We start from the raw sequence: 114,544 nt of genomic DNA, 5'->3' as shown, positions 1-114,544 counted from the left end.
ATCGCTGCGCCAGTCGTCGCAGGCGATTGATGACCTGACGCTGGTGGCCAACCAGCTTCGTACCGGCGTGTCGCGCTTCAAGATCGAAGCCTGATCTGCAGCGCATCCGCATTGAGGTGTTTTTGCCGTAGCGAGAATCGCCATGCTTTACCTCCTGTTCCAACTCGATGGCGACCGCTATGCGCTGAACGTGGCGCAGATTGCTGAAGTGCTGCCGCTGGCTGCCACCAAGTCGATTCCGGGTACGCCAGCGTGGGTGGCCGGCGTGATCGAACGGCATGGCGCTCCCGTGCCGGTGATCGACGTGCCCCAGCTTGCGCTGGGCCGTCCGGCGCGGCCGCTGCGCTCCACGCGTCTGGTGCTGGTGCGCTATGAAGCCGGCATCCGCGGTGACGACGCACCACTGCTGGGCCTGGTGCTGGAGCACGCCACGCACACCCGACGTATCGACGATGCCAGCTTTGCCGCCAGCGGTGTCGCCACGCCCGATGCCCGCTGGTTGGGCCCCGTGGCCAGCCTGGACGACGGTCTCGTTCAGCGCGTGGACACCGAGGCGATGCTGGACGCGCACGTGCGTGCGCTGCTGTTTCCAGCAGCCGTTGGCTGAACATCATGGTGGCCGTCGACCCCCGCTTTGAAGCCTGGCTCTCGCATGAGACCGGCATTGACGCGCCGTCGCTCGGCACGAACACCCTGGAGCGTGCTGTGCTCGACCGCACGCGTGCAATGCTCGCCGCGCGCGGCATGCGCGACACGGTGGACGCGGCGGCGCTCGACGCGTACTGGCTGCGCCTGAACACCGCGCCCGACGAACGGCAGGCCCTGATCGAGGCGTTGGTGGTGCCCGAAACGTGGTTCTTCCGAGACCGGGAGGCTTTCGTCACGCTTGCCCGTGTGGTGGGCGAAAAACTCGCACGCGAGCCGATGCGCGTACTGCGCATCCTGAGTGCGCCGTGCTCGACCGGCGAAGAGCCGTATTCCGCGGCAATGGCCTTGCTCGATGCCGGCATCGACCCCGCACGCTTCACCATCGACGCCATCGACATCAGCGCACGCGCCATTGAACAGGCACGGCGTGCCGTTTACGGGCGCAATGCGTTCCGAGGCTATCCGCTCACCTTCCGCGACCGGCATTTCACCGGCGCCGACGGCAGCTGGCAGTTGAGTGATACCGTGCGCGGGCTGGTGCGCTTCGCGCAAGGCAACCTATCGGACGCGCCGCCCGATGACACGCGCTACGACTTCATCTTCTGCCGCAACGTGCTGATCTATTTCCACCGTGATGCACAGGACCAGGCGATCCGCCGGCTCGATTCACAACTGGCGGAAGACGGCATGATCTTCGTCGGCCCCGCTGAAACCGGCCTGATGATGCGCCATGCCATGACGTCAGCGCGGATTCCGCTGGCGTTTGCATTTCAACGCACCGCCGCAACCGAGACGGGGGCGCGGGCACCGTTGCCGTTCCGTTTGCCGCTGCCGCCCGAGCCGGTTTCCGCTGCGGTCGGTCTGCCCGGCGTGGCTTTGCCGTCGGTGCCGGTGCGGCCCGTGGCGGCGCGTGTGCCGGCCCCCTCCAGACCCAACCCGGCGCCCTTGGGCCTCGCCGCTCGCCCGTTGCTGCCCACCATTCCCGAGATTGAGGCCGTGCTCGGTGAGCCGCCCACGGTGGCACAAGCGCGGCGGCTGGCCGACGCCGGCAATCTGGACGAGGCCGAGCGCGTGGCGCTGGAGATCGCCAACCTGCGCGCACCCGAAGCCGATACGTTTTACCTGCTCGGCCTGATTGCCGATGCGCGCGGCCGCCATGCCGATGCCGGCGATTTCTATCGCAAGGCGCTGTACCTGGAACCCGCGCACTATGAAGCGCTGACGCATCTTGCCGCGCTGCTCGACGTGGCGGGCGACACCGTGGCCGCACGCCAGCTCATGCTGCGTGCGGAGCGCGCGCTGGCACGCCAGGGCAAGAGGCCATCCGCATCATCCGAATCCGAAACACCGGAGCACACACGAGGAACGCATGGCGCACGCCGTCCATGACCACGCGGGCGTTACCACGCTCGTTGATGACTGCTGGAACCGCATCGGCACGCGCGGCGATCAATCCTGCCCGCGCCTTGCCACGTATTCGCGCTGCCTGAATTGCCCCGTCTTCGAAGAGGGGGCGGCTGCGCTGCTCGATCGCGCGCTGAGCGATGCCGATCTGGAAGCCGCCGCGCAGGCGCATCGCACGGCCGTGCCGCTGCGGGCGCTGGAGCACGCCAGTGCGGAGCTGGCCGTGCTCGTTTTCCGCATCGCCGACGAATGGCTCGCGCTGCCGGCCGCCGCGCTGCGGCAGATCGATACGCCGCGCGCCATCCACACCTTGCCGCATCGGCGTAACCGGGTGGTGCTGGGGCTGGTCAACATTCGCGGGGCGCTGACAGTGGCGGTGTCGCTGGGCGAGCTGCTCGGCCTGGACCGCACGGGCAGCAAGTACGCCGGGCGCAATGGCTATGCGCGGCTGCTCGTGGCAGCGCACCACGATGAACCTGCCGTTTTTCCCGTGGACGAGGTGGAGGGCGTGCTGCGCTTTCCGGCCACTGCGCTGCTGCCGGTGCCGTCCACGCTCACGCACGCCACCACGGCCCACGCGCGCGGCGTGCTGGCGTGGCGCGATGTCACCATTGGCCTGCTTGACACCGATCGCGTGTTCGATTCGATTGCCCGGAGCCTGCGATGAGCGTGGATGAAGATCTGGGCCGCCAATCGCTGCTGGCCCTGTTCCATGAGGAGGCGCAGACGCAGACGCGTGTGCTTTCCACCGGCCTGCTGACGCTGGAGCGCGCGCCCACCGATGCCGCGGCGCTGGAAGCCTGCATGCGCGCCGCACATTCACTCAAGGGTGCCGCGCGCATCGTTGGCCTGCAGGACGGTGTGGACGTTGCGCACCGCATGGAGGAGTGGTTCGTTGCAGCACAGCGCGCCACGCTCGTGCTGACCGCCGCGCATGTCGATGTGTTGTTGCGCGGCACGGATCTGTTGCTGCGCGTCGGTCAACCCGGCACCGCCGGGCAGGTTCCGCGCGCCGAAGTGGATGCCGTGCTGGCCGCATTCTCCGCGCCCGAGGGCGCTGCGGCTGCGCTTGCGCCTGCGGCTACAACGTTTGCCGACGCTGAACCGGCCGCCGAAGACGCCACGATGAAAGCTGCGATGGCGCTGCTGAACGCCGAAGTGGCAGCCTTGTCAACTCCCCCGGCACCACCGGCGTCACCGGCGTCACCGGCACGAGCGCCCGAGCCGTCGGCACCCGCACCGAACCGTGCGCCCATCGGCACCACGCGCGATCCGCACCGCATGCTGCGTGTGCGTGCCGACAACCTCGACCGCCTGCTCAGCCTGTCGGGTGAATCGCTGGTGGAATCCCGCTGGCTCAAGCCGTTCGGTGAATCCATGCTGCGCGTCAAACGCAGCCACCGTGCCGCCGCGCTGGCGCTGGACGCGCTCTACGAGACGCTGGTCGAACGGCTCGACCGCCATGCGGACGCCGACATGCACGCCGCACTCAACGACGTGCGTCAGATGTTCGGCAACATGCAGCAGACGTTGGGCGAGCATATCGACGATCTTGATCGCTTCGACCGGCGCAGCACGCACCTTGCGCAGCAGTTGTATGACGAGGCCCTGCAATGCCGCATGCGTCCCTTCGGAGATGCCACGCATGCCTATCCGCGCGTGGTGCGCGACCTGGCCCGCTCGTTGGGCAAGCGGGTGCGCTTCAACGTCGTCGGCGAGGCCACGCAGGTTGACCGCGACATTCTCGACATGCTCGATGCCCCGCTGGGCCACCTGCTGCGCAACGCCGTTGACCACGGCGTGGAAACGCCGCAAGCCCGTGAAGCCCAGGGCAAGCCGGCAGAGGCCTCCATTACGCTGGAGGCGCGCCACAGCGCCGGCAAGCTGCTGATTACCGTGGCGGACGATGGCGCCGGCATTGACCTGGAAGCGGTGCGCGCGGCCGTGGTGCGGCGGCGGTTGTCCGACGCGGACACCGCCAGCCGCCTGTCGGACCACGAGTTGCTCGACTTCCTGCTGTTGCCGGGCTTCTCGATGCGTGAGCAGGTGACGGATGTGTCCGGCCGCGGCGTCGGGCTCGATGCCGTGCACGAGATGGTCAAGGCAGTGCGCGGCACGGTTCGCATCCACAACGAGCCGGGGCGCGGTACGCGCTTCATGCTGCAGTTGCCGCTCACGCTGTCCGTCATCCGCAGCCTGCTGGTGGACGTGGGCGGCGAGGCCTACGCGTTTCCGCTGGCCTATGTGCGGCGCACGCTGGAGCTGGCCCGCGCCGAGATCGACATGCTGGAAGGGCAGCAGCATTTCAGCTTCGAAGGCCGCCCGGTGGGTTTGGTGACGGCGCATCAGTTGCTCGGCACGCAGCCGCCCGGTGAAGCGCGTGACAGCGTGCCGGTGGTCGTCATTGGCGAGGGCGCCGAAACCTACGGCATCGCCGTCGATCGCTTTCTGGGTGAACGCATGCTGGTGGTGCAGCCGCTCGACGCGCGGCTTGGCAAGGTGCGCGACATCGCCGCCGGTGCATTGATGGAGAACGGCGACGCGGTGCTGATCGTCGATGTGGACGACCTGCTGCGTTCGGTCGACAAGCTCGTGCGCGGGGGGCAGCTCGACAAGGTGCAGCGGGCGCAGGGCGTGGCCGTGCAGCAGCGCAAGCACGTGCTGGTGGTGGACGATTCGCTGACAGTGCGCGAGCTGGAGCGCAAGCTGCTGGAAAAACGCGGCTATGCGGTCACCGTGGCGGTGGACGGCATGGACGGCTGGAACGCCTTGCGTGGCGCCGACTTCGACCTCGTCGTCACCGACATCGACATGCCGCGCATGGACGGCATCGAGCTGGTCACGCTGATCAAGCGCGATGCCGCGCTCAAGGCGCTGCCGGTGATGGTGGTGTCGTACAAGGACCGCGAAGAAGACCGCCGCCGCGGCCTGGATGCCGGCGCGGACTACTACCTTGCAAAGGGCAGTTTCCACGATGAAGCACTGCTCGACGCAGTGCGCGACCTGATTGGAGAAGCGCGGACATGAATATCGGCATCGTCAACGATATGCCGCTGGCGGTGGAAGCCATGCGCCGCACCATCGCGCGCAGGCCGGAGCACCGCGTGCTGTGGGTGGCGACCGACGGGGCGCAGGCGGTGGAATTTTGCGCCGCGCAACCGCCTGACGTGGTGCTGATGGATCTGATCATGCCGCGCTTTGACGGTGTTGAAGCCACCCGCCGCATCATGGCGTCAAGCAACCCGTGCGCGATCCTGGTGGTGACCAGCAGCGTGGGGGCCAACGCGTGGCGCGTGTATGAGGCAATGGGCGCCGGCGCGCTGGACGCGGTGGATACGCCCACGCTGGGCGGCGGCCCGGATGCCGATGCCAACCACCCGTTGCTTACCAAGATCGACCAGATCGGTCGCTTGCTGGAAAAGCCTGTTGCGCCAAGGCCGCGTGTCGGCACGCCAGGGCGTGACTGCGTGGTGCCGCTGGTGGCGATCGGCGCCTCTGCGGGCGGCCCCACTGCGCTCGCGACCGTGCTGGGCAAACTGCCGGCCGAATTTGGGGCGGGCATTGCCGTGATCCAGCACGTTGACAAGGCCTTCGCAGCCGGGATGGCCGAATGGCTGAACGGCCAGACGGTACTGACGGTGCGCGTGGCCGCGGAAGGTGATCGGCCGCGCGCAGGCGAGGTGCTGCTCGCCGCCACCAACGACCACATGCATGTGCTGCCCGGCGGCACCTTCGGCTACACGCCGGAGCCGGCCGGCACGCCGTATCGGCCGTCGGTGGACGTGTTCTTCCACAGCGTGGTCGAGCACTGGCGGGGCAGCGCCATCGGCGTGCTGCTTACGGGCATGGGCCGCGACGGCGCCATCGGCCTCAAGGCCATGCGCGCCAAGGGTTATCACACCATCGCGCAGGACGCGGCGACCAGCGCGGTGTACGGCATGCCCAAGGCGGCGGCCGCGCTGGATGCGGCGCGCGTCATCCTGCCGCTTGGCCGCATCGCCGACGAACTCATCACGCTCGTGCGCGCATGAAGCACGCACGGGCCATCAAACACACATAACCAGACACGGGGAGCATCACATGACCAACCACCCAACTGAGATGCCGGATGATCCGGACGGTCCGGACGAAACCAAGCCCATCCCTGCAGCGGACGCCGCGCTGGAAGCCGCGCGCGCGCTGCTGCGTACCCCGGCGGCCGCCGATGTTCCGGTGATGGTGTTGCTGGTAGATGACCAGGCCATCGTCGCAGAGGCCATTCGTCAGGCCCTGGCCGGCGAAGACCGCATCGATTTCCACTACTGTGCGCGCTCGGACGAGGCGATGGTTGCCGCCATCCAGACCCGCCCCACCGTCATCCTGCAAGACTTGGTGATGCCGGGCACCGACGGCCTGACGCTGGTGCGCGACTACCGTGCCAATCCGGTGCTGCGCGATGTGTCCATCATCGTGCTGTCCACCAAGGAAGAGCCGGTCATCAAGAGCGCGGCGTTTGCCGCCGGTGCCAACGACTACCTCGTCAAGCTGCCCGACCGCATCGAACTGCTGGCACGTATCCGCTATCACTCGCGCTCGTTCGTCAACCTGCTGCAGCGCGACGAGGCCTACCGCGCGTTGCGCCAGTCGCAGCAGCAGTTGCTCGAAGCCAATCTCGAGCTGCGCCGCCTGACGAATTCCGATGGCCTGACGGGGCTGGCCAACCGCCGCTACCTCGACGAATACCTGAGCGCGGAATGGCGGCGCGGCGCACGCGAAGGCACGACGCTCTCGTTTCTGATGATCGATGTCGACAACTTCAAGCTCTATAACGACACGTATGGCCACGTGGCAGGAGACGAGGCGCTCAAACGCATCGGCAGCACGGTGGAAGCATGCCTGGGCCGACCCGGAGATCTGGCGGCGCGTTTCGGCGGCGAGGAATTTGCCGTTGTGCTGCCCGGCAACAGCGCCGAGGGCTTGAAGCAACTGGCCGAAAAAATCCGCAGCGCGATCGAGGCCTTGCAGGTGCCGCACATGCATTCGTCCACGGGCGGGTACGTGACGGTCAGTATCGGCGGCGCGGTGGTGACGCCGATGCACGACGTTCCGACCACCACGCTGATCGAAGCCGCAGACCTGGCGCTGTATCAGGCCAAGCACGAAGGCAAGAACCGCGCGGTGATTGGCGAAGGCGCAGGTGCGGCGCGCGGTCTCTAGGGGCGGTGGATGACCGCCAAGGTGACGGCCGGCGATTGACCGAAGCGGCAGCCCTGGGGCCGCCTAGGTTTCTGCAAGCTGCCCGTTGACCACAAAAGATTCAAACGCAGCGGGCGGCACCGGCGGGCAGAAGAGGTGGCCCTGGCCGTAATCGCAGCCTGCGGCCACCAGGATCGCTTTCTGCTCCTCGGTTTCAATGCCTTCCGCGATGACCTTGATGCGCAACGCGTGCGCCATGCTGACGATGGCGCTGCACAGCGCGATGTCCTTCGGATCATGCGCCAGGCTGCGCACGAACGACTGGTCGATCTTGATGAAGTCGATGTCGAAGCGCTTGAGGTACGACAGCGACGAATACCCCGTGCCGAAATCGTCGAGTGCGATGTCGACACCCGCGCGCCTGAACTCGTGCAAGTGCTCGACCACCTCGGCGCTGTCGGCCATCAACGAGCCTTCGGTAATTTCGACGACCAGACTGTGCGGCGCAAGCCCCCGGCGCTCCACCACCTTGGGCCAGGACTCGTTGCTCGACTGGTGCGCGCGGAACTCCAGCGGCGATTTGTTGACCGACACCTGCAGCGTGTTGTCGAGCGTGGCGTGCCATTGCGTGAGCTGATCCAGCGCCTGGTTCAGCACCCACTTGCCGATGTCGACGATGAGCCCGCTGTCTTCGGCCACCGGTATGAAATCCGCCGGATCGATCTCGCCCCGCACGGGGTGCGTCCAGCGGATCAGCGCCTCTGCCTTGCGCACCTTGCCCGTCAGCAGATCGACGATCGGCTGATAGTGCACCGCAAGCTGGCCTTGCGTGAGTGCCACGCGCAAGTCGCTGGTCACGCGCAGGCGTTCCTGCTCGGCGCGCTGCAATGCCGGGGTAAAGACGGCCCATTGATTGCGCCCCGCGCTCTTCGCCGCAAACATGGCCTGGTCTGCGCGCACGAGCAACGATTCCGCGCTGTCGGCATCGCGCGGGTACATCGCCACGCCAATGCTGGCCGATACTTCCACGCTTTCCTCACCAAGCTGCAGCGGCGCCGCAATGCGTGCGAGCAGGGCGCGGATGATGGGCGTGGCCGCGCCGGCATCGGGCAGGTCCGGCAGGATGATGGTGAACTCGTCGCCCGCCAGCCGCGCGACCGTATCGGTGCCGCGCACGATGGCCGAGATGCGCCGGGCGATCTCCTTGAGCAGGACGTCGCCCTGGTCATGACCGAGCGTGTCGTTCACTTCCTTGAAGCGGTCCAGATCGATGAACAGCAGCGCGAGCTGTGTAGATGCCTGACGCGCTCGCGCGATCTCGTGGCGCAGGCGGTTGTAGAACATGTGCCGGTTAGGCAGCTCGGTGAGCGGGTCGAAGTTGGCCTGCCGCCAGATGACCTCTTCGGCCCGCTTCTTCTCCGTCATGTCGTGGATCAGCACAACCCGGCGCGGCTCGCCCATCGCGCTGTCGGCAAACGTGTCGATGGTGAGCAGCGCGGGGAATTCGCTGCCGTCCTTGCGGCGGATCAGGTACTCGCCGCTCCACGTGCCCTTGGTTGAGACACCCTCGCGCATGGCGTCGATCACGGCGCGCTCGTTGCATTCGGAGCGGATCGCGTCGCTGGACTGGCCCTTGAACTCCTGCGCTGAATAGCCGGTGGTGACGGTAAAGGCGGGGTTCACGTCGATCACGTGCCCGTCGAGGGACGTCACCATCATCGCCTCGCTGCTCGACGCATAGACCATGGAGGCCAGGCGCAGATCTTCGATATGCCGCTTGCGCTCTGCACCCCGGCGACGCAGCGTGAAATACAGCAGCGCGAGGAGCAAGGTGGAGGCGGCCGCCTCCACCAGCGCGGTGCGCCGATAGCTTTCGTAAGGCGCCAGCACCGAGGCCACCGACTCGCCCACCAGAAAGTAGAGCCCGATCTCCGGCACATGGTGATAGCCGATGATGCGCTCCACGCCGTCGGTGCCCGACACCACGCGGTAGCTGCCCGTTTCCAGCGCGCCCGGCTGGTTGAACTGGCGGCGGCGCGGCGGCTTTTCGATACCCGCGGTCGGGTTGGGCACGCGGGCCAGGACCTGCCCGGACTCGCGGATGATCGTGGCCGCCCCGTCCTTGCCCACGGCCAGCGTATTGGCAAAGCTGGCGAACTGTTCCGGGCTGACCGATACCACCACGACACCGGCAAACTGGCCAGCCCTGAGGATGGGCCGTGTGAACTGGATCGACCACTTTTTCGAGACCTTGCCTTGCACCGGGTCGCTGATGAAGAGCGCATCGCGGCCGCCCGAATCCTTGTGGACGCGAAAGTGCTCGCGCTGGCTCAGGTCGACGCGTTCTGTTGTGGGGCCGATGCTGGAGTAGAGCAGCATTCCGTTCTCGTCGATCACGGAAACCTGGAAGGTCAGGTCGCGCACGGTCTCCTGCCGCTCGCGGATGACATGCTCGAACACTTCGCGGCCGGCCAGCCAACTCGCGCGCAGATCGAGCAAGAACTCCGACACGCGCCGCACGCTGCCAAGCGAGTATTCACCAAACGCCCGTGCCTCAACCCGCGTGCGGGCCTGCGCATCGCGTATCAGCCTGTCGTGCTCTTGGGTGAGTTGATGGAACGTGAACGACCAGATGAACAGCAGGCCCACGACTGCACCGATGTTGAGCGGCGACAACAGTTTGCTCCGCCATCGTTGCCGTGGCGGGGTATCTGTCGTGCCACCAGAAGCGGCCTTCGATTGCTCTGCGGGCATCCCCACTCCAGCGTTTGCGTGTCCGGTTGCCTAGAGCACGCGTGCCGCGTGCCTGGGTGTCGGCAATTCACGTGCCTCTCACTGTATATCGGAGCGGGCCGCATGTGTCTTAACCCGACCGACGACGCAGGCCAACTGGAGCGCAATCGTTTGCTGGGAGTGGGCGGTGCCCGGAGTTACCCTTGCTTAGTGTTTGGGCGGCGAAACGCGTGCCCGGCGCGTGCGCCGCGCGCGCGGTAGTTGCGCCGCGGCGGAGGGCTAGCGTTCGTAAAACGCGGCGTCCTGGTCTGCCATGTCGCGCAGCAGGGTGGGCGGCGCAAAGCGGCGGCCGTGCTGCGCAGCGAGGCGGTCGCACAGTTCGACAAATGCGCCGACCCCCACCCGATGGATGTGCGAAACGGGCCCGCCCCGGAAGGCCGGGAACCCCCAGCCCAGCAGCGCGCCAACATCGGCATCGCGTGGATCGGTCACCACGCGTTCATCCAGGCAGCGTGCGGTTTCCACGGCCTGCACGGTGATGAGCCGATCGACGAGCGTCTGCACGTCGGGTTGCGCGGCCGCTGCGGGGTACTCGTTCGCCGGGCCCGACCATAGCGCCTTCCTGCCGCCTTCCGGATAGTCGTAGAAGCCCTGGCCCGCCTTGCGGCCGATGCGGCCCAGCGCCACCATGCGCTCGGCCACGGCTTCGCCCGGGCGCTCGATGTAGGCGGCGCCCAGGTCCGCGCGGGTCTGCTGGTTGACCTTGTGGATCAGTTCACTGGAAACCTCGTCGATCAACGCAAGCGGCCCCACCGGCATGCCGGCCAGCAGCCCGGCGTTTTCGATCAGCGCAGGCGCCACGCCTTCGGCAAGCATCGCCAGGCCTTCCAGCACGTAGGTCGAAAACACGCGGCTCGTATAGAAGCCGCGGCTGTCATTGACGACGATGGGCGTCATGCCGATCGCCTTGACGTAATCGAGCGCTTGCGCCAGCGTAGCGCGCGTGGTCTGCCGGGCGACGATCACCTCCACCAGCGGCATCTTGTCGACCGGCGAGAAGAAATGCAGCCCGATGAAGTTGCCCGGACGCTGGCTGGCTTCGGCCAGACCCGTAATCGGCAGCGTAGACGTGTTGGACGCGAAGATGGCATCCGGCGACAGCACGGCTTCTGCCTGGCGCGTCACGTCGGCCTTGATCTCGCGCTGCTCGAACACGGCTTCAACGACGAGCCCCGCGCCATCCAGGTCGGCGTAGGACGTGGTGGGATGGATGCGCGCGAGCAGCGCTTCGGCCTGTTCGGCATGCAGGCGGCCACGCTGTACCTGTTTCTCGACGAGCTTGCGGGAATAGTCCTTGCCGCGTTCGGCGGCTTCCTGCGTGGTGTCGAGCAGCACGACGGGCAGCCCCGCCTTGGCGGTGACGTAAGCGATGCCGGCGCCCATCATGCCCGCACCCAGCACGCCCACCTTGGCGTAGCGGCGCACCGGCACATCGGCGGGGCGCGCGGCCAGCTTGTTGGCCGCGTTCAGGCTGAAGAAGAGGGTACGGATCATCGCGCGTGCCTCCGGCGACAGCACCGCCTGCACGAAGTAGCGTGCTTCGGTCTTGAGGCCCGTATCGAGATCGGTGATGAGCCCTTCATACACGCACGACAGGATGCTGGCCGCCGCCGGATAGTTGCCGTAGGTCTTCTGCCGCAGCATGGCGTTGGCCGCCGTGAATAGCTGCTGCACGGCGGGGCTGGAGATGGCGCCCCCGGGCACCTTGTAGCCCTTGATGTCCCACGGTTGCTGCGTGCGGGTCTGGCCTTCGCCCAGCAGCCAGGTGCGCGCGGCACCGACGTCTTCCCCGGCGTTGACGACGGCATCGACAATGCCGAGCTTGAGCGCCTCGGCCGCCTTGATGCGCTTGCCTTCCAACAGCATCGGCAGCGCCTTCTGCACACCAATCAAGCGCGGCAGACGCTGCGTGCCGCCGCCACCCGGCAACAGGCCGAGCGTGACTTCGGGCAGGCCGAAGCGCGCGCGGGCGTTGTCGGCCGCTACGCGATAGTGGCAGGCGAGCGCAATCTCCAGCCCGCCACCCAGCGTTGAACCGGGGAGCGCCGCGGCGACGGGTTTGCCGCACGTTTCCAGCTTGCGCAGCATGCGGTGCAGTTCGCCGGTGCGTTCGAACAACGTGGCTGCGTCGTCGCTGGCCTGCAGCCATTCGAGGTCGCCGCCGGCAATGAAATCCGCCTTGGCGGAGGTGACGAGGATGCCCTTGACGCTTGCATCCGCGCATACGCGGTCGATGGCGGCAAAGAAGGCGGCGCAGGTTTCGCCGTTGAGCACGTTCTGTGCACGGCCCGGCTGGTTCCACGCGAGCGTGGCGATACCGTCGGTATCGATGGTGATGTCGATCATGTCAGCACGCTCCTCAAAGGCGTTCGATGATGGTGGCGGTGCCCATGCCGGCACCGACGCACAGCGTGGCCAGGCCGGTGCTCGCCCCACGGCGTTCCAGCTCGTCGAGCAGCGTGCCGAGAATCATGGCGCCCGTCGCACCGAGCGGATGGCCCATCGCAATGGCCCCGCCGTTGACGTTGATGCGGTCATGCGGCACGGCCAGCACCTCCATGAAGCGCAGCACGACCGAGGCGAAGGCTTCGTTCAGTTCGTACAGGTCGATGTCGGCCGCCGACATGCCCGCGCGCTTGAGTGCCTTCTCGGCCGCGTACGAAGGGCCGGTCAACATGATCGACGGCTCCGAGCCGATGCTTGCAAAGCTGCGGATGCGCGCACGCGGCTTGAGGCCCGCGCGCTTGCCGGCCTCGCGGCTGCCGATCAGCACGGCCGCGGCGCCATCGACGATGCCCGAGCTGTTGCCCGCGTGATGCACATGTTCGATGCGCTCAAGCTCCGGATAGCGCTGGCGGATCACGGCGTCAAAGCCGTATTGCTCGCCCAATTCCGCAAACGACGGTTTGAGCTGCGCGAGCGTGTCTACGGTGGTCTGCGGGCGGATCATCTCGTCGCGGTCGAGGATGGTCAGGCCATTCTGGTCGCGCACCGGCACGATGGAACCCGTGAACCAGCCGGCCGTGCTGGCCGAATGCGCACGGCGGTGGCTCTCTGCGGCATAGGCATCGACATCGTGGCGGCTGTAGCCCCACTTGGTGGCGATGGTGTCGGCCGACACGCCTTGCGGCACGAAGTACAGCGGGATGGCGGCCGCCGGGTCGACCGGCCACGCGCCGCCGCTGGCGCCCATCGGCACGCGCGACATGCTTTCCACGCCGCCGCCGATGGCGAAATCGCTCTGCCCAGCCATCACCTGCGCAGCGGCCATGTTGCAGGCCTCCAGGCCCGACGCGCAGAAGCGGTTGATCTGCACGCCGGCCGTGGTCTCGGCATAGCCGGCGGACAGCACTGCCACGCGGCCGATGCACGCGCCTTGTTCGCCCACCGGTTCCACACAGCCGAGCACGACGTCGTCCACCAATGCCGTGTCGAGCTGATTGCGATCGCGGATGGCGCGCAGCGCGGTGGCGGCCAGGCGCAGCGGCGTCACGCCATGCAGGCTGCCGTCCTTTTTGCCTTTGCCGCGCGGCGTGCGCACGGCGTCGTAGATATAAGCTTCCATAACGTTGAGTCCTGAAGGTCGTGCTCGTTAAAGGGTGCGGGCGATCAGCTCTTTCATGATCTCGTTGGTGCCGCCGTAGATCTGCTGCACGCGCGAATCGGCCCACGCGCGGGCGATGGGGTATTCCCACATGTAGCCGTAGCCGCCGTGCAATTGCACGCAGCGGTCCATCACCTTGAATTGCAGGTCGGTGGTCCAGTACTTGGCCATCGATGCGGTGGCGGCATCGAGCTTGCCGGCCAGCTTGAGCGCGATGCACTGGTCGACGAACACGCGGCCAATCTGCACTTCGGTTTTCAGTTCCGCCAGCGCGTGCCGCGCGGTCTGGAAATCGAGGATGGACTTGCCAAAGGCCTGGCGCTCGCGCACGTAGCGCAGCGTCCATTCAAGCGCGCCTTCGGCCGAGGCGATGGCCGTGATGGCAATTTGCAGGCGCTCCCACGGCAACTCCTGCATCAGGTAGGCAAAACCGCGATGTTCCTCGCCGAGCAGGTTGCCGGCGGGCAAGCGCACGTTGTCGAAGAACAGCTCTGCGGTGTCCTGCGCCTTCATGCCGACCTTCTTCAGGCGCTTGCCTTTGCTGAAGCCCTCCATGCTGGTGTCGACGACAAAGAGGCTCGTGCCCTTGGCGCCGCCTTCCGGCGTGGTGCGCGCCACGACGATCACTACATCTGCGTGCCAGCCGTTGGTGATGAAGATCTTCGAGCCGTTGAGGACGTAGTGACTGCCGTCGCGGCTGCGCGTGGCGGTGGTGCGCACGCCTTGCAGGTCGGAGCCGGCACCAGGCTCCGTCATCGCAATTGCGCCGATCATCTCGGCGCTCGCCAGCTTGGGCAGGTAATGCCGCTTCAACGCCTCGCTGCCGTAGTGCAACAGATATGGCGCGACGATTTCCGAGTGCAGGCCAAAGCCCAGGCCCGTGGCGCCCGCGCGGGCGATCTCTTCGATCAGCACGGTGCTGTAGCGGATATCGGCACCCGCACCGCCGTAGGCTTCCGGCATGCTGGCGCAGTGGTAGCCAGCGGCGGCCGCCTTCTCCCAGATGACGCGGTCGACGTAGCCCTGGTCTTCCCAGCGCTCGTGGTGGGGCAGGACTTCGGCGTCGATGAAGCGGCGGACGGATTCACGGAAGGTGTCGTGTTCAGCATCGAACAGCGTGCGGGCAATCATGGCGGCTCCAGAATGGGCGGCAGATGGGTTGCCGTATTTCAACAAGGCCGCGACAATTCCGGTTGATCCGGATCGCCACCTTCTTGATATGAAGCGCCAGCCGAAAGCTGCCTCCAAACGCCCCGGTCTGCGCGCGCGGGCACGTATCGCCATTCTGCTGCCGCCGCGCCTGTTTGCCGGTTACGTGTTTCTCACGCAGGAGATGCTGCTGGTGGCCGGCACCATGCAGGCGCGCAGCGTCGATGTGATGGGCAGCCGGCTCTTCGACATCGATGTGCTGTCAGCCGACGGGGCGGCCGTCCGAAGCTTTGGCGATATGCCTGTGCCCGCCACCGCCGCGCTGACCGATGCGGCCTACGACGTCGTGATCGTGCCCGCACAGTTCGCCCCGGAGGCGACATTGGATGCGGAAGAGGCGCACATCGCCGACTGGCTGCGCACGCGCTACGAGGCCGGCGCCCTGGTGGTCGGCATGAACGCGGCGCCGCTGTTTGCAAAGGCGGGGCTGCTCGATGGTTGTCGAGCGACCGGGCTGGCGAGCGAGCGCGCCTGGTTTGCACGGCATTTTCCCAACGTGCACTACACGCCCGATCGGCCATTGGCCGTGGATGGCCGCATCATCACCGTCAGCGGCATCAACCCCGCCGTGGACGCCTGCGCGTACGTCATCGATCACTGCCGTGGGGCGGGCGCATCGCAGCGGATGCTTCGCACGGCGCTCACGCAGTCCCTGCCGTCATACGAGCACATGGCCGTGTGGACGGCGCAGTTCAAGCGCCACGGCGATACGGCCATGCTGGCCATCCAGGAAATTGTGGAGCGGGAACTGGCAGCGCCTCCCACATTGGCCGAGTTGGCCGCCCAGGCAGCGATGAGCGAGCGGAGCCTGACGCGCCGTTTTGCCGCCGCCACCGGCAGCAATCTGCGGCGTTACGTGGCGACCCTGCGTCTGGAGCTGGCGGCGTTTCTGCTGCGAACGGGCCGGCAGCCGCTCGACCACATTGCCGATGAATGCGGCTACGGCAGCGTCAGCGCGCTGAGTCGCGCGTTCTCTGCCGGCCACGGTTGCAGCCCCTTGCAATACCGTGCGCAGCACCGCACCCGCTGAAGCGTCACGGACGCAGCAGATCGAACCCCGCCAGCAACACCACCCCCGAGAGCGCGGTCAGCGGCAACGAATGTTGGCCAAAGTACAGCAACGCGGCGGCCAGCCAACTGGCCGCGAAGAAAGCGCTCATGCGGTTCATGATTTCACCTGTTCCTTAGTTGGTGGGAGAGACGCGATCGGCACATTTATGCGTGTTGGTAGCGGTACTCCTGCGTCTTGCCGCCGTAGCCGTAAGCTGTGGCGCGAACGTCCTGCACATAGATATAGCTCTCTTCGTGCAGATTGCCGAGCAGCTCAGCAAAAGCCGTGAACGCCTCGGCGATGTACTGCGCCTTTTCCGCCTTGGTATTCGTTTCGTCCGTCACCTTGATGTCGAAATAGACGCTGTTCTTGCCTTGCGCGGCCAGGGTCTGTCCGCCGACGACCCAGTCTTGCGGGTCCACATAGTCAATCGCGATGGCCGTCACCTTCGGGTCTTTGCCCAGGATGCGAGCCGTGAGTTCGAGGAGCGTGGTGGAAATCTTCTGCGTCATCTCTGCAGAACGTTGGGCACTGACTTTGACGTTGAGGATGGGCATGGCGGTTTCCCCTATTAGTTAGCAATGCAACTACATGGTCAAAAAAAATGCACGCTCATGTCAGGGTGGAGCGCACACCTCGGATCTTCGTCACCGTATCGATGAACTCGGTACTGCCCAGCACGCGCTTCAACCTTGCGGTGACGGCGCCGCTCGCCTCGTTCAACGCCGCGCCGATCTTGACGGCTTCCGGCGTCGGGAAGACGGCGGTCTCGCGGCCGTCGGCTTCCGTCTTGCGGCGTTCGATCAGGCCCTTGCTTTCCAGGCCATCCAGCGCGCGCGTTGCCGTGGGGCGCGTGACGGACATCGCTTCCGACAACTCGCTTTGCAGCATGCCCGGGCGGTCGACGATCGCACGGAGCATGAAGCCTTGCGGCGGCGTGAGATCAAACGGCGCGAAGGCGTCTGCCCAGACCCGGTCGAGCTTGCGGGCCAGGGCGGTGGTGTTGAAGTAGAGGCAGTGGTCGAACATGGTGAGTCGATGGTAGGTGAGGATGGTTAGATATGCAACTTGTTTTTTGTGTTGGTGGCCCATCCCTCTTTCGTTCGTGCTCAATGCAACAAGCAAGACACGAGGGCGCGTTGCGATTGGGGGAATTGACGTGCCGCCGTGAGTGCAGGCGTTGGCCATGCCGTGCCCGCGCCATGGGTGGCGCGCGGCTGGTGTGATGGGGTTATTGCTGCAGGACCTTGTATTCGATCTTCTTGAGCACGCCGTCCGCATCGTCGAAGTAGAACGAGGCGATCTTCTTCGAACCGATCGGAATCCCGACAAACACAACGCCGATCGCCGCGTTTCGCGCGTAACGATCGTTCCAGATGTCGAGACCGCCGGGCCTGGTCGAGACGCCGTTTCACCATCGCGGCATCTGGCCGTCAGCCCAAGCGATGTATGACTTTGCGGCGGGCACACCGGCGGGCCGTGTCGGCAGCGCAGAGGAATGGCAACCATCGTGGCCTCCCTCGCTTCGGATGATGCGAGCTTTGTGTCGGGCTACGCTTTGGTGGCTGATGGCGGTTAATCGGTCGCTTGATGACGACGGTCTATGCGGCGGGGCGCTCCGCCTCGCCACACATCTGCCGTCGATAGCGCTCGGGCGAAAACCCGACCTGCTTGCGGAACATCGCAATGAACGCCGAAGCCGTTCCATAACCCAGCGCGAGCGCAATCTCTTGCACCGGGCGGTCTTCCTTGAGCCACACTAGCGCCCGCAGCAACCGCACGCGGTTGCGCCACTGCAGGAAACTCATGCCGAGTTCGGTCTGGAAGCGGCGTGCAAGGGTGCGTTCGGTGCCGTGCACGCGCTCGGCCCATTGCTGCAGCGTGGTGGTGTCTGCGGGGTCCAGGCGGATGGCTTGCAGGATGGGCTCCAGCTGCCGGTCGGTGCTGTCGGGCAGGTAGCTATCGGCGTGGCCGGCACGCACCAACGTTTCGACCAGCAATTCGAACTGGCGCAAGTCCCACTCGTCAGCCATGGCGGTGACGCGGCGCGTGGCGAAGTCTTCGAACAGCGCACGCACCAGCGGCGTTTGCGGAATCAGGCAAGCCATGGGTGGCAGCCGCTGCGCAAGCGGCTCCGCCATGTACAGCGAGAGGAAATCCGTCGCTTGCCGGATCGATGCCGAATGCGGCTGGTTGGCCGGCACCCAGATCACGTATTCGGCAGGCGCCGTCAGCCGGCGGCCATCGACCACCACCTCCATCAACCCGAGGCTGATCCGGCTGATCTGGCCCCACGGGTGCGTGTGCGGCTCGATATCGGTTTCAGGCTCGAAATGGTCGTAGCGAAAGTAGAACGGAGCGCCCTTGGGCACACGCAGATCGGCTTCGCGGAAGGCGGTGTACACGGTGTCAGCCACGGTTGTCGCTTTCGAGGGGTGAGGTTGTCTGGTTTGAAGTATATGTTTTGAACCGGACATTACTACACTGCCGTGTTCGGGTGTTCGAGGAGGCCGTCGTGCCTGTGCTGTATCCCTTGCTGGCGGTGCTGATCTGGGCTGCCAATACGATCGTTTCGAAAGCCGCGGCCGGGGTGGTGGACCCGGCGGCCATTTCGTTCTACCGGTGGGTGCTGGCGGCCGTCGTGCTCACGCCGTTCTGTGCGGGGCCGCTATGGCGACAGCGTCATGCCGTGCTGGCGCAGTGGCGCCGCTTTGCGGTGCTCGCGCTGCTGGGCATGGTGATGTACCAATGCCTGGCGTACTACGCCGCTCACAGCACGAGCGCGACCAACATGGGCGTGATCGGTGCGCTGATCCCGATGCTGGGCCTGCTTTTGAATGTGGCGGTATTTCGTCAGCCGGTCGGGGCGCAGGCCGTGACCGGTGTGGTGGTGTCGCTCCTGGGCGTGCTGTATCTGCTCGGGCGTGGAGAACCGGCCAACCTGTTCGACGGCGGCATCAACCATGGCGACGTGCTCGTGCTTGCCGGCGCCACGGCGTACGCGCTCTACAACATCCTCTATCGCCGGTGGGCGCTGCCGTTCGGGCAGTGGCTCAACCTGTACGTGCAGGTGCTGATGGCCGTCGTCATGCTCGTGCCGGTGGCCATGACGGCGCACAGCCTGGCCGTGCCGGCCAAGGGCATCGGGCTGGTGGTGTTTGCTGGCATTGCTTCGTCGATCGTCGCGTCGTATCTGTGGATGCAGGGGCTCAAGCGTATCGGCAGCGAGCGTACGGCGGTGTTGATGAATCTGATGCCGGTCTTCACAGCCGCTATGGCAGCGGTAATGCTGGGTGAGACGGTGCACGGCTATCACTGGATAGGCGGCGGCCTCGTCCTGCTGGGCGCGAGTCTGGCGCAAGGCATCGTTCGGCTGCCGATCGGCCGGTCGGGATTGAGCGCCCGTTAGTTTTTTTCGGCCGCGCGGCTCAGGGGTTGGCGCTAAAATCGAACACATTGGCGGGCGCATGATGGCGCCCGTTCCGTGTTTCAGAACCACACTCGCCAGATCATCGCCAGACCATGAAGCGCAACGCCGGAGCCGTCACTGTCGATGATGTTGCCGCGCATGCGGGCGTGTCCATCAAGACCGTCTCGCGCGTGCTGAATCACGAGCCCAACATCAGCGAGAAGACGCGCGCGAAGGTGGTCGAGGCAATGCAGACGCTCGACTACCGGCCCAACCCGGCGGCCCGGCGACTGGCCAGCAAGCGCGCCGACATCATCGCGCTGGTCTACGACAACCCCTCCGACAACTACATCGTCAACATCCAGCATGGCGCGCTCGAAGCCTGCCAGGCGCTCGACTACAGCCTGCTGCTCACGCCGTGCAACTATCGCGACCCGAACCTCGCTGACCAGATCATCCAGAGTGCGCGCCAGCGTGCCCTGGCCGGCATCATCCTGACGCCGCCGGTGTCGGACGTGCCGTCGCTGATCACGGCGCTGGATGAAGCCGGCATCGATTACGTGCGCCTGGCACCTGCCGATCGCGAGCACAAGGGGTTGTCCGTCAACACCGAAGACCGCGCCGCCGCGCGCGACATGACGCTGCACCTGATCGGCCTCGGTCACCGCCGCATCGGCTTCGTGGTGTGCGATCCCGCCCACGGCGCGGCGTATCAGCGGGTATTCGGTTATCGCGATGCGATGGCGCAGGCCGGCATCGAAGTCGACGAACGGCTGGTCGAGCAGGGCGAGCACTCGTTCGAATCGGGCGTCGCCTGCGCCGAGCGATTGCTGTCCTGCGAGCCACGCCCGACCGCCATCTTTGCCGGCAATGACGACATGGCCGCCGGCGTGCTGCGCGTGGCGCAGGCGCGCGGCATCAAGGTGCCGGAAGAACTCTCCATTTGCGGCTACGACGACACGCCGCTCTCACGCCAGCTCTGGCCAGCGCTCACCACCGTGCGCCAGCCGATCCAGGCGATGGCGCATGCCGCGGTGGAACAGCTCATTGCAATTCATCGCCCGCACCTGCCGGGGCTGAAGCCGCATTCGGTGCACGAGAATCTGCAGTATGAGCTGGTGATTCGGGAATCGACCTGCGCGCCGGCGCGTTAACTTAGGCGGGCTGCCGGATCAACGCATACAAATCATCCTGCGGCTCATACCCCAGCAACTCGCGCCCGGTCTCCAGGCCCCAATCCATTCCGCGGTTGTTCGACACGCCGTTTACGACGATGGCCGGTGCTGGCCAGCGCGCGGGGTCGGCCGTGATGGAGCAGAGGAACAACTGGCGCAGATCCCCATTCGATAGCCACATGTTGCGGAACCAGCGCAGTGCGACGCGGCTGGCTTCATCTGGCAGCTCGGTCGGCACGGGTGTGTCGGCGGTGCCGGAATAGTTGATGTCGTTCGGGTCGTTGTCGTCGGGCAGCGCCCAGCCGATGCGCAGCGACACGATCGACAGCTTGCCGCCGTTGGCCGCGGACACGGCGCCCACTGCCTTGCAGAGCCGTTCGCCCATGGCCTTGGACGTTCCGTAGGCGAGCGAGTAGACGTCTTCCGTGCCGTTGTTCCAGCGCGTGCCCGGGGCGGGCGGCAGTTCGGCGGTGAGTTTGCCGGGGCCGATGGTGCCGGCAAGGGGTTGGTCCTTGTATGCGCCCATCGCGTGGTTGGACGAGGCAAACACGAAGCGGCGCACGCCGTGCGTGGCCGCAGCCTGCAGCACATTGAGCGTCATGCCGTAGGAGGCCAGCGCCTGCTCCCACGTTGCGTCCGGCGTGGAGTGGATCGCGGCCAGGTGGATGACGGCATCGACGTTGCCCAGCAGATCCGTCCATGCGCCGTCGGCTTGCGTGAGGTCGGCCTTGACCCATTGAAAACGTTCGGCCGCTTGCGGCGAAAACTCGACGTTCTGGGCAACCCAGTCAACGCCGATGATGGACGTGCACCACGGGGCGGAGGCCAGTGCCTCGACGACCTTGCGGCCCAGGTTGCCGGCCACGCCGGTCACAAGAACGCGAGCAGGGGTTTGGTAGTCAGCCACGATGTCGAATTCCGTTCGGGATGAGGAGAAAAAAGGGCGATCGGCGGCTGGCGCTGCAACGTCGCGCGCCGCCGTATCGTTCCGGATCAGGGAGGGTGGGCCGAATGGGCCCTGGAGTGGTGTGAACCGAGCTGCTGTCAGCCGCGATTGGAGCCCGACAGCACGTCGATCAGCACCGCGACAACCAGCACCACGCCCTTGACGATCATCTGCCATGAGGCGTCGACGTTCATCTGCTGCATGCCATTGTCGAGGCTCGCCATGACGAGTGCGCCGATCAGTGCGCCGTACACGGTGCCCGAACCGCCTCGCATCGACGTGCCGCCGATGAAGCAGGCGGAGATGGCATCCAGTTCGCCGCCCACGCCGGCGGAGGGCGACCCCGCGGCCGAACGCGCGGTGGTGATGATGCCCGCGAAGGCGCACATCAGGCCCATCAGCACAAACACCAGCAGCTTGACGCGGCCGACGTTCACGCCGGACAGGCGCGTGGCTTCCATGTTGCCGCCCACCGCATAGACGTGACGGCCGAAGACCGTTTGTGTCGCGACGTACGAAAAGATGGCCAGCAGCACGAGCAGGATCAGCACCGGCAGCGGCACGCCGCTGGCCTGGTTGAGTACGGCGACAAAGCCGAACGAGGCCGCCGCGATCGCCAGCAGCTTCAGTCCGTCAGCCCAGATCGGCGTGAGCGAGAGCGACAGGCGGGTGCGCTCACGACGGCGGAGCACGGTCAGCACAACCGAACCGGCAACGATGACGGCGGCCAGCGACCACGCCAGCCATGCCGGCACGAAGCTCTGCGCGAGGTTGCCGAGGTCATCGGGCACCGGGGCGATCGTCACGCTGTCGGTGCTCCACTGCAGCAAGCCGCGGAAGGCCAGCATGCCGCCCAGGCCAACGATGAACGAGGGCACGCGCAGCTTGGTCGTGATGAAGCCGTTGACCACGCCGATGGCCGCGCCTGCCACGAGCACCGTACCCACGGCCAGCCAGGTGTTCCACCCCAGGTTGACGGTGAGGATGGCGACCAGCCCGCCCAGCAGGCCAAGCAGCGAGCCGACGGAAAGATCGATCTCCCCCGCGATGATGACGAACACCATGCCGCAGGCCAGCATGCCCGTCACCGACATCTGCAGGAACAGGTTGGAGATGCTGTTGGGTTTGAGGAACGTGCCGTTGGTCTGGAAGTAGAAGAACACCCAGATGAGCGCCACGGCCAGCAGGAGCGCAAGCACCTTGTAGCGCACGAACAATTGCTGGATGGCGCGGCCGTCCAGGCGCGGGCCGCCACTGCCACCGTTCTGACGGGCGAGTTGGGATTGCAGGATATTGGACATGGCGATTCAGGCCGCTTGGCGGCCGGGTTCAGCGTTGATTGCAGCAGCCAGGATGCGCTCCTGGGTGAGGCCTTGGTTGACGAAGTCGCCGCGCAGCTGGCCTTCGCCCATGACCAGGACACGATCGCTCATGCCCAGGATTTCCGGCATCTCGGACGAGACCATGATGATCGCGACGCCGCTGGCGGCCAGGTCGGCAATCATCTTGTAGATGTCGTACTTGGAGCCGACGTCGACACCGCGCGTGGGTTCGTCGAGGATCAGCACCTTCGGCATTGCCAGCACCATCTTCGTGACCACGGCTTTCTGCTGGTTGCCGCCCGAGAGGCTCGCAATCGCCAGCGCCGGGCTGGCGGTCTTGATGCGCAGGCGTTTGATTTCGCGGTCGACGGTGGTGAGTTCGGCGCCCTTGTCCACACGCAAGCCGCGCGCGTATTGCGCCAGCGTGGCGAGCGTGATGTTTTCGCCCACGGCCATCAGCGGGACGATGCCGTGGCGCTTGCGATCTTCTGGCACGAGGCAGATGCCGGTCGCGATTGCATCCGCCGGAGAGGTCACCTTGACGGGCTTGCCGTCCATGATGATCTCGGCGCTGGAGCGGCCGGGGTATGCGCCGAACAGCGCGGAGACCATTTCCGTACGCCCCGCGCCCACGAGCCCGGCCACGCCGAGGATTTCGCCGCGGCGCACGGCAAAGCTCACGTTGTCTGTGCGCTTGCGGTTGGGGTTGGTGACATCCCAGCAAGTGACGTTGCGCGCTTCCATCACCACGTCGCCCACCGTGTGTTCCACCTTCGGGAACAGCGACGTCATTTCGCGGCCGACCATCATCGTGATGATGTTGTCGATGGTCATGTCGGCGGCGGGGCGTGTGCCGATGTGCTTGCCGTCGCGGATGACGGTGACGGTATCGCACACGCGCTTGACCTCATCGAGCTTGTGCGAGATGTAGACGCATGCCACGCCGCTGCGCTTGAGGTCGTCGATGATGGACAGGAGCACCTCGATTTCCTTGGCGGACAGCGACGAGGTCGGCTCGTCCAGGATCAGCAGGCGCGCATTCTTGGCGAGCGCCTTCGCAATCTCGAAAAGCTGCTGGTGGCCGCTGCCGTAGTTCATTACGGGCGCGGCCACGTTCACGTCGGTCAGACGCAGGCGGGCAAGGAGTTCTTCTGCCTTGGCGTGCATGGCGTCGTAGTCCATGCGGCCCCCCGGCTTGGTGATCTCGTTGCCGAGGAAGATGTTCTCCGTGACGGAGAGCTGCTGCACCATCATCAGTTCCTGGTGGATGATGACGATGCCGGCGCGCTCGCTGTCGCGCACGGAATGCGCGCGCAGCGGCTCACCTTCCCACAGGATCTCGCCTTCGAAGGTGCCGTAGGGATAGACCCCCGACAGCACCTTCATGAGGGTCGATTTCCCGGCGCCGTTCTCCCCGCACAAGCCGACGCACTCGCCCGGCCTCACTGCCAGGCTGACGCCGTCGAGCGCGCGCACACCGGAGAACGACTTCACGATGTTGCGCATCTCGAACAGGGTGCCGTTACTGCTCATGGCGTTCTCCTACTGACTACGACTGACCACTGCATCGGCTGCTTACTTGCCGAAGATCTGCTGATGCGTATAGAAGCCATCCTTGACGACGGTGCTGTCCAGGTTGTCCTTGGTCAGCAGCGTCGGGGTCAGCAGCACGGTGTCGACATCCTTCTTGCCGTTGTTCAGCTTGGTGTTGAACTTCGGCGCCGTGCCCTTCACGAGGTCGACGGCCATCTCGGCGGCGGTGGCGGCGATCTGCTTGATCGGCTTGTACACCGTCATGGCCTGCGTGCCTTCGGCCACGCGCTTGACAGCGGCCAAGTCAGCGTCCTGGCCCGACACCGGCACCTTGCCCGCCAGCTTCTGGCGTGCCAGCGCCTGGATCGCGCCGCCGGCCGTGCCGTCGTTGGAGGCAACGATGCCCTGGATGTTGTTGTTGTTGGCGGTCAGCGCGTTCTCAACAATGTTCTGCGCCTTGGAGGGGTCCCACTCCGGCGTCCACTGCTCGCCGACGATCTTGATGTCGCCCTTGTCGACGTACGGCTTGAGCACCTTCATCTGGCCCTCGCGCAGCAGGCGTGCGTTGTTGTCGGTCGCGGCGCCGCCCAGAAGGAAGTAATTGCCCTTCGGCGCGAGCTTGACCACGCCCTGCGCCTGCAGCTCGCCCACCTTCACGTTGTCGAAGGTCACGTAGCCGTCGATGTCGGCGTTCAGGATCAGGCGGTCATACGACACCACCTTGATGCCTTTCTTCTTGGCGCTGGCAATGGCGTTGCCGAGCACCTTCGAGTTGAACGGCACGATCACGAGCACGTCGACGTTCTGGGCGATCAGGTTTTCGATCTGGGCGATCTGCTTGGCTTCGTTGGCGTTGGCCGACTGCACGTTGACGGTCGCGCCCAGCTTCTTGGCCGATTCGACGAAGTAGTCGCGGTCGTGCGTCCAGCGCTCCACGCGCAGGTCGTCGATCGAGAAACCGATGACTGGCGCTTCCTTGCTGGCGTGGGCCGAGGTGGCGGCGAAAGTCAGGACCGCCGCAGCGGCGAGGGTGTTCAGTACGCGGGAAATCATGAAAGGTCTCCTATTGTGCGCAAGTGCATTCTTAGAACGTGACGCCGGTCTTCAGGCCGACGACGAAGGCATTCTTGTTTTGCGAAGTGCCGCCCGGATGAAGGATGTACTGCAGATTAGGACGGAAGTACACAGACTTCACCGGCGACCAGCTGTAATACAACTCGCTCACGTATTCGTAGCCGTCACCCACCACGGTATTGGCGCCGGTGCGTGCGTTGGTTTGCCGGACAAAGTCGGCATAGCGGCCGTTATTGTGCGTGGCACCCACGGCAAAGCCGACGGTGTCGGCCAAGCGATCGAACGGCCCCTTGTACTGCACGCCCACCGAGATCTGGTGGTCGGTCTGCGCGGTGTTGCGATCAGCTTGCGAGAAGTTCAGGAACACCGTGGCGCCGCGTCCGTCCGGCGCACCCGTGATCTGCTGCTGCAGGTTCAGGTAGACGCCGTACTGGCCGCTGCGTTGCTTGGCGTCCAGGCCGGTGATGCCGCGGGCGTTGCCGTTCACGTCTTCATACAGGTCTTTGCCGTTCGACGTGTTGTACCAGACGCCTGCGCGGTACGTGCCCGGGCGGCCCTCGATGGTGGGCATCCAGCCGAATTCCAGCGGAATCAGCGCGCCGGTGGTGCCGCCGGGGTTGTTCAGCTTCCAGCCGTTGCGCCGGGCCCAGCCGTCATCCACGTAATTCGGGTTGACCTGGTACACGCCGATCTGCGCATAGGTTTCGGCCGAGGTGTGCACCTTGGCGCGCGCGCCCCACTGGCTGGTCGGCCAGTTTACCCAGTAGCCGCCCACCAGGTTGCCCGGTTGCGAGCCGCAGAACGTCAGGTTTTGGAAGTCGCACGAGAACGAGAAGAAGTCTTCGCCCACCGTTACGCGGCCTGCCTTGATTTCCAGCCGGTTGTTGAGCAGCTTCTGGTTCAGCCAGAACTGCGTCAGGTGCCAGGTCTGGCCGCGGCCATAGACTTCCTGGATCAGCATGTTGTTGCCGATGTTCGCGTCGCTGCCGAGGTTGCGGCCGTTGCGGTCAGTGACGGTGGCCTGGAACGTGGCGCCCTGCCAGCCGACAAGTTTCTGCAGGTCCAGCGCCGTACCGATGACCCATTGATCGGTGTAGCGCGTGAGATGTTCGGTGCCGCCGCTGAAGTTGTGCGCCACTTCGCTGCCGTAACCGAGGTTAAAGTTCACGCCCTGTTCTGCCAGACGGGTGCGCAAGCCACCCCAGTCGCCGGTCAGATAGGGGCTGGTGGTGATGTCATACGCGTGGGCACTGGCTGCGCCCAGCGCGAGTACGGCGGCTGCAATGGCCGACGCGCCGACGCGTTGACCAAAGCGCTTGTTGCGGGAATGACGACGTGCGGCCGGACGTGCGGCTTCAAGCTCCATGGACTGTCTCCTGATATTGGACCGTCTGCCATGCATGACAGCGGTGTCAGCGTTCTCTTCTGAATAGTGTGGCGAGCCGACGGACGCAAGAATGGCCACAATTGACAGCGCTGTCAATCTCGGGGTTTGCCCTAGTTCGCGGGTTCTCACAACGCTTTGAAATCGTTGCCGGGCGGATATTGCGGTGCGGAAAGTTTTACACCGGGCCCAAGTGTCGCCATAGGCGCGGCGCTGCGTGCATGGCATCGACCTTGCTCATGCTGCGCGCCGTTCCCCCAAACCTCCGGAGGTGCCGAAATGCAACGCGAAGACGTGACCGAAATGATCGTCCTGCAGAAGATGAAGAAGCAGTTGAGCTGGGCGCAATTGGCCGAAGTGATCGGCCACAGCAAGGAGTGGAGCACCGCAGCGCTGCTCGGGCAGATGACGCTGACCGAAGCGCAGGCCAAGGCGGTTGGCGCGGCGCTGGATCTGCCCGAAGAGGCCGTCATGCTGCTGCAGGTGACGCCGTACAAAGGGTCGCTGCCCACGTCGGTGCCGACGGATCCGTTGATCTACCGCTTCTATGAACTCATCAGCGTGTACGGCACGACGTTCAAGGCGCTGATCCACGAAGAGTTTGGGGACGGCATCATGAGCGCGATCGACTTCAACATGGATCTCACGCGCGAGCCCGACCCCAAGGGCGATCGCGTGCGCATCGTCATGAGCGGCAAGTTCCTGCCCTACAAGACTTACTGAACCGTCACACGCGGTCTTCGCTGTGGTCGCTGTGGCCGCTGTCGTCGTGATCGTCGATCAGTGGCCGATGGCGGCGCGGCATCTCTGAGTCGAGCACGAGGCGGCCGTGCACGCGGCCCTTCATGCGCGTGACGTGATGCGTGCAGTCGTCCATGTGCGTACTCATGAGCGCGCGCACGGTGTCGGCGTCGCGCGCGCGGGCCGCATCCAGAATCTGCCGGTGGAACTTCACGTTGGAGGCGCCGAACTTCGCGTGGTCCTTCGGCGAGGTTTCGTTACCGAACACCACGAGCTGCCGAATCATCTCGTTGATCAACTCGCAGCAGAACCGCAGCATCGGGTTGGGATTGGCCGCGGCCAGGATGTCGTGAAAGCTCAGATCTTCCTGACGCTGGTCGAGTGGCGCAGCGGCTTTGGTCGACGCTGGGTCGCAGAGGTCGATGGTGTGCTCGAGCGCGCGGAAATCGTCTTCGGTCAGATGCGGCACCGCGCCCGCGGCCAGTTCAGGCTCAAGCAGGCAGCGCACGGTGTAGACGTCTGCAATGCCGATGTCCTTGAAGAACAGATAGTTCTGCATGAGCTGGAACGTGCGGTCCAACGGCACCTCGACGATGGTGCCGCCGCCGGCGGGCCCCGTGCTCACGCTCACCAGCCCCTGCACCTCCAATGACTTGAGCGCTTCGCGGATGGTGCCCTTGCTGACTCCGAAGGTCTCCTGCAGCTTGATCTCCTGCGGCAGCTTGTCGCCGGGCTTGAGGTTGCGCTGCGTGATCAGCCGCTTGAGTTCTTCGGCAACGAGGTCGGCGCGCTTTTGCTTGCGGATGCCGATCGACGCCGTCTTGCCTGATCCGAGTGTGGCCATGGATGTCCGTTCCTTGTTGCGCGCATTCTAACTGCGGGGCCGCGTCGTGCCGACTGGCAAGCGTGGTGCATGTGTGCCCCGCAATCGTGCGTGCGCACCGGTTTTCCACATCGTCGTGCGCGGCGGCCGTGTCGCACACCTTGGAGTAAACACCGACGCCTTTGCCGTTGACGCATCGCCGATGCGGCTTCTATGATGATTTCGCCTATTTATCATAACAAATATAAAAAAACTGGTCTGGTTCTTGCTCGGCGTGATGGTCGGCGAAAACCTCGCCGGTCAAGGCCAGGAGGAAGCTGCCGCCCGTGGTGGCTCCGAGCGCTGTTCTGTATTCACACGAACTTGAGGAGTGCGCTTTGAATCGTCGAGATTTGCTCAAACTGGCGGCGCTGTCCGCCGTGCCCGCGTCGCTGCTGCAGGCCCGTTCTGCGTGGGCTGCCGATGCCATTGAACTGGGCTGTCCGGTGCCGATGTCCGGCCCGTTTGCCGCCAACGGCAAATTCGCCGACCTGGGCATGAAGCTGGCCGTGGAGCAATACGGCAAGGTGCTGGGCCGCCCGCTGGCGTATAGCGTGCTCGACACCGAAGGCAAGCCGGCCACGGCCGTGCGCAAGGTCCAGGAACTCGCGCAGCAGAAGAACGCGCGCTACTTCGCGGGCGGCATCCTGTCGTCCGAGTCGCTCGCGATGGGCAAGGAGGCGGAGAAGTTCGGCGGGGTGTTCATCACGACCGCGGGCGCCGATGAAATTACCGGCAAGGACTGCAACCGCGCGACCTTCCGCTGGTCGGTGCCCACATACGGCGCCATCGAGCGCACCGTGCGCCCGCTCATCGAGTCGATGCCCAAGGCCAAGCGCTGGTACACCATCACGCCGCAATACGTGTTTGGCGACGGGTTGCTCTCCGCGGCCAAGAACATCTTCAAGGAAAAGGGCATCGAGCATGTGGGCAACAGCTATCACGCGCTCACCGAGAAGGAATTCAGCGGCTACCTGACCAACGCGATGGCCGCCAAGCCCGACGTGCTGCTGATCCTGAACTTCGGTTCGCAATCGTCCGACACGCTGCGCCAGGCGGTGAGCTTCGGCATGAAGAAGAACACGACGATCCTGGTGGCGTGGGCGTCTGGCCTGGAGCAGTTCGAATCGCTCGGCGCCGACCTGTGCGATGGCGTGTACTTCGGCGCGCAGTACTGGCACGACGTCGATACGCCCGCCAACCGCGATCTGGTCAAGCGCACGCAGGCGGCGTTCAAGACCAACCCGAACTACAGCCTGGCAGGCTCGTACACCTGCACCAAGATCCTGCTCGACGCGATGGCCAAGGCCGGCAGCGCCGATCCGAAGGCCGTGATTGCCGCGCTGCAGGGCATGAAGTACGACGGCCTGACGGGCCCCGAAGAAATTCGCGCGGCCGACCACCAGGTGCTCAAGAACTACTACCTGCTCAAGGGCAAGCCCAAGAGCCGCATGAAGGACAAGGACGACTTTGCCGAAGTGGTCGCCGTCGGCAAGGCCTTCCTGCCGGTCGAACAGACGCACTGCAAGCTGGCCTGAGGGTCTGATCTGCCGCACGCCCGGCTGGCTTCAGCTGTTGAAGCACGGGCGCTTGTCTTCCTGAGTGCCATTTCGGTCAACGCAATGAATGTCTACCTGCTCCAGGTCGTCAACGGCGTGGGGATCGGCATGCTCTACTTTCTGCTGGCGGTAGGGCTGTCGATCATCTTCGGGCTGTTGCGCTTCGTCAATTTCGCCCACGGCGCGTTTTATGCGCTGGGCGCGTATCTCTGCTTCCAGGCCCTGCAGATGGGCATGGATTTCTGGCTGGCGCTCGTGCTTGCGCCCATCGTCATCGGCGCGCTGGCCTGGGTGACGGAGAAAGTGCTGCTGCGCCACGTCTACGCGCAGGCGCACGAATTCCACATCCTCGTCACCGTGGGTCTGGCCTTGGTCGTGCAGGAACTCATCATCGTGGCGTGGGGGCCGCTGGGCGTGGATGTACCGGCGCCCGATGCCTTGCAGGGCGTGGTGATGTGGGGCGATTTCGTCTACCCGAAATACCGCCTGTTCGTCATCGGTTTTACCGCCGTGCTGGCGCTCGCGCTGTGGTGGCTGCTGGAGGGCACGCGCCTGGGCAGCGCGGTGCGCGCGGGCAGTGAATCGACCGAGATGGTCTCGCTGCTCGGCATCAACGTATTCCGCCTGTTCAGCTTGATGTTTGCACTGGGCGCGGCGACGGCGGCGGTGGCCGGTGTGCTGGCTGCGCCCATTCGCGGCGCGGAGCCCTTCATGGGCGTGGAGGCCCTCGGCGTCGCCTTCGTGGTTGTGGTGGTGGGCGGCATGGGTAGCTTTGCGGGGGCGCTGGTTGGCGGCCTGCTGGTCGGCATCGTGCAGAGCCTGATGAGCACGCTGTGGCCCGAGGGCGCGCGGCTGATGATCTACGTGGCGATGGCGGCCGTGCTGCTGCTGCGCCCGCACGGCCTGCTGGGGAGGGGATGATGCAAGCCGCATTCAATGGAATTTCGCGTCATCGCTTCTGGTGGCTGGCGCTGGGCGTGACGTTGCTGCTGCCGCTGGTGCTGACGTCCGGCACATTGGCCACCGAAGTGCTCGTCTACGCGATGGCGGTGATGGCCTGCAACGTGCTGCTCGGCTACACGGGGCTGCTGTCGTTCGGGCAAGGCATCTTCTTCGGGCTCGGCAGCTATGCCGTGGGCATCGGCCTCACACAACTGGCGCTGCCGATGCCGGTGGCGCTTGTCCTGGCCGTGGTGGTGGGCGCGGTCGTGGCGGCGGTGGTCGGCTGGTTTGCCATCCGCCAGCGCGGCACGTACTTCGTCATGCTGACGCTGGCCTTCTCGCAGATGTTCTATTTCCTGGCCTACACCACGCCGTCGCTCACAGGCGGAGACAACGGCCTGCTGGACATTCCGCGTCCGGCGTTTGCGGCGTCACCGTGGGCGTTCTACGCGTTTGTCGCGGCGCTGTTCCTCGTCGTGTTCTTCCTCGTGCAGCGTGTGACGGAATCGGTGTTTGGCCGCACGCTGCTGGCCATTCGCGACAACGAAGAACGTGCGCTCGCCGTCGGCTACAACGTGCGCGCCTTCAAGCTGCTCGCGTTTGTCATCTCCGGTGCGGTGACGGGGCTGGCGGGCGCCTTGCACGCCATGCTCACGGGCATCGCGCCGCTGGCCAATATCGACTACCACGTCAGCGAGATGATTCTGGTGATGACCGTGATCGGCGGCACGGGCAACGTGTTTGCCTCGGTGTTGGGCGCAGCGTTCTATGTGTTGCTGTCGGACTGGCTCTCCAGCCTGTGGCCGCGCTGGCTGATGCTGCTGGGCTTCCTCTTGATTGCGGTGAGCCTGTTCATGCAGCGCGGGCTGTTCGGGCTCGGGCAGAAGCTGTGGCAGCGCGTGCGCGCACCGCGTCAGGCACCCGCGGTGCAGGAGGAGCGCGCATGACCACCACGCCCATCCTCCAGGCCGCCGGCATCGTCAAGCAGTACGGCAAGTTCACCGCACTGGGCGGCGTTGACTTGCGTGTGATGCCCGGCACGGTCCATTCCGTCATCGGGCCCAACGGCGCGGGCAAGACCACGCTGTTCCACATGCTCACGGGCACACGCATGATCACCAGCGGCACCATCGTTTTCGATGGCCACGACGTGACGCGTGAAGCCGACTACCAGCGTGTGCAGCGTGGCATTGCGCGTTCGTTCCAGGTGACGAGCCTGTTCCCGAGCCTTTCCGTGCGTGAGAACCTGCGCCTCGCCGCACTCGGCACCACGCCGCGTCGTGCCCTGCACGGCTGGCGCCTGCCGCAGGGCGAGCTGGCCTGCGCCGACACGGTCGACCGCGTGCTCGATCGGCTTGAATTGCCGCGCCTGGCCGACACGCCGGCCGCCGTCCTTTCGCACGGCCAGCAGCGCCGGCTGGAAGTGGGCATGGCGCTGGCCGCCAACCCGCGCGCGATCTTCCTGGATGAACCCACCTCCGGCATGGGCGTGGACGACCTGCCCGCCATGAAGGCGCTCATTCGCGGCCTCGCGCAGGATCACACGGTCGTGCTGATCGAACACAACATGGACATCGTGATGGACATCTCCGACATGATCACCGTCATGCAGCAGGGCAAGGTGCTCATGGAGGGCACGCCCGATGCCGTGCGGGCGGATCCGCGCGTGCGCGCCGCGTATCTCGGCAACATGATCACGGGAGGTAAAGCATGACGACGACGGCGATTCTCGACGTTGCAGACCTCCACGGCTATTACGGCAAGAGCCACGTGCTGCAGGGCGTGGCGCTCACGGTGGGCGAGGGCGAACTGGTGACGCTGCTCGGCCGCAATGGCGCTGGAAAATCGACCACGCTCAAAGCGATTGCCGGCGTCGTCACGCCGCGCGGCGGGCAAGTGCGTTTTCGTGGCAAGGACATCGCTGGGCAGCCGCCGCACCGCATTGCCGCGCAGGGCCTGTGCCTGGTGCCGGAGCATCGCGGCATCTTCAAGCTGCTGACGGTAGAAGAGAACCTGAAGCTCGGCGCGCGGCGCGATTCTCCGTGGCAGCTGGCTGACATCTATCGCATCTTCCCGCGACTGCATGAGCGGCGGCGTAACGGTGGCGCCAACCTATCGGGCGGCGAGCAGCAGATGCTCGCCATCGGCCGCGCGCTCATGAACCACCCGCGCCTGCTGATGCTCGACGAGCCGGTCGAAGGTCTGGCCCCCGTCATCGTGGAGGAGATCGTCGCGCAGCTGAAGGTCATCAAGCAGGCGGGCGTATCCATCCTGCTGGTCGAACAGAACCTCGAAGTCTGCACGCAGCTCGCCGATCGCCACGTGATCATCGAACAGGGCCGCGTGGTCTACACCGGCACCAACGAAGCCTTCCGCGCCGACGACGCCATCAAGGACCGCTACCTCGGCGTCGGCCTGGCCGCTTAAACGTACACATCATGACGACCACGCAACTCGACACCACTTTGCGCATCAACGGCGCACGCCTGTGGGACACGCTCATGCAGCAGGCGCGCATCGGCGCCACGCCCAAGGGCGGCGTGCGCCGCCTCGCGTTGACCGATCTCGACCGGCAAGGCCGCGATTTCTTCGTTGCACAGGCCGAAGCCGCAGGCTGCGCCGTGCGTGTGGACGCCATCGGCAACCTGTTCGCGCGCCGGCCTGGACACAACAACGCGCTGCCGCCCGTCATGACCGGCAGCCACATCGACACGCAGCCGACCGGCGGCAAGTTCGACGGCAACTACGGCGTGTTCGCCGGCATCGAGGTGGTGCGCGCGCTCAACGATGCGGGCATCGAAACGGAAGCGCCTATCGAAGTGGCCGTGTGGACCAACGAAGAAGGTTCGCGCTTCGTGCCGGTGATGATGGGCTCCGGCGCGTTCATCGGCGAGTTTGCGCTGGATGCCGTGCTGGCCGCGCAGGACCGCGACGGCGTGGCCGTGGGCGAGGCGCTGCGCAGTATCGGCTATGCGGGGAGTGAGTCTGTTGGCGGCCGAGCCGTCGGTGCCTACTTCGAAGCGCATATCGAACAAGGGCCGGTGCTGGAGGCACACGGCAAGACCATCGGCGTGGTGACGGGCGCGCTCGGCCAGCGCTGGTACGACGTGGTCTTGACCGGCATGGAAGCGCACGCCGGCCCCACGCCGATGGAGCTGCGCCGCGATGCGTTGTTGCCCGCCGCAGAACTCGTCGGCATTGCCAACCGCATCGCGCTCGAGCGCCCGCCGCATGCGCGCGCCACGGTGGGCTGCCTGAGCGTGCATCCGGATTCGCGCAACGTGATTCCGGGGCAGGTATCGATGACGATCGACTTCCGCGCGGCCGACGACGCGGTGTTGTCCGACATGGATGCGGCACTGCATGAGGCGGTGGCGGAGTTGCGCACACGCAGCGGCATCGACATCGCATTGCGCCAGGTCGTGTACTTCCCGCCGCAGCCGTTTGACGCCACGCTGGTGAACGCGGTGCGCAGCGGCGCGCGGCAGTTGGGGTTGTCGGAGATGGACGTGATCAGCGGCGCGGGCCATGACGCGGTCTATCTGGCGCGTGTGGCCCCCACCGCGATGATCTTCGTGCCGTGCAAGGACGGCATCAGCCACAACGAGATCGAAGACGCCCGCCCCGAACATCTTGAAGCCGGGGCCAACGTGCTGCTGCACGCGATGCTGCAGGCCGCTGGCCGCGTTTGACACCATCACCCGACCGCTCATGCGCATCCTGATCGCCCGCTTCAATCACGAGACGAATACGTTCTCACCGGTACCGACACCGCTGGCATCGTTCCATCCGCACTACGGCGCCGACGCGTACCGCGCCGCCAAGGGCACGCGCACGGCGGCCGGCGCGTTCATTGATCTGGCGGAGGCGGCGGGCGCCGAAATCGTCGTGCCCGTCGTGGCCGGAGCGAACCCCAGCGGACGCGTCGCTGCCGAGGCGTACACAACGTTGTGCGACGCCATCGTCGCGGCGGCGCCTGGGTGCGATGCGCTGTTGCTCGACCTGCACGGCGCGATGGTCGCGGAGAACAGCGACGACGGCGAGGGCGATCTGCTTGAACGTCTGCGCGCGGTGGTGCCCGACGTCCCAATTGCCGTCGCGCTCGACTTGCACGGCAATCTCACGCAGAAGTTCATTGACTTGGCCGACATCGCAGTCAGTTTCAAGACGTATCCGCACGTTGACATGTACGAAACCGGGGAGCACGCCGGCCGTTTGCTGTTCGACAAGCTGGCCGGCCGCGCGAACCCCGTGCTCGCGTGGCGCCGCCTGCCGATGGTCACGCATACCCTGCGCAGCCGCACCGACGAAGGCGCGATGCACCGCGCCGTGGCGCTCGCAAAGCAGGCCGAGACTGACGGCATGCTGGCCGTGTCGATCCTGGCCGGATTCGGGCTGGCGGACATTGCCGCGCCGTGCCTTTCTGTCGTGGTGGTCGGCAACGGCGACAAACATGCCGCCGACGCCGCGGCGCAACGCATTGCCGATGCCATCTGGGGGGATCGCGAAGGGTTCGTCTACCGCTCCGAACCGTTGACCGAATCGATCGCGCGCGCAGCCAAGTTGGCCGATGCCCCGGGCAGCGGCCCCGTGCTGCTACTCGACCATGGCGACAACTGCATGTCCGGCGGCACGTGCGACGACATGCACGTCCTGCACGAAGCGTTGCGGCAAGGCTTGAGCGGCATCGCTGTCGGGCCGGTGTGCGACCCGGAAGCCGTCGCGGCGATGATCGAGGCGGGCGAGGGTGCCACGGTCACGCTCCCGGTCGGCGACAAGGTGCCGCTTGTGCAGCTCGGCATCTACCCCGTGCCGCGCGCGCTGACGGGCAAGGTTGTCGCCATCAGCGACGGCGAATACACCATCACGGGGCCGACCTATACGGGCCAGCGCATCCGCATGGGCCGAACGGCGCTGCTCGACATCGGCGCGGCGCAGATCGTCGTCACGGAGACGCCGCAGGAGCATTGGGACCTCGGCATCTTCACGCACATCGGCGTGGACCCGCATGCCGCGCGCTTCGTGCTGTTGAAGTCGCGCATGTATTGCCGGCCCGTGTTCGTGCCGATTGCCAAGGCCGTGGTGGAGTGCGATGGCGGCGGCGTGACGAGTTCGGACTACACCCGCTTTCCGTTTGTGAAGGTGCAGCGGCCCGTGTTTCCGCTCGATGCGGACGCGGTGCCTGCCTAAGCGCTACGCGCTGTCGCGCTCAACGAGGGTGAAACCCACATCGACCGTGCGCCGTTCTTCGTCGCCGTGTTCGATGCGGTTGATCAGCAACGTCGCTGCCAGCTTGCCGATGCCTGTGCCGTCGATGCGGATGGTGGTGAGCGCGGGCGTGGTGTCTTTGGCGAACACCTGGTCGCCGTAGCCGACCACGCGGAGTTGCGCCGGCACGGCAATGCCGCGATGTTCCGCCTCCATCAGCACGCCGAGCGCAAGGATGTCTGCGCCGCAGAAAATGGCGTCGGTGTCCGGATGCTGCTCTAGCAATGTACCCAGTGCACGCCGGCCGTCGCCCAGGCTGGCGGGGGATTCGGCGGCCATCACGGGAATGTAGGCCTCTGAGCCGAACGCCTTCACGAAGGCCTGCGCGCGGGCCTGTGCACGGCGGTCGCTCGGCGTGATGACGGCGGGGCGCTTTGCGCCGCGTTGCTTCAGATAGCGCGCCGCCGCCTGGCCGACCTTCTGGTGCGAGAAGCCCACCAGCATGTCCAGCGGGTTGCGCGTGATGTCCCAGGTTTCCACTACCGGTACGCCGGCCGCCTGCAGCTTCTGTCGCACGCTGGCGGAGTGCACCACACCGGTCAGCACGATGCCCGCAGGGCGCCGTCCGACGATCGCATCGAGCAGTGCATCTTCGCGTGATTCGTCATAGCCGCTCTGGCCGATCAGCAATTGATAGCCCGCAGCAGCCAACTCGGTGGTCAGCGCCGCGACCGTTTCCTGAAACACGCTGCCCGCAATCGTCGGGATGAGCGCGACGATCAACCGGCTGCGGTTGGATGCCAGTGAGCCGGCCACGAGGTCCGGCGTATAGCCGGTCTGCCGCACCGCTTCGCGCACGCGCTCGAGCGTGTCGCCCGACACCAGCTCCGGCGTGTTCAGCGCACGGGACACCGTCACCTTGGTCACACCCACCAGCTTGGCAAGGTCGCTCAGAGTGACGCGCCCGGTGTTCTTGCGCGCACGGCGTGGGGCTGCCGGCGCGGTTTCTACGAGGGACACGATGGTGGACTTGGTCACGTGATCGATGGGCCGATTGGGGAAACACAGGGAAAAAGGGGCTAGCAATTATCGCAAAACCAGACTACGATTGCTCTAATGTTACCGGTTACATAAACCGGTAACATCAAAACTCACGATCGACTGCGGCTGCACGAGAAGACAGCCCGGAGGAGCAAAGGATGTTGCAGGCAACCCCAGCGTACGCTGGGCCGCTGATTCAGCTGAACGCGGCAGACAACGTGCTGATTGCGCGCGAAGGGCTGTCGCTCGGCGCAAACCTGTCGATCAACGGAACGACGGTGCGCCTGCGCGCGCAGGTGCCGGCCGGCCACAAGATCGCCGCGCGGCGAATCGCCCAGGGCGAAGCCATCCGCAAGTACGACACGATCATCGGGCGCGCCGCACGCGACATCGCGGCGGGCGAACACGTCCACACGCACAACGTCGAGCTGATCGACTACGCACGCGACCCGGGCTTCGGTCTGGATGTGCGCCCGGTCGATTACATCCCAGAGGCGCAGCGCGCTACGTTCAATGGCATCGTCCGCCCCGATGGCCGCGTGGCTACGCGCAACTTCATCGGCATCCTGGCGTCGGTCAACTGCTCGTCTACCGTCATCAAGAACATTGCGGCATGGTTCACGCCGGAGCGCCTCGCGCTGTTTCCCAATGTGGATGGCGTGGTGGCATTTGCGCAGACGAGCGGCTGCGGGATGTCGTCGCCATCCGAGCATTTCGATGTGCTGCGCCGCACGCTGGCGGGCTACGCGCGGCATCCGAACCTGGCGGGTGTGCTGATTGTCGGACTGGGCTGCGAGCGCAACCAGGTGGCAGATCTGATGACCAGTCAGGGCCTGAAAACCGGCAACCTGATGCACACGTTGGTGATGCAGGACACCGGCGGCACGCGCGCCACCATCGAGGCGGGCATCGCGGCCATCGAGAAGATGCTGCCGGCGGCCAACGACATCGTTCGCCGCCCGGTATCGGCCAGTCATATCAAGATCGGCCTGGAGTGCGGTGGCTCCGATGGCTTCTCGGGCATCACCGCCAACCCCGCGCTCGGTGCGGCGATGGATTTGCTGGTGCGCCATGGCGGCACGGCCATCCTGTCGGAAACGCCGGAGATCCACGGCGTGGAAACCATGCTCACGCGCCGCGCGGTGTCGCCCGAAGTCGGCCAGAAGCTGCTCGATCGGCTGGCCTGGTGGGAGAACTACACGCGCGGCCACAACGGCCAGTTCAACGGCGTGGTTGGGCCCGGCAACCAGCAGGGCGGTCTGGCCAACATCTTCGAAAAATCACTCGGCTCGGCCATGAAGGGCGGCACCACGCCGCTGCAAGCCGTGTACGAATACGCCGAGCCCATCGACCGCGCGGGCTTTGTCTTCATGGATTCCCCCGGCTACGACCCCGTTGCCGTGACGGGCCAGATTGCCAGCGGCGCCAACCTGATCTGCTTCACCACGGGACGCGGCTCGATGTTCGGCTCGAAACCCGCTCCGACGATCAAGCTCGCCAGCAACACGCCCATGTTCCGCCGGTTTGAAGAAGACATGGACATCAATTGCGGCCGCATTCTCGACGGCGAACGTTCGGTGGAAGAGATGGGACAGGACATCTTCGAACACATCCTGCGTACCGCCTCGGGCGAGCGCACCAAGAGCGAACTGCTCGGCCTTGGAGACCATGAATTCGTGCCGTGGCACATGGGCATCGTGAGTTAGCGCCTCGACTCGAAGGCACGCATCACCTACTACAAAACAGGAGACAAACCATGCAGGACACGTCACAAGGCGGCCCGCGCTCGAAAGTGCGCTGGGTTGTCGCCGGCCTCATGTGGGCGGCGATTGCCATCAACTACATCGACCGCACCGTGCTGTCGGCCGCCGCGCCGCACATCCAGAAGGAATTCCACCTGAGCGCGGTGGAAATGGGCGTCGTCATGTCGGCGTTCTTCTGGTCGTATGCGCTGCTGCAGTTGCCGGCCGGCATTCTGGCCGACCGCTTCGGGCAAAAGAAGGTGCTCGGGTTTGCGGTGCTGTGGTGGTCTGTTGCGACGGCGTTGACGGGCCTGGCAAACGGTTTCAAGTCGCTGGTGGGCCTGCGTGTGGCGTTGGGCATCGGCGAGGCAGGTGCGTATCCGAGCAGCGCGGGCATCACGGGGCGCTGGTTCCCCAAACAGGAACGCGCCACGGTGGCGGCCATTTTCGATAGCGGCTCAAAGTTGGGTAGCGCCGTCGCCTTGCCGCTTATCGCGTGGCTGTTGGTGATGTTCGATTGGAAGATCACCTTTGCCGTGACAGGCGGGCTGGGCATCGTGTGGGCAGTGGTGTGGTGGGCGGTGTTCAAGGAAACGCCCGAAGCGCACAAAGGCGTGAACGCCGCTGAGTTGGCCCACATCCAACGCGGCCTGCCGCCAGCCCGCAAGGATGAACCCAAGGTGCCCTGGACGAAGCTGCTTACGCACCGGAACATCTGGGCGATGTGCATCGGCTTCTTCATGATCAACTACAACTCGTACTTCTTCATCACGTGGCTGCCGACGTACCTCGTCAAGGAACGCGGCATGGGCCTGATGCAGATGGGCCTCATGGCGTCGCTGCCGCTGTTCGTCTCGATGTTCGTGGAGGTGTTCGCGGGCTGGGCGTCGGACCGCGTGTATGCGTCGGGCAAGCTTTCGCTCACGGCCACGCGCAAGCTGTTCCTTATCATCGGTCTCGTGATGGCGTCGAGCATCGGGCTGGCGGCGTTCGCACAGTCGGCCGTTGTGGCAGTCATCCTGCTGTGCGTCGCGAAGTCTGGCACGACCGTGGCGGCGTCGCAGGTGTGGGCGCTTCCGGCGGATGTGGCGCCGGGCAACAACGTGTCGATGGTGGCGGGCCTGCAGAACAGCGTGTCGAATATTGGAGGCGTGGTCGGCCCGATCGTCACCGGCGCCATCGTGGGTGCCACGGGCTCGTTCATTCCGGCGCTGGTGTTCTCCGCCGCACTGATCGGCCTCGCGATCCTGAATTACCTCTTCCTGCTCGGCAAGGTGGAACCCATCAGCTTCGAGCCCACTCCTGAAACACATCATTCGCATGACCAACGCAATGCAGACGCCCGCGCTTAACCGACCGAACAGTTTCAAGGCCGCGCTGGCCGCCAAGCAACGCCAGATCGGTTTCTGGCTGGCGATGAGCGATCCGTACCTGGCGGAGGTGAGTGCCACGGCCGGCTTCGATTGGCTGCTGATCGACAGCGAGCACGCTCCGAACGACGTGCGCACGATCCTCGCGCAACTGCAGGCCGTGGCGCCGTACCGTGCCGAGCCCATCGTGCGGCCGTACAGCGGCGATCCCGCCCTCATCAAGCGCCTGCTCGACATTGGCGCACGCACGCTGCTGGTGCCGATGGTGGATACGGCGGAACAGGCGCGCGATCTCGTGCGTGCGGTGCGCTACCCGCCGTTCGGCATTCGTGGCGTGGGCAGCGCGGTAGGCCGTGCATCGCGTTGGAGCGCCCGCACCGACTACCTGCAAGTGGCTGATGACGAAGCCTGCTTGCTCGTGCAAGCCGAAACCGTGATCGCTCTGCAGAACCTCGAAGCCATTTGCGCCGTGGATGGCGTGGACGGCGTCTTCATCGGCCCGGCCGATCTGGCCGCGTCGATGGGCCATCGCGGCAATGCCGGCCATCCGGAGGTGCAGGCCGCCATCGACAACGCCATGCGCACGATCATCGCGTCGGGCAAGGCAGCCGGCACGCTCACATCCGACCCCGTGCTCGCACGCCACTACCTGGAACTCGGCTGCACCTTTGTCGCCACCGGCATCGACATCCTCCTGTTCGCCAACGGCGCCCGCAAGCTCGCGCGAGACTTCATCGCGCCGCAAACCGCCTGATCGTTCTTCTCTTTCCAACGGATCTGACATGACCCGCAAGACTTACCGGATCGCCGTGATCCCCGGCGACGGCATTGGCCGCGAAGTGATGCCCGAAGGCCTGCGCGTGCTCGAAGCGGCCGCGCGCCGCTTCGGCATCAGCCTCGAGACCCAGTACATCGACTGGGCCAGTTGTGATTACTACCAGCAGCACGGCCAGATGATGCCGGACGACTGGAAGCAGCAACTGCAAGGCATGGACGCCATCCTGTTCGGCGCGGTCGGCTGGCCGGCCACCGTGCCCGATCACGTTTCGCTGTGGGGCTCGCTGCTCAAGTTCCGCCGCGAGTTCGATCAATACATCAACTTGCGCCCCGTGCGCCTGTTTGAAGGCGTGCCGTGCCCGCTCGCCAATCGCAAGCCCGGCGACATCAACTACTACGTCGTGCGCGAGAACACCGAAGGCGAGTACACATCGCTCGGCGGCATCATGTACGAAGGCACCGACCGCGAGATCGTGATCCAGGAATCGGTCTACTCGCGCAAGGGCGCAGAGCGGCTACTGAAGTTCGCGTTCGACCTCGCACAGAGCCGCCAGCGCAAGCATGTGACGCTCGCCACCAAGAGCAACGGCATCGCCATCAGCATGCCGTGGTGGGACAAGCGCGCGGAGGAAGTCGCGCAAAACTACCCGGACGTCACGCTCGACAAGCAGCACATCGACATCCTGACCGCGCGCTTCGTGCTGCAGCCGGGCCGCTTCGACGTGGTGGCTGCCACTAATTTATTCGGCGACATCCTGTCCGATCTTGGCCCGGCCACCACCGGCACGATCGGGCTGGCGCCTTCCGCCAACCTGAACCCCGATCGCACGTTCCCGTCGCTGTTCGAGCCCGTGCACGGCTCGGCGCCGGACATCTACGGCAAGAACATCGCCAACCCGATTGCAATGATCTGGTCGGGCGCCTTGATGCTGGACTTCCTCACGCAAGGGCAGGGCGCGGGGCGTGCGGCGCACGACGCCATCGTCGCGGCCATCGAGACCGTCCTGAAAGAAGGCCCGCGCACACCGGACCTGGGCGGCACTGCCAACACCACTCAGGTGGGCGAGGCGATTGCCGCGCACCTGGGTTGAGCGACGAGAAGGAATCGATGATGGCTTTCAGCTTCGACCAACTCCGCCAGACGGGGCTCGTGCGCACCGACAACCTGATCGAGGGCCAGTGGGTGGACGGCACCGACGGCGCACGCTTTGCCGTGACGGACCCGGCCACCGGCAGCCTCATCGCCAACGTGCCCGATAGCGGCGTTGCCGACGCGCGTGCCGCCACCGACGCGGCAGCCCGCGCCTTTCCCGCGTGGCGCGACAGGCTGCCTGCCGAACGCGCTGCCATCTTGCGCCGCTGGCACGCGGCCATCGTTGCCAATGCCGACGCGCTGGGGCGGCTGATTTCTCTGGAGCAGGGCAAGCCGTTTGCCGAAGGGCGCGGCGAGGTCATGTACGGCGCCTCGTACGTCGCCTGGTTTGCCGACGAGGCCACGCGCATCTACGGCGACCTGATCCCGCAGCAGCAGCGCGGCAAGCGCATGAGCGCCGTCAAGGAGCCCGTCGGCATCGTGGCGGCCATCACGCCGTGGAATTTCCCGCTGGCGATGATTGCGCGCAAGATCGCGCCGGCGCTGGCGGCGGGCTGCACCGTGGTCGCCAAGCCGGCGGAAGACACGCCGCTCACGGCGCTCGCGCTGGCGCAGCTTGCGCAGGAGGCCGGGCTGCCGCCGGGCGTGCTGAACATGATCTCGGCCTCGCGTGAGCGCGGCATCGAGGCCGTGGCCGATTGGCTGCACGACAGCCGCGTGCGCAAGATCACCTTCACGGGCTCGACGCCGGTGGGCAAGTATCTGGCGCACGAATCGGCGGGCACGCTAAAGAAGCTGTCGCTGGAGTTGGGCGGCAACGCGCCGTTCATCGTGTTTGACGACGCGGACCTTGATGCGGCCATCACGGGTTTGCTGGCGGCCAAGTTCCGCAACGGCGGCCAGACGTGCGTGTGCCCCAACCGCGTCTACGTGCAGGCCGGCGTGTATGAGCGCTTTGGCGCCATGCTGGCCGAGCGGGTTTCCGCGCTGAAAGTCGCGCCCGCCACCGATCCGGATGCGCAGATCGGCCCGATGATCAACGCCCGCGCCGTCGACAAGATCGAACGCCACGTGCAGGACGCCGTTGCCAACGGTGCGCGCGTGCTGGCCGGGGGCAAGCGCCTGCCGGACGTTGGCGAACACTTCTATGCGCCCACCGTGCTGGCCGACGCCCATAGCAGCATGGCCCTGTGCGGCGAAGAGACGTTCGGCCCCGTTGCGCCGCTGTTCCGCTTCGTCGATGAAGCCGAAGCCGTGCAGGCCGCCAACGACACGCCGTTTGGGCTCGCCTCGTACTTCTACACGCAGGACATCCGCCGCATCGAGCGTGTATCGCGCGCGCTGGAAGCGGGCATCGTCGGCATCAATGAAGGCGCGCTCGCCAGCGAGGCGGCGCCTTTTGGCGGCGTGAAGGAATCGGGCTACGGCCGCGAGGGCTCCAAGTACGGGCTCGACGATTACCTGTCGATCAAGTATCTGTGCCAGGGCGGGCTGAACTAGCGCGCTGAATCCCAGAAGCGTTGTGCACGGAACGGGCGAACATCTACGGTCGGTGTCTCGCCCGTCATCATTTCCGCAATTAATCGCCCGGTGATCGGGCCCAACGTCAGGCCATGGTGTGCATGCCCGAACGCAAACCACAGGCTTGGATGGTGCGGAGCAGGCCCGATGATCGGCAGCATGTCGGGCGTGCAGGGGCGGGCGCCAAGCCAGGGTTCCGCATCCACACGTTCGGCCAGCGGAAAGAGCTTGCGGGCGATGGGCTCGACGGCGTTGAGCTGCACGGGCGTCTTCGGTGCATCGCGGTGTGCGAGTTCCGCGCCGGTCGTCAGCCGGATGCCGCGCGCCATCGGTGCCAGCACATAACCGCCGTCGGCATCAAGCACGGGATGGTTCAACTGCGCACCGTGCGCGGGCGCGTAGTGCATGTGATACCCGCGCTTGACGGCCAGCGGCAGGCTGTAGCCCAGGCGTGAGGTGAGGACGTCCGCCCAGGGGCCCATGGCAATGACGACGTTGTCGGCGCGCAGCTCGCCTTCCTTCGTTTGCAGCAGCCACGGCGCGTTGGGCGTCAGCGTGTTGGCGTCGGCTTCAAACAGGCGGCCGCCGAGTTGCTCGAAATGCTTTGCGTAGGCCGTGACCAGCGCGTTCGGGTCGCTCACGGAATCCGCTTCTGTATAGCGCAGGCCGCCGAGCAGCGATGTGTCCAGATGCGGCTCAACCGTGCGCAAGCGCGCCGGGTCCAGCGCCTCAAACGCGACGCCGTATTCGCGCTGCCAACGCTCGACGTTGCGGGTTTCCTTGTCCTGCGTGGCAGCGTTGCGGAAGACCTTGATCCAGCCGCTGGGCCGGATCAGATGCGTGGCACCGGCGGCTTCGGCCAGCGCGCGGTGCTCGCTCACGCTGTGCGCGATCAGCGGCGCATACGCACGTGCAATCGCCGCGTGCCGCGTCGGGTGCGAGTTGCGCCAGTACTGCCACAAGAACGGCAGCAACCGGGGTAGATCGCCCGGGTGGTAATGCACATCCGCCGACGTGTTGCCCGCATAACGCAACAACGTCGACAGGTCGCGCGGAAACGCATACGGATACACACCCTCGCGCTGGATCAGCCCGGCATTGCCGAACGACGTCTCAAAGCCCGGCGCACGGCGGTCCACCAGCGCGACGGCGCGCCCGCGTTTCTGCAGATGCACCGCCACCGATACGCCGACAATGCCGGCACCCAGCACAAGGGTGTCAAAGCGCATGGCGGCCGGCTCCTTAACCCTTGGCCAGCGCCGTGACGGCGATTTCCACATCGATGCCCCTGCGCATCAGGCCCGACTGCACGCAGGCGCGCGTGGGCGCGTGGCCGGCCGGCACCCAGGCTTCCCACGCGGCGTTCAGCTCGGCGAAGTGCTTGGCGTCGGTCAACCAGATGTTGGCGGAAATCAGTCGCGTTTTGTCGACACCCGCTTCAGCCAGCAGGGCGTCGATGCGCTCGAGAATGTTGTTGGTCTGCTCGGTGACCGACTTGAAATCGACGTCGGGTACTTGCCCTGCCAGATGCACGATGCCGTTGGCGATCACGATCTGGCTCATGCGGGCGTTGGTGTGGAGGCGTTGGATGTCGGTCATGTCGATTTGGATGTGGATTCAAAAAAGCGAAAGGAACGTCGATGGTAGCGCTCCCGCGTTTTACTTGCGCAGCGCCCGCCCTGCCAGCACCTCCGGCACCGCCTTGCCATCTGCCACGGCCACCGCGCCGTTGACGAGCACCCAGCGCACGCCCACAGGCGGCAACGCCGGTTGTTCATAGCTCGCACGGTCGGCGTACGTGGCGGGGTCGAAGACGACCAGGTCGGCAAACTTACCCGTCTGCACGGTGCCGCGATCTTTGATGCCGAAGATTTCGGCCGTGCGGGCGCTGGCCTGGCGGACGGCAAACGGCAGCGTCATCACGTGCTTGCGCGTGACGTATTCGCCAATGCGGCGCGCGAAGGTGCCGGCTTCGCGCGGGTGTCCGGCAATACCGTCGGAGCCGCCCACGACAAAGTCCTGCTGCATGAACGCTTCCAGGTCGGCATCGCTCATGTTGAACGACACGATGTTCGTGCCGCCGTGCTGGATCACGCTGATGGCCGCATCGACGGGGCTCACGCCGAGCTTCTTGCCCAGCGCCTCGAGCGACTGCCCGTTGTATTCGGGGTTGGCGGAGATCAGCACCTGCGCCGCCGGCCCGTTGCGCTGTTGCATGGCCTTTTCCATGTCGGTGGCAATGCGCGCCCGCGTGGCGGGGTCTTCCAGCCGCTTGAGCAGCGCGTCGTTGCCGCCGTCGCGTGCCCAGCCCGGCACCAGCGCCGGAATGATGTGCGTGCTCGACGCAGTGTACGGATACTGGCTTGCCGATACATTCATGCCGTTGCCCTGCGCCTGCCGTATCAGGCTGATGATCTCGGCGCTCTTGCCCCACGAATCCACACCGAGCGCCTTGATGTGCGAGATGTGGATCGGGATGCCCGACTGCTGGCCGATGTCGAGCGCCTCCTTCACGGCGTTGACGAGGCCGGTGCGAAAGTTGCCCTCGTCGCGCAGGTGCGTGTCGTAGATGCCGCCACGCGCGGCCACGGTCTTGGCCAGCGCGACCACCTCGTCGGTCTTGGCGAACACGCCTGGCGTATAGACGAGGCCCGTCGACATGCCGAAGGCGCCGTCGCGCATGCCGTCTTCCATCACGCCCTGCATGGCTTTGAGTTCTGCAGCGGTGGGTACACGGGCCACGTCGCCCATCACGCGGTGGCGCACGGCGTTGTGGCCCACCAGCATGGCCACGTTGGTGCCGATGCGATTGGCTTCCAGCGCCTTGAGCGTCGGCCCGATGCGGTCGAGATCCGGCCCGTCGCCTTCGAGCACGATGCCGTCGTTGCCGATCACCACCGTCGTCACCCCCTGCAGCAGGTAGGGCAGGTTCTGATGCCGATCTTTGGCGATGAGGTTGTGATAGGCGTGCGTATGCGGATCGATAAAGCCCGGCGCGACCACCAGCCCGCGCGCGTCGAGCACCGTCTTCGCCTGCACGCCCCCGGCGGAGGGCTGCACCAGCACGATGCGGTCATGGCGGATACCCACGTCGGCCACGAATGGCGCGCCGCCGCGGCCGTCGACCACGGTGCCGTTGCGGATCAGGATGTCGACCGGTTCAGGCGCCGGCGCGGCTCGGGCTGGACCCGCAAGCACCAGGCTCAGGGTGAGGGCGGACAGCAGGCACTGCGGCAGACGGTGTGGGCGCATATCGGCTTCCTGTGAGTTTGCAGCGAGTGTAAGGAGCCTTGTGGCACACATCACATGCAAATGGTTCGGACTCGTATGCGCGGCGGACATGCTGACCCTTGCCAGCGGACGCGCCCACATTAAGGCGCCGATACAACACTCAGAGATTTCAACATCTGAATTAAGAACGATTAATTGCTCGCAAACCCTTGTCGGCATTGGGTCTGCACAGACATTAGCAACAATGTGCGGCGGTCCCCACTCCAGAGGGGGCCACCTGCGTTGCCCCGATGACACAATCGCCGAAATTCAGTAATCCATGCCGCGCTACAGCGCGCCGCATGGCGGACCCGGACAAGGAGTTTCATGCAAGGAAGGTGGATTGCGATATCGGCGGCGCGTGCGCGGGCGCACCGGCTTTATGGCGTTCGCGGCTGGCTGGTGACACTGCTATGGCTGAACACGCTGCCGGTGCTGATGGTGGTGCTGGCGATGGCCATGGTGCTGATGTCGGGCGAGACGGGCGGCGGCGCGGCACGATCGCTGCCGGCGCTTGCAGGTCTGGTGTTTCCGTTGGGGCTGGTGGTTGTGGCGTTTTTGCGCGTACGTTGGTTTCCGTGGGTCTGGCTGGGATATTGCCTGCTGCAACTCTTCGCCACGCTGGGCATGAGCGGCGGGATCAGGGCGTGGGCCGTGCAGGCGTCGGGTGCGGCGTCGGCGGGATTGCCGCTCGCGCTGTTGCTGGCAGCGGAGGTGCTGGTGCCGATCGGGACGCTCGCGTATCTCGCCCGCTCGCGCCGCGTGCGGGTGACATATCGGCACGAGGTGCGGGCGAGCGATCCGGCCGCTGCACCGGCCGTGTTCGACCGGCTGAAACCGAACGAAACGCCCTCCGACGCCACTGACCACGCGCGCGAACGCGCCGCGCTGCGCCGCGTGACGCAGGAGCTGAGTTCCGGCGTGCTCGACACGCAAACCTGGATGCACGTGATGCGTCATCACGCCGACGCCACCGACGGCACACGCACCACCGCCTATGTGCGGGCGCGCATGGCGGTGCTGTGTCCGCCGGCGCATGTGCATCCGCCGCTCGTGCGCACACTCGCATCGGGTGTGGGTGCGCTGGTGGTCAGTCTGGTTGCAGCGGGCGCGCTGATGGCCGCGGTGATTGCGCTTGCGCTGAGCCTGCCCGGCGATGCGACCGCGCTGCTTGAAGCGTGCGTTGCTGTGGCGCTCACCTTGAGCTGGCTGGCGGGGCTGTTTGTGGGCGCGCGGTTCCTGCGCGCCATTGCCTGAGGCTTACCGCTGGGCTGTCGGTATTGGCGCGGCGATAGCGTGGTTCCAGTCGCCGCCCACTGCCTTGACGAGGAACACGCTCGTCGTCATCTGCTGGCCAAGAATCTGCACCGCCGCACGCTGGCTGTTCAACAGCGACTGCTGCGCGGTGATCACGTCCAAGGACGTTGCTAAGCCGCCCTCATAGCGCGCGCCGGCAATGTCATAGACTTTGCGGGCGCTTTCCACGGCATGGCGCGCCTGGCTTGCGGCACGCTCGAGCGATTGCAGCCCCGCAAGACCGTCCTCCACTTCCTGCAGCGCGCCCAGCACCGTCTGGCGGTAGTTCGCGATCGCGCCCTGGTAAGCCGCGTTGGCAAAGTCCACGCGCGCCCGTGTGCGGCCGGCGTCAAACACCGTCTGAGCGATCTGCGTGCCGAACGACCACAGCAGCGTCGGCGCAGAAAACAGCAGCGCCAGATCGCGGCTTTCCCAACCGGCGCCGCCGTTGAGCATCACGCTCGGGAAGAACGCGGCGCGCGCCACACCCACTTGCGCGTTGGCGGCAGCAGCGCCCCGTTCAGCGGCCGCTACATCGGGCCGGCGCTCGATCACGTCGGAAGGCAGCGCCACCGGAATCTGCGGCGCGGTGCCCTGAAGCGGAATCGGGTCGATATGGAACGCAGGCGCCGGTGTGCCGACCAGCGTGGCGAGCGCGTGTTCGTACTGCGCGCGTTGCTTGGTCAGCAGTTCGGCCTGCGTGGCGGTGCTGTCCACCAGCGCCTGTTGCTGCGCCAGATCGAGCCCCGATGCCACGCCGTCCTGATGCCGCGAGGTGACGAAATCGAGCGCCTTGCGCTGCAGCGCCAGACCTTCCTGCACCACGGCGATTTCCGCGTCAGTCTCGCGCAGGTTGTACCAGGTGGTGGCCACCTGCGCGGCGAGCAGCAGGCGGAAATTCTCGACATTGGCGCCGGCCTGCGCTTCGCTCGCTGCGGCGTTGGCGACGGTGTTGCGCACGCGGCCGAACAGGTCGGCTTCGTAACTGACGTCGGCGCGCAGGACGAAATCGCTCTGCACGGTGGACATGGTCGGGCTGGTGTACGACGAGAGCGGCCGTTCCGAAGAGGTGCGCGTCCGCGTGTCGTTGTTGGTGGCGGTGATGGTCGGCAGCAGGCTGGCACGCGCCACGCGCGTCTGTGCCTGTGCCTGTTCCAGGTTCGACAGCGCGACCTTGAGCGATTGGTTTTCCTGAAGCGCCTGCGTGATCAGCCTGTCGAGCTGCGGATCGTTGAAGCGCTGCCACCACGGGCCCTTGGGTGCGGCATCGGCCGGTTGCGCAGCGCGCCACGGAGCCTCGGTCTGCCACTGTGCCGGCACGTCCATGGCGGGGCGCTCGTAGGTCGGCGCGAGCGAGCAGCCGGCCAGCGAGACGATCAGCGAGGCCGCCAGCGCGGTGATACGCAGTCGCGGTCGGTCCATCATGATGCGCGCGGTGCCGATGCCGCCGGTGCCGAAGCCGGCGCGGGCGCGACGATGGTCACCGCTTCGCCTTGCTCGATGGAATCGGCCGGGTTGAGGATCAACGCGTCTGTCGCCTTCAGACCGGAGACGACTTCCACCGTGCGCCCGTAGTCGCGTCCGATGGTGACGGGGCGCAGGTCCACGCGGCCGTTTTCTGCGATGGCGATGCGCGGGCCTTCCTTGCGGAAGAGCAGCGTGTTCGTCGGCACGAGGAAAGTACCGCGCGCGTTGGCGCCGGCATCGTCGCCGGACGATTTGCCCTTGATGGCGACTTGCACGTACGCCCCGGGCAGCAGGCGCCCGTCCTTGTTGGGCAACTGCACCTCCACCTGCATGGTGCGCGTGGTGGCGTCGATCGCGCCCGAGGCGCGCGCGATGGTGCCGTGGAAGGTCTGGCCGGGCAGCTCGGACAGCGTGACAGCCACGTCCTGCCCGACCTTCACCTGCTGCGAATACGCCTGCGGCACATACAGATAGATGCGCAGCGGATCGGTCTGCGCCAGCGTGAACAGTTCGCGGTTGGCGCCCGCGTTGCCGGCATTGACCAGCGTGCCCACATCGACATTGCGCTTGGTCACCACGCCGGCAAACGGGGCCACCACGCGGCGGAAGCCTTGCAGCTCCTGCAGGCGGCGTACGTTGGCGTCGGCGGCGGCCAGGTCGGCCTGGGCCTGATTGGCGGCGCTGGTGCGCTCGTCCAGTTCCTGCTGCGAGACGGCGTCTTTCTGGCGCAGATTCTGCCAGCGCGCGAGCGACGTTTGCGCCAGCGCCTTGCGCGCGGCGGCCTGGTTGCGCGTGGCTTGCGCCTGGTTCAGTTCCTGGTCGACTTCTGGGGTGTCGAGCAGCGCCAGCACTTCGCCTTTATCCACGTGGGCACCGATGTCCTTGAACCAGCGCAGCACGTAGCCGCTGGTGCGGGCATAGATGGGTGATTCAACGTAGCCCTGCAGCGTGCCCGGCAGCGTCAGTTCGCGGTTGGCGTTGGCCGGTTTGGGTGCGATGGTGCTGACGTAGCGGCTGGTCTGCGCACTCACCTGGCGCTCCAGCGCGTGCGCGTTGTAGTAGCGGCCCACCAGCGTGCGCGCGGCGCCCAGCGCCAACAGCACCACCACCACAATCACGACCCAGCGTGCGCGCCGCATGGCGGGGCCGCGGTCCACCTGTTCGATCGGGTCGACCGTGACGACGTGGTGCGGCGGGCCGTCCGCGAGGTGCCCCGAATGCGGTCCAGAATGCGCCCCGGAATGGGCACTGGATGTTTGCTCAGACATGTCCTTCGCTTCCCCGCAAATCTTGACTACGCCGTGTGGCGCGCCGCTGCAATCTGTTGTGCACGCTGGCAAACACCACCGGAACAAAGAAAAGGGTCGAGACGGTCGCGAACAGCAGACCGCCGATCACCGCGCGCCCAAGCGGCGCGTTCTGTTCTGCACCCTCGCCGAGGCCCAGCGCCATCGGCACCATGCCGATGATCATTGCCAGCGCCGTCATCAGCACCGGACGCAGGCGGGTAGCGCCGGCTTCCAGCGCCGCCTGCACCGGCGCAATGCCTTCGGCCAATCGCTCGCGCGCGAACGAGATCAACAGAATCGAGTTGGCGGTCGCCACGCCCATCGTCATGATCGCCCCCGTGAGCGACGGCACCGACAGCGTCGTTCCCGTCAGGAACAGCATCCACGCAATGCCGGCCAGAGCGGCGGGCAGGGCGGTCACGATGATGAGCGGGTCGATCCACGACTGGAAGTTCACCACGATCAGCAGGTACACCAGCACGATCGCCATGACCAGCCCGACGCCCAGGCCGAGGAACGACGATTCCATCGTGTTCACCTGACCGCGCACCGTGACCTGCGCGCCGCGTGGCAGCTTCGGGCGGATGTCGTCGACGGCCTTCTGCACTTCCTTGGCGACGGCGCCGAGGTCACGGCCCTGCACGGCGGCATAGACGTCCACCACCGGCGTGATGTCGTAGTGGGACACCACTTGCGGCTGCACCGCGGGGCTCACCTGCACGAGGTTGCCCAGCAACTGCGGCCCGCCTGCCTGTGCGGCGCCACCGCGCGAGCTTGCCACCGGCGTGCGCAGCAGTGCGTCGAGTGAATCGACGCGGTACTGCGGGCTTGTGACGGCCACCTGGTACACCACACCGTTGATCGGGTTGAGCCAGAACGTGGGCGAGGTCTGGAAGCTGGAGCTGAGCGACACGAGCAGGTTCTGCGCCACGTCGCGGCCTTCCAGGCCGACCTGCTGGATGCGCGTGCGGTCCATGTTCAGGGCGAGCGTGGGCTGGTCGAAACGCTGGTGCACATGCGTATCCACCGCCCCAGGAATCTGCTTGATGCGGTTGGCGAGAATGCCTGCAAGCTGCTGGTTGGTGGCTACATCTGCGCCGGAGAACTGCACGTCGATGGCCGACGGCAGGCCGAAGTTCAGGATCTGGCTGACGATGTCAGCAGGCTGGAAGGCGAATTCCACACCCGGAAAGCGTTTGGGCAATGCTTCGCGCAGGCGGCGGATGTATTCCGCGCTCGGTTTGCGCTCGCCCTCGTGCAGGGCGATCAGGATTTCCCCATCCAGCGTGCCGATCGTGCCCGCGTTGCTGTACGACAGGTTGATCCCCGAGTTCGGCACGCCCAGGTTGTCGAGGATGGTCGACAGCTCCTGCTTGGGAATGATCTCGCGGATGGCCGTTTCCACTTCGTCGGCCAGCCGTGCGGTTTCTTCAATCCGCAGGCCCGACGGCGCGCGCATGTGCAGGCGGATCTGGCCGGCATCGACATCGGGGAAGAAGTCGCGCCCGAGAACGAGGTACAGGGCACACGACGCCACGCAAAAGCCCAGGAACGACAGTGCGAACACGCGGCGGTATTCCAGCAGCCCGCCGAGGATGGCGGCGTAGTTGCCGCGCATGTGTTCGAACTGCGTGTTGAATGCCCGGTAGATGCGGCCGAACGTGCTCGGTTTTGCGTCGGCATGCCGGGCGTCTTGCGTGTGGCCGGTCATGAGCATCATCACCAGCGTCGGCACCAACGTGCGCGAAAGCACGTATGAAGCCAGCATCGCAAAGATCACCGCTTCGGCCATCGGCACGAACAGGTAGCGCGCCACGCCCGTGAGGAAGAACATCGGGACGAAGACGATGCAGATACAGAGGGTCGACACGAAGGCCGGCACGGCGATCTCGGCTGCGCCGTCGAGGATCGCGGTGATCGGTTCCTTGCCTTCGTGCAGATGGCGCTCGATGTTCTCGATGGTGACGGTGGCGTCGTCCACGAGAATCCCGACCGCCAGCGCCAGGCCGCCCAGCGTCATCAGGTTGATGGTCTCGCCAATCAGGTGCAGCACGATGATCGACGAGAGGATCGACAGCGGAATCGACACCGCAATGATGGCCGTGCTGCGCCAGTTGCCCAGGAACAGCAGGATCATCGCGGCCGTCAGGCATGCGGCGATCAGCGCCTCGCGGATCACGCCTTCAATGGCGGCCTTCACGAACAGCGACTGGTCGAACAGCGGCGTGATCTTGAGGTCTTGCGGCAACGCGGCAGCGGCGGTCGGCAGGAGCTTGTAGATGTTGCTGACGATTTCGAGCGTCGACGCGCCGCCGTTCTTCAGGATGGAGAGCAGCACGCCGCGCTGCCCGTCCTGGCGCACCACGTTCGTCTGCGGCGAGAAGCCGTCGCGCACATTGGCCACGTCGCCCAGATAGAGCGTGGCGCCGTTGCTGGTCTTGACCGGAATCGCGTTGAGCGCGGCAATGCTGCCCGGCGTGCCGTTGAGCGTGACGCCGTATTCGGTGGCGTCGATCTTTTGCGTGCCGGCCGGCAGGATCAGGTTCTGCGCGCCCACCGCGTTGACGATGTCCACCGGCGTCAGGCCCTGGGCCAGCAGCTTCTGCGTGTCGAGATCGACCGTGATCTGCCGGCTCTTGCCGCCATACGGGAACGGCACCGCGATGCCGGGCACCGTGATCAGGCGCGGGCGCAGGAAGTTCAGTGCCGCGTCATTGAGTTCCTGCTCCGACAGCGTGTTGCTCGACAGGCCCAGTTGCAGGATCGGAATGCTCGACGCCGAATACTTGATCACCAGCGGCGGCGTGGTGCCCGGCGGCAACTGCCGCACCTGCGCCTGCGTGCTCGCCACGATCTGCGCGAGGGCGGTCTGGATGTTGGCGTTGGGCTGGAAGAAGACCTTGATGATCGACACGCCGCCCAACGATTGCGACTCGATGTGCTCAATGTCGTTGACGGTGGTCGTCAGGCTGCGCTCCGTGACCGACACGATGCGGTCGGCCATCTCTTTGGCGGGCAGGCCGTTGTAGTTCCAGATGATGCTGGCGACCGGAATGTCGATTTCCGGAAAGATGTCCGTCGGCGTACGCATGAGCGTAAACGGCGTCGCCAGCAGGATCAGCAAGGCGAGGACGATGAACGTCAGTGGCCTTCGCAGCGCAAGTTGGACAATCCACATGGAGGCGTTTCAGAACCGCGAGGCGTTGACGGGGGCGAAGACCGCTCGAACGGCGGCGACCAGCCATTCTATCGCCGAGGGGTGTCGATCAGAATGTTTCTATGATCAGACTTTATTACATTGCATAACGGCGGCAGCCGTGGCAACTGAAGGGCCCCGCTCAGCGCAGATTGCGCCCACATTGCAGCAGCAGATCGTGCAGCAATGCGGCGTGCGCGACGTCGATTCCCTGCAACATTTCCTGCTCCAGACGGCTGACGGCCTCGTCGCACAGCGCCAGCAGTGCGAGCGCTTCGTCGGTCAGGCCCAGCATGACGATGCGGCCGTGCGTTGGATCGGGCGTGCGGGTCACCCAGCCGCGCGCTTCCATCGCCTTTACCACTTCATTGGCCGATTGCGGCGACATGAACGAGCGCTCCGCCAGTTGTGCGTTCGACAGGCTGCCCCGCGCGTGCAGCACCGACAGCGCCGTGAATTGCGGCACCGTCAGCCCGTGCGGGGCGAGCGCCTCGCCCAGGCGGCGCTTGACGATGCGATCGGTGCGGCCGATCAGGTAGGGCAATCGGGCAGACGTTGCCGGGGCGCCGTCTTGCGCGGGCTGAGGTGTGTTGCGTTTGGTTCGTGTGGCCGCCATGGATGTGAGTGGGTGTGCACCTATGCGATGCGCACATTCTGCTACGTGTCGTTCGGATCAGGGTTTACGGCAATGATAATCTCCTTGTTATATCAGGCTACATGATATTAAATGGGTCTCAAGCTGAGACACGCCACACACGAGATGGCGGACGTTTCAAGCAAGCCGACAGATCAAGGAGATGGAAATGGCTGACTACCAAGGGCGCTGGAAAACCGTGGACGTGAGGGTGGACCAGGGCATTGCATGGGTGACGTTCAACCGCCCCGAGAAGCGCAACGCCATGAGCCCGACGCTCAACTCGGAAATGATCCAGGTGCTCGAAGCGTTGGAGCTGGATGCCGATGCCAAGGTGCTGGTGCTGACCGGCGCAGGCGATGCGTGGACGGCCGGCATGGATTTGAAGGAGTACTTCCGCGAAGTCGACGCTGGCCCGGAAATCCTGCAGGAGAAAATCCGCCGCGACGCCTGCCAGTGGCAATGGAAGCTCTTGCGCATGTATGCCAAGCCAACCATCGCGATGGTCAACGGCTGGTGCTTCGGCGGCGGGTTCTCGCCGCTGGTGGCATGCGATCTGGCGATTGCCGCAGACGAGGCCACCTTCGGCCTGTCGGAAATCAACTGGGGCATCCCGCCGGGCAACCTCGTCAGCAAGGCGATGGCCGATACCGTGGGCCACCGCCAGGCCCTCTACTACATCATGACCGGCGAGACCTTCACCGGTCAGCAGGCTGCCGCAATGGGCCTCGTCAACGAGAGCGTGCCGCGTGCCCACCTGCGTGCGCGCACCGTGGCACTGGCCGAGAAGCTGCTGGAGAAGAACCCCGTGGTGCTGCGCGCCGCCAAGCATGGCTTCAAACGCAGCCGCGAGCTGACGTGGGAGCAGAACGAGGACTACCTGTACGCCAAGCTCGACCAGGCCACGCTGCGTGATCCGGAGGGCGGCCGTGAGCAGGGCCTCAAACAGTTCCTGGACGACAAGTCGATCAAGCCGGGCCTGCAAGCCTACAAGCGCGCCTGATCTGGCCCGCTCACGCCAACGCCCCCGGAGACGAACCCATGCCTGAGGTGACTCAGCTTGTGACCCTGCTGATCGGCGGTCAAAGCCGGCCAGCTGCCAACGGTGCCACCTTCGAGCGCCGCAACCCCGTCAACGACGCGGTCGCATCGCGCGCGGCGGCGGCCACGTTGGAAGATGCAGACGCCGCCGTGCAGGCCGCCGCCGATGCGTTCCCCGCGTGGGCGGCGCTGCCGCCGGGCGAGCGCCGCAAGCGCCTGCTCAAGGCAGCCGACCTGATGGACCAGCACACCGACGCCTTCATCCGCGCCGGCGCGGCCGAAACCGGCGCCAGTCCCAACTGGATCGGCTTCAACGTCATGCTGGCGGCCAACATGTTGCGCGAAGCCGCCTCCATGACCACGCAGATCGACGGCAGCGTCATTCCCTCCGACGTGCCGGGCAACTTTGCGATGGCCGTGCGCCAGCCCTGCGGTGTGGTGCTCGGCATTGCACCGTGGAATGCGCCGGTGATCCTGGGCACGCGCGCGCTGGCAATGCCGCTGGCATGCGGCAACACGGTCGTGCTCAAGGCGTCGGAACTGTGTCCGGGCGTGCATCGGCTGATCGGCACCGTGCTGCAGGAGGCTGGCCTGGGCGATGGCGTGGTCAACGTGGTGACCAATGCGCCGGCCGACGCCGCCCAGGTGGTGGAGCGCCTGATCGCGCATCCGGCCGTGCGCCGCGTGAACTTCACGGGCTCCACGCACGTGGGGCGCATCATTGCGCAGCACGCGGCGCGGCACCTGAAGCCTGCGCTGCTGGAGCTGGGCGGCAAGGCGCCGGTGCTCGTGCTGGACGATGCGGATCTGGATGCCGCGGTCGATGCGATTGCGTTTGGCGCGTTCTTCAACCAGGGGCAGATCTGCATGTCGACCGAACGCGTCATCGTCGATCGCAAGATTGCCGATGCCCTCGTCGACAAGCTGGCCGCCAAGGCACGCACGCTTCGCGCAGGTGACCCGACTGACGCTACAGCGCAGTTGGGCGCGATGGTCAGCGTAGATGCGGCCCGGCGCGTGCAGGCGCTGGTGGAAGACGCCCGTGCGCACGGCGCCGCGCTGCCCGTCGGATTGCACATGGATGGCGCCATCGTGCAGCCCGCCATCGTGGACGGCGTAACGCCCGCCATGCGGTTGTACAACGAGGAATCGTTCGGCCCCGTGGTGACGGTGGCGCGTGTGGATGGCGATGAAGAGGCGATCCGCCTGGCCAACGACAGCGAATACGGCTTGTCGGCCGCCGTGTTCAGCCGCGATGTGTCGCGCGCCATGCGGGTTGCGCAGCGTATCGAATCGGGCATCTGCCACATCAACGGCCCCACCGTGCACGACGAGGGGCAGATGCCGTTTGGCGGCGTGAAGAGCAGCGGCTACGGCCGGTTTGGCGGCAAGGCGTCGATTGCGGAATTTACCGAGCTGCGCTGGATCACCTTGCAGAATACGCCGCGCCACTATCCGATTTAACCGATCTGAAGTTCGGCAGCCGCCCACCACAACCATAAAACGGGCGGCGCATTCAGGAGACAAGACGTGAATCACGTCGAAATGCAGGCTCAGGGCCCGCAGGTTCAAACCCGGCATCACACGCCGCCCCCGGCAGGTGTGCCCGATCACCCCTACAGGCAGGTTGCCGTGAGCGATGCGCCTGCGCGTTGCGAGATGGACGCGCGCGACCGCGGTGTCTGGCACGTGCGCAATACCGAAGCGCTGGCCGAGCATCCGGCGCGCATGACGGACTGCCTGGTCGCGGGCGCGCAGCGCCACCCGGATCGCGTGCTGGCTGCACGTCGCGGGCCGGACGGCGCATGGGTCAAGCTGACCTATCGCGAGATGCTGGAGCGCGCACGCGCCATCGGCCAAGCGCTGCTGGATCGGGGCGTCTCCACCGAGCGCCCGCTGGCGATTCTTTCCGGCAACGATCTTGAACACTTGCAGCTGGCACTCGGCGCCATGTGGGCGGGTGTGCCATACGCGCCTGTGTCGCCGCCGTATGCGTTGGTGTCGACCGATTTCGGCAAGCTGCGCCACGTGTTTGACGTGCTGACGCCCGGGCTTGTCTATGCCGCAGATGGCGCGGCCTTCGCCAACGCCATCGACGCGGTGGTGCCCGACGGCGTGGAGGTCATCACGCGCGACGGCGTATTGCCGGGGCGCAGCGCTACAGCCTTCGACACGTTGCTGCAGACGCCCGTGGCGACGGCAGACGCCGCACAGGCCGCCACCGGCCCCGATACGTTGGTCAAGGTGCTGTTCACCTCCGGCTCGACACGCGCTCCCAAGGCCGTGCCGACCACGCACCGCATGCTGTGCAGCAACCAGCAGATGCTGCGCCAGACCATTCCCGAATTCGCCAAGGAGCCGCCGGTGCTGGTGGACTGGCTGCCCTGGAACCACACATTCGGCGGCAGCCACAACGTGGGCATCGTGCTCTACAACGGCGGCACGCTGTACATCGATGACGGCCGGCCTGTGCCCGGCAAATTCAACGAGACCCTGCGCAACCTGCACGAGATCGCGCCCACCGCGTATTTCAACGTGCCGAAGGGGTGGGAAGAACTCGCGCTGGCGCTGGAACGGGACCCGGCCCTGCGCGAGACCTTCTTCTCCCGCGTGAAGCTCTACTTCTTTGGCGGTGCAGGACTGTCGCAAGAGGCCTGGGACCGGCTGGAGCGCGTGACCGGCCAGCACTGCGGCGAGCGCATCCGCATCATGGCCGGCCTGGGCATGACAGAAACGTCGCCGTGCTGCTTGTTTACCACCGCGCCGATCATGCGCTCGGGCTATGTCGGTACACCGGCGCCGGGGTGCGAACTCAAGCTCGTGCCCGTGGGCGACAAGCTGGAGGCGCGCTTTCGCGGGCCGCATGTCATGCGTGGCTACTGGCGCCTGGGCGAAGAGCCTGCCGCGCCGGTCTTCGACGAAGACGGCTATTACTGCAGCGGTGACGCGCTGCGTTTCTACGATCCGGAGCACCCGGAAAAAGGCCTCGTCTTCGATGGCCGCATTGCAGAGGACTTCAAGCTCAGCTCCGGCACCTTCGTAAGCGTCGGGCCACTGCGTGCCCGCGTGATCGCGGCCGGCGCACCGTACGTGCAGGACGTGGTCATTGCCGGCATGAACCGTGACGACATCGGCTTGCTGGTGTTTCCGCAAATGGAGCGATGCCGCAGCCTGTCGGGCCTGCCGACCAGCGCGAGCGTGGCCCAAGTGTTGGCGGCCCCCGCCGTGCGCGCTGCATTTGCTGCCCTGCTGCACGAACTGAACGCCACGGCCACCGGCAGCGCCACGCGCGTGGCACGGCTGCTGTTGCTCGACGCACCGCCGTCGCTGGACCGCGGCGAGATCACCGACAAGGGCACGCTCAACCAGCGCGCCGTGCTGGCCCACCGTGCCGAGCACGTCGACACGCTGTATCGCGATGGCGATCCCGCGGTGATTCGCGCGGGCTGATTCCAACGCAGCACGACACCCAACCGGCAAAGACCGGTTCATCCACCCAGGAGGAGACTCATGAAGACCGTCATGTCACGGGGCATGGCGCTGGCCGCGCTCGCCCTCGCGCTGAGCTGCGCCGGCTGCAACGACGACAGCACAGGCGACGCATCAACGTCGCAAGCATCGCAGCTGCCACAGCTTTCGCCCGCCACCGGTTTGAACCTTGCCGCTGCGTGCGAGAGCTTTGCCGGCAAACTGAGTTTTGCCAACACCAGCATTACCGCCATCTCGACCGTGGCGGCAGGCACGTTGAGCGTGGGCGGCAACGCCGTGCCCGAGCACTGCCTGGTCACCGGCACCATGAACACGCGCGTGAGCCCCGTGGATGGCAAGACCTACGCCATCGGTTTTGAGATGCGCCTGCCCAAGGCCTGGAATGGGCGCTTCTATTACCAGGCCAACGGCGGGCTGGATGGCTCCGTGGCCACCGCGTTGGGCGCATTGGGCGGTGGTCCCATCAGCAGCGCGCTGGGCTCGGGGTTTGCCGTCATCAGTTCGGATGCGGGGCATAACGGCAGCCAGGTGCCGCTGTTCGGGCGCGACCCGCAGGCGCGCCTCGACTACGGCTACAACGCCGTTGCCACGCTCACGCCGATGGCCAAGTCGATGATCGCGCAGGTGTACGGCAAGGCGCCGGACCGCAGCTACTTTGGCGGGTGCTCCAACGGCGGGCGCCATGCGATGGTGGCCGCCGCGCGTTCGGCCAATGCGTATGACGGCATCGTGGCCGGCGACCCGGGCTTCCATCTGCCCAAGGCGGCCATCAACGAGGTGTACAGCGCGCAGCAACTGGCGACGGTGGCCACGGCCAACACCAGCGCCGGCTTTCCGGACATCACCACGTCTCTGAGCGCCACGGAGCGCGCCATGGTCGCCAGCCGCGTGCTCGCCAAGTGCGATGCGTTGGATGGCACGACCGACGGCATGATCAACAACCTCAAGGCGTGCCAGACCGCCTTCAGCCTCGCCAACGATGTGCCGACCTGCACCGGCGCCCGTGATGGCACCTGCCTGACCGCCGCGCAGAAAACCGTGATGGCGAACCTGTTTGCCGGCGCGCGCAACAGTGCGGGGCAGGCGTTGTACTCGGGCTTTTCGTTTGACGCCGGCATCAGCGGCAGCAACTGGGCGGCGTGGAAGCAAGGCAACTCGATCCAGCTGGATCCTGCAGCGCTGGCGTTCGTGTTTACGACCACGCCGCAGCCGGCGTCGGCCATCACGTCACTCACCGCGTATGGCCTGGCGTTCAACATGGACACCGACGCCCCGAAAATCTTCGCCACCGACGCCACGTACACCGAATCGGCGTGGTCGTTCATGACGCCGCCGGATGAGACCAACCTCGGCACGCTCAAGGGGCGCGGCGCCAAGCTGATGGTCTATCACGGCACGAGCGACCCGGTGTTCTCGTCCGACGACACGACCGACTGGTACCAGCGCCTGTCCGCAGCCAACGGCGGCGATGCCAGCAACTTCGCGCGCTTCTATCCGGTGCCCGGCATGAATCACTGCGCGGGCGGGCCGACCGCCGACCAGTTCGACATGCTCACGCCGCTGGTGGCCTGGGTGGAGCGCGGCGTGGCGCCCGACAGCGTGGTCGCCACCGCACGCGGCCCCGCCAACGCCGTGCCGAATGCCGAAGTGCCCAGCGACTGGAATGCCGCCGGCCACGACCGCACGCGTCCGCTGTGCGCCTACCCGAAGAACGCGCGCTACACGGGCACCGGCAACATCAACGACGCCTCGAGCTTCAGTTGCCAATGACGGCCGCCCAACATCCGGAAGGAGATGCCATGCAAACCACCACCACGACGTTGAGCCGGGAGACCGTTGGCCCCGGCGTCGCCATGACGCTCGGGCTGTGCTTCATCGTTGCGCTGCTTGAAGGGCTCGACCTGCAATCCATCGGCGTGGCTGCACCGCGCATGGCGCGCGAGTTCGGTCTGTCGGTCGGGCAGATGGGCCTGGCGTTCAGCGCCGGCACCTTCGGCCTGTTGCCGGGCGCCATGCTGGGCGGCCGCCTGGCTGATCGCATCGGCCGCAAGCGCGTGCTGATCCTGGCCACAGCGCTGTTCGGCATCTTTTCTATCGCCACCGCGCACGTGTGGGATTTCAACAGCCTGCTGATGATCCGCGTGGCCACCGGCATCGGCCTGGGGGCCGCCATGCCCAACCTGATCGCGCTGTGTGCCGAAGCGGTACCCGCACGCTTGCGCAACACCGCCGTGAGCGTCATGTATTGCGGCATCCCGTTTGGAGGTGCCATCGCCGCGGTGGTCGGCATGTTGAGCGCCGGCGATTCCGGCTGGCGCCACATCTTCTACGTGGGCGGCTTTGGCCCGCTCGTCGTGGTGCCGCTGCTGCTGACATTGCAGGAATCGCGCCGTTTCGACAGCGCACAGCGTGGTGCCATTCAGCCGCCGCCCGTGTCATGGGCACTGTTTGGCGAGCGCCGGACGGCCGCCACGCTGTTCCTGTGGGTGAGCTACTTCTTCACGCTGATCGTGCTGTATTTCCTGCTCAACTGGCTGCCTTCCCTCATGGCCGCGCAGGGGCTGAGCCGGCCGCAGGTGGGCATGGTGCAGATCCTGTTCAACATCGGCGGCGGTGCGGGCGCGCTGGGCATTGGCATGCTGATGGACGCGGCGCGCCCGCGCTGGGTGGTGTCGGGCATGTATGTCGGCATCATCGCGGCGCTGTCGTTGCTGGCTGCGGCGGGCGGCATGGCATCGATGTCGGCCGGCGCCTTCATGGCTGGGCTGTTCGTGATCGGCGCGCAGTCGGTGCTGTATGCGCTGGCGGCGGCGTACTACCCGACCGTCGTGCGAGGCACCGGCGTGGGCGCTGCGGTGGCGGTGGGCCGGTTGGGCTCGATCGCCGGGCCGCTGCTGGCCGGTCAACTGCTGGCGATGGGCCAGCACGCCACCACCATCATCGGCGCCAGCATCCCGGTCACCATCATCGCGGCGCTGGCGGCGTTGCTGCTGCTCAAGCGGCCGCGCGTGCAGGACTGACATAGCGGTTGTTCTTTCTCGCGCCGTCGGCAGGATGGCGCCTTCCACATCCACATATTCCAAACTGCCGGCCCGCCAGACATGGGGGCGGGACCGGCTCGACCCTAGGAGGGGCCCCACATGCAAACCACCACCTTGCGCACGCGCTGTCTCGTGCTGGCCGCTGCCACGTGCGCGCTCGCCAGCGGCGCGGCCCACGCGCAGAGCGTCACGCTCTACGGCCTGATCGATACCGGTATCGAATACGTGAGCCACGCCAATACCAACGGCAACGGCCTCACGCGCATCCCGTCGGTCACGGGCACGCTGCCCTCGCGCTGGGGGCTGCGTGGCGCTGAAGACCTGGGCAACGGCATGAAGGCCGTGTTCACGCTGGAAAGCGGCTTCAACACCGACACCGGCACTTCGGGCCAGGGCGGCCGCCTGTTTGGCCGGCAGGCGTGGGTCGGCCTGGCCAGCGACTACGGCACCGTCACGCTGGGTCGGCAGTACAGCATGGTGTTTCTGTCCCTGGCCGATGCAGACATCCTGGGCCCCAGCCAATACGCCATCGGTTCACTGGACGCCTACATTCCCAACGCACGCGCGGACAACACCATCGCCTACAAAGGCACCTTCAGCGGCCTGACGGTGGGAGCGACGTATTCGTTCGGGCGTGACGCGGCGGGCGGTGTGCCGGCCTCCGGAACCTGTGCGGGCGAAGTGGCCGGCAATGCTTCGTCGTGCCGCGCGGTGTCGGCCATGCTGAAGTACGACGCGGCCACCTTTGGCGTAGCAGGCGCCTACGAAGAGCAACGTGGCGGCGCTGGCGCCACCGCGTCGTTCTTCAACGGCAGTGCGCCCATCGCGTTCACCGATGCGGGCGATAAAGACCGCCGCATCGTCGCCAACGGCTATGTAAAGCTCGGCAACGCCAAGCTGGGCGTCGGCTGGATCGGTCGCCACGTGCAAGCTGTCGCGGGCGACGTCCGTTCCAACCTGTACTTCGTCAACGGCAGCTATCCGCTCGAGGGTGCGCTTACGTTGGATGCCGGCCTGATCCGTCTGGTCAACGCCGACCAGAGCCGCAGCGCGACGATGGCCGTGCTGCGCGGCGTTTACGCCCTGTCGAAGCGCACGGCGCTGTACGCGCAGACGGGCTATCTGTGGAACAGCGCCAACGCGCAGTATTCCGTCAGCGGTGGCGGCGGCGGGACCACGCCGGCCAGGGGCGTGAATCAGCTCGGCGCGATGGTGGGGATGCGGACGGCGTTTTGATGATGTAGAGGGCAAGCGCTCAGTCACCCATTGACGATCTCCCCCCCATTCGGATGCAGCGTCTGGCCCGTCATGTAACTTGCATCGGCAGATGCAAGAAAGATGTAGCAAGGCGCCACTTCATCGGGCTGGCCCGCGCGGCCCAGTGGCTCCTTGCTGCCGAATTTTGCGACGTGCTCCGCATCGAACGTGGACGGGATCAACGGTGTCCAGATCGGCCCCGGTGCCACCGCGTTCACCAGGATGCTCTTGTCCGCGAGCTGCTGCGCCAGTGAACGCGTGAACGCCACGATCGCGCCCTTGGTGGCGGCGTAGTCCACCAGATGGCCGCTGCCGCGAAACGCGGTGACCGACGTGGTCGTGATGATGCGGGCGCCTTCATGCAGGTGCGGCAGCGCGGCGCGGATCAAATAGAACATCGCAAAAACGTTCGTGCGGAATGTACGTTCCAACTGTGCCGCATCGATGTCGGCCAGGCTTTGCTGCGGGTGCTGTTCCGCCGCGTTGCTTACCACGATGTCGATCTTGCCGAAGGTGGCCACCGCCTGCGTGATGACCGCACGGGCATGCGCCTCGTCGCCCAGGTCGCCGGCAATGGCCTCGCAGCGGCGGCCCGTCGCGCGGACGAGGCGGCAGGTCTGGTTGGCGTCGTCGTGTTCGTCCAGGTACGCGATCAGCACATCGGCGCCTTCCTTGGCAAAGCCGATGGCGACCGCGCGGCCGATGCCGCTGTCGCCCCCGGTGACGATGGCCACTTTGTCGGTGAGCTTGCCGCTGCCCACGTAATTGGCCATCTCGGATTGCGGGCGTGGCGTCATGTTGGCTTCGGTGCCGGGCTGGCGGTCCTGGTGTTGGGGCGGTTGCTGTTGGGGCTGGTCGGGCATGGCGGGCTCGCTATGACGGTGTGGATACACCGGCTTGCAGCATGCGGCATGCCATTGGGCGCGCGTGTGACTTGAGTGGCGACTCTCGAGCGCATACCGGGCGGCACGCGGCTTGCTCTGGTGGTCGAAAAGACTTCATATCCACCACGGGAGGCGCAATGGATACGCTGCTGTTCCTCTTTGGCGAAGGCAAGGATCTCAACCTGCTGCAAACCGCGATGCGTGCGGTGGTGGTGTTCGCCATCGGGCTGGCGCTGGTGCGCCTGTCGGGCCGACGCTCGTTCGGGCAGCGTGCACCGTTCGACTTTGTGGTCGCCGTGTTGCTCGGGGCGACGCTGAGCCGCGCGATTGTCGGCGCGTCGCCGTTTGTAGCAACGATATCGGCGTCGCTCGCGCTGGTGGCCGTGCACCGTCTGCTGGGGTGGGCGTGCGTGCGGCTGCCCCAGCTCGAGCGGTTCATCGCGGGCCGCCAACGCGAGGTCTATCGCGAAGGCCGGTTCAACCAGGGCGAGATGGATGCGGCACTCATCACCGTGGGCGATGTGCAGGAGAGCGTGCGCCAGACCTTGGGTGCGCGCACGCTGGACGATGTAGAGGCCGCCATTCTGGAGCGCAACGGACAGGTCAGCTTGATCCGCAAGCGCCGCTGAGTTCTCAAACCTGCACACCACACCGGAGCGAACCATGCGAGACAAGCAACAGAAGGAAAACCGGGACGCCGAACAGCGTCAGGCCGATTGGGAACAGGCCGAGTCGCACCGCAAGCCAGGCGACCGGCCGGCCAATGCGGAAGCGGGCCGCACCGGCAGCACGGCACCCAAGCCGCAAAGCCGGCACGACACGCTGCGCCGCATACGCCAGGGCGAGGTGCCGCCAGGCATCACACGCGACAAGCTGCACGACCCCGGCGAGCAGACGCCCGAGGCGCCGCCCACCGAAAACCGCAGCTAAGCCCAGCGTGCCCGCGGCAAACGACACCCCGTGGTACCGCCGGCTGGGGCCCGGCTTCATCACCGGTGCGGCGGATGACGACCCGAGCGGCATCGCCACGTATGCACAGGCTGGCGCGCAGGTGGGCACTAGCATGCTGTGGACACTGCTGCTCACGCTGCCCCTGATGATTTCGATCCAGCTCGTCAGCGCGCGTCTGGGACGGGTGTCCGGCCAGGGCGTGGTGGCCAACATCCGGCGGCACCACTCGCCGTGGCTGGCGTATGCGTTCGTGGCGCTGGTGACGGTGGCCAACGTCATCAACGTCGGAGCGGACATTGCGGCCATGGGCGACAGCGTGCGGCTGCTCGTGGGCGGAGCCACGGCGTGGTATGCATGCTTCTTTGCGGTGCTGACGCTCGTGCTGCAAATCTGGATGCCGTATCGGCGGTATGCGCGCTATCTGCAATGGATTGCGTTGTCGCTGCTCGCGTACGTTGCCACGGCGTTTGTCGTGCAGGTCGACTGGGCGCGTGCACTGCACGACACCGTGGTGCCGCGGATGCGGTGGTCCAAGGACTACGCAATGACGCTTATCGCGGTGTTCGGCACCACCATCAGCCCGTATCTGTTTGTCTGGCAAGCCGCGGGCGAGGTCGAAGAAACACGGCTGGCCGAAGACGAAGCGCCCCTCAAGAAAGCGCCGTGGCAGGCGAAGGACCAGCTCGCACGCATTCGCATCGACACCACGGTCGGGATGGCGGTGTCGGCGCTCATCGCCTTCTGCATCATGCTGACGGCCGCCTATGCGCTGCACACGCACGGCATCACGCAAATCGAAACCTGTGCGCAGGCCGCCGAAGCGCTCAAGCCGGTGGCCGGCCGCTTTGCGCAGATGTTGTTTGCGGTGGGGGTGATCGGCACGGGGCTGCTGGCGGTGCCGGTGCTCGCAGGCTCCGCCGCCTATGCCGCAGCGGAGGCCTTCAAGTGGCATAGCAGCCTGGAAGCCAAGGTGCATCACGCGCCCAAGTTCTACCTCTTCCTGGCGCTCGTGATGGTGGCGGCCATGGTGATGGTGTTCCTGCCCATTGAGCCCTTCAAGTTGCTGTATTGGGCCGCCGTGCTCAATGGTGTAGCGGCCACACCCGTCATGGTGATGCTGCAGTTGATGTCGCGCCGCAAGGCGGTGATGGGGCCGTTTTGCAGTTCGCGGCTGCTGCATGGCACGGCCTGGGTGGCGACGCTGTGCATGTGCGCCAGCACGCTGCTGTTCTTCGTGCTGGCGGTGCGGGGGGCGTAACGCGCTGGCAGGCCGGAAATCGCGCGATAATGCGAGACTTTCCTGCTGTTTCCCGCGCTTTCCCGCCTTTCTGTTGCCCCTGCCATGACCGGACTGACCACCGCCCTCCTGCACGCCGACCGCGAAGCCGGCGTCGAGCACTACGCCATCCACAAGCCGCTGCACACGTCCACCACGTACGGCTATACCGATACGCGCGAGCTGATCGACGTGTTCCAGGGCAAGCCCGGCTACACCTACGCGCGCCAGGGCAACCCGACCACGGCCGCACTCGAAGCCAAGATCACGATGATGGAAGCCGGTGTGGCCACCGCGTGCTTCGCCACCGGCATGGCAGCCATCATGGCGGTGTTCTCGACCATGCTGCGCGCGGGGGACCACGTGGTCTCCAGCGCCTTCCTGTTCGGCAATACCAACAGCGTGTTCGAAACGCTGCGCAACCTGGGGGTGGAGGTGACGTTCGTCGATGCCACGTCGGCCCAGGCGGTGGCCGACGCGGTGCAGCCGAATACGCGCCTCGTCTTTGTGGAAACCATTGCCAACCCCCGCACGCAAGTGGCGGATCTGAAGGGCATTGGCGACGTATGCAAGGCACGCGGCCTGATCTACGTGGTCGACAGCACGATGACCTCGCCGTGGCTGTTCCGCGCGCGCGATGCGCAGGCCAGCCTGGTTGTGCATTCGCTGTCCAAGTACATCGGCGGGCACGGTAACGCGCTGGGCGGCGCGGTGGTGGATACGGGCCTGTTCGACTGGGCGGCCTACCCGAACATCTATCCGGCCTACCGCAAGGCCAAGCCGGAAATGCAGGGCATCCAGCAGATCCGCAAGAAGGGCCTGCGCGACCAGGGTGCGACGTTGATTGCCGATGCCGCGCATCGCATTGCCGTGGGTGCCGAGACGATGGCCTTGCGCGTTGACCGCACCTGCAGCAATGCGCTGGCGCTGGCCCGCACGCTGGCCGCGCAACCGAAGGTGGCACGTGTTTACTACCCCGGCCTGCCGCAGCACCCCCAGCACGCCCGCGCCACGGAGCTGTTCCGCCACTACGGCGGCCTGCTGAGCTTCGAACTGGTTGACGGCGCCGACTACGTCGACATGCTCGACCACCTGCGCTACGCCGTGCGCGCCACGCACCTGGGCGACACGCGCACGCTGGTGATTCCGGTCGCCCCCACCATCTACTGGGAAATGGGTGCCGAGCGCCGCGCGTCGATGGGCATTGCCGATTCGCTTGTGCGCGTGTCGGTCGGCATTGAGGATGAGGCCGATCTGGTGGCGGATTTCACGCAGGCGCTGGATGCGACGGCCGTTGCTTGACGGCGCGCTGAACGGCGCTCAATGGAAGAAGAGGGCGCGCATCCCAAAGGTGTGATGCGCTTCCGCGGCCATCAATACCATCAGCACCAGCAACGCGAGCGGCGGCATGAGAATGGCGTACACCAGTGCCAACCGCTCCCACATCATGTGCATGAACACAGAGACGATCAGCCCCGCCTTGGCGATCATCAGCACGACGATCAGCACCCAGCGTGTGAGGCCTTCCACGCGAAAGTAATCGACCAGGTACGACAGCGTGCTGAGCACGAACAGCAGGCCCCAGATTTTCAGGTAGACGCTGATGCTGTGCTGCTGGCCGTGGCTGTCTGGTGCTACGGGTGTGGGCGATGGGTCGGTGTGGTTCATGGCTGCCTCACCACAGGTAGAACAACGCGAAGATGAACACCCAGACGAGATCGACGAAGTGCCAGTAGAGGCCCGCGATCTCCACGATCTGGAAGTTGCCGTGCTCGGCAAAGCCCGGTTGCCGGATCTTGCGTGCGACCAGCAGCAGGTAGATCACGCCGCAAGTCACGTGAAAGCCGTGGAACCCGGTGATCATGAAGAAGCACGCGCCAAACTGAGCTGCACCCAGGGGGTTGCCCCAGGGGCGCACGCCTTCGAGCACGATCAGCTTGGTCCATTCGAACGCCTGCAAGCTGACGAAGCAGACCCCCAGCAATGCCGTGGCCAGCATGAGCGCGGCGGCACGCTTTGCATTGCGCCGGTATCCGAAGTTGACGGCCATGGCCATGGTGCCGCTGCTGCTGATGAGCACGAAGGTCATGATGGCGATCAGCAGCAACGGCACCTCCACGCCCCCGATCTTCATGCCGAACACTTCGGCCGTATCGGGCCACGGCACCGTGGTCGACATGCGCACCGTCATGTAGCCGATCAGGAAACTGCTGAAGACGAAGGTGTCCGACAGCAGGAAGATCCACATCATGGCCTTGCCCCACGGCACCTTGAAGGTTTCGCGGTCGCCCGACCAATCGTTGACGATGCCGGGCCAGCCCTCGGGCAAGGCGTGGGTTGAGTCGGTGGGAAGCGTGGGGTTGCTCATGGCGTGGCTCCGTACAACGGCCCGCAGATGGCGCTGACGAAGGCGGGCGTGATCCACCACATCGCGGCCAGCAGCACGAGCCACACGGCCAGCAGGAAGTGCCAGTACGTCGCGCAGAGGTCAATGGCACGCCGGGTGCGATCGGCATGCTTGCGCACGCGTGCCACCGTCACCGCCCAGACGACGAGGCCACCGATGACATGCGCCGCATGCAGGCCGGTGAACACATACAAAAAGCTGTTGGACGGGTTGACCGCCACGCCTTGCCCGGTGGCCGACAGTTGCTGCCACGCTGCCCATTGGCCGAAGACGAACAGTGCGGCAAGCGCGCCACCCGCTAGCAGCCAGATTGTGAGGTGCGCGCGCGCGCGCCGTGCCAGTTCCATGGCGGCGCTGGCCAACGCCAGCACGCCGGTGTTCCACCACAGCAGAACCGGGTGCGGAACCGGCATCCAGTCCGGCTCGCGCATCCGCATGGCATAGGCGAGGATCAGCAACGAGAACAGCGCCGTCACCACGGCCATGAAGACGCGCAGGCCAATGCGCCCCGCGTGGGGCAATGCGGGCGACGCATTGGGTGCGAAGTGGCGGGGCAGGGTCGTCATGTGCGCACCCCGCTGGCGGGGAGGATGGAGGTTGCCGGCGCCGCTTCCGTTTCCGCTCCCATGTCGGGGGCGCCGGTGGGCGGTTCGTTCTGCGGCACGAAGTCATCCGCACGGCCGGGCGGGCTGTATTCGTATGCCCACCGGTAGACCACCGGCAGCGTCGGCCCCCAGTTGCCGTGCACGGGCGGTGTCTGCGGCGTCTGCCATTCGAGCGTGGTCGCCCGCCACGGGTTGGCCTCGGCCTTCCTGCCGCGCACGAGGCTCCACGCCAGGTTGAAGAGGAACAGCAGCTGCGCCAGCCCTACGATGATGGCGATGACGGTGATGAACGTGTTCAGCGTCTGCGCGGACGGCGGGATGAAGCTGTAACCCTCATACGCGTAGTACCGGCGGGGCATGCCGAGCACACCCAGGTAATGCATCGGGAAGTAGATCAGGTACGTGCCGATGAAGGTGATCCAGAAATGCGCGCGCCCCAGCGTGTCGTTCAGCATGCGGCCCGTCACCTTGGGATACCAGTGGTAGAGCCCGCCGAACACCACGAGGATCGGTGAGACGCCCATCACCATATGGAAGTGCGCGACCACGAAGTACGTGTTGGAAAGCGGAATGTCGACGCTGACGTTGCCGAGGAACAGCCCCGTCAACCCGCCGATCACGAACGTGCTGATGAAGCCGATGGCAAACAGCATCGGTACGGTCAGGTGGATGTCGCCCCGCCACAGCGTCAGCACCCAGTTGTAGACCTTGAGCGCGGTCGGGATGGCGATGATGAGCGTGGTGGTGGCAAAGAAGAACCCGAAGTACGGGTTCATGCCCGCCACGAACATGTGGTGCGCCCAGACGACGAACGACAGCACACCGATGATGAGGATGGCCCACACCATCATCCGGTAGCCGAAGATATTCTTGCGCGCGTGCGTGCTGATGAGGTCCGACACGATGCCGAAGGCGGGCAGCGCGACGATGTACACCTCGGGGTGTCCGAAGAACCAGAACAGGTGCTGGAACAGCAGCGGGCTGCCGCCGCTGTGGTTCAGCTGCTGCCCCATCGACACCACCGCCGGCATGAAGAAGCTGGTGCCCAGCGTCTTGTCGAGCAGCATCATGATGGCCGACACAAACAGCGCGGGAAACGCCAGCAGCGCCAGCACGGTCGCCGTAAAGATGCCCCATACCGTGAGCGGCATGCGCATGAGCGTCATGCCGCGCGTTCGCGCCTGCAGCGTGGTGGTCACGTAGTTGAGCCCGCCCATGGTGGCCGCCACGATGAAGATCGCGAGCGACACCAGCATCAGCACGATGCCCCATTCGGTGCCCGGCGTGCCCGGCAGGATCGCCTGCGGCGGATACAACGTCCAACCCGCACCGGTAGGCCCGCCCGGCACGAAAAAGCTCGCTACCAGCACCAGCACGGCCAGCAGATACACCCAATAGCTGAGCATGTTCAGAAACGGAAACACCATGTCGCGCGCGCCCAGCATCAGCGGGATCAGGTAGTTGCCGAAGCCGCCAAGGAACAGCGCCGTGAGCAGGTAGATCACCATGATCATTCCGTGCATGGTGACGAACTGGTAGTAGTGGTTGGCGTCGATAAAGTCGAACTTGCCCGGAAAGCCCAGCTGCAGCCGCATCAGGTTCGACAGCACGAGCCCCACCAGCCCGATGGCGATGGCCGTGAGCGAATACTGCACCGCGATGACCTTGTGGTCCTGGCTCCAGACGTAGCGCGTCCAGAAGCTTTGCGGTGCGAGATCGTGGCCGGGGGACGCGGGGTCGGGGTGTGCGTAAGACATGGCGTCTCCTCGCTACGGTTTCGCCGTGGTCGATGCGGCATCGCCACCTTGCGCTTCGATGTATGCAACCAGCGCCGACAGCTCCTGCTCGCTCAGATCGAACGGCGGCATGATCGGCGCGAAGCCCTTCACCACCCGCGCCTTCGGGTCACGGATGAACGCGCGCAGGTACGCCTCGTCGACGTGCGCGGTGCTGCCGTCGGCCATGGTTTCGGTCTTGCCGTAGAGCCCTTTCCACGTGGGGCCGACGCGCTGGCTGCCGTCGATGCTGTGGCAGGCAACGCAGCCCTTGGCCTGGGCGAGCGTCTGGCCTTGCTCTGCCAACGCCTGCGCGCGTCCGCCCGCAGCAGGGGCGGCGGCCTGCCCCTTGGCTTTCTGACGCTGCTCGAAAGTGGTCTGTTGTGCGAGCCAACGTGCGAACGATGCCTCGTCTTCCACGACCACCACACCGCGCATGTTGGAGTGCCCGATGCCGCAGAGTTGCGCGCACAGGATGTCGTAACGCCCTGCCTTGGTGGGGGTGAACCAGAACGTAGTGATCATGCCCGGCACCATATTCATGCGCGCACGGAACGGCGGCACGTAAAAGTCATGCAGCACATCGCGCGAGCGCGCCAGTACCTGGATCGGGCGATTGATCGGCAGGTGCAACTCGGGCGTTTCGATCAGGACGTTGTCGCGTCCGTTCGGGTCGGCCGGGTTCATGCCGAACGGGTTGTCGTTGCTCATGTAGCGCACGTCGGTCGTGCCGAGCTTGCCGCCGGGGCCGGCAAAGCGGAAGCGCCATTGCCACTGCTGGCCGAGCACTTCCATCTGCAAGGCGTTCGGTGGCGGCCGTACGTAATCGGCATAGACGAACAGGCCCGGCGCAAGCAGCGCCGCCACACCCACGCTGGTAATGCCGATCAGCCACCATTCCAGGCGCTTGTTGTGCGGCTCGTAGGCGGCCCGCTGGTTGCGCTGGCCGTCGCGATGGCGATAGCGCAGCAGCGCCGCGACGACGAAGAGGTTGATGGCGACAAACAGCACACCGGTGATGACGATGGTGATCGTCAGCGTGTCGTCCATGCGCACCCAGTTGGAGGCGATTGGGGTGATCCACCAGGGGCTGGCAAAGTGAAACCCCACCGCCAGCACGACGATCAGCACGAGCGCAATCGCAAGGGCCATGGGCACCTCCCGGCGAGGGACTTCCTCAACACGCTAAAGACAGGCTAGGTCGCGCACCCGGATCGTGCAAGGCAACGTAAGGACGAGGCGCACCCCGCGTATGGATCGGGCCGACGCGGCATCTGTGTGCTGCGCCGCAATGTAAAACGGCCGCCTCCGGCATGCGTTGCCCGAGGCGGCCGCCTCCTGAAGGCGCCGCTCAGCTTGCGGCGCCGCAGGAAAAAGGTGGGGGTGTCAGTGCATCGGTTCGGGCATGCGCCGCTCCAGCATGCCGTACGTGATCGCCGTCACGACGCCAAACAGCAGGTTGGCAAGCAATGGCCCCGAGCCGCGCTCCGACACAAACCACGGGAACACGGCCGTCATGCCGTAGAAGTTGACCACGTACGCCACGATCCCGAAGACCACGCCGACGGCCGCGAGCATGCCGGGGCTCGAATCGAAGTGGAACGGCGCGATGATGGCCCCCAGGATCATGCCCATGAGGGCGCCCAGCACGAAGTGCAGCACGAGCGCCGTCCCCACAATGCTGAAGCTGAACAGGGACATCTCTTCCAGTGCGCCGCGGCCCATGATCATGGCGGCGATCTTGTGGGTCGGGCGCCAGGGGCTTTCATTGAGCACCATGGTCGACCAGAAGAACTCGAGCACGATGACCAGTGCCCCGCCCACGAGGCCTGCCACGCTGGCGGCGAGCCAGTCTGGCATGCGGCGCTCCCAATGATGCGATTGCATATGCAGTTCCATACAAACCTCCTGCTGATGTATCTACGCAAGCACTTAGGAATCGGAAGCGCCACTTGCGGTGCCGCAAAGCGCTGTGCGCCAAGTGCCCTGTGCAGAATCAGTCTGGCAGATACGGGTGCCAACGCAAGGTACAAAATCCATGCGCATCACACAGCACGACGGCGTTCTGCTCGAACGTGAGCATCAGCGTGTCGGCGATGGCCTCGTCTTCGATGAACAGCAGCAGGCTCGGCTCGGGCGGCCACGTGTTCGAAGGCGCATCCCCCGGCGGGCCGCCTTCGCCAGGCAGCCATGCCATGCCGCGCGCGATGGCCCAGGCAAGCAGCTCGGCCTGCCGCGCAGCGTTTTCATCGGCAGATACCGCGCGGGAGAAAGGCTGATGCGCCGTCACGAAGACGGCCCACGGTGAGTCGGCTTGCGTGAGCAAGGCCGCCACGCATGGGTTGATGGCGTCGACGCGCAGCAGGACATCGCCTTCCGGCGTGCTGACGCGGTACCGCGCGCTGCGGTAAGCGGCAATCAACTCAGGCGTAGGGGCGGGCGGATGGCGGTGCATTGTTGCGTCGCATGGTTGCGGCCATCTGATCTGGCGCAACGCAAAAGGGCCGTGGATGTCACAGAATAATGCGTGGGAGGCCATGTTGCTGCCCCGGCACAGTATTCCGACAACCACTCCCCTGAGAGGCTTGAACCATGTACAAGAAGATTCTGGTCGCCGTTGATGGCAGCGAAACCAGCAAGCTGGCCCTGGCCGAGGCCGTGCGCCTGGCCAAGGCATTCCAGAGCACCGTTCGCGCCGTCTATATCGTCGACAGCCCGGCCATGCTGTTCGACGTCGGCTATTACGACCCGACGGAGCTGCGCAAGTCGTTCATCGAAGCCGGCACGGCGTTGCTCGCCGACACCGCCGCGACGCTCACCTCCGCAGGCTTGCAGCAGGAAACGGTGCTGGTGGAAACCCAAAGTGTTGGCGAGGATGTGGCGGGTGCCCTGCAGGCCGAAGCGGTGCGCAGCGGCGCCGATGTGGTGGTGATCGGCACGCACGGCCGCCGTGGGCTGGCCCATGTAATGTTGGGTAGCGTGGCTGAGAAGTTCATCCGTCAGGCAACCACGCCGGTGTTGCTGGTGCGCGGTCCCGCCAAGGGCTGAGTTTCGGTTGTTGTTGCGCAGGCAGGGCCGCTTGCCTGCGCGCGGCGGATATGATGTTGGCGTTCGAAGTTGCCCCAACCCAAGCGTATCCGTCGCCGTCCCGCCATGAATATCAATTCCGATGCCGTGCAGCGTCGCGCCATCCGTACCCTGACCGCGCTTGAAGGACGTGTTCTCGGCGTCCTGGTCGAAAAACAGCACACCGTGCCCGACACTTATCCGCTCACGCTCAACGCGCTGGCGGCCGGCTGCAATCAGAAAACTGCACGCGCGCCGGTCATGTCCGTCACCGAAGCTGAAATCCTTACGGCCATCGACGGGCTGAAAACGCTGAGCTTGGTCATGGAAGGCAGCAGCAGCCGTGTGCCGCGGTTCGAACACAACATGAACCGCGTGCTGGGTGTGCCAAGCCAATCCGTCGCGTTGCTCACCGTGCTGCTGCTGCGCGGCCCGCAGACCGCCGCCGAGTTGCGACTGAACGCGGCGCGGTTTCACGCCTTTGCCGACATTTCATCCGTTGAGGCGTTTCTGGATGAACTGGCAGAGCACGATCCGCCCTATGTCGTGAAGCTGCCGCGCATGCCGGGCGAGCGTGAAAGCCGCTGGATGCACTTGCTGTGCGGTGAAGTTGCGCAAGCTGACATCCGCCAGAGCGGCGGCGTTGACGAGTCCATTGCGCCGTCCGAGTTCGAGGCGCTGAAAGCGGAGCAGAAGCAGTTGGCCGACAAGGTGGCCAGGCTGCAGGCGCTTGTCGAGCAGATGGCCGGTGAGCTGGGCATCTCGATCGACAAGTCGATGCTGTAGACGCAACCCGCCCAGGTACGGGGCCTGGGAGGTCGGTCTGGCTTCAGCTTATGCGCCCGCCGAGACGAACAACGTGCAGGCGCCTTCTTCCGCTGCCGACACATTGCGGCGGAAGCCCGAGAACAGGTCCCGCCCAACGCCTGCGTGGTAGTGCGACAGATCCGGCGCGGTGACCTGGCGGACATTCCACTCCGCCTCCGGCACGCGCACTTGCAGCGTGCCCGCTTCCGCATCCAGCACGACGATGTCGCCATCGCGCACACGCGCGAGCGGCCCGCCGTTGAGCGCTTCCGGGGTGATGTGGATGGCGGCCGGCACCTTGCCCGACGCGCCCGACATGCGGCCGTCCGTCACCAGCGCGACCTTGAAACCGCGCTCCTGCAGCACCGAGAGCGTCGGCGTGAGCTTGTGCAGCTCGGGCATGCCGTTGGCGGCCGGGCCCTGATACGGCAGCACGGCCACGAAATCGCGCTCGAGTTCACCGGCTTTGAAGGCGTTGATCAGATCGTCCTGGGCGAGGAACACGCGCGCCGGCGCTTCCACAAAGCGATGCTCCGGCTTGACCGCCGACACCTTGATCACCGAGCGTCCGATGTTGCCTTCGAGCACGCGCAGGCCGCCGTCCGGCGAGAACGGCTCGGCCACGCCGCGCACGATGTTGGTATCGAGCGAGGCAGCTGCGCCATCGCGCCAGACGAGTTTCTCACCGTCCAGGAACGGCTCCTGCGCATGACGGCGCAGGCCCTTGCCCATGATCGTTGTCACGTCGTCGTGCAGCAGGCCGGCGTCGATCAGTTCGCGAATCACGATGGACAGACCGCCTGCGGCCTGGAATTCGTTCACGTCGGCCTTGCCGTTCGGGTAGACACGCGCCAGCAGCGGAATCACGCCCGACAGATCGTTGAAGTCGTCCCACGTGAGCAGGATGCCGGCCGCACGGGCCATCGCAACCAGGTGCAGCGTGTGGTTGGTCGAGCCCCCGGTGGCCAGCAGGCCGACGATGCCGTTGACGAAGGCGCGCTCATCCAGCACGTCGGCAATGGGGGTGTATTGGTCGCCGCTGAAGACGAGCTTGAGCGCCTGGCGAGCCGATTCCCGCGTGAGCGCCTCGCGCAGCGGTGTGTTCGGGTTGATGAAGGCGGTGCCCGGCAGGTGCAGGCCCATCACCTCCATCAGCATCTGGTTGGAATTGGCCGTGCCGTAGAACGTGCACGTGCCCGGGCCGTGGTACGACTTGGATTCGGCTTCGAGCAGATCGGCGCGCGAGAGCTTGCCCTCGGCATAAAGCTGCCGCGTGCGGGCTTTTTCATCATTGCTGATGCCGGTGGTCATGGGGCCGGCCGGCACGAACACGGCGGGCAGGTGGCCGAACGACAGCGCGCCAATCACCAGCCCCGGCACGATCTTGTCGCACACGCCCAGGTACAGCGCCGCGTCGAACATCTGGTGCGACAGCGCCACGGCCGTCGACAGGGCAATCGTGTCGCGCGAGAACAGCGACAGCTCCATCCCGTCCTGCCCCTGCGTGACGCCATCACACATGGCGGGCACGCCGCCGGCAAACTGCGCGGTGCCGCCGGCGTCCAGCGCCGCCTGCTTGAGCCACGCCGGAAACGCCTCCAGCGGCTGATGTGCCGACAGCATGTCGTTGTACGCCGAGACAATGCCGAGGTTCGGCCGCTCCAGCGCTTTCAGGCGGATCTTCGCTTCGCCCGGCATGGCCGCAAAACCGTGGGCGAGGTTCGTGCACGAGAGCAGCGTACGCTCGACCCTGCGGCCGGCGTTCTTGCGGGTGACGTCCAGATAGGCCTGGCGGGGGCCACGGCTGCGGTCGATGATGCGCTGGGTGACGGCGGCCAGAGTGCGGTGCAGGGCCATGCGGGTTCTCCTGGAAGTGGGGACTGTCCGGGTGGGACGAATCCTGTAATTTTCCTACAAACGGGCCGGTCGTGGGACAGGGTTTTCCACAGGTACCGAACTTGTCACTACCGTCGCGCACGCGAATTGCGTGCCACAAAGCGCGCCAAGAGCCAAGCGAATTCGGAAATGACGGGCCGCAAGCGCTTGCTCGGGCAGTTGCATACACGCCTTGCTTGCGATGTAGTAATACTACAAAATGCGCTAAAAACACGTGGTGTCTTGCTAGTCAGCTAGGCTAGCCTAATCGATGGCTCACACACAGGAGATGACGATGTCGGTGCCCGCATTCGACATGGTGTTGTTCGGCGGTACGGGCGATCTTGCCCGCCGCAAGCTGATTCCGGCCTTGTTCGATGCGCATCAGGGCGGCGAACTGCACCCGCGCGGGCGGATCTTCGCCATCGGCACGCAGCCGCTGGAGACAGCCGGCTACCTCGCCCTGCTGGAGCGCGAAACGCGCCCGACCATGCGCCTGTATTCCGGCGCACCCGTCTCCGACGACGCCTGGGCCTCGTTTGCCGAGCGCATCGTTTATCAGCAGGTGGACGCCCGCAAACCCGAGCAGTTCGACGCGCTGGCCGCCGCGCTGGGCGAGGACCGCGCCCCGGTCACGGTCTGCTATCTGGCCACGGCGCCGGGCTTCTTCATCGATATCTGCAAGCAGCTTGCCCGTGTCGGGCTGAATACGCCGAATGTGCGGCTGGTGCTGGAAAAGCCGCTGGGCACTGATCTCGCGTCGAACGAGCGCATCAACTCGGCCGTGGCCGAGTTCTTTGCCGAAGACCAGATCTACCGGATCGATCACTACCTCGGGAAAGAGTCCGTCCAGAACCTGATGGCAATCCGCTTCGGCAACGCGCTGTTCGAGCCGCTGTGGCGCCGCGAGTGGATCAAGGACGTGCAGATCACCATTGCCGAGCAGCTCGGCGTGGAAAAGCGCGGCGATTTCTACGACGGCGTCGGCGCGCTGCGCGACATGGTGCAGAACCACCTGCTGCAACTGCTGTGCATCGTCGCCATGGAGCCGCCGTCGAGCCTGTCGCAAGATGCCATCCGCGACGAAAAGCTGAAGATCCTCAAGGCGCTCAAGCCGATCCCGCTGCAAGAGGTGCCCGAGAAGACCGTGCGCGGCCAGTACCAGGAAGGCGCCATCGCGGGGCAGCCGGTGCAGGGCTATCTGCATGAGCAGGGTATTCCGCCCGACAGCCGTACCGAAACGTTTGTCGCCATCAAGGCCGAGATTGCCAACTGGCGCTGGGCTGGCGTGCCGTTCTACCTGCGCACCGGCAAGCGCATGCCGCAGCGGCTGGCGGAGATCGTGGTGCGCTTTCATGACGTGCCGCATGCGTTGTTTCCCAAGCCGTTGATCCAGTTTCCGGAGAATCGCCTCGTCATCCGTCTGCAGCCGGAAGAAAGCATCCGCCTGCAGTTCCTGACCAAGACGCCGGGCGCGGCGCTGGGCTTGCAGCCCTCCACGCTGGACCTGGACTTTACCAACCATGGCGGAGTGCGCCATGCTGGCGCGTATGAGCGTCTGCTGATGGACGCCGTCAACGGCAAGCTGGGTCTGTTCGTGCGCCGCGATGAACAGGCCGAAGCCTGGCGCTGGGTCGAACCGATCATTGAAGCGTGGAACGAAGCACGCATGCCGCCCAAGGGCTACACCGCGGGCAGCTGGGGGCCGGCGGCGTCGAGCGCGCTGCTCTCGCGCGACAACGCCGCCTGGCACGAGGAGATGTAATGGCAATGCGCTGGCACGCAGTTCCGGACGCCGCCGGGCAGGTGCAGGCGTTGGCAGCGTCCATTGCCAACACGCTCACGCATGTGATCGAGGAACAGGGCAGCGTGTGCCTGGCCGTCTCGGGCGGGCGTTCGCCCATCGCGCTGTTTGCCGCGCTGCGCGTGTTGCCGCTGCGCTGGGCCGATGTGTCGATCACGCTGGTCGACGAGCGTGCCGTGCCGCCCGGGCATGCCGACAGCAACGCGCGCCTCGTTCGCGAGCACCTGTTGCAGGATGCGGCGGCGGCGGCGCGTTTCTTTCCTCTCGTGTTGTCACCGCATGTGCATGGCGAATCGGTTGACGTGGATGCATGTGTGGCGACTGCCAATGATCCGTTTCAGCAACCCGACGTCGTGATTCTCGGCATGGGCGACGATGGGCATACCGCCTCGTTGTTTCCCGACGCGCCTGAATTGAACAATGGCATCGACCGCACGCAGGCGCCGGCGTATCTGCCGGTGCGCCCGGGCGCTGCGCCGCATCGGCGTATCAGCCTGAATCTGTCTGCGCTGTGTGCGGCGCGGCGGTTGTTCCTGTCGATCTCGGGGCCGGTCAAGCGCGGCGTGTTCGACGAGGCCGCGCGAGGCGGGGCACAGCGTGCGCTGCCGGTGAGCTACGTCATTCATCAGCGTGAGGTGCCGCTCGATGTCTATTGGACTGCATGAGGTGAACGCGGGCAGCGTGGCTGACACGCTGGCCTACCCGCGGCTGGTCGCCGATGTGGGCGGCACCAACGTGCGCTTTGCGCTCGAGATGGCGCCCATGCACCTGGCCCACATTGGCGTGCTGGCTGGCGACGACTATCCGTCGCTCGAAGCGGCCATGCGCGCGTACCTCGCATCGTTGCCGCCGGAAATCGCAGCCGCTGGGGTGCGCCATGCCGCGATCGGCATCGCCAACCCGGTGCTGGGCGACCAGATCCGCATGACCAATCGCGATTGGGCGTTCTCGATCGAGGCGATGCGCCAGTCGCTGGGCTTCGACACCTTCGTCGTGCTCAACGACTTCGCGGCGCTGGCGCACGCGTTGCCGTATCTGCCTGCGGACGAACTGGAGCAGGTGGGCGGGGGTGCCAGCCTGGCCGATGCACCGCGTGCGCTGCTCGGCGCCGGCACGGGGTTGGGCGTCGCATCGCTGCTGCCGACGCCGGAAGGCCGCTACATCGCCGTGGCCGGCGAGGGCGGTCATGTCGCCTTTCCGCCGATGAACGACGAGGAAGCCGCGATCTGGCGCTTCGCACGTGAGCGCTTCGGTCATGTGTCAGCCGAGCGGCTGATTTCCGGCATGGGTCTGGAACTGATCTACGAGGCCCTGGGTGCGTGCTTCGACCTCTGGCAGCAAGGCCCCACCTTGCGCCGCGCCGCCGACATCACCGCCATCGCGCTCGGCGAGATGGAAGACGACGCCGGCGACCACGCACGCTGCCGCTATGCCGTCGATACGTTCTGCGCGTTCCTCGGCACCATCGCGGCCAACCTGGCGGTCACGCTGGGTGCGCGCGGCGGCGTGTACATCGGCGGCGGCATCGTGCCGCGTCTGGGGCCGGCGTTTGCCAACTCACCGTTCCGGCGGCGCTTTGAAGACAAGGGCCGCTTCTCGGCCTATGTGGCGTCGATGCCGGTGTACGTGATTCATTCACCGTACCCGGGGTTGATCGGCCTCTGTGCTGCCATGGACCACGCCGTGGCCCAGGGACACTGACGCCGCTTCAGCGCTACTCGGGTTGATCCGCGTGCTGGAGTGCACTGCCCTTGCGCAGCGCCACTTCCAGCACCAGCGCATCGAGCAGCGCCAGGTGCAGCAGGCGCGCGACCATCGAACGGTCGGCAACGGCATCATCCACGCCTGCGGGCAGCACGACATCGGCGAGTGCCGCGAGCGGACTGCCCGGCGTCGTGACGGCAATCACGCGCACCCCCAATTCGCGCACGCGTTCCACCGCCGTCTGCAGTTCGGGCAATGCGCCTGATTTGGAAATGGCGATCACCACGTCCCCTGCCTGCAGCACGTTCAACGACATCGACACCAGATACGGATCGCTATACGCATTCGCGGGAATGCCGTAGCGGAAGAATTTCGTTTGCGCGTCGAGCGCCACCACGCCCGAGCTGCCGAAGCCGTATAGGTCGATGCGATGTGCGCTGTCGACCAGCGCCACCGCCGCATCGAGCGTGTGCGGGTCGAAGCGGCCCTGCAGCGTGGTGAGCGAATCGATGGCGTTCTGCAGGACGCGCATGCCCGAGGGGGCAACGATGCGGGCCGGTGCGGTATCTCGGGCGACGTTGCCTTGCGCCAGCCGCAGCTTGAAATCCGACAGGCCGTGGCAGCCCATCGAGCGGCAGAAGCGGATCACGGTCGGCTGGCTGACACCGGCTTCGCGCGCGATGGCGGCCACCGGTAGGCTGAGCACAGTACCGGGCTGGCGCAGCACCCAGTCGGCCACCTGGCGTTCGGCCGGAGAGAGCGACGGGCGCGCCGCGCGAATGCGCTCGCGCAGGTCGGTCGATGAATCTGGGGTGGCGGAGGAAGTGGCTTGCTGGGCGCTCATCTGCGCGCGGGTTCGAATGGCGGACCGCATCACGATAAAGGCAAGCGCAGCCGTGCGCAACCGCCCTGCGAGGGGTTGTTAGATGCAGCGCGCCCCAAGTGCAACTGACTGTTTTTGCACTGTTGGGAGGCGGGCGCCTTGGCTACGGTGAACGACGCCCACGTCGTCACAAGCGGCGTGGTTCTGCAACGTCGTACTCCTCAAAAGGACATCCGATGCTCCGTACTGATCTCCCCGTGCAGCGCTTCTCGACCCTGTGCCGTCATCTGGCGTATGCATGGCCGCTGGTGCTTGCGGCCGGGCCGCTCCATGCCGCCACCGATTGGGTCGACACCCACACCAAGGCTTTCGTGACGGGCCCGCAACTCCTGGCACGCGGTGCCACCAACGAGGTCGCTCCCGGCCAGACTGCCGATGTACTGATCAGCCTCAAGCTACGCAACGAGGCCACGCTGAAGGCGCTCGCGCACGACGTGAATGACCCGCGCAGTCCGCACTATCGCAAGTACCTGACCAGCGAGCAGTTCCTGGCCGACCACGCGCCCACGCAGGCGCAGGTAGACGCTGTCGTGCGCTATCTGCGCCAGAACGGTTTTATCGATATTGACGTTGCGCCCAACCGGCTGCTGGTATCTGCGCGCGGTACGGCCGGCACGGTCAAGGCGGCCTTCAACACGCCCCTGGTGCACTACCAGCTGGCCGGCCGCAGCGGGTTTGCGAACAGCGGCAAGGCGCAGGTGCCGCGCGCGCTGGGCGGCATCGTCGGATCGGTGCTGGGGCTGCAGGACGTGGCGCGTGCGCGTCCGCTGCTGCGTGTGGGCGATGTGGCGGAAGCGCGCACGCTGGCGGCCGGCACCGCCACGGGCCACTACCCGAAGGAATTCCCGGCGCTGTACGGCGCGACCGGCGTGCCGACGGCGGCAGGCACCACGGTGGGCGTCATCACCATCGGCGGTGTATCGCAAACGCTGCGTGACCTGCGCACGTTCACGAGCAACAACGGCTACGCCGCGGTGTCCACCACCACGATCAAGACCAACGGCACCAGCGGCAACTACACCGATGACCAGGAAGGCCAAGGCGAGTGGAACCTCGACAGCCAGTCCATCGTGGGTGCGGCCGGCGGCGCGGTCGGCAAGCTGGCTTTCTACATGGCCGACCTCAACGCGCCGGGCAACACGGGCCTGACCAAGGCCTTCAACAAGGCGGTGACCGACAACACCGCCAAGATCATCAACGTGTCGCTCGGCTGGTGCGAGAACGACGCCAGCGCCGACGGCACGCTCGATGCGGAGGAGGCCATCTTCACCACCGCCGCCGCGCAGGGGCAGACGTTCTCCGTGTCTTCCGGCGACGAGGGCGTCTACGAGTGCAACAACCGCGGCTATCCGGACGGCGCCAACTACAGCGTGTCGTGGCCGGCATCGTCGCCGCACGTGCTGGCCATTGGTGGCACCACGCTGTACACCAGCGGATCGAGCTTCGCCAGCGAGACCGTGTGGAACGAAGGCCTCGACGGCAACGGCAAGCTGTGGGCCACGGGCGGCGGCATCAGCCAGATTCTGCCGGCACCGAGCTGGCAGGGCGGGAATGCGCGGCTGTTGCCCGATGTGTCGTTTGACGCGGCGCAAAGCACGGGTGCCTACATCTACAACTACGGGCAACTGCAGCAGATTGGCGGCACGAGCCTGGCATCGCCCATCTTTGTCGGCTTCTGGGCACGGTTGCTGGCGGCGAACGGCAACCTGGGCTTTCCTGCGGCGCGCCTGTACAGCGCTATTCCAGCCAACGCGTCGCTGCTGCGCTATGACGTGGTCTCGGGCAACAACGGCTACCAGGGCTACGGTTACAACGCCGCCAAGGGTTGGGACTATCCAACGGGTTGGGGCAGCCTGAACATTGGCGCGCTGAATCAGTTGATCAAATCGGGCGGGTTCTGATGCGGAGGTGAGTTTGCGGGCGGCTCTGCACAAAGTGTGAGCCGCCCGCGCGGCAGTTCTACAATGAGCCTTCCCCGGCTTATTTCTGATGCGTCCATGCGCGTACTGCTCGTAGAAGACGACGACATGATCGGCGACAGCGTGCGCAAGGGTTTGCGCCACGACGGTTTCGCCATCGATTGGGTGCGTGACGGCGAGGCAGCCGTGCACGCGGTCACGGCGCCTGGCGCTGCCAGTGCAGAATCAGGCAGCACCCTGTTCGACCTCATGCTGCTCGACCTCGGCTTGCCCAAGCGCGACGGGCTCGACGTGGTGCGCGAAGTGCGTCAGCGCGGCATCGCCATTCCCATCTTGATCCTGACCGCGCGCGATGCGGTGGCCGACCGCGTGGCCGGTCTCAACGCTGGCGCAGACGACTACCTCGTCAAGCCATTTGACCTGCAAGAGCTGGCGGCGCGCATGCACGCGTTGCTGCGCAGACAGGGCGGCCGTGCCGATCCGCTCATGCGCCACGGCGAAGTGCTGCTCAACCCCGTCACCCGCGAGGTGCTGCGCGCAGGGGTGCCGGTCAAGCTGTCGGGCCGTGAGTTTGCGGTGCTGCATGCGTTGCTCGCGCGGCCGGGCAAGGTGTGGTCGATCGCCCAGTTGCAGGACAACCTCTACGGCTGGGATGAGGAGGTCGGCAGCAACACGGTCGAGGTGTACATCCACGCGCTGCGCAAAAAGCTCGGCAGCCATTTCATTCAGAACATCCGCGGTGTGGGGTATGTGATTCCGCGTGAGGCGTCGACGTCGCCTGCGGAACCTGCCGACGGCGACGCGCACCAATAACCCATGCAATCGATCCGTAAAACCCTGCTGTGGTGGCTGGCCGGCGGCCTGCTGGCGGGCATCGTCATCGCCACCGGCCTGATCTACGCACAGGCGCGCCAGGAAGCCAACGCGCTGTTCGACTACCAGATGCAGCAGGTGGCCGCCGCGCTGCCGAGCCAGTGGATCGACCCGCCGCCGCCGGCGCTTGCCGGCATTGCGCGTGACGATGATGTCGTGATCCGCATCTGGGACGGCACCGGCCGCAGCCTGTATCTCTCGCACGCGCGCCCAAATCTGCCGGACCAGGCCGAGCTGGGCTTTTCCGACGCAAATACGCCGGAGGGGCCCTGGCGCATCTACAGCGTCGCCTTCGGGCCTGCCGTGGTGCAGATCGCCCAGCCGTACAGCGCGCGGCACGAAGTGGCGGCGCGCATGGCGTTGCGCACAGTGGCGCCGCTGCTGATCCTCTTGCCCCTGCTAGGCTGGATCGTCTGGCTGGCGGTCGGGCGCGGGCTGGCGCCGCTGGGCTCCGTGGCGAGGCAGGTGCAGGCGCGCGATGCGGCTGCGCTGTCGCCGCTGCCCACGCACGATTTGCCGGACGAGATCCGCCCGCTGACGAATGCATTGAACGATCTGCTGGCGCGACTCGGCACCGCACTGGCACACCAGCGCGCGTTCGTCGCCGATGCGGCACACGCGCTGCGCACGCCGCTGGCAGCGCTCAAGCTGCAGTTGCAGGTGGCCGACCGTGCCGAGAACGAAGATGAACGCCGCGCCGCGCATGCCGATCTGCATCGCGGTGTGGAGCGCATGATTCGCCTCGTTGGTCAGTTGCTGACGCTGGCGCGGCAGGAACCGGGCGCTGCCGATACGCAGCGCGCAACGGTTGCGCTCGACGCCGTGGCGGCTGACGTGGTTGCCGAACTGTCACCGGCGGCGGTGCAAAAGCGCATTGACCTGGGGATCGCGGTGGAGTCGCAGCCGGCATCCGTGATGGGTAATGCCGATGCGCTGCGCGTGCTGCTAGTGAACCTTGTCGACAACGCATTGAAATACTGTCCGGCCGGCGCGCGCGTCGATGTGTCGACGGCACATACGCCAGACGGTGGCGCGCAGCTCGTGGTCGAAGACAACGGCCCTGGCATCCCGGCGGAGGAGCGTGAACGCGTGCTCGATCGCTTCTATCGCCCGGCGCAGGCGCCCACCGGCGGCAGCGGCCTGGGGCTCGCCATCGTTCGCGAAATCGCGCAGGCGCATGACGCCACCCTGGCTCTGGAACCTCGCGAAGGCGGCGGTTTGCGCGTGGTGCTGCGCTTTCCATTCAAGGCTAGCACGTAGAAACATTTCGTTTCATGTGATGCGCGTGTGCGCCGCCCACCTTTAAGTCTCGTTTAAGTCTGCCCGCCTACGATGCCTTCAACCGATGGGCACGGCAGGCGACTCCGCAAGCCGTGACCCTCGCGCTCAGCAAGAGAGGACACGACAATGACGCGTCAAACCCTGGCACGCACTGCGGCCGGCCTGGCGGCTGTGGTCGCCGTTGCAGGCGGCTATGCCTATCTGCAGAAAGACATGATTTCGCGCGCGGTGGCGGCACCCGTGGCCACCGCAACGTCAACGACCGCGCCCGCAGCCGGGGCGGCTCCGGTGGCTGTAGCCGCGCCCATGGACTTCTCCGGCATCGTCGACCGTTACGGCCCGGCCGTGGTTAACATCAGCACCACCGCGCATGCCCAGCGCACCAGCATGCAGGGCCTGCCGCCCGGCATGAGCCCGGATGATCCGTTCTCCGAATTCTTCAAGCGGTTCATGCCGCAGATGCCGCAGCAGCGCGGCGACCAGATCGTGCGCGGTCTGGGCTCGGGTTTCATCGTCTCGTCAGATGGGCTGATCCTCACCAACGCCCACGTGGTCGATGGCGCGCAGGAGGTCAACGTCAAGCTGACCGACCGCCGCGAGTTCAAGGCCAAGGTGCTGGGCGTCGATAAGCAATCCGACGTGGCAGTGCTGCGCATCTCGGCCAAGAACCTGCCGGTGGTGCAGATCGGCAGCCCCGCCAACACCAAGGTGGGCGAGCCCGTGCTGGCGATCGGCTCGCCATACGGTTTCGAGAACACCGTCACGGCGGGCATCGTGAGCGCCAAGTCGCGCTCGCTGCCGGACGACACCTATGTGCCCTTCATCCAGACCGATGTGGCCGTGAACCCCGGCAACTCGGGCGGCCCGCTGTTCAACCAGCGCGGCGAGGTGATCGGCATCAATTCGCAGATCTACAGCCAGACCGGCGGCTACCAGGGCCTGTCGTTTGCGGTGCCGATCGACGTGGCGATGAAGGTGGAGCAGCAGCTTGTGTCCACCGGCAAGGTCACGCGTGGCCGCCTCGGCATTGCGGTGCAGGAGGTCGACCAGTCGCTTGCCGATTCCTTCAAGCTGCCCAAGCCGGAAGGCGCATTGGTGAACTCGGTGGAAGACGGCGGCCCCGCAGCCAAGGCCGGCCTGCAACCTGGCGACGTGATCCTGCAGATTGGCGATGCGCGTATCGACCGGTCGGGCGATCTGCCCGAGCAGGTGGCCGACATCAAGCCGGGCTCGACCGTGCCGCTGCAGATCATCCGCCAGGGCAAGCCGACCACACTGACTGTGACCGTTGGCGCAGCGAAGGAAGCGAAGGTAGCGTCCAATGAAAAGGCGGCGCCGGACCAAGGCCGCCTGGGCCTGGCGGTGCGGCCGCTGCAACCGGAAGAGAAACGCCAGAACGGCCTGCCCGGCGGCCTGGTGGTGATGGACGTGACCGGCCCGTCGGCCAAGGTCGGCATCCAACCGGGTGACGTGATCCTGTCGCTCAATGGCACGCCGGTGTCATCGGTGCAGGAGCTGCGCACGCTGGTGGATCGCGCCGGCAAGCATGTCGCCCTGCTGGTGCAGCGTGACGATACGAAGATTTTTGTGCCTGTGGATTTGGGCTGACGCAAACCCCGGCGCTGCGGCGCTGGGGCCATCACCGCTGCTCGCATAGCCGGTCTCGGAGGCCGGCTTTTTTGTTCCGCTTTGCGGCGCGTCCGACCGATGTGGCCGCCGGGTTCTTCAGAGGATCAGCGGGTGGAGCAGAGCCGTGCCGTTGCACGGTCCAGTGCAATGCGATGCAGGGAATCGAGCGATTTCTCCTGCGCCACACGGCCGGTTTCGTTCGCCACCTGCACGGGGCAGTCCGCCTGGCCGCGTGCCGTGGCAGCCTCGCGCAATGCTTGCAGGATGGATTTCTGCAGTTCGTCCAGCTTGGGGCGAATCACCTCCGGCAGGCTCTGCCGCTGCGCGGTGGGCGCGGCTCCAGTCCGGCGCCAGTCGTTCAGCAGGGCGTACTGCACTTCCTTGTTCGCCTCGATCTGGTCTGTGAAGACGTCGCTCACGTCCGCCGCCGTCAGGCCGTAGGCGGTCGCCTGCGACGAGGCGTTGGCGATGACCTTGGCTTCGCGCGCGGGGTCGTAGACCGGCTGGCCGCTGTCCCATTTGCTCAGTGCGACCTGATCCGCGGTAACGAGGCGATCGGCCAGATGGCAGAGCAATGGCGCGAAGGCGCTTTCCTGCGCGTGAGCCGGGGCGACGCAGCTTGCCGCCAACAACAGGGCGCAAGCAATTCGGGGTGTCATCAACGTGTTAAAGGTGTTCTTCATGCTCGGTACCGGCAGATTGCCGCGTGTCATGAGGTTGGGAGCGGCCATCATACCGAAGCGAGAAGTGTCCGGCGTGCGCAGCGTTGTTCCGATGCGCGCCGCTAGGCCATTTGCACGTGCTGTCCGCCATAAACCCAGGTATCATGCGGGCTGCGCGCCGTTTTTGTCTGCAAAGCCTGCGGCGGCGCGGCTAGCTGAGCATACGACGATGGATTTCTACCCCGATCTGGAAGGTTTGCCGCTGTTTGCCAAACCCGCTTTCGGCTGGGAGGAACCGGCGTCGGCATCGTCCGCCGAAAACTTCCCGACCAAACCCCGCCGCCTGCGCCGATGGCGCGGCCCAATCACGCATTGGGAACGCGGCTACCGCTCCCATTACTACCGTGACAAGCGCGGCAAAAAGCTCGGTGAAATCCACCTGAGCCCACGCGGTCAGGCACCGCTGCTTTACCGCTGGCTGGCCGGCACGCTCTCGGGCATCGAGGGGTCGCTCACGCACGCGCGCATGCGGGTGGAGGAGGCAATCGGGTTTGGGATGCGGCAGATGGCGCTGTTCTGAGCGGGCGGCCCGGCGTGTTGCTGGGCACGGCCGATGCGTCAACCTTGGGTTCACCACGACGAGGAGAACCCCCATTCCGACCATCGTCCGCATCTTCACAGACCATGCTGCTGCGGAAGCAGCTCGCCAAGCCGTGTTGAACACCGGCCTTACCCGAGAGCACGTCGCGCTGTCGCACCAGGGTGACGAGGCAGGTGCCTTGTGCGGCAACTTCCTGTGCGGCGACTACGAGCCCGGCGGCGAAAGCGCCGGGACCTACGAGCGCAAATTCCAGAACGTCGTGATCGGGGGGCGCTTTGTGCTGACCTTTGACGCCGAGCCTGCCCAGGTGGACGCCGCCGAAGCCGCGTTGCAACCCGCCGGCGGATATGCCGTAGACGACCTCGGACCTCAGCGTTGAGTTTGGCCGCGGTAGCGGCTGCGGTGTGCCCCACCACCCGGTGATGTTCGCAACGCGCGGCTTTTCGTAGAATCCCCGCCACAAAAGACCTTGCGGGAGTGCTCATGCTGGATCCAGGCGTCGCCATTGCCACGTCGGCGCTGATGAGCTTCGTGCTGCTGGGGTTGCTCGGTTCGTTGCTGCGCGCCGGCAAGGCAGGCATCGCCGAATGGTTTGGCGCCAATTTGGCCGTGGTGGTGGCACTGCCGTTGATCCTGCTGCGCGGGAAGATTCCCGATGCCCTGTCGGTTGTCGTGGCCAATGTCCTGTTGGCCTTGGGTGGGGCTGCGTACTACGCGGGCTGTGCGCGTTTTCTTGGCCGTCGGCCGCAGTGGCCCATCCTGCTGGCAGGTGTGACGGCGGTGGGGGTCGCGGTCATCTACTGGCGCTACGCTGTCGACAGCATCCCCATGCGGGTGTTTTCGACCACGCTGTTTTCAGGCGCCTTCTGTACGGCACTGGTGTGGATGCTGTTGCGCCATTCGCCCGCCGGTCGATCGACGTATCCGTATCGTGTCACGGCCATCATTGCCTTCGTGTTCGGCGTTTGTCAGCTCATACGCGGCGTCTACTTCCTGACGCTGCACGCGGCGTCCAATCCGAGCATGTTTGCCACCGCCGGCAGCGTGCTGTTGCTCGTGGTGGCAGCGGCCATCATGCCCATCCTGTCGATGTCGGCCATGCTGATGGTGCATGACGCCCTGCTGGCAGACGCGCGTGATGCGGCCAACCGCGATTTCCTGACCGGTGCGCTGTCGCGCCAGGGCTTCGAGGCGCTGGCGCGCCGCCATGTTGGCCGTGTGCTGCGGCACGCGAGGCCGCTGGCATTGCTGATTCTCGATCTGGATCATTTCAAGCGCATCAACGACACCCTCGGCCATGCTGCCGGCGATGCTGTGTTACGGGCGTTCGTGCAGATGGCGCAAGCACAGTTGCGGCCCACCGACGTACTCGGGCGCATTGGCGGCGAAGAGTTTGCGCTGCTGCTGCCCGACACGGACAGCGGCAATGCCATGCACCTTGCAGATCGATTGCGCAAGGCCGCTGCCGCGCACGTTGTCATGGCCGGTGCGCAGTCGTGCCGCTACAGCCTCAGCGGTGGCGTGGCCGTGTGGCAGCCCGGCGAATCGTTCGATCGGTTGAGCGCACGCGCAGACCGCGCGCTGTACGACGCCAAGCATCAGGGACGCGATCGCATCTGCGCGGCCGATGTGGTCAACGTGGCTGCGGTGGCGTAGCGTCGCGCGCAAGGCAACGGCAATCCGCGCGGCTGCTGTCGCGGTGCCGTACAAGATCGTGCCGATGCCTTACGAAGTCCGGCGGATGTGTGCCTTGGTCGCACTGCCCGAGAGGCGCAAGGTATGCGAGCTACGATCCCAGGTCATACGGTCGCGTCATGATCTCCAGAAAATGCCCATCCGGATCGTCGAAGTACAGGCCGCGCCCGCCGTTGTGTTCGTAGGTTTCACCCAGACGCTTCTTCGCGGGGTCTGCCCAGTACGCCAGTCCCTTCGCCTGGATGCGCGCGAACGCCTGCTCGAATTCGGCATCGCTGACGAGAAAGGCGTAGTGCTGCATCGCGATGGGCGCCTCGCTGTCAAAAAAGTCGAGCGATACGCCGTTCGATAGCGGCACGACCAGCATCTGCCCGAACGGGATCGGCTCGGGCAGGTCGAGGATGTCGCGCAGAAAGCGCGTGGACTTCTGCTTGTCGCGGCACCAGACGATGGTGTGGTTCAGTTCGATACGCATGCGGGTTCCCCGGCGTGGCGTGCGATGCAATCGTGCTGATGACACGATAGGCGACGGATGCCCGCATGCGCAACCGCGCCGCGCATCAGCAAGTTCCTTGCCCGCAGAGCCCGATATGGCGCCATTTCAGCCGCTCCGGCACGCTGGCGTTTGCGCAAAGCCTGTCGATTTGACAACGCTGTCGGCGTCTCTTTTTCTGCACTGGCTTTCCGCGACGTCCGCGAAGAAGCCGTCCAATCCATCCACCGCTACTTCACCGAGCAGTTGGACGAGCGCATCGGCAACATCCAGGCCGGTGCGCTGCTCAGTTTCTTTCTGGAAGAGATTGGCCCGGTGGTCTACAACCCTGCCGTGCGGGAGGCCCAGGAACGCCTGCAGACGCGCGTGGCCGAGCTGGACTACGAGTGCCACCAGGAGCCGTTCCAGTACTGGAAGAAATTCGACAAGCGCCGATAGTTCCCGGCTAAGATGCCCGGATTCCATCGGGCTGCTTCGCTTCCATGTCTTCCGTGCGCGCATTCTTCGGCACCGCCTTTCGCTGGCAGCGCGGCCGCCAGGGCACGGGCTACGACAAGATGCTGCTGGCCACCGCGTTATGGCCCATCCCGTTCGACAGCTACCTGATCCGCTATCCGGACGGCTCGGAAATTCCACCGCATACCGACCCCGTCACCAATGGCCGGCACTACCGGCTGAACATCGTGCTGAAGTCGCCACGCGCGGGCGGCGAGTTTGTCTGCGCGAAGCCGATCTTCCAGACTCGACGCATCAAGCTGTTCCGCCCCGACGCGTGCGAGCACAGCGTGACGCGCGTGGTGGGCGGCAGTCGATATGTGTTGTCGGTGGGTTGGGTGTTAGGCCGTCGAGGCTAAGTGCGGAAACTGAATCGTGATGAACGCATTTGCCGCCAACCCCTGGTTCCGGAGCCTCCCTCCGCACGTTGCCGAGGCGCTGCTCGAAGCCACGGTGCCCGTGCAAATCGCCGCCGGCGCATTTCTCTTTCGTCAGGGCGATCCCCTGGACGCCAGTTCGCACGCGTTCTTTGGCGTGGCCAGCGGCGCGCTCAAGCTCTCCATCTTCAATGCAGACGGAGATGAAGCCATCCTCACGTTGGTGGAGCCAGGCAACTGGTTTGGCGGGGTCTCGACCCTCGATCAACAACCGCGCGGCCATTGCGCCATTGCACTGGAAGATTCGGAAGTGCTGGCGGTGAGCGTGGCGCGCTTTGAAGCATTGATGCGTGATGCCGCGTTTGCCGGGGCGATTGCCGGCTGGTGGCAGCGCGCTTGCGGCTGGCGTATGGCTCGCTGGCGAGTGCGGCACTGCACGGTACGCGGGCGCGTGTGGCGCGGCGCATTGCTTCACTCGCGCACGGCGATGTGTCGCAATCGGCAGAGGGGCGCGCGAGCATTTCGACCTCGCAAGACGCCTTGGCGATGATGCTGGGCATCAGCCGGCAGACGCTGAGCAAGGAGCTGCAGGCACTGGTCAAGCTCGGTGCGATCCGCCTGCGCTATGGCCACATCGAGATTCAGGACATGGCGTTGTTGCTGGATGCCAGCGAAGCAGGCGCCGACTAACCCGCTGCACGCAAGGCCGCCAACAGATCGTTGCCGGACCAGCTCGGGCGCGTGCCAGCAGATTCGGCGGCATGCACCATCGCACACAGGTGCGCATTCACGGGGGCGCGTTGCCCCAGGCGCTCGGCCAGGCGCACCACTTCGCCGTTGATCCAGTCCACTTCGGTCGTGCGCCCGGCGGCCAGATCGTCGGACATGGACGAACGTGCGAGCGGGTCCATGGCGAGCATCTTGCCGCCCAGTCGCGCAAACACCGCATCGGGTGTGGCAAGCAGGCGTGGAATCCAGGCGGGCGGTATGGGCGTCAGCTTGGCAGGCTGGATGCCCGCACTCGACAGCAGCCGGAGTGCCTCCGTTTGCGCCAGCGCGAGGCAGCGACGGTATGCACGCTGCGACAGCTCTTCCTTCAGCGGCCGGTTGGCCAGTGCATTGATGGCGTTGTTCAGGTTGAGCAGCAGCTTGGCCCATTGCACGGCTGCCATGTCGGTGCGTTCCGTGAGCGGCAGACCGGCGCGGAGGAAGTCATCGAGAAACGGTTGCAGCGCGGGGGATGCCGCCACTTCCAATTCACCGGCCGTGCCCTGATGAAAGGCGCCTGGGCCAGGCTGCATCACGTTGAAGGGCACCATACCGGCGAGCACGATCTGCTGCGGCAGCGCGGCGCGCAGGAGGTCTGCATTGCGCAGACCGTTCTGGAAGCTGATGACGATGGCACCCGCGCGCAGCACGGGCTTCAGTTCATCGGCAACGGCTTGCGTGGCAGCGGACTTCACGGTCACCAGCACGAGATCGGCATCGGCGGCGTCGCCGGGCTCGGCCATGTAGCGCACCTCAGCCGGCGCCACGTGCCAGCGGCCGTTGCGGTAGTCCGTCAAGGTGAGGCCGTGTGCGCTCAGTTCGTTGCCGATGCGTGCGCGGCCCACGAGCGAGACATCGGCGCCGGCCGCCAGCAGACGGCCACCCAGGTAACAGCCGATCGAGCCGGCCCCCACGATGCAGATCTTCGCCATGCGTCTCCTTGTTGTTGCGCTGACTTGTCACGCCAGCCGCGGCACCTCGTACACCAGCGCCGGCTGTAGCGTATCGATGGCTTCCACCGGCTCGGGCGGGCGCCACATGAACAGCGAGAAGGTCATTTTCTCGGGCGTCACGTCGATGATGGTAAAGCCGTTTTTCTCCGTCGGGCGTAGCGCCTCCTGCATGGCGACGGACAGTGCCGGCGTGGTCTCGATGCTGCGGAATGCTGAAGGGAAAGCGAGGTCGCCAGTGCCCAGAGTGCCCGTCATGACCGCATGCACCGGTTGCGCGAGCGCCAGATCACCCGAACGCGACATCGACCCGGCCGCCGATGCATGGAAGTCGCCTTGCACGATGACGGCCGCGCGCTGTTTCTGCTGGGCAAGAGCCGCCACCAGGCGCTGGTGCTGGGCGTGCCAACCGCTTTGCCAGCCAGCCTTGGGTTCGTTGGCGACGAGGCGGCCGGTCTTTCTGTCGAGCAAATCCGGATACCAGTCGCCCAGCTTGCCGGACGAATACGCAAACGGCAGCGAGGGCACATGGAAGAAGTGCGCGGTGTCTTCAGTGCGTGTGCGCGCCACGAGCCAGTCTTCCACCCATTGCGGCACGACGCGTGCGTGGATGCCCTTGTTGTCGAGAAAGCGCCGGCAGTCGTACAGCACGGCCTCAAGCAATGCGCCGTAACGCAGCGTGCCGAAAGCGCTGTTGGTGTCGGTGGGCATGCCGGCCTTGTCACCGCCGGGCAACCAGACGGGGCGGTTGGCGTCGGGCAGGAACTCGGGGTAGTAGCGGCGCTGCGTCAGCTCTGCGCCGACCAGCCCGTAAGGCTCCGGCGGCAGGGTGGCGACCTTGTCGTCGAACTCGTCGTTTTCGAACGTGTCGTGATCGTCGGTCAGGAAATACGCGGGCGCGGAGCGCAGCGTGGTGCCGTACAGCCCGCTGATCTGGTAATCGCACACGCGCGTGAAGATGGCTTCGTTCTTCGGGTGCGACATCGGCACCGATGTATCGATCGCACCGCCAAACTTGGCCCACATCAGTTCGCGCACCTGGCGTGCGAAGGGCTTGTTCTGCGAGGTCTGCAGATCCCAGTAGATGTGGTCGCCGTTGGCGATGACGGTATCTGGTGCAAACGACATGCCGCGTGCCAGCAGGCGCCGGCGCGCGGTCATGTCGAGCCACGCGGTCTTGCCGGCCAAGGGTGGGCCGTCATAACCGCCGGCACAGGTGTAGGCCAGGATGCGCAGTCGCGCGGGCGTGGCATCCGGTGACGGAAAGGTGCGCAGCGGCCACGCGTCGGCCAGCGGCTTGCCGGCCGCATCGACAATGCGCAGCGTGTATTGCGTGGCGGGCTGCAGACCACGCACGTCGAAGCGCCAGAAGCGGCCGGCGGCATCCGTCTGCTCCCCAGCGACGCGCCTGCCGTTGACCATCAACCAAGGTGCCCGCGCAAGCGGCGCCTGAAACGATGCCTTGATGAGAAAGCGGTCGTGGCTGGCTGCCGGGATCAAGTGCGCGAGCTGGCCGGCGTGCCAACTGGCGTCATTCGCGTGCGCAGCGGCATGCGCACCTTCCGGCAGGCTCAAGCCCAGCGCGCCAAGGCTGGCCGCGGTGCCAAACGTCAGGAAATCGCGCCGGCTCATGCCGTGCGGGGTGCTGTTCGGTGGTGTGCGGGAGGGCATCGTCATCCTCTGGCGTGGTGCGGAGACGCCATCGTGCCGAGCCGGGCCCAGGCTGAATGTTCAGCTTTTGACAATTTAGGGGTAGGCCCCAATGCTGGCTGCTGATCGACCCCCTGACCCATGACAAACGCCCCGATGGCCGAAGCCACCGGGGCGTTGTCACGTCAGGCGATGCGGATGCTGATGCGGATACCGCGGCTTAGTAGCCCCACACCTGCATTTCGTCCAGCGAGTAACCCCATTGCGTGGCGCGCTGCGTACCGTACATGCGCACATAGCGACCGCTGCCCTTGAGGTTGGTGAGTGACGTATGGCCCCACGAGGCGCCGCTCGACGTCGAGTAGATGCTCGTCCAGCTCACGCCGTCGTTCGAGGTCTGGATCGAATACACCTTGGCGCCTGCGTCCCAGTACAGATCGACGCCGGTGATGGTGCGGGTCGCGCCCAGATCGACCATCAGCCATTGCGCGCCGGCCACGCCTTCCACGGAATCCCAGCGCGTGCTGGTGGTGTTGCCGTCGAACGCGTAGGCCGGGCCGAGGCTGGCGCTGTAGCTGGACGATGCGCTGGCCGGCTTGCCCTGGGAGAGCAGCGTGATGGCTTTTGCGGCGGCCGTCGGCGTGCCTGCGTAGTAGTTCGAGCCGAGCTTGGCCTTGGTCGTGTCCGAGTTCACGCCAAACTGCGACAGGCTCCAGCGCTGGCCGGTGCTCGCGTCGCCCAGGTAGAGCTGGTAGCCGCCGGCGCTCGTCGACGAAAAGAACACGTAGTTCGTGTTGTTCACGGGCGATGGGTCGGAGTTGTTGCTGTTGCAGTCGTTGAGCGCGAGCTGGTTGGGCGTGTCGCTCGGGTTGACCTTGGTGTAGATCTGGTCGGCCTGGCTGGTGGCGTCGTGCCAGCGGGCGTAGAACACCGTGCCGTCGGCGCGTACGATCGGGTAGTACGTCGCCAGGCCGGCGGGCGTGTCGAACGCCACCTTGGCGGTGCTGCCCACGGTCTGCTTGTAGAGGCCCATGCCCGAACCGGTGCCCGTGGTGTAGAAGACGGCGGTGCCGTCCGGCGTTGCAAACGGCATCGAGTTTTCCAGCGTCGGTGCCGTGCGCGTCAGGTTCACGGTGGAAGTGAAGACCGGACCCGAGCTGGTGTACGACAGCGCGGCCTGCATAACGTCGCCGTTTTGCTTGAAGAACAGCGATTTACCGTCGGTGCTGAACTTCGGGTCTTCATTGCGCGTCTGGCCGGTGCTGTTGGTCAGGTTGATTGGCATGCTGGTCGAGCCGACTTGCCAGAAGAACACGTTCCACGCGTTGTTGGTGATGCCCATGAAGGCGATCCACTTGCCGTCAGGGCTGAACACGGCATTCATCGGGTCCTGGATGCCCCAGGCCGCCTTCGACACCTGTTGCAGCGTGCGGGCCGAAAAGTCGTAGATGAAGATCTGGCTGGTGCCGTCGCCGTAGCTGACGTAGCTGTGATACGCGAGCTTGCCGGTCAGGCTGGCGGGGAAGGTCGAGTTGGATTGCGTGGGCGGATTGGCAACGCAGTTGGCCTGGGCGCCGGCAGAGAACAGGCCGAGAGCGGCGCTGGCGACAAGACCAAGTGAAATCAGAGTGGAGCGCATGAAACGGAACTTCCTAAACAAGTGGGTTAGTGGAGCGGGGCAACCGCCGCATTAAGTCCGCGTCACTTTTCCGATTTTGGCAAAGCTCCGCCAATTCCGGAAAATCCGGATTTGAAAAAGCGCCACAAACCGGGGAAGTGACGAGGATGAAGACGCGCCAAAAACCCTGTTGCTTCGTACCGTCGTGTTTTTGTCGGGGTCTCGACTACATCGAGAGGGTGAGTCGCGGGGCAGACTGTAAGGGTTTCGCTGACAGAGCGAAACCCCAATAAGAAAGCCGTTCTTGCCTTAATTCTCTGCTGTGGGAGCAAATCGCCACACGGGCGTGTAAATCTGACACGTCAATTTTCCCGAACGTTGATTAACCTGCACGTACGACGTCGAGATTGTTATTTTTACTGCGGCGTTTTGTCGCTGGAGAGGGGTGCGCTCCTTGCTGGGTGTCGCGTTATCGCACCACCCAATGTGGCGCTGGCGCGCGCTTTGCGGTGTTCTCGACAGCGCAACCCGGCAACCCCTACAGAGGCGCACCTGGGGTGCCAGAGGCGGGCAATATTGGAAGCCAACGATACGAATTTCGCTTACCCCGAGTGTGTAAGAAGAACACCCGCCCAGACGGTGGGAGCGGCAATGTGGGCATGCCGAGCCTAAAAAAATCAGATTCAAATAATGGGTGCTTTTTTGCGAAAAACCGTTTGGCTATCAATGAATTTATCTCTGTATTGCGCTATTCCAATATTCGAGAAATTCTACTAATTGCATCGGTTATGCACGGCGCGCAATTCGTTTCGGATTATGTATAGTTTCAAAACGCCAGCGATTGCACTCAGCAAAACACAAGGCCGATCACGCTTTCCGTCAGTTTGAAATGAGGAAGGCCGGATAGCGGGATGCGCATGGCGATTCAGTGTGTGTTCTGGAGGCCGATGGGATGGGCGCTCACAACCAATTGCCGCATGACCGCGCAACAGCCTGGCGTGCGGCATTGCTGCATCAGTTGAACGGACTGCGCGATGCCGATGCTGTCATCCGCAGTCTGCAACCGGCGGTAGCGCTACTCGGTTTCGACTATTGCGCCTATGCCCTGCGTGCAGCGATCCCGATCACGCGCTTCAACACCCTCTGCTGGAGCACTTACCCGGAGCCCTGGTGTGAGCACTACCGCGTGCACGGTTATTTAGCCATCGACCCGGTGTTGCAGTTTGGGCAGCGCTGCGTCAAGCCTGTGCTGTGGTCCGGCATCGCCACGGCAGACGCGCGGTTCTGGGCGGACGCGCGCCAGCACGGGCTCAACCACGGGTGGTCGCACACCATTCGCGACCACACCGGCATCTTCGGCACCTTCAGCCTGGTGCGCCGCGCCACGCCCATCACCGAAGACGAACTGGCCGTCAGCGAGCCCGAAATGATCTGGCTGAGCCAGCGTGCACACGGCAGCATCAGCACGCTCATGGCCGAGAAGGTCTTGCCCGATGCCGCCACGCGCCTGAAAGAGGTTGAACGCCAGACGCTGCACTGGACGGCCGAAGGCAAGACGGCGGCGGAAGTTGCGGCCATCCTGGAGATGACCGAGCGCAACGTGAACTTCCACATCCGCAATGCCGTCACCAAGCTCAATGCCGCCAACAAGACGCATGCCGTGGTGAAGGCCGCGCTACTGGGGCTGATTCCAGCGACGCTGTAGCGTTGTCCGAGATGTGTCAGCCCATGGCCCGCACGGGCTGCGTGGGGCGCATGGCTTCCAGATGGAAACCGCTGTCGCTTTGCTTGGCGCGCCGCTTGGCGAGGGCGGCGGCGGTGCCGATGTCGTCGCTGTTATGTGCGGCGCCGGGGAGCACGTGCAGCGCGCCCACCGCCATGGTCACGAAGCGGAAGAACGCCGGCAGCCCCTTGCGGTCTTCTGCATGCATGCCGCCCGCGGCGCGGTCAGCCGGCGTGTACATGGCGAGCGCGTTGGTGTTGAATGCCGCCATGGCCTGCGTGATGCGCGCCTGCCAGTCGGCGCTCTGGAACAGGATCAGGAAATCGTCCCCGCCCACGTGGCCGAGAAAATCCCGCGTGGGTTCGCATGCGTTGGCCAGCACGGCGGCGGCCATCTTCAGCATCTCGTCGCCCTGCCAATAGCCGTACTGATCGTTGAAGGGTTTGAAGTGGTTCAGATCCACATAGCAGGCATAGAACTCCGCGCGCGCTTCCAGCAAACGTTCAATGTGCAGGTTCAACGGAATGTTGCCCGGCAGGAACGTAAGCGGGTTGGCGTAGCGCGCGGCCTCGATGCGGATTTCGTTCACGGTGCGCACCAGTTCTTCGCCGGTGCCCAGGCCCAGGTAGCGGCCATGCTCGGTGATGATGAAACCGTCGGTCAGGTAGCGTTGGTCTTCGCTCATCAGCAGCGCCGACATGTCTTCCAGCGATGCGGATTTTTCCACCAGAACCGGCTGCCGGTTGGCAAATGCCAGCGCCGGCTTCTTGCCGTACAGCTCGCGGTGATACGGCATCGCATAGCGGTCGATGAATGCACGGCGTGCGATGAGCGCGAGCGGGCGTTTGTCTTCATCGAGCAGCGCCACGGTGTGCAGATCGGGGTGGCGGTTGAACAGGTGCAGCACGTCGTCGTTGCTGCTGCGCAGGGGCAGGGTGGGTGCCATGCGCAAGAGCTTGCTGGCCGTGATGGCGCGCCAGCCAACGCGCACGGCCTGCGGAAACACCGCAATCTGCGACGACTGCAGCACGCGCGCCGCCTGGCTCGACATGTCGCTCGCGGGCTTGTCCTGGGGGCGTGCAAGGAAGAAGCCCTGTCCGAAGCGGATGCCCAGGTCGCGCACCACGCCCAGTTCGTCCTCGGTTTCCAGCCCTTCGGCAATGATGCTGGTGGCGCCGCCCTTGAGCGTCTGCTGCAGCGTGCGCGCGATGTCCAGCTTGGCTGGATGCTTGGCAATGTCACGCAAGAAATACTTGTCGAGCTTAATGAAGTCGGGCGTCAGTTCGATCAGCAGGTTCAGGTTGGCATTGCCGGTGCCGAAATCGTCCAGCGCGCACTGCAGGCCAAAATCGCGTGCCACCGACAGCGCCTCGGCAAAGCTGGCCAGATCATCAATGGGCGTCTGCTCGGTCAGTTCGATGACGATCCGCGAGGGGTGGAGGTCGTGGTCGGCAATGGCATGCAGCAGGCGCGCATGGTCTTGCAGCAACTGCCGCACGCCTTGCGCACTGAAGTTCAGGAACAGCTTGCCCGGCAGACGCATGGCCGAGAAATTGGCGATGGCCAGACGCGCGGCGGTCGTCTCCAGCGCAATCGTGCCCGCGGTGTCCGATGCGGCGGCAAACAGCGCAGCGGGCGACTCCATGGCCGAGCCTGCCGGCCCGCGCAGCAGTGCTTCGTAGCCGAGCACCTCGGTGGTCGACAGGCGGAAGATCGGTTGGAACACCGTGCGCAGCATCTCGGGCGCAATGCCCGCGGGCAAGGGAGTCGGTGAGAAAGTCATGACGTTGGCAGCAGACGCTAGATCGGACATTCTGCTAAACGACCCGCTGAACACAGAGTTGAATGAACTTTTTGTGACGCACGCAGCGGCGCGGGTTCGCGGGACATGGTCCCCACCACAGAGGGGCCCGGTTCAGAATGCCGGAAGCGCCTGCGTCTTCACGGGGCGCTGTCCATTGCGATCCATCCATGCCGGGCTTGACCCTCACATTGTGTGAGGTCCTAGCCTGTGTCCAAGCCAGAAGACAGGAGCCACCATGTTGTTGAAAGTGGGCGATCTCGCCAAACGCTGCGGTGGCAGCATCTGGCCGAGCGGAACCGTTTCGTGAACGCTGCAGCCTGCGCTTCCGCAAAATGGGCGGCGAAGACCGTCGCGTCCGTTTCAGCCGCCCGGTGCATCGACCGCCGGGCCGCCAAGCAAGGTATTACGACGCAGCGTCCGTGGAAAGTGCGACAGCGTCGAGTTCGCGCATCGCATCTTCCGGCAACGCAATCGCCGCTGCGCCAAGATTCTCGCGCAGGTGGCCGACTGACGAGGTGCCCGGGATCAGCAGAATGTTCGGCGACCGTTGCAGCAGCCAGGCGAGTGCGGTCTGCATCGGTGTGGCGCCGAGCCGCGCTGCGACATCGTTGAGCGTGGACGACTGCAGCGGGCTGAAACCTCCCAGCGGGAAGTACGGAACATACGCGATGCCGTCGCGGGCAAGCGCGTCGATCAGGCCGTCGTCGTTTCGGTGAGCGAGGTTGTAGTGGTTCTGCACGCAGACGATCTCGCAGATGCGCCGTCCTTCTGCGATCTGGTTGGCCGTGACGTTGCTCAGCCCGATGTGCCGCACCAGCCCCTGCCGTTGCAGTTCCGCCAGGGCGGTGAGGGGTGCCTCGATCGACCCTTCGGCCGGGCCATGCGGGTCGAACATGATCCGCAAATTCACCACGTCCAGCACATCCAGGCCGAGGTTGCGCAGATTGTCGTGCACGGCTTCGGTCAGCGCCTGCGCGGAAAACGCCGGCAGCCACGCGCCCTCGGCACCGCGCCTTGCACCGATCTTGGTGACGATGAGCAGGTCGTCGCGATACGGGTGCAAGGCTTCGCGGATCAGTTGATTCGTGATGTGCGGGCCGTAGAAGTCGCTCGTGTCGATATGGTTGACGCCCAAGGACACGGCCTCGCGCAATACGGCAAGCGCCGCGTCGCGATCCTTGGGTGGGCCGAAGACGCCGGGGCCGGCGAGCTGCATGGCGCCATAGCCGAGGCGGTGCACCTGGTGGCCGCCGATGGAAAACGTGCCGGACTGAACGATGAGAGACATGGTCACACTCCTGTGTCGAAGATCGAAGAAAGGGTGACAGCAGATTAGGCGCAAGCGCGGTGCGCGATAAGGGGACATAATCCGCACGGGTTGTGCGAAAAGGTGAACAATGAAAGTCGATCTGGGTGACCTGAATGCCTTCGCGGCGGTGGCGCAGGCCAAGGGCTTTCGCGAAGGTGCAAGACTGATGGGCGCGAGCGCATCCGGGCTCAGCGAGGCGGTGCGGCGGCTGGAGACGCAGCTCGGTGTGCGCCTGCTGAACCGCACGACGCGCAGCGTCTCGCCCACCGAAGCGGGGCAACGCCTGCTAAGCCGCCTGCGGCCGGCCTTGAGCGAGGTGGAAGCCGCGCTCGATGTCGTCAACAGCTTTCGCGAAAGGCCGGCCGGCACGCTAAAGCTCAATGTGCCGATGAGCGCCGCGCGGCTCGTGTTGCCCGCCATCATCCCGGGCTTTCTCGACGCCTATCCCGAGATCCAGCTGGAGGTCGTGGCGGAAGAGAGCTTTGTTGACATCCTGGCTGCGGGTTTCGACGCAGGCATTCGTTATGACGAGCGGCTCGAACAGGACATGATCGCCGTTCCGATCGGCCCGCGATCGCAGCGCTTCGCAACGGCAGCGGCACCCGGCTATCTCGATCGACGCGGCCGCCCAAACCATCCCCGCGACCTGCTGGACCACGCTTGCCTGCGTGGGCGATTTGCGAGCGGCGCCATGCCGCCGTGGGAGTTCGAGCGCGACGGTGAAGTGGTCAATGTTGACCCATCCGGCCCGCTGCTCGTCCGTATTGGGGGCGCGATCGATCTTGTCGTGGACGCCGCTGTTGCCGGCGTCGGCGTCGTGCACCTCTACGAAGACTGGCTGCGTCCACATTTGGCCAGCGGGGCGCTCGAGCCAGTGCTCGAGGCATGGTGGCGTCCGTTCCCAGGGCCGTATCTCTACTATCCGGGGCGGCGGCTTGTACCGGCTCCGCTCAGGGCGTTCATTGATTTCGTCAAGGCCGGTTCGGACTAGGCGCGATCCCAGCTTTAGCGGCCGTGGCTATCGCTGCGGCATCACCGCAGCAGAACAAGAAAAAACGCCCGCCGGCAGAACCGGTCGGGCGTTTTTTTTCAGCGTGCAACCGTGGCGTCAGACGCCTTGCGGAACTTCGCGCGCGCCGCGCTTGCGGTCACGCACTTCGGTTTCTTCGTGCACGCTGTCCACCTCGTCAAGATAGCGCGTGTGCCAGCCACTGACCACGCCCCAGTGGTAGAAGAACAGCGAAAGCACTGCCACGATGCCCATGTCCCAGCCGTAGGGGATGTAGCCGTGGCCGCCGAACTCCGTGCTGCCGCAGTACGACAGCGCTGCGATGGTCGGCAGGTAGGCGATCATCCACCACGCGCCCTTCAACTCCGTCTTGAAGTCGGGCCAGCCGGCCTTGGCCTGGTAGTAGAAGTACACGGGCAGGGCCACCAGCATCAGCACGATGATCTCGCCGGTCAGCGGCCACTTGGCCCAGTACAGGATGAGCGATGCGCACACAAACGCGAACGGCGCGATGAGCGACAGCCCCGGCAGACGCAGCGGACGATGCAGCTGCGGCGACGTGCGGCGCAGCGACATCACGCTGATCGGCCCCGTCAGGTACGAAATGACCGTTGCCACCGAAATCACGGCAGCCAGTGCACCCCAGCCGCGGAAGAAGAACAGGAAGATGAACGACACCGCCAGGTTGAACCACATGGCCGGACGCGACACGCCGAACAACGGGTGCACGCGGCCGAAGATGGCCGGCATGGTGTTGTTGCGCTCCATCGCATAGATCATGCGGGTGGTGGTGGCCATGTACGTGCTGCCGGTACCCGACGGGCTGACGAAGGCATCGATATACAGCACGATGGCCAGCCAGTTCAGGTTCAGCGCAATCGCCAGCTGGGCGAACGGCGAGTGGTAGTCAATGCCGTGCCAGCCATTGACGAGCGACTCAGGCGGCACCGCGCCCAGGAAGGCCACCTGCAGCGCCACGTAAATCACCGCCGCCAGCAGGATCGAACCGATCACCGCGATGGGCACGTTGCGGCCCGGGTTGCGCGCCTCGCCCGCCAGGTTGATCGGGCTCTGGAAACCGTTGAACGCAAACACGATGCCGCTGGTGGCGATGGCGGTCAGCACCGCAGACCAGCCGTACGGGGCAAACCCTTGACCTGCCACATTCGCGCCCGTGCCCGTGCCGAAGTTGCCCGGATGGAAGCCTGCCGCAACCAGCGCCACCGCAGTCGCGGCCGGAATGATGAACTTGAAGATCGTGATGGCGTTGTTCGCCTTGGCAAACACCTTCACGCCCCAGTAATTCAGCAGGAAGTACACCACGACGAGCACTGCCGACAGGACGAGCCCCGGCGGCGTCAGCTCACCGTGCTGGAAGAGCGACTGCGCCCAGGGCCACGGCCAACTGCTCATGTACTGGATCGAAGCCTCAGCCTCGATGGGGATGACGGTGACGATGGCGATCCAGTTGGCCCAGGCCGCCACGAAGCCCACCAGCGAGCCATGCGAGTAGCGCGCATAGCGCACCATGCCGCCCGATTCCGGAAACATTGCGCCCAGTTCGGAATACGTCAGGGCAATGGCCAGGATGACGATGGCGCCGATGATCCAGGTAAAGATGGCTGCGGGGCCCGCGACCTTTGCAGCGTGGCCGGCGCCGAACAGCCAGCCGGAGCCGATGATCGAGCCCAACCCGGTCAACATCAATGCCCAGGCGCCGAGATTGCGTTGTACGTTTTTTTCCAAGAGGAGTCTCCGCCCCGGCGAGTCGGAAGTTCGACAGGGCACCGCGGTTTGCTTACCAGTCCGCTTAGTTCTACCGAGGCGACGCTGTTTGGGCGCCGCCCGCCGTCCTATGTGGTGGGTCTCACCAGCCCAGGACATGCGTGTGCTGGGTGACGCGTAGCATCAACCGCACCTGTCCGGCCGCGATGAAAGGCAAAACACGGTGTCTGCCTTCCGGGGGGATTCGCGTATAGTCATCGGCGACGTTGTGCGGGGTGCCGCACTTGCCGCCCGATTCCGGAGCCCGCAATGGGGCGCAATGATAGCGAAATCGTGAGCGGTTGCACCCACTTTTTCATCGTTCCACGCAGTTTTTGTCCCCATGGACTCCTCTTTCGCCACTTCGGTTGCACCTGCGTCCCGGGCCCAGTGGCACCGGCGCGTGCTGACGCTGGCGTTTCCCATCGTGCTGGCCAACCTGACGCAGCCGATCCTCTCGGCGGTGGATACCGCCGTGGCGGGCCACTTGCCGGGGCCGGAATACATCGGCGGCGTGGCGCTGGGCGGGGTCTTCTTCAACTTCGTGTTCTGGGGGTTTGGCTTCCTGCGCATGGGCACCACGGGGCTGGTGTCGCAAGCACACGGCGCGGGCGACGCGCAGGCGTTGCGGGCAAGCGTGGTGCGCGCGCTGCTACTGGCCTTTGCCATTGGAGCGGTATTGCTGGTGCTGCAGGTGCCGGCGATCCGGATCACGCTGGCGCTGCTCGGTGCGAGCGAATCCGTCACCCGCATGGCCGAGGTGTATTGCCACACCCGCATCTGGTCGGCGCCGTTTGCACTGGCCAACTACGTGGTGCTCGGTACGCTGCTCGGGCGACAGCAGGTGCGGCGGGCGTTGCTGCTGCAGGTGTTCATCAACACCGTCAACATGTTGGCCGTGCTGACCCTCGTGCTGGGTGCCCGCATGGGCGTCGGCGGTATTGGCGCCGCAACGGCGCTGGCTGATATCGCAGGGTTTGGGCTCGGCATGCTGCTGCTCTGGCTGCAACGGCCCACTGGTCTGCCGCCGCTCACGCGCGCCGAACTGCTTGCCCGCAACGCTTGGCGCCGCCTGATGGGGCTGAACACCGACATCTTCCTGCGCACGCTTTGCCTTTTGGCTGCCTTCGGCTGGTTTGCCCACGCAGGGGCCAAGCAGGGCGATGTGGTGCTGGCCGCCAACGCGCTGCTGCTCAACTTCCTGACCTTCATGGCTTACGGGCTGGACGGCTTCGCACACGCAGCCGAGGCGCTGGTGGGCGCCGCCATGGGCGCGCGGGACCGTGCTGCGCTGCGCATGGCGGTTCGCGTGTCAACGTTCTGGTCGGTGCTCGGCGCTGGGCTCTTCGCGGCCGTGTACGCGCTGGCGGGTGCCGGCATCATCGGGGTACTGACCGACCAGCCCGCCGTGCGCGAAGCTGCGCGCCACCATCTGGTGTGGGCGGCGCTGCTGCCGATCGTGTCGGTATGGGGCTTCCAGTTTGACGGCGTGTTCATCGGCGCGACGCGCACGCGTGAACTGCTGGTGACGATGGCCGTGGCGGCTGCCGCGTTCTGGGGCTTGTCAGTCACACTGCAGCCGCTGTGGGGCAACCACGGGCTGTGGTTGTCGATGCTGGGGTTCATGGCGCTGCGCGGGCTGATGCTCGGGATGCTGCTGCCGCGCGTGTGGCACGCGCCTGCACTGCAGGCAGCCTAGGCAGCGTCGATCTGCAACGTCTACTGGGCGTATTCGACCACCAGCAACGCCGTCGCCACCGTCTTGCCGGCGTTCGAGATGGCGTGCTGCACATCCACCGGATAGCGCGCCGATTCCCCGTGCCGCACCTTCTTCTCGCTCGGGCCGGATTGCACCGTCACCGTGCCGCTCAACACAGAGATGTGCTCCTTCGAGCCCAGCTCGTGCGGCTCTGACGCCAGCACGCCGCCAGGCTGGATCGCCAGTTCATACCATTCGAAGCGCGCTGCCAGGTCGACGGGGCCAAGAATCTTCAATTCGCACTTGCCATCCGGGCTTTTGATGACTGGGATGGAGTGAGCGGGAATCACCGTCACCGCAGGCGCTGCATCGGCCGCGCCTTCGGGCGAGAGGAAATCCGCCAGCCCGACGCCGAGCGCGGTGGCCAGGCGCCACAGCACCGCGACGGTCGGGTTGGCCAGATTGCGCTCGACTTGAGACAGCATGGATTTGGACACGCCCGCGCGGCGCGACAGTTCATCGAGCGACAGCTTGCGCGCCTGGCGCAGTGTCTGCAGTTTTGCGCCAACGGCCGGTGGGCCATCGGTGAGGGCATCGGTGGCGGGGGCTTGTGCCATCGGTTGGTATCTTGTAAATTGAACAAATTATTCGATATATCGAACTTGTTCGGTTTATCGATCAACAAAGTCTACAGGAGCAGCACCATGGGGACAACGCAGGCCAGCGCTACGACCGACGCCTTCTACGCGCACATCCGGCGTGAACTGGACGCCATCGAGGAAGCCGGTCTCTACAAGACCGAGCGCATCATCACCTCGCCGCAGGGCGCTGTGATCCGCACGGCTGACGGCAAGGAGGTCATCAACCTCTGCGCCAACAATTACCTCGGCTTGTCGTCGCACCCGGAGGTGCTGAAGGCGGCGCACGAGGCGCTCGACTCGCATGGCTTTGGCCTCAGCTCGGTGCGCTTCATCTGCGGCACGCAAGATCTGCACAAGACGCTGGAAGCGCGGCTGGCGAAGTTTCTCGGCACGGAAGACACGATCCTCTATGGCTCGGCGTTCGATGCCAACGGCGGCTTGTTCGAAACGCTGCTGGGCGCGGAAGACGCCGTCATCAGTGACGAGCTGAACCACGCGTCCATCATCGATGGCATCCGCCTGTGCAAGGCGCAGCGCTATCGCTACAAGCACAACGATCTGGACGACCTGCGCGCGCAATTGCAGGCCGCTGACGCGGCGGGCGCGCGCTTCAAGCTGATGTTTACCGACGGCGTGTTCTCGATGGACGGCACCATCGCCCGGCTGGATGAGATCCGCGCCATCTGCGATGAATTCGGTGCGCTGCTGGGCATTGATGAATGCCATGCCACGGGCTTTCTCGGCAAACGCGGCCGCGGGTCGCACGAGCACCGCGGCGTGTTCGGCAAGATCGACATCATTACCGGCACGCTGGGCAAGGGTCTGGGCGGTGCGTCGGGCGGCTTCACGAGCGCGCGCAAGGAAGTGGTGGCACTGCTGCGCCAGCGCTCGCGGCCGTATCTGTTCTCGAACACGGTGGCGCCGTGCATTGTCGGGGCCACCATCAAGGTGCTCGATCTGCTGGAAGCCGACACCGCGCTGCGTGACAAGCTGGAAGACAGCGCGCTGTATTTCCGCCGCAAGATCGTCGAGCTCGGCTTCGATATCAAGCCGGGCGACCATCCCATCGTGCCGATCATGGTGTACGACGCACAGAAGGCGCAGGCATTGTCCAAACGCCTGCTCGAGTTGGGCGTCTACGTGGTCGGCTTCTTCTACCCGGTGGTGCCGAAGGGGCAGGCGCGCATCCGCGTGCAGATCAGCGCAGTGCACGAGCGCGCGCAACTCGATGCGGCGCTCAAGGCGTTCGAGACCGCCGGCAAGGAACTGGGGATCATCTGATGAGCACTGGCACCAGCGCGAATCTGGGAACGGCACCGCGCATCCTCATCATTGGCGCCAACGGGCAATTGGGCACGGAGCTGGCGGCTGCGCTGGCAGAGCGCTACGGCACTGGCAACGTCGTGACAAGCGACATGGTGCCCCGCGGCCGCCACCCGCAGATCCGCCACGAAACGCTGGATGTGACGGATCGCGGCCAGTTGCGCGAGATCATCGAGCGCCACGGGATCACGCAGATCTATCACCTGGCGGCGGCGCTGTCGGCCGCGGCAGAGCAATCACCCACGTGGGGCTGGGCGCTCAATATGAATGGTTTGCTGAACGTGCTGGAAGCGGCGCGTAATCATCGGCTCGAGCGCATCTTCTGGCCCAGCTCGATCGCCGCGTTCGGACCCACCACGCCTGCGGACAACACGCCGCAGAGCACGATCATGGAGCCGAGGACCGTCTACGGCATTTCGAAGCTGGCGGGAGAGGGCTGGTGCCGCTGGTATTTCGAGCACCACGGTGTGGACGTGCGCAGCCTGCGTTATCCGGGCCTGATCTCGTACAAGACCGCGCCGGGCGGCGGCACGACGGACTACGCCATCGACATCTTCCATTCGGCCGTCAAGGGCGAGCGTTATACGTGCTTTCTTGAGCACGACGAGGCGCTCCCCATGATGTATATGCCCGACGCCGTGCGCGCCACGATCGAGTTGATGGAGGCACCGGCCGAACGCATCACCGAGCGCGGCAGCTACAACCTGGCCGGCGTGAGCTTTACGCCGGAGCAGCTGGCGGCCGAGATCCGCCGCCATCGTCCGTCGTTCGAGGTGGCGTATGCGCCGGATTTCCGCCAGGCGATTGCGGCCAGCTGGCCCAATTCCATCGACGACTCGGTTGCCCGGCGCGATTGGGGCTGGAAGCCCGAATACGGTGTGGCAGAGATGACGGCCGACATGCTGCAGAACCTGGGGCACTTGGCTGCGCACCCCGCCTAGCCAGTTTCAGTCAGCGGAATTGCGGGCATTGCACGGCGCTGTTTTCTGTTTCGCTTCGATTGGTTGTGTTCAACAATGCAGCATGGCCATCACTTCTCCTTCCTGCCGCATGCCCCGTTCGACGCCCGACCCCGCGCCGCGTCATCGCGACGATCCGCCCGCCAAGCGCACATGGTGGGTGCCGGTGCTGCGCATGTCGGTGGCCGCGGGCGTGGTGGCAGCCATTCCGCACACTTCGATCCAACTGCCGTTCGCCGACGGGGCCTGGATGCTGCATACGGCCGCCGGCCTCATCTTCGTGGTGGGCGCCATCGACAGCCTCTTCCTCTTTGCCATGCGCCATAAGCCCTGATGGGGCGCATCGGCCATCTATGCACCCGCGGTCCAGGCGATGATGTGGCGCCTGTCGCGCTCACTCGGTAAGTTTTAAAACAGGTTGTAAAAACGTTCAGTGGACAACCGGCGGGATGATCCAGCCTGTCGTCACATGCCTCCGACTCGTAACTCAATCGTTACAGAAATGGAGTGGATTTGCGGCGTCGCACCAATCGCTGCTGCTGGCCGCCAATCCTTTGCCACAGTGGGTTTCCACCGCCTTCTGCACGCCGTCATTTGTGCCGCAAGTGTAAGCAGATGTTGCGCTGCACGGAGGTGGCCCGATGCTTGCTCTATGTGGTGCGGTCACTCTGTATGTGCAAGGCAGTTCCGCCACATACAGACAGGTTTTTCCCATAAGCGAATCCGGAACCGGATTGGTCCCCACGGTCCCCACGGCATTCGCACTTCGCTTCTCCAGAGCCGGCACATCGCCGGCGGCAGGGCGCTTCTCTCGGACGGTCCCGGGGTTTCGACGGTCATATGCGTGTTCGCCCGCAGTTGCAGGCGTGTGCGCGCCTGACCGGAATCGCTTCACAAGAAAACGAGGAAACCATGAAAGCAGTCCTGCTGGAGAATCATCCGTTGCTACGAGCCGGACTTGCGCAGTTGCTCGCGCATCCCACCCTCGGCCTGGAGGTCATCGCCCCCGCATTGCCTGCTGGCGTCCCTGGCGAACTGCATGCTTGCAATGAGCGCGCCGACCTGCTCGTCATCGGTTTGGACGAGCCCGATGGCCCGACTGACGCCGGCCAACTCGCTGCCCAATTGCGCGAGGCCATCGACAGCAGCGAGGCCAGCCGGGTGGTGCTGCTCGCGGCCAGCCTGTCTGCCGACGAGGCGCACGTTGCCATGACGTGCGGTGTGGACGCTTACTGCGCCAAATCGCAACCGCCGGAAGTCTTGCTGGCAATGCTGCGGCTCGTGCTGGCCGGTGGCCAGTCGTATCCGGCGCTGATGCCGCGTGCGGCCAGTGCGGCCATGCCGATGCTCTCGCTGGATGCGTCCGAAGCGGCGCAGCGGCTGAATGTTTCGCTGCGACAGTACGAAGTGCTCGTGCTGCTGTCGCGCGGCCACTCCGTCAAGGGTGTCGGTCGCCTGCTGGGCATTTCGGAGGCCACCGTCAAGACGCACGCGTGCACGCTGTATCGGCGCTTGAACGTGCGCAACAAGAGCGAGGCCGTGTACGCCGCCATGCGCCTGGGGATTCCGCTGGAACTGCAGGGCGGGGCTGCCGCCACCATCGGCGCTGGATCTGCACAGACATCCGTCCAGGTGTCTGGCGATGCGCAAGACGCCGACGTGTTCGTGCAAACCGCTGCACGCGCACCCAATCCGTTCCAGGCCGGCACGCCGGCCCGAGACGCGGTGATGGCGTCGTCTTCCCCCCAGATGGGAGCGCCCGAGCGGACGAATGCGTCGGTGAACGCATCGGTCACTGAACAGGGCGCCGAATCCCGCTGGGCCGCCATGACGCGGGCCTTTGGCGGCGCGACCGGCGGTGTAGCTCCTGCCAAGCCGATGCGCGCCCCGGTGCGCACCGCCAACGGTACGGCCCGCCTCGGCTGACGCAGCCCAGGCACCTCTTCATGCAATGCGGATGACGTGCGCCTGCACGGGCCGCCCACTGGACATGACAACAATGACACTCCACGAGCCACTCTCCTGGAGCCTGCCAGCCGAGCGCACCCGCGCGGCTGTGGCATGGCATCCCCGCCGCTGCGCAATTGCTGCCGCCACCGTTGTGGTGGTCGGTACGGTGCCCATGATCGCGCACGCCGCGACCGACGTTGCTTCCAGCGCGGCCACGCGTCGCCTGATCGACACGCAGTTGGCCGACGCGGCGGGCAAGGGTCCGGCCACCTCAGCATCTACATCTACCACCGTCATCGTCGGCGGTGACGATCTGCCGGTGTCTCCGGCCAGCACGCTGCTGGTTGCACAACAGGCGGTGCCGCCCGCAGAGTCGTCCGTGACGACATCGCCCGCGGCAATCGCGCAGACCCCCGCATCGTCGATGCCTGCTGGCCAGGCAGCCCCCCCGGCGCCTCCGTCTGCACCGCCGTCACCTACGGTGATCCTGCCGCCGGGCGCTCCGACACCGGAACCGGCTGCACAGGCGCCAGCCATGCCGTCGGGCCCGAGCGCTCAGGGTCCGGGCGCCCTGGAACCGCTACAGGTGTCGCCGGAAGCCGCCAATGCCGCCGCCACACATGCCGCCGGCAATGCCCCCGACAACGTGCCTGTCGGCCCGATGCCGACCGACCGCCAGGCCTTTCACGATGAGGTCATGCGGGAGTCGCGCGAAGGTGCCGCCACGCTGGCGCAAGAGCATCTGCGCGAGCATCCGGACTGGTTCAAGGAGAGCGAATCGTGGCACGTCGACCATGCCGCCGCCGCACAGCGCATCCGCTGGGGGCGCCAGCAGTTGAAGGTCATCAACGGACCGGAACGCTTCGTCATCATCGATCAGGCAGTGGCCGAGATCGAAGCGCTGCTCAAGAAGGTGCCCGATACGCCGGAGAACGCGGAGTTCCGCCAGGAAATCGTGGCGGATGAAGTGGTGGCATTGTCCTCGCGCGGGCGCATGAAGGATGCCGTCAAGCGCTACGAAGCCATGTCGCAGACCGGCAAGGTGCCGGCCTATACGCGTGTCGCCGCGGGGGATGCCTATGCGTATCTCGATACGCCGGACAAGGCTGCCGATGCCTACGCCCGCGCGCTCAAGGATGCGAGCCCCGGCGAGATCGAAACCGGTGACGTTCAGGAAGGCCTTTTCTACGCCATGCTCGACACGGGCCGCTTTGAAGAGGCGCGCGCGCTGCTCGACAAGATGAAGGCCGACAATCCGGAATATGTACGCCTGGCGCCGGAAGCCGGTACGCCCAATCCCGATTACTCACGCATCAAGCGGCTGGAAGCGCAGTACCTGATCCTGACGGGCCGCACGCACCAGGGCATTGCCGAGTTGGACAAATGGCGCCACGAAGCGCCGTTCGCCGCCTCGCTCGTCAGCGCTCGTGCCGACGGCGCGATGGTGCAGACCGAGCCGTACCGCTCGCGCGACATGTACAAGACGGCGCTTGCCGAGCACCCGGACGACCTGAGCGTGGTGGCCGGCTATGGCCGTGCATCGCTGGCGGTGGACGATCTGAAGACCGCCAAGGATGTCGCCAATGGGTTGGACGAACGCTTTCCCGAGAACGGTTCGGTGCGTGCGCTGCGCAAGGATCTGGACGTCTACCAGAGCCCGCAGCTGATCATTGAATCCACGGCGGACAAGGGTAATTCGGTGTTCGCCAACAACGAGTACGGCATCAGCACCAAGGCCTACAGCGGGCCGTTTGCCGATCACTACCGGCTGTTCTTCCACAACTTTGCGGGCCGTGCCCAGTTCGACGGTGCATCGCAAAGCCGCGTGCGCAACGGCGCGGGCCTGCAGTGGTTCGACACCGGCGTCGAAGTGAACGGCGAGGTGCACCAGTCGGTTGGTGCGGCGGGCAAGACCGGCGGCACGCTTGATGCCGCGTGGATCCCGAGCGATCACTGGAAGGTGTCGGGCATGGTCACCAACGATGACCTGGAGGTGCCCTACAAGGCGTACCAGGTGGGCGTGACCGGCAAGACCCTCAGCGGGAACGTGCGCTACACCTGGGATGAAACGCGCTACGCGTCGTTGACCTACGGCGTGTCGCGTTACACCGACAACAACCTTCGCAAGCGCTGGGCGGCGAACTTCTACCAGCAGGTGTTCACCTCGCCGCGCCACACCGTCGGCGTGCTGCTGGGGGCCGATACCAGCACCAACACCATGACCGGCCTGAACTACTTCACGCCGTCGCGCGACTACAGCGGAACGGCCACCGCCATCTGGTCGTGGACGCCCTGGCGCTATGCCGACAAGTCGTTCACGCAGCGCCTGTACCTGACCGGCGGCGTGTACAACCAGCAGTCGTTCGGCAACAGCCCGATGGTCGAAGCGCGGCTGGAACATGTGTGGCAGATCAATCGCAAGACGCAGGTTTCCTACGGCATCGGCTTTGGCCGCCATCGTTACGACGGCCAGCCCGAGAACCGCAAGTTCCTGTACCTGAACCTCAACATTCCGCTGTGATGCCCATGCAAGCTCTCCGACAACCGTCATTGCGACGATTCATCGCCTGGATGGCCTTGGCCCTGGTGCTGGCACTAGTGGCCGCCGTTCGCCCTGCTGCCGCCGTCCAGGTCGATTTTCTGCCAAAGCCCGATCCGGACGACGGCAAGACCTTCCGCGTGCTGTGCTTTCACGACATCCGCGACAACCTGCGCGCCAGCTTCGAAACGCTGCCCGACGCGTTTGCCGTCGATACCAAGATGCTGACGAACATGTTCAGCTGGATCCAGGCCAACGGGTACCACCCGGTCACGCTCGCGCAGATTGACGAGGCGCGCCGCGGCGGCAAGCCACTGCCCAAGCGCCCGATCCTGCTGACGTTCGACGATGGCTACGAGAGCCATTACACGAAGGTTTTCCCGCTGCTCAAGCAGTTCCGGTTCCCGGCCGTGTTCGGTCTGGTGACGGAATGGACCAACGCGCCGCCGGGGGCCAAGATCAAGCTGTCGAACACGCAGATCGTCGACCGCGATTTCTTCATGAACTGGAACCAGATCCGCGAGATGCAGGCTTCGGGCCTGGTCGAGTTCGCCACGCACACGCACGACATGCACCACGGTGCGCTCGGTAACCCGCAGGGCAACGAGATGCCGACTGCAACCACGCATGAGTATCTGCCCAAGCTCGGCCGCTACGAGACCGACGACGAGTATCGCCAGCGCGTGCGGGCCGACCTGCAGCGCAGCGTCGACATCATCCAGAAAAACCTCGGCACCAAGGTGCAGACGGTGGTGTGGCCGTATGGCGCCCACAACCTGATGGCTGACCAGGAGGCCACCAACGTGGGCCTGAAGTACATGCTCACGCTCGAACCAGGGCCGAACACGCCGGATGTACCGCTCACCGCTATCCGCCGCAGCCTAATGGGCTACGACACCAACACGGGCGACCTCGAGCGCTCGCTGCGCGAGCCCGTGACGCACCACGGCATGATCAACCCCGTGCAGCGCGTGGTGCATGTCGACATGGATTACATCTACGACCCGGACCCGAAGCAGCAGGAGGCCAACCTCGGCAAGTTGATCGACCGCATCAAGGACCTCGCGCCGCGCGTGGTCTACCTGCAGGCCTTTGCAGACCCGAAGGGCAACGGCGCGGTGGACGCGGTGTACTTCCCGAACCGCCACATGCCGATGCGCGCGGACCTGTTCTCGCGCGTGTCGTGGCAGTTGAAGACGCGTGCGAAGGTGGA

Annotated in this window: 100 protein-coding genes (2 of these 100 running past the window's edge); 59 read left to right on the top strand and 41 right to left on the bottom strand. The window is 65.5% G+C overall.

Translation table 11 applies throughout. The features are described 5' to 3' along the window. The 7 genes in view from RP6297_RS18275 to RP6297_RS18245 are tightly spaced (at most 49 nt apart) and all read left to right on the top strand, a layout consistent with a single transcriptional unit that may run on beyond the window. Positions 1-94, top strand: the 3' portion of a protein-coding gene (locus tag RP6297_RS18275; protein ID WP_009240167.1) for a methyl-accepting chemotaxis protein. Its footprint begins 1,583 nt before the window's first position; only the last 94 of its 1,677 coding nucleotides appear in the window; its start codon lies off the left edge, out of view; the stop codon is at positions 92-94. 48 nt (positions 95-142) lie between these two features. After that, positions 143-607, top strand: a complete 465-nt coding sequence (locus RP6297_RS18270) for a chemotaxis protein CheW (RefSeq protein ID WP_009240166.1) — start codon at positions 143-145, stop codon at positions 605-607. A 5-nt stretch (positions 608-612) separates the two neighbouring features. Then, positions 613-2,037, top strand: a complete 1,425-nt coding sequence (locus RP6297_RS18265; RefSeq protein ID WP_037028618.1) for a CheR family methyltransferase — start codon at positions 613-615, stop codon at positions 2,035-2,037. After that, complete coding sequence (locus RP6297_RS18260; RefSeq protein ID WP_009240164.1) at positions 2,018-2,719, top strand: chemotaxis protein CheW; 702 nt, start codon at positions 2,018-2,020, stop codon at positions 2,717-2,719. Before RP6297_RS18265 ends, RP6297_RS18260 begins: the two co-directional genes overlap by 20 nt. After that, complete coding sequence (locus RP6297_RS18255; RefSeq protein ID WP_009240163.1) at positions 2,716-5,079, top strand: hybrid sensor histidine kinase/response regulator; 2,364 nt, start codon at positions 2,716-2,718, stop codon at positions 5,077-5,079. The genes RP6297_RS18260 and RP6297_RS18255 overlap by 4 nt, the downstream gene beginning before the upstream one ends. Beyond that, a complete protein-coding gene (gene cheB, locus RP6297_RS18250) occupies positions 5,076-6,083 on the top strand; it encodes a chemotaxis response regulator protein-glutamate methylesterase (RefSeq protein ID WP_009240162.1) in 1,008 nt (335 codons plus the stop codon). Before RP6297_RS18255 ends, cheB begins: the two co-directional genes overlap by 4 nt. Positions 6,084-6,132: 49 nt before the next feature. Then, positions 6,133-7,248, top strand: a complete 1,116-nt coding sequence (locus tag RP6297_RS18245; protein ID WP_009240161.1) for a diguanylate cyclase domain-containing protein — start codon at positions 6,133-6,135, stop codon at positions 7,246-7,248. Positions 7,249-7,311: 63 nt separating this feature from the next. Here RP6297_RS18245 and RP6297_RS18240 read toward each other — a convergent pair whose 3' ends face one another. From RP6297_RS18240 to RP6297_RS18225, 4 genes are all read right to left on the bottom strand, one after another. Continuing rightward, a complete protein-coding gene (locus tag RP6297_RS18240) occupies positions 7,312-9,981 on the bottom strand; it encodes a bifunctional diguanylate cyclase/phosphodiesterase (RefSeq protein WP_009240160.1) in 2,670 nt (889 codons plus the stop codon). A 258-nt stretch (positions 9,982-10,239) separates the two neighbouring features. Next, positions 10,240-12,366: a 3-hydroxyacyl-CoA dehydrogenase NAD-binding domain-containing protein gene (locus RP6297_RS18235; protein WP_009240159.1), complete on the bottom strand. Its 2,127-nt coding sequence runs from the start codon at positions 12,364-12,366 to the stop codon at positions 10,240-10,242. 13 nt (positions 12,367-12,379) lie between these two features. Further along, entirely contained in the window at positions 12,380-13,585 is a 1,206-nt protein-coding gene (locus RP6297_RS18230) for an acetyl-CoA C-acetyltransferase (RefSeq protein WP_009240158.1), read from the bottom strand. Positions 13,586-13,612: 27 nt separating this feature from the next. Continuing rightward, positions 13,613-14,755, bottom strand: a complete 1,143-nt coding sequence (locus RP6297_RS18225; RefSeq protein ID WP_009240157.1) for an acyl-CoA dehydrogenase family protein — start codon at positions 14,753-14,755, stop codon at positions 13,613-13,615. 88 nt (positions 14,756-14,843) lie between these two features. Between RP6297_RS18225 and RP6297_RS18220 the strand changes: the two genes are divergently transcribed. Beyond that, a complete protein-coding gene (locus RP6297_RS18220; protein ID WP_009240156.1) occupies positions 14,844-15,863 on the top strand; it encodes a GlxA family transcriptional regulator in 1,020 nt (339 codons plus the stop codon). Positions 15,864-15,867: 4 nt separating this feature from the next. Here the strand turns inward: RP6297_RS18220 and RP6297_RS22725 are convergent, their stop codons facing one another. From RP6297_RS22725 to RP6297_RS18205, 4 genes are all read right to left on the bottom strand, one after another. After that, positions 15,868-16,002 (bottom strand): hypothetical protein, encoded by a 135-nt coding sequence (locus tag RP6297_RS22725; protein ID WP_004632518.1) that lies wholly within the window; start codon positions 16,000-16,002, stop codon positions 15,868-15,870. A gap of 46 nt (positions 16,003-16,048) precedes the next feature. Further along, positions 16,049-16,441, bottom strand: coding sequence for a tautomerase family protein (locus RP6297_RS18215; protein WP_009240155.1), 393 nt, complete (start codon positions 16,439-16,441; stop codon positions 16,049-16,051). Between the two features lie 55 nt (positions 16,442-16,496). After that, positions 16,497-16,913 (bottom strand): MarR family winged helix-turn-helix transcriptional regulator, encoded by a 417-nt coding sequence (locus RP6297_RS18210; RefSeq protein ID WP_009240154.1) that lies wholly within the window; start codon positions 16,911-16,913, stop codon positions 16,497-16,499. 572 nt (positions 16,914-17,485) lie between these two features. After that, complete coding sequence (locus RP6297_RS18205; protein ID WP_009277055.1) at positions 17,486-18,301, bottom strand: AraC family transcriptional regulator; 816 nt, start codon at positions 18,299-18,301, stop codon at positions 17,486-17,488. 98 nt (positions 18,302-18,399) lie between these two features. On the opposite strand from RP6297_RS18205, the gene RP6297_RS18200 reads away from it, so the two are divergent. Together RP6297_RS18200 and RP6297_RS18195 are read left to right on the top strand one after the other, a co-directional pair. Beyond that, positions 18,400-19,293 carry a DMT family transporter gene (locus RP6297_RS18200; protein WP_009240152.1) on the top strand — a complete coding sequence of 298 codons (894 nt, stop codon included), beginning with the start codon at positions 18,400-18,402 and terminating at the stop codon, positions 19,291-19,293. A gap of 113 nt (positions 19,294-19,406) precedes the next feature. After that, entirely contained in the window at positions 19,407-20,447 is a 1,041-nt protein-coding gene (locus RP6297_RS18195) for a LacI family DNA-binding transcriptional regulator (protein WP_009240151.1), read from the top strand. Position 20,448: 1 nt separating this feature from the next. On the opposite strand, the gene RP6297_RS18190 is transcribed toward RP6297_RS18195, so the two are convergent. From RP6297_RS18190 to RP6297_RS18170, 5 genes are all read right to left on the bottom strand, one after another. Next, complete coding sequence (locus RP6297_RS18190; protein ID WP_009240150.1) at positions 20,449-21,375, bottom strand: NAD-dependent epimerase/dehydratase family protein; 927 nt, start codon at positions 21,373-21,375, stop codon at positions 20,449-20,451. A 137-nt stretch (positions 21,376-21,512) separates the two neighbouring features. Next, on the bottom strand, positions 21,513-22,715 hold the full coding sequence (locus RP6297_RS18185; protein WP_009240149.1) for a sugar ABC transporter permease: 1,203 nt from the start codon (positions 22,713-22,715) through the stop codon (positions 21,513-21,515). Between the two features lie 6 nt (positions 22,716-22,721). Further along, the gene (locus RP6297_RS18180) at positions 22,722-24,269 is read right to left on the bottom strand and encodes a xylose ABC transporter ATP-binding protein (RefSeq protein WP_009240148.1); all 1,548 of its coding nucleotides are present in this window, start codon (positions 24,267-24,269) and stop codon (positions 22,722-22,724) included. A gap of 42 nt (positions 24,270-24,311) precedes the next feature. Beyond that, complete coding sequence (gene xylF, locus RP6297_RS18175) at positions 24,312-25,322, bottom strand: D-xylose ABC transporter substrate-binding protein (protein WP_004632537.1); 1,011 nt, start codon at positions 25,320-25,322, stop codon at positions 24,312-24,314. A 31-nt stretch (positions 25,323-25,353) separates the two neighbouring features. After that, on the bottom strand, positions 25,354-26,709 hold the full coding sequence (locus RP6297_RS18170; protein WP_009240147.1) for a carbohydrate porin: 1,356 nt from the start codon (positions 26,707-26,709) through the stop codon (positions 25,354-25,356). A 297-nt stretch (positions 26,710-27,006) separates the two neighbouring features. Here RP6297_RS18170 and cynS point away from each other — a divergent pair, with 297 nt between their 5' ends. Beyond that, complete coding sequence (cynS, locus tag RP6297_RS18165; protein WP_009240146.1) at positions 27,007-27,450, top strand: cyanase; 444 nt, start codon at positions 27,007-27,009, stop codon at positions 27,448-27,450. A 4-nt stretch (positions 27,451-27,454) separates the two neighbouring features. On the opposite strand, the gene RP6297_RS18160 is transcribed toward cynS, so the two are convergent. Next, positions 27,455-28,312, bottom strand: coding sequence for a FadR/GntR family transcriptional regulator (locus RP6297_RS18160; protein ID WP_009240145.1), 858 nt, complete (start codon positions 28,310-28,312; stop codon positions 27,455-27,457). 356 nt (positions 28,313-28,668) lie between these two features. Between RP6297_RS18160 and RP6297_RS18155 the strand changes: the two genes are divergently transcribed. The 7 genes from RP6297_RS18155 to RP6297_RS18125 all read left to right on the top strand — a co-directional run bounded on the left by RP6297_RS18155 (position 28,669) and on the right by RP6297_RS18125 (position 36,021). Further along, positions 28,669-29,868: an ABC transporter substrate-binding protein gene (locus RP6297_RS18155; RefSeq protein WP_009240144.1), complete on the top strand. Its 1,200-nt coding sequence runs from the start codon at positions 28,669-28,671 to the stop codon at positions 29,866-29,868. Positions 29,869-29,952: 84 nt separating this feature from the next. Beyond that, positions 29,953-30,810 carry a branched-chain amino acid ABC transporter permease gene (locus RP6297_RS18150; RefSeq protein ID WP_009240143.1) on the top strand — a complete coding sequence of 286 codons (858 nt, stop codon included), beginning with the start codon at positions 29,953-29,955 and terminating at the stop codon, positions 30,808-30,810. Beyond that, on the top strand, positions 30,810-31,778 hold the full coding sequence (locus tag RP6297_RS18145) for a branched-chain amino acid ABC transporter permease (RefSeq protein ID WP_009240142.1): 969 nt from the start codon (positions 30,810-30,812) through the stop codon (positions 31,776-31,778). Before RP6297_RS18150 ends, RP6297_RS18145 begins: the two co-directional genes overlap by 1 nt. Further along, complete coding sequence (locus RP6297_RS18140; protein ID WP_009240141.1) at positions 31,775-32,545, top strand: ABC transporter ATP-binding protein; 771 nt, start codon at positions 31,775-31,777, stop codon at positions 32,543-32,545. Before RP6297_RS18145 ends, RP6297_RS18140 begins: the two co-directional genes overlap by 4 nt. Continuing rightward, positions 32,542-33,258 carry an ABC transporter ATP-binding protein gene (locus RP6297_RS18135; RefSeq protein WP_009240140.1) on the top strand — a complete coding sequence of 239 codons (717 nt, stop codon included), beginning with the start codon at positions 32,542-32,544 and terminating at the stop codon, positions 33,256-33,258. Before RP6297_RS18140 ends, RP6297_RS18135 begins: the two co-directional genes overlap by 4 nt. A gap of 11 nt (positions 33,259-33,269) precedes the next feature. After that, positions 33,270-34,523, top strand: coding sequence for a Zn-dependent hydrolase (locus tag RP6297_RS18130; protein ID WP_009240139.1), 1,254 nt, complete (start codon positions 33,270-33,272; stop codon positions 34,521-34,523). A 19-nt stretch (positions 34,524-34,542) separates the two neighbouring features. Next, positions 34,543-36,021: a M81 family metallopeptidase gene (locus tag RP6297_RS18125; protein ID WP_009240138.1), complete on the top strand. Its 1,479-nt coding sequence runs from the start codon at positions 34,543-34,545 to the stop codon at positions 36,019-36,021. A 3-nt stretch (positions 36,022-36,024) separates the two neighbouring features. Here RP6297_RS18125 and RP6297_RS18120 read toward each other — a convergent pair whose 3' ends face one another. After that, the gene (locus RP6297_RS18120) at positions 36,025-37,077 is read right to left on the bottom strand and encodes a LacI family DNA-binding transcriptional regulator (RefSeq protein ID WP_009240137.1); all 1,053 of its coding nucleotides are present in this window, start codon (positions 37,075-37,077) and stop codon (positions 36,025-36,027) included. A 161-nt stretch (positions 37,078-37,238) separates the two neighbouring features. On the opposite strand from RP6297_RS18120, the gene RP6297_RS18115 reads away from it, so the two are divergent. Genes RP6297_RS18115 through RP6297_RS18095 form a run of 5 tightly spaced genes read left to right on the top strand, consistent with a single transcriptional unit; the run spans position 37,239 to position 43,562 of the window. Further along, complete coding sequence (locus tag RP6297_RS18115) at positions 37,239-38,786, top strand: UxaA family hydrolase (protein ID WP_037028622.1); 1,548 nt, start codon at positions 37,239-37,241, stop codon at positions 38,784-38,786. A gap of 50 nt (positions 38,787-38,836) precedes the next feature. Then, entirely contained in the window at positions 38,837-40,174 is a 1,338-nt protein-coding gene (locus RP6297_RS18110; protein WP_009240135.1) for an MFS transporter, read from the top strand. Beyond that, positions 40,143-40,946, top strand: coding sequence for a 4-hydroxy-2-oxoheptanedioate aldolase (gene hpaI, locus RP6297_RS18105; RefSeq protein WP_004632569.1), 804 nt, complete (start codon positions 40,143-40,145; stop codon positions 40,944-40,946). Before RP6297_RS18110 ends, hpaI begins: the two co-directional genes overlap by 32 nt. A gap of 28 nt (positions 40,947-40,974) precedes the next feature. Next, positions 40,975-42,060: a tartrate dehydrogenase gene (locus RP6297_RS18100; protein ID WP_199517409.1), complete on the top strand. Its 1,086-nt coding sequence runs from the start codon at positions 40,975-40,977 to the stop codon at positions 42,058-42,060. A 20-nt stretch (positions 42,061-42,080) separates the two neighbouring features. Beyond that, positions 42,081-43,562, top strand: a complete 1,482-nt coding sequence (locus RP6297_RS18095) for an NAD-dependent succinate-semialdehyde dehydrogenase (protein ID WP_009240133.1) — start codon at positions 42,081-42,083, stop codon at positions 43,560-43,562. Here the strand turns inward: RP6297_RS18095 and RP6297_RS18090 are convergent. From RP6297_RS18090 to RP6297_RS18080, 3 genes are read right to left on the bottom strand one after another with little or no spacing between them, the layout of a single operon-like run. Then, positions 43,559-44,812, bottom strand: coding sequence for an NAD(P)/FAD-dependent oxidoreductase (locus RP6297_RS18090; protein ID WP_009240132.1), 1,254 nt, complete (start codon positions 44,810-44,812; stop codon positions 43,559-43,561). The two genes, RP6297_RS18095 and RP6297_RS18090, sit on opposite strands and share 4 nt — an antisense overlap. A gap of 13 nt (positions 44,813-44,825) precedes the next feature. Continuing rightward, positions 44,826-45,182 carry a RidA family protein gene (locus tag RP6297_RS18085; RefSeq protein ID WP_009240131.1) on the bottom strand — a complete coding sequence of 119 codons (357 nt, stop codon included), beginning with the start codon at positions 45,180-45,182 and terminating at the stop codon, positions 44,826-44,828. Between the two features lie 60 nt (positions 45,183-45,242). Next, positions 45,243-46,835 (bottom strand): N-acyl-D-amino-acid deacylase family protein, encoded by a 1,593-nt coding sequence (locus RP6297_RS18080; RefSeq protein ID WP_009240130.1) that lies wholly within the window; start codon positions 46,833-46,835, stop codon positions 45,243-45,245. Between the two features lie 345 nt (positions 46,836-47,180). Here RP6297_RS18080 and RP6297_RS18075 point away from each other — a divergent pair, with 345 nt between their 5' ends. Continuing rightward, on the top strand, positions 47,181-48,110 hold the full coding sequence (locus tag RP6297_RS18075) for a hypothetical protein (protein ID WP_009240129.1): 930 nt from the start codon (positions 47,181-47,183) through the stop codon (positions 48,108-48,110). Between the two features lie 3 nt (positions 48,111-48,113). Here the strand turns inward: RP6297_RS18075 and RP6297_RS18070 are convergent, their stop codons facing one another. The 4 genes from RP6297_RS18070 to RP6297_RS18055 all read right to left on the bottom strand — a co-directional run bounded on the left by RP6297_RS18070 (position 48,114) and on the right by RP6297_RS18055 (position 54,717). Continuing rightward, positions 48,114-49,571 carry an efflux transporter outer membrane subunit gene (locus RP6297_RS18070; protein ID WP_171924773.1) on the bottom strand — a complete coding sequence of 486 codons (1,458 nt, stop codon included), beginning with the start codon at positions 49,569-49,571 and terminating at the stop codon, positions 48,114-48,116. Beyond that, complete coding sequence (locus RP6297_RS18065; RefSeq protein WP_009240127.1) at positions 49,571-50,884, bottom strand: efflux RND transporter periplasmic adaptor subunit; 1,314 nt, start codon at positions 50,882-50,884, stop codon at positions 49,571-49,573. The genes RP6297_RS18070 and RP6297_RS18065 overlap by 1 nt, the downstream gene beginning before the upstream one ends. Then, a complete protein-coding gene (locus RP6297_RS18060; protein ID WP_037028626.1) occupies positions 50,877-54,083 on the bottom strand; it encodes an efflux RND transporter permease subunit in 3,207 nt (1,068 codons plus the stop codon). Before RP6297_RS18060 ends, RP6297_RS18065 begins: the two co-directional genes overlap by 8 nt. A gap of 160 nt (positions 54,084-54,243) precedes the next feature. Beyond that, on the bottom strand, positions 54,244-54,717 hold the full coding sequence (locus RP6297_RS18055; RefSeq protein ID WP_009240125.1) for a MarR family winged helix-turn-helix transcriptional regulator: 474 nt from the start codon (positions 54,715-54,717) through the stop codon (positions 54,244-54,246). Between the two features lie 187 nt (positions 54,718-54,904). On the opposite strand from RP6297_RS18055, the gene RP6297_RS18050 reads away from it, so the two are divergent. From RP6297_RS18050 to RP6297_RS18025, 6 genes are all read left to right on the top strand, one after another. Next, the gene (locus RP6297_RS18050; protein ID WP_009240124.1) at positions 54,905-55,738 is read left to right on the top strand and encodes a p-hydroxycinnamoyl CoA hydratase/lyase; all 834 of its coding nucleotides are present in this window, start codon (positions 54,905-54,907) and stop codon (positions 55,736-55,738) included. Positions 55,739-55,776: 38 nt separating this feature from the next. Beyond that, complete coding sequence (locus tag RP6297_RS18045; RefSeq protein WP_009240123.1) at positions 55,777-57,240, top strand: aldehyde dehydrogenase; 1,464 nt, start codon at positions 55,777-55,779, stop codon at positions 57,238-57,240. Positions 57,241-57,321: 81 nt separating this feature from the next. Then, positions 57,322-59,226: a feruloyl-CoA synthase gene (locus RP6297_RS18040; protein WP_009277058.1), complete on the top strand. Its 1,905-nt coding sequence runs from the start codon at positions 57,322-57,324 to the stop codon at positions 59,224-59,226. A 60-nt stretch (positions 59,227-59,286) separates the two neighbouring features. Beyond that, entirely contained in the window at positions 59,287-61,035 is a 1,749-nt protein-coding gene (locus RP6297_RS18035; RefSeq protein ID WP_009240121.1) for a tannase/feruloyl esterase family alpha/beta hydrolase, read from the top strand. A gap of 29 nt (positions 61,036-61,064) precedes the next feature. Then, positions 61,065-62,285 carry a 3-(3-hydroxy-phenyl)propionate transporter MhpT gene (gene mhpT / locus RP6297_RS18030; RefSeq protein ID WP_009240120.1) on the top strand — a complete coding sequence of 407 codons (1,221 nt, stop codon included), beginning with the start codon at positions 61,065-61,067 and terminating at the stop codon, positions 62,283-62,285. Positions 62,286-62,405: 120 nt separating this feature from the next. Next, the gene (locus RP6297_RS18025) at positions 62,406-63,542 is read left to right on the top strand and encodes a porin (RefSeq protein WP_009240119.1); all 1,137 of its coding nucleotides are present in this window, start codon (positions 62,406-62,408) and stop codon (positions 63,540-63,542) included. Between the two features lie 23 nt (positions 63,543-63,565). Here the strand turns inward: RP6297_RS18025 and RP6297_RS18020 are convergent, their stop codons facing one another. Further along, on the bottom strand, positions 63,566-64,426 hold the full coding sequence (locus RP6297_RS18020; protein ID WP_009240118.1) for an SDR family oxidoreductase: 861 nt from the start codon (positions 64,424-64,426) through the stop codon (positions 63,566-63,568). A gap of 158 nt (positions 64,427-64,584) precedes the next feature. On the opposite strand from RP6297_RS18020, the gene RP6297_RS18015 reads away from it, so the two are divergent. The 4 genes from RP6297_RS18015 (at position 64,585) to RP6297_RS18000 (ending at position 67,976) form a co-directional block, all read left to right on the top strand. Next, positions 64,585-65,076 (top strand): DUF421 domain-containing protein, encoded by a 492-nt coding sequence (locus tag RP6297_RS18015; RefSeq protein ID WP_009240117.1) that lies wholly within the window; start codon positions 64,585-64,587, stop codon positions 65,074-65,076. A gap of 34 nt (positions 65,077-65,110) precedes the next feature. After that, positions 65,111-65,377 (top strand): hypothetical protein, encoded by a 267-nt coding sequence (locus RP6297_RS18010; RefSeq protein WP_009240116.1) that lies wholly within the window; start codon positions 65,111-65,113, stop codon positions 65,375-65,377. A gap of 7 nt (positions 65,378-65,384) precedes the next feature. Beyond that, positions 65,385-66,656 carry an Nramp family divalent metal transporter gene (locus RP6297_RS18005; RefSeq protein WP_009240115.1) on the top strand — a complete coding sequence of 424 codons (1,272 nt, stop codon included), beginning with the start codon at positions 65,385-65,387 and terminating at the stop codon, positions 66,654-66,656. A gap of 84 nt (positions 66,657-66,740) precedes the next feature. After that, the gene (locus RP6297_RS18000) at positions 66,741-67,976 is read left to right on the top strand and encodes a cystathionine gamma-synthase family protein (protein ID WP_009240114.1); all 1,236 of its coding nucleotides are present in this window, start codon (positions 66,741-66,743) and stop codon (positions 67,974-67,976) included. An 18-nt stretch (positions 67,977-67,994) separates the two neighbouring features. On the opposite strand, the gene RP6297_RS17995 is transcribed toward RP6297_RS18000, so the two are convergent. The 7 genes from RP6297_RS17995 to RP6297_RS17965 form a co-directional block, all read right to left on the bottom strand. Continuing rightward, entirely contained in the window at positions 67,995-68,342 is a 348-nt protein-coding gene (locus RP6297_RS17995) for a cytochrome C oxidase subunit IV family protein (protein WP_009240113.1), read from the bottom strand. A gap of 7 nt (positions 68,343-68,349) precedes the next feature. Continuing rightward, the gene (locus tag RP6297_RS17990; RefSeq protein WP_009240112.1) at positions 68,350-69,042 is read right to left on the bottom strand and encodes a heme-copper oxidase subunit III family protein; all 693 of its coding nucleotides are present in this window, start codon (positions 69,040-69,042) and stop codon (positions 68,350-68,352) included. Beyond that, positions 69,039-69,647 (bottom strand): cytochrome c oxidase subunit 3, encoded by a 609-nt coding sequence (locus RP6297_RS17985; protein ID WP_009240111.1) that lies wholly within the window; start codon positions 69,645-69,647, stop codon positions 69,039-69,041. Before RP6297_RS17985 ends, RP6297_RS17990 begins: the two co-directional genes overlap by 4 nt. Next, a complete protein-coding gene (gene ctaD, locus RP6297_RS17980) occupies positions 69,644-71,443 on the bottom strand; it encodes a cytochrome c oxidase subunit I (protein ID WP_009240110.1) in 1,800 nt (599 codons plus the stop codon). Before ctaD ends, RP6297_RS17985 begins: the two co-directional genes overlap by 4 nt. A gap of 12 nt (positions 71,444-71,455) precedes the next feature. Then, positions 71,456-72,613 carry a cytochrome c oxidase subunit II gene (locus tag RP6297_RS17975; protein ID WP_009240109.1) on the bottom strand — a complete coding sequence of 386 codons (1,158 nt, stop codon included), beginning with the start codon at positions 72,611-72,613 and terminating at the stop codon, positions 71,456-71,458. Between the two features lie 234 nt (positions 72,614-72,847). Then, complete coding sequence (locus RP6297_RS17970) at positions 72,848-73,360, bottom strand: hypothetical protein (RefSeq protein ID WP_009240108.1); 513 nt, start codon at positions 73,358-73,360, stop codon at positions 72,848-72,850. Positions 73,361-73,457: 97 nt separating this feature from the next. Beyond that, a complete protein-coding gene (locus RP6297_RS17965; protein WP_009240107.1) occupies positions 73,458-73,916 on the bottom strand; it encodes a DUF3293 domain-containing protein in 459 nt (152 codons plus the stop codon). A 137-nt stretch (positions 73,917-74,053) separates the two neighbouring features. On the opposite strand from RP6297_RS17965, the gene RP6297_RS17960 reads away from it, so the two are divergent. Both RP6297_RS17960 and RP6297_RS17955 read left to right on the top strand, forming a co-directional pair. Continuing rightward, a complete protein-coding gene (locus tag RP6297_RS17960) occupies positions 74,054-74,509 on the top strand; it encodes a universal stress protein (RefSeq protein WP_009240106.1) in 456 nt (151 codons plus the stop codon). A 105-nt stretch (positions 74,510-74,614) separates the two neighbouring features. Then, on the top strand, positions 74,615-75,313 hold the full coding sequence (locus RP6297_RS17955) for a YceH family protein (RefSeq protein ID WP_009240105.1): 699 nt from the start codon (positions 74,615-74,617) through the stop codon (positions 75,311-75,313). A gap of 48 nt (positions 75,314-75,361) precedes the next feature. Here the strand turns inward: RP6297_RS17955 and edd are convergent, their stop codons facing one another. Further along, positions 75,362-77,191: a phosphogluconate dehydratase gene (gene edd, locus RP6297_RS17950; RefSeq protein WP_009240104.1), complete on the bottom strand. Its 1,830-nt coding sequence runs from the start codon at positions 77,189-77,191 to the stop codon at positions 75,362-75,364. 313 nt (positions 77,192-77,504) lie between these two features. Between edd and zwf the strand changes: the two genes are divergently transcribed. Genes zwf through RP6297_RS17935 form a run of 3 tightly spaced genes read left to right on the top strand, consistent with a single transcriptional unit; the run spans position 77,505 to position 80,714 of the window. Further along, entirely contained in the window at positions 77,505-78,974 is a 1,470-nt protein-coding gene (zwf, locus tag RP6297_RS17945) for a glucose-6-phosphate dehydrogenase (protein ID WP_009240103.1), read from the top strand. Continuing rightward, the gene (gene pgl, locus RP6297_RS17940) at positions 78,974-79,678 is read left to right on the top strand and encodes a 6-phosphogluconolactonase (RefSeq protein ID WP_009240102.1); all 705 of its coding nucleotides are present in this window, start codon (positions 78,974-78,976) and stop codon (positions 79,676-79,678) included. The genes zwf and pgl overlap by 1 nt, the downstream gene beginning before the upstream one ends. Continuing rightward, positions 79,659-80,714, top strand: coding sequence for a glucokinase (locus RP6297_RS17935; RefSeq protein WP_009240101.1), 1,056 nt, complete (start codon positions 79,659-79,661; stop codon positions 80,712-80,714). The genes pgl and RP6297_RS17935 overlap by 20 nt, the downstream gene beginning before the upstream one ends. A 13-nt stretch (positions 80,715-80,727) precedes the next feature. On the opposite strand, the gene RP6297_RS17930 is transcribed toward RP6297_RS17935, so the two are convergent. Then, on the bottom strand, positions 80,728-81,561 hold the full coding sequence (locus tag RP6297_RS17930; RefSeq protein WP_009240100.1) for a MurR/RpiR family transcriptional regulator: 834 nt from the start codon (positions 81,559-81,561) through the stop codon (positions 80,728-80,730). Between the two features lie 215 nt (positions 81,562-81,776). On the opposite strand from RP6297_RS17930, the gene RP6297_RS17925 reads away from it, so the two are divergent. From RP6297_RS17925 to RP6297_RS17910, 4 genes are all read left to right on the top strand, one after another. Then, the gene (locus RP6297_RS17925) at positions 81,777-83,501 is read left to right on the top strand and encodes a S53 family peptidase (RefSeq protein WP_009240099.1); all 1,725 of its coding nucleotides are present in this window, start codon (positions 81,777-81,779) and stop codon (positions 83,499-83,501) included. Positions 83,502-83,597: 96 nt separating this feature from the next. Further along, on the top strand, positions 83,598-84,332 hold the full coding sequence (locus RP6297_RS17920; RefSeq protein ID WP_009240098.1) for a response regulator transcription factor: 735 nt from the start codon (positions 83,598-83,600) through the stop codon (positions 84,330-84,332). 3 nt (positions 84,333-84,335) lie between these two features. Next, positions 84,336-85,652, top strand: a complete 1,317-nt coding sequence (locus RP6297_RS17915) for a sensor histidine kinase (RefSeq protein ID WP_009240097.1) — start codon at positions 84,336-84,338, stop codon at positions 85,650-85,652. A gap of 147 nt (positions 85,653-85,799) precedes the next feature. Beyond that, a complete protein-coding gene (locus tag RP6297_RS17910; protein ID WP_009240096.1) occupies positions 85,800-87,281 on the top strand; it encodes a DegQ family serine endoprotease in 1,482 nt (493 codons plus the stop codon). A gap of 125 nt (positions 87,282-87,406) precedes the next feature. Here the strand turns inward: RP6297_RS17910 and RP6297_RS17905 are convergent, their stop codons facing one another. Continuing rightward, complete coding sequence (locus tag RP6297_RS17905) at positions 87,407-87,985, bottom strand: chorismate mutase (protein ID WP_370452725.1); 579 nt, start codon at positions 87,983-87,985, stop codon at positions 87,407-87,409. Between the two features lie 208 nt (positions 87,986-88,193). Between RP6297_RS17905 and RP6297_RS17900 the strand changes: the two genes are divergently transcribed. The 3 genes from RP6297_RS17900 (at position 88,194) to RP6297_RS17890 (ending at position 90,221) form a co-directional block, all read left to right on the top strand. After that, on the top strand, positions 88,194-88,544 hold the full coding sequence (locus RP6297_RS17900) for a hypothetical protein (RefSeq protein ID WP_004632707.1): 351 nt from the start codon (positions 88,194-88,196) through the stop codon (positions 88,542-88,544). Between the two features lie 73 nt (positions 88,545-88,617). Beyond that, the gene (locus RP6297_RS17895) at positions 88,618-88,944 is read left to right on the top strand and encodes a hypothetical protein (protein ID WP_171924774.1); all 327 of its coding nucleotides are present in this window, start codon (positions 88,618-88,620) and stop codon (positions 88,942-88,944) included. A 104-nt stretch (positions 88,945-89,048) separates the two neighbouring features. Continuing rightward, complete coding sequence (locus RP6297_RS17890; RefSeq protein ID WP_009240093.1) at positions 89,049-90,221, top strand: GGDEF domain-containing protein; 1,173 nt, start codon at positions 89,049-89,051, stop codon at positions 90,219-90,221. 130 nt (positions 90,222-90,351) lie between these two features. On the opposite strand, the gene RP6297_RS17885 is transcribed toward RP6297_RS17890, so the two are convergent. Beyond that, entirely contained in the window at positions 90,352-90,735 is a 384-nt protein-coding gene (locus RP6297_RS17885) for a VOC family protein (protein ID WP_009240092.1), read from the bottom strand. Between the two features lie 150 nt (positions 90,736-90,885). On the opposite strand from RP6297_RS17885, the gene RP6297_RS17880 reads away from it, so the two are divergent. From RP6297_RS17880 to RP6297_RS17865, 4 genes are read left to right on the top strand one after another with little or no spacing between them, the layout of a single operon-like run. Beyond that, the gene (locus tag RP6297_RS17880) at positions 90,886-91,191 is read left to right on the top strand and encodes a DUF2164 domain-containing protein (RefSeq protein ID WP_009277061.1); all 306 of its coding nucleotides are present in this window, start codon (positions 90,886-90,888) and stop codon (positions 91,189-91,191) included. Between the two features lie 44 nt (positions 91,192-91,235). Further along, complete coding sequence (locus tag RP6297_RS17875) at positions 91,236-91,607, top strand: 2OG-Fe(II) oxygenase family protein (RefSeq protein ID WP_009240090.1); 372 nt, start codon at positions 91,236-91,238, stop codon at positions 91,605-91,607. Positions 91,608-91,626: 19 nt separating this feature from the next. After that, complete coding sequence (locus RP6297_RS17870; protein ID WP_009240089.1) at positions 91,627-92,175, top strand: Crp/Fnr family transcriptional regulator; 549 nt, start codon at positions 91,627-91,629, stop codon at positions 92,173-92,175. Further along, a complete protein-coding gene (locus RP6297_RS17865) occupies positions 92,079-92,315 on the top strand; it encodes a helix-turn-helix domain-containing protein (protein WP_223293314.1) in 237 nt (78 codons plus the stop codon). The genes RP6297_RS17870 and RP6297_RS17865 overlap by 97 nt, the downstream gene beginning before the upstream one ends. Here the strand turns inward: RP6297_RS17865 and RP6297_RS17860 are convergent. The 3 genes from RP6297_RS17860 to RP6297_RS17850 all read right to left on the bottom strand — a co-directional run bounded on the left by RP6297_RS17860 (position 92,312) and on the right by RP6297_RS17850 (position 96,632). After that, complete coding sequence (locus RP6297_RS17860; protein WP_009240087.1) at positions 92,312-93,325, bottom strand: 2-dehydropantoate 2-reductase; 1,014 nt, start codon at positions 93,323-93,325, stop codon at positions 92,312-92,314. The genes RP6297_RS17865 and RP6297_RS17860 overlap by 4 nt on opposite strands. A gap of 27 nt (positions 93,326-93,352) precedes the next feature. Beyond that, positions 93,353-95,020, bottom strand: coding sequence for an alkaline phosphatase D family protein (locus RP6297_RS17855; protein WP_223293313.1), 1,668 nt, complete (start codon positions 95,018-95,020; stop codon positions 93,353-93,355). 193 nt (positions 95,021-95,213) lie between these two features. Then, a complete protein-coding gene (locus RP6297_RS17850; RefSeq protein WP_009240085.1) occupies positions 95,214-96,632 on the bottom strand; it encodes a discoidin domain-containing protein in 1,419 nt (472 codons plus the stop codon). 931 nt (positions 96,633-97,563) lie between these two features. Between RP6297_RS17850 and RP6297_RS17845 the strand changes: the two genes are divergently transcribed. Then, entirely contained in the window at positions 97,564-98,316 is a 753-nt protein-coding gene (locus RP6297_RS17845; protein WP_009240084.1) for an autoinducer binding domain-containing protein, read from the top strand. Positions 98,317-98,332: 16 nt separating this feature from the next. Here the strand turns inward: RP6297_RS17845 and RP6297_RS17840 are convergent, their stop codons facing one another. Continuing rightward, positions 98,333-100,117: a phosphodiesterase gene (locus RP6297_RS17840; protein WP_172506168.1), complete on the bottom strand. Its 1,785-nt coding sequence runs from the start codon at positions 100,115-100,117 to the stop codon at positions 98,333-98,335. A 424-nt stretch (positions 100,118-100,541) separates the two neighbouring features. After that, positions 100,542-101,426 (bottom strand): aldo/keto reductase family oxidoreductase, encoded by an 885-nt coding sequence (locus RP6297_RS17835; protein ID WP_009240082.1) that lies wholly within the window; start codon positions 101,424-101,426, stop codon positions 100,542-100,544. A 109-nt stretch (positions 101,427-101,535) separates the two neighbouring features. Between RP6297_RS17835 and RP6297_RS17830 the strand changes: the two genes are divergently transcribed. Continuing rightward, a complete protein-coding gene (locus RP6297_RS17830; protein WP_009240081.1) occupies positions 101,536-102,438 on the top strand; it encodes a LysR family transcriptional regulator in 903 nt (300 codons plus the stop codon). 117 nt (positions 102,439-102,555) lie between these two features. Here the strand turns inward: RP6297_RS17830 and RP6297_RS17825 are convergent, their stop codons facing one another. Beyond that, the gene (locus tag RP6297_RS17825; RefSeq protein WP_009277065.1) at positions 102,556-104,202 is read right to left on the bottom strand and encodes an APC family permease; all 1,647 of its coding nucleotides are present in this window, start codon (positions 104,200-104,202) and stop codon (positions 102,556-102,558) included. 361 nt (positions 104,203-104,563) lie between these two features. Here RP6297_RS17825 and RP6297_RS17820 point away from each other — a divergent pair, with 361 nt between their 5' ends. Then, positions 104,564-105,919, top strand: a complete 1,356-nt coding sequence (locus tag RP6297_RS17820) for an MATE family efflux transporter (RefSeq protein WP_009240079.1) — start codon at positions 104,564-104,566, stop codon at positions 105,917-105,919. Positions 105,920-105,939: 20 nt separating this feature from the next. On the opposite strand, the gene RP6297_RS17815 is transcribed toward RP6297_RS17820, so the two are convergent. Continuing rightward, the gene (locus RP6297_RS17815; RefSeq protein ID WP_009240078.1) at positions 105,940-106,536 is read right to left on the bottom strand and encodes a helix-turn-helix domain-containing protein; all 597 of its coding nucleotides are present in this window, start codon (positions 106,534-106,536) and stop codon (positions 105,940-105,942) included. An 87-nt stretch (positions 106,537-106,623) separates the two neighbouring features. Between RP6297_RS17815 and kbl the strand changes: the two genes are divergently transcribed. From kbl to pgaB, 6 genes are all read left to right on the top strand, one after another. Beyond that, a complete protein-coding gene (gene kbl / locus RP6297_RS17810) occupies positions 106,624-107,841 on the top strand; it encodes a glycine C-acetyltransferase (RefSeq protein WP_009240077.1) in 1,218 nt (405 codons plus the stop codon). Then, positions 107,841-108,824, top strand: coding sequence for an NAD-dependent epimerase/dehydratase family protein (locus tag RP6297_RS17805; protein ID WP_009240076.1), 984 nt, complete (start codon positions 107,841-107,843; stop codon positions 108,822-108,824). The genes kbl and RP6297_RS17805 overlap by 1 nt, the downstream gene beginning before the upstream one ends. An 82-nt stretch (positions 108,825-108,906) precedes the next feature. Further along, on the top strand, positions 108,907-109,176 hold the full coding sequence (locus tag RP6297_RS17800) for a hypothetical protein (RefSeq protein WP_223293312.1): 270 nt from the start codon (positions 108,907-108,909) through the stop codon (positions 109,174-109,176). Between the two features lie 578 nt (positions 109,177-109,754). Beyond that, a complete protein-coding gene (locus RP6297_RS17795; protein ID WP_009240074.1) occupies positions 109,755-110,768 on the top strand; it encodes a LuxR C-terminal-related transcriptional regulator in 1,014 nt (337 codons plus the stop codon). Between the two features lie 73 nt (positions 110,769-110,841). Further along, complete coding sequence (gene pgaA / locus RP6297_RS17790) at positions 110,842-113,313, top strand: poly-beta-1,6 N-acetyl-D-glucosamine export porin PgaA (RefSeq protein ID WP_009240073.1); 2,472 nt, start codon at positions 110,842-110,844, stop codon at positions 113,311-113,313. A gap of 5 nt (positions 113,314-113,318) precedes the next feature. Further along, positions 113,319-114,544: the 5' portion of a poly-beta-1,6-N-acetyl-D-glucosamine N-deacetylase PgaB gene (pgaB, locus tag RP6297_RS17785; protein WP_370452721.1), read on the top strand. Its footprint extends 982 nt past the window's final position; only the first 1,226 of its 2,208 coding nucleotides appear in the window; it begins with the start codon at positions 113,319-113,321; its stop codon lies beyond the right edge, outside the window.

Source organism: Ralstonia pickettii, assembly GCF_016466415.2.
GTDB lineage: Bacteria > Pseudomonadota > Gammaproteobacteria > Burkholderiales > Burkholderiaceae > Ralstonia > Ralstonia pickettii.
The sequence above is the reverse complement of the archived record's forward strand: the minus strand, read 5'-3'. Positions and strand labels throughout refer to the sequence as shown.

What these genes read in the sequence shown, in the direction of transcription:
- RP6297_RS18270 (WP_009240166.1), top strand. Translation starts at nt 143, where the DNA reads ATGCTTTACCTCCTGTTCCAACTCGATGGCGACCGCTATGCGCTGAAC.
- RP6297_RS18265 (WP_037028618.1), top strand. Translation starts at nt 613, where the DNA reads ATGGTGGCCGTCGACCCCCGCTTTGAAGCCTGGCTCTCGCATGAGACC.
- RP6297_RS18260 (WP_009240164.1), top strand. Translation starts at nt 2,018, where the DNA reads ATGGCGCACGCCGTCCATGACCACGCGGGCGTTACCACGCTCGTTGAT.
- RP6297_RS18255 (WP_009240163.1), top strand. Translation starts at nt 2,716, where the DNA reads ATGAGCGTGGATGAAGATCTGGGCCGCCAATCGCTGCTGGCCCTGTTC.
- cheB (WP_009240162.1), top strand. Translation starts at nt 5,076, where the DNA reads ATGAATATCGGCATCGTCAACGATATGCCGCTGGCGGTGGAAGCCATG.
- RP6297_RS18245 (WP_009240161.1), top strand. Translation starts at nt 6,133, where the DNA reads ATGACCAACCACCCAACTGAGATGCCGGATGATCCGGACGGTCCGGAC.
- RP6297_RS18240 (WP_009240160.1), bottom strand. Translation starts at nt 9,981, where the DNA reads ATGCCCGCAGAGCAATCGAAGGCCGCTTCTGGTGGCACGACAGATACC.
- RP6297_RS18235 (WP_009240159.1), bottom strand. Translation starts at nt 12,366, where the DNA reads ATGATCGACATCACCATCGATACCGACGGTATCGCCACGCTCGCGTGG.
- RP6297_RS18230 (WP_009240158.1), bottom strand. Translation starts at nt 13,585, where the DNA reads ATGGAAGCTTATATCTACGACGCCGTGCGCACGCCGCGCGGCAAAGGC.
- RP6297_RS18225 (WP_009240157.1), bottom strand. Translation starts at nt 14,755, where the DNA reads ATGATTGCCCGCACGCTGTTCGATGCTGAACACGACACCTTCCGTGAA.
- RP6297_RS18220 (WP_009240156.1), top strand. Translation starts at nt 14,844, where the DNA reads ATGAAGCGCCAGCCGAAAGCTGCCTCCAAACGCCCCGGTCTGCGCGCG.
- RP6297_RS22725 (WP_004632518.1), bottom strand. Translation starts at nt 16,002, where the DNA reads ATGAACCGCATGAGCGCTTTCTTCGCGGCCAGTTGGCTGGCCGCCGCG.
- RP6297_RS18215 (WP_009240155.1), bottom strand. Translation starts at nt 16,441, where the DNA reads ATGCCCATCCTCAACGTCAAAGTCAGTGCCCAACGTTCTGCAGAGATG.
- RP6297_RS18210 (WP_009240154.1), bottom strand. Translation starts at nt 16,913, where the DNA reads ATGTTCGACCACTGCCTCTACTTCAACACCACCGCCCTGGCCCGCAAG.
- RP6297_RS18195 (WP_009240151.1), top strand. Translation starts at nt 19,407, where the DNA reads ATGAAGCGCAACGCCGGAGCCGTCACTGTCGATGATGTTGCCGCGCAT.
- RP6297_RS18185 (WP_009240149.1), bottom strand. Translation starts at nt 22,715, where the DNA reads ATGTCCAATATCCTGCAATCCCAACTCGCCCGTCAGAACGGTGGCAGT.
- RP6297_RS18180 (WP_009240148.1), bottom strand. Translation starts at nt 24,269, where the DNA reads ATGAGCAGTAACGGCACCCTGTTCGAGATGCGCAACATCGTGAAGTCG.
- xylF (WP_004632537.1), bottom strand. Translation starts at nt 25,322, where the DNA reads ATGATTTCCCGCGTACTGAACACCCTCGCCGCTGCGGCGGTCCTGACT.
- RP6297_RS18170 (WP_009240147.1), bottom strand. Translation starts at nt 26,709, where the DNA reads ATGGAGCTTGAAGCCGCACGTCCGGCCGCACGTCGTCATTCCCGCAAC.
- cynS (WP_009240146.1), top strand. Translation starts at nt 27,007, where the DNA reads ATGCAACGCGAAGACGTGACCGAAATGATCGTCCTGCAGAAGATGAAG.
- RP6297_RS18160 (WP_009240145.1), bottom strand. Translation starts at nt 28,312, where the DNA reads ATGGCCACACTCGGATCAGGCAAGACGGCGTCGATCGGCATCCGCAAG.
- RP6297_RS18150 (WP_009240143.1), top strand. Translation starts at nt 29,953, where the DNA reads ATGAATGTCTACCTGCTCCAGGTCGTCAACGGCGTGGGGATCGGCATG.
- RP6297_RS18145 (WP_009240142.1), top strand. Translation starts at nt 30,810, where the DNA reads ATGCAAGCCGCATTCAATGGAATTTCGCGTCATCGCTTCTGGTGGCTG.
- RP6297_RS18140 (WP_009240141.1), top strand. Translation starts at nt 31,775, where the DNA reads ATGACCACCACGCCCATCCTCCAGGCCGCCGGCATCGTCAAGCAGTAC.
- RP6297_RS18135 (WP_009240140.1), top strand. Translation starts at nt 32,542, where the DNA reads ATGACGACGACGGCGATTCTCGACGTTGCAGACCTCCACGGCTATTAC.
- RP6297_RS18130 (WP_009240139.1), top strand. Translation starts at nt 33,270, where the DNA reads ATGACGACCACGCAACTCGACACCACTTTGCGCATCAACGGCGCACGC.
- RP6297_RS18125 (WP_009240138.1), top strand. Translation starts at nt 34,543, where the DNA reads ATGCGCATCCTGATCGCCCGCTTCAATCACGAGACGAATACGTTCTCA.
- RP6297_RS18115 (WP_037028622.1), top strand. Translation starts at nt 37,239, where the DNA reads ATGTTGCAGGCAACCCCAGCGTACGCTGGGCCGCTGATTCAGCTGAAC.
- RP6297_RS18110 (WP_009240135.1), top strand. Translation starts at nt 38,837, where the DNA reads ATGCAGGACACGTCACAAGGCGGCCCGCGCTCGAAAGTGCGCTGGGTT.
- hpaI (WP_004632569.1), top strand. Translation starts at nt 40,143, where the DNA reads ATGACCAACGCAATGCAGACGCCCGCGCTTAACCGACCGAACAGTTTC.
- RP6297_RS18100 (WP_199517409.1), top strand. Translation starts at nt 40,975, where the DNA reads ATGACCCGCAAGACTTACCGGATCGCCGTGATCCCCGGCGACGGCATT.
- RP6297_RS18095 (WP_009240133.1), top strand. Translation starts at nt 42,081, where the DNA reads ATGGCTTTCAGCTTCGACCAACTCCGCCAGACGGGGCTCGTGCGCACC.
- RP6297_RS18090 (WP_009240132.1), bottom strand. Translation starts at nt 44,812, where the DNA reads ATGCGCTTTGACACCCTTGTGCTGGGTGCCGGCATTGTCGGCGTATCG.
- RP6297_RS18085 (WP_009240131.1), bottom strand. Translation starts at nt 45,182, where the DNA reads ATGACCGACATCCAACGCCTCCACACCAACGCCCGCATGAGCCAGATC.
- RP6297_RS18080 (WP_009240130.1), bottom strand. Translation starts at nt 46,835, where the DNA reads ATGCGCCCACACCGTCTGCCGCAGTGCCTGCTGTCCGCCCTCACCCTG.
- RP6297_RS18075 (WP_009240129.1), top strand. Translation starts at nt 47,181, where the DNA reads ATGCAAGGAAGGTGGATTGCGATATCGGCGGCGCGTGCGCGGGCGCAC.
- RP6297_RS18070 (WP_171924773.1), bottom strand. Translation starts at nt 49,571, where the DNA reads ATGGACCGACCGCGACTGCGTATCACCGCGCTGGCGGCCTCGCTGATC.
- RP6297_RS18065 (WP_009240127.1), bottom strand. Translation starts at nt 50,884, where the DNA reads ATGTCTGAGCAAACATCCAGTGCCCATTCCGGGGCGCATTCTGGACCG.
- RP6297_RS18060 (WP_037028626.1), bottom strand. Translation starts at nt 54,083, where the DNA reads ATGTGGATTGTCCAACTTGCGCTGCGAAGGCCACTGACGTTCATCGTC.
- RP6297_RS18055 (WP_009240125.1), bottom strand. Translation starts at nt 54,717, where the DNA reads ATGGCGGCCACACGAACCAAACGCAACACACCTCAGCCCGCGCAAGAC.
- RP6297_RS18050 (WP_009240124.1), top strand. Translation starts at nt 54,905, where the DNA reads ATGGCTGACTACCAAGGGCGCTGGAAAACCGTGGACGTGAGGGTGGAC.
- RP6297_RS18045 (WP_009240123.1), top strand. Translation starts at nt 55,777, where the DNA reads ATGCCTGAGGTGACTCAGCTTGTGACCCTGCTGATCGGCGGTCAAAGC.
- RP6297_RS18040 (WP_009277058.1), top strand. Translation starts at nt 57,322, where the DNA reads ATGCAGGCTCAGGGCCCGCAGGTTCAAACCCGGCATCACACGCCGCCC.
- RP6297_RS18035 (WP_009240121.1), top strand. Translation starts at nt 59,287, where the DNA reads ATGAAGACCGTCATGTCACGGGGCATGGCGCTGGCCGCGCTCGCCCTC.
- mhpT (WP_009240120.1), top strand. Translation starts at nt 61,065, where the DNA reads ATGCAAACCACCACCACGACGTTGAGCCGGGAGACCGTTGGCCCCGGC.
- RP6297_RS18025 (WP_009240119.1), top strand. Translation starts at nt 62,406, where the DNA reads ATGCAAACCACCACCTTGCGCACGCGCTGTCTCGTGCTGGCCGCTGCC.
- RP6297_RS18020 (WP_009240118.1), bottom strand. Translation starts at nt 64,426, where the DNA reads ATGCCCGACCAGCCCCAACAGCAACCGCCCCAACACCAGGACCGCCAG.
- RP6297_RS18015 (WP_009240117.1), top strand. Translation starts at nt 64,585, where the DNA reads ATGGATACGCTGCTGTTCCTCTTTGGCGAAGGCAAGGATCTCAACCTG.
- RP6297_RS18010 (WP_009240116.1), top strand. Translation starts at nt 65,111, where the DNA reads ATGCGAGACAAGCAACAGAAGGAAAACCGGGACGCCGAACAGCGTCAG.
- RP6297_RS18000 (WP_009240114.1), top strand. Translation starts at nt 66,741, where the DNA reads ATGACCGGACTGACCACCGCCCTCCTGCACGCCGACCGCGAAGCCGGC.
- RP6297_RS17995 (WP_009240113.1), bottom strand. Translation starts at nt 68,342, where the DNA reads ATGAACCACACCGACCCATCGCCCACACCCGTAGCACCAGACAGCCAC.
- RP6297_RS17990 (WP_009240112.1), bottom strand. Translation starts at nt 69,042, where the DNA reads ATGAGCAACCCCACGCTTCCCACCGACTCAACCCACGCCTTGCCCGAG.
- RP6297_RS17985 (WP_009240111.1), bottom strand. Translation starts at nt 69,647, where the DNA reads ATGACGACCCTGCCCCGCCACTTCGCACCCAATGCGTCGCCCGCATTG.
- ctaD (WP_009240110.1), bottom strand. Translation starts at nt 71,443, where the DNA reads ATGTCTTACGCACACCCCGACCCCGCGTCCCCCGGCCACGATCTCGCA.
- RP6297_RS17975 (WP_009240109.1), bottom strand. Translation starts at nt 72,613, where the DNA reads ATGGCCCTTGCGATTGCGCTCGTGCTGATCGTCGTGCTGGCGGTGGGG.
- RP6297_RS17970 (WP_009240108.1), bottom strand. Translation starts at nt 73,360, where the DNA reads ATGGAACTGCATATGCAATCGCATCATTGGGAGCGCCGCATGCCAGAC.
- RP6297_RS17965 (WP_009240107.1), bottom strand. Translation starts at nt 73,916, where the DNA reads ATGCACCGCCATCCGCCCGCCCCTACGCCTGAGTTGATTGCCGCTTAC.
- RP6297_RS17960 (WP_009240106.1), top strand. Translation starts at nt 74,054, where the DNA reads ATGTACAAGAAGATTCTGGTCGCCGTTGATGGCAGCGAAACCAGCAAG.
- RP6297_RS17955 (WP_009240105.1), top strand. Translation starts at nt 74,615, where the DNA reads ATGAATATCAATTCCGATGCCGTGCAGCGTCGCGCCATCCGTACCCTG.
- edd (WP_009240104.1), bottom strand. Translation starts at nt 77,191, where the DNA reads ATGGCCCTGCACCGCACTCTGGCCGCCGTCACCCAGCGCATCATCGAC.
- zwf (WP_009240103.1), top strand. Translation starts at nt 77,505, where the DNA reads ATGTCGGTGCCCGCATTCGACATGGTGTTGTTCGGCGGTACGGGCGAT.
- pgl (WP_009240102.1), top strand. Translation starts at nt 78,974, where the DNA reads ATGGCAATGCGCTGGCACGCAGTTCCGGACGCCGCCGGGCAGGTGCAG.
- RP6297_RS17935 (WP_009240101.1), top strand. Translation starts at nt 79,659, where the DNA reads ATGTCTATTGGACTGCATGAGGTGAACGCGGGCAGCGTGGCTGACACG.
- RP6297_RS17930 (WP_009240100.1), bottom strand. Translation starts at nt 81,561, where the DNA reads ATGAGCGCCCAGCAAGCCACTTCCTCCGCCACCCCAGATTCATCGACC.
- RP6297_RS17925 (WP_009240099.1), top strand. Translation starts at nt 81,777, where the DNA reads ATGCTCCGTACTGATCTCCCCGTGCAGCGCTTCTCGACCCTGTGCCGT.
- RP6297_RS17920 (WP_009240098.1), top strand. Translation starts at nt 83,598, where the DNA reads ATGCGCGTACTGCTCGTAGAAGACGACGACATGATCGGCGACAGCGTG.
- RP6297_RS17915 (WP_009240097.1), top strand. Translation starts at nt 84,336, where the DNA reads ATGCAATCGATCCGTAAAACCCTGCTGTGGTGGCTGGCCGGCGGCCTG.
- RP6297_RS17910 (WP_009240096.1), top strand. Translation starts at nt 85,800, where the DNA reads ATGACGCGTCAAACCCTGGCACGCACTGCGGCCGGCCTGGCGGCTGTG.
- RP6297_RS17905 (WP_370452725.1), bottom strand. Translation starts at nt 87,985, where the DNA reads ATGAAGAACACCTTTAACACGTTGATGACACCCCGAATTGCTTGCGCC.
- RP6297_RS17900 (WP_004632707.1), top strand. Translation starts at nt 88,194, where the DNA reads ATGGATTTCTACCCCGATCTGGAAGGTTTGCCGCTGTTTGCCAAACCC.
- RP6297_RS17890 (WP_009240093.1), top strand. Translation starts at nt 89,049, where the DNA reads ATGCTGGATCCAGGCGTCGCCATTGCCACGTCGGCGCTGATGAGCTTC.
- RP6297_RS17885 (WP_009240092.1), bottom strand. Translation starts at nt 90,735, where the DNA reads ATGCGTATCGAACTGAACCACACCATCGTCTGGTGCCGCGACAAGCAG.
- RP6297_RS17875 (WP_009240090.1), top strand. Translation starts at nt 91,236, where the DNA reads ATGTCTTCCGTGCGCGCATTCTTCGGCACCGCCTTTCGCTGGCAGCGC.
- RP6297_RS17870 (WP_009240089.1), top strand. Translation starts at nt 91,627, where the DNA reads ATGAACGCATTTGCCGCCAACCCCTGGTTCCGGAGCCTCCCTCCGCAC.
- RP6297_RS17860 (WP_009240087.1), bottom strand. Translation starts at nt 93,325, where the DNA reads ATGGCGAAGATCTGCATCGTGGGGGCCGGCTCGATCGGCTGTTACCTG.
- RP6297_RS17855 (WP_223293313.1), bottom strand. Translation starts at nt 95,020, where the DNA reads ATGACGATGCCCTCCCGCACACCACCGAACAGCACCCCGCACGGCATG.
- RP6297_RS17850 (WP_009240085.1), bottom strand. Translation starts at nt 96,632, where the DNA reads ATGCGCTCCACTCTGATTTCACTTGGTCTTGTCGCCAGCGCCGCTCTC.
- RP6297_RS17845 (WP_009240084.1), top strand. Translation starts at nt 97,564, where the DNA reads ATGGGCGCTCACAACCAATTGCCGCATGACCGCGCAACAGCCTGGCGT.
- RP6297_RS17840 (WP_172506168.1), bottom strand. Translation starts at nt 100,117, where the DNA reads ATGACTTTCTCACCGACTCCCTTGCCCGCGGGCATTGCGCCCGAGATG.
- RP6297_RS17835 (WP_009240082.1), bottom strand. Translation starts at nt 101,426, where the DNA reads ATGTCTCTCATCGTTCAGTCCGGCACGTTTTCCATCGGCGGCCACCAG.
- RP6297_RS17830 (WP_009240081.1), top strand. Translation starts at nt 101,536, where the DNA reads ATGAAAGTCGATCTGGGTGACCTGAATGCCTTCGCGGCGGTGGCGCAG.
- RP6297_RS17820 (WP_009240079.1), top strand. Translation starts at nt 104,564, where the DNA reads ATGGACTCCTCTTTCGCCACTTCGGTTGCACCTGCGTCCCGGGCCCAG.
- RP6297_RS17815 (WP_009240078.1), bottom strand. Translation starts at nt 106,536, where the DNA reads ATGGCACAAGCCCCCGCCACCGATGCCCTCACCGATGGCCCACCGGCC.
- kbl (WP_009240077.1), top strand. Translation starts at nt 106,624, where the DNA reads ATGGGGACAACGCAGGCCAGCGCTACGACCGACGCCTTCTACGCGCAC.
- RP6297_RS17805 (WP_009240076.1), top strand. Translation starts at nt 107,841, where the DNA reads ATGAGCACTGGCACCAGCGCGAATCTGGGAACGGCACCGCGCATCCTC.
- RP6297_RS17800 (WP_223293312.1), top strand. Translation starts at nt 108,907, where the DNA reads ATGGCCATCACTTCTCCTTCCTGCCGCATGCCCCGTTCGACGCCCGAC.
- RP6297_RS17795 (WP_009240074.1), top strand. Translation starts at nt 109,755, where the DNA reads ATGAAAGCAGTCCTGCTGGAGAATCATCCGTTGCTACGAGCCGGACTT.
- pgaA (WP_009240073.1), top strand. Translation starts at nt 110,842, where the DNA reads ATGACACTCCACGAGCCACTCTCCTGGAGCCTGCCAGCCGAGCGCACC.